The sequence below is a fragment of the Kribbella sancticallisti genome (assembly GCF_039530625.1).
Classification (GTDB): Bacteria; Actinomycetota; Actinomycetes; order Propionibacteriales; family Kribbellaceae; genus Kribbella; species Kribbella sancticallisti.
On the sequence record NZ_BAAAOS010000033.1, the window covers coordinates 1 to 109,020 of the forward strand.

Genomic DNA, 109,020 nt, shown 5'->3' on the forward strand with positions numbered 1-109,020 from the left:
CAGTGGTGGGCGGGGTATGGCGTGTTCGGGAGGTTTGGGAGCGGTGGGCGGGGTAGGGCGTGTTCGGGAGGGTTGGGTGCGGCGGGCGGGGTAGGGCGTGTTCGGGGTGGGCCTGTTTGGGGTCGCGTGTTCGGAGGGTTGGTGCGGTGGCGGGATAGGGCGTGTTTGGGGTGGGCGTGTTCAGGACGGGTTGGGTTCGGTGGGAAGGTCGGGGGATGGATGAGCGTGGGTTGGATGTTGGGGAGTTGTTTGGTCGGGCTGCTGGGTGGGCGGCGGGGTATCGGGGGGAGCTTGGGGAGAGGCGGGTGGGGGCTCGGAAGTCGTTTGGGGAGATGTGTGCTGACTTCGGAGGGGCTTTGCCGCGAGAGGGGCGGGCGGCTGGGGAGGTTGTCGGGGAGCTTGTTTCTCTTGCTGAGGGTGGGTTGGTTGCGTCTGCTGGGCCTCGGTACTTCGGGTTTGTGGTTGGTGGGGCGCTGCCGGCGGCTACGGCTGCTGAGATTCTGGTGGCGGGGTGGGATCAGAACGCTTGGAACAGCGTGTTGTCGCCGACTAGTGCGGCTGCTGAGCAAGTTGCTGGGGAGTGGCTGAAGGAGTTGCTTGGGTTGCCGGCGGGTGTGTCGGCGGGGTTTACGACTGGGGCTCAGGCGGCGAATACCGTCGGGCTGGCTGCGGCTCGGCACCAGGTGCTCGGCGAAGTGGGGTGGGATGTTGAGAGGGATGGGCTTAGTGGGGCGCCTCGGGTGCGGATTCTGGCCGGGGATGAGCGGCACGCGACGACTGATCGGTCTCTGCGGCTCTTGGGGTTTGGGTCCGCCTCACTCGAGTTGGTGAAAACGAGGGAGAACGGGGTGATTGACCTTGCCGATCTTCGGGACCGGCTCGTTGGTCACCAAGGGCCGTTGATTGTTTGCCTGCAGGCCGGGAATGTGAACACCGGGGGTTCGGACTCGCTGGGTGAGGCTTGCCGGGTGGTGCACGAGTACGGCGGGTGGGTGCATGTTGACGGGGCTTTTGGGCTTTGGGCGGCTGTCAGTCCGTTGTTGCGGGAGCAGGTGGACGGCTTGGAACTGGCGGATTCGTGGGGATGCGATGGGCACAAGTGGCTGAATCTGCCGTATGACAGTGGGTTTGTCTTCTGTGCTCATCCCGATGCGCATGCGGGGGCTCTGGCGTACAGCGCGTCGTACCTCGTGACGTCGGGTGAACGGGAGCCGGGTGAGTATGCGATGGAGTCGTCTCGACGTGCTCGCGGAATTGCGGTGTGGGCGAGGCTGCGGGAGCTTGGGCGCGATGGCGTGGTCGACGTGGTCGAACGGTGCTGCAGTTTGGCTAGAAGCTTCGCTCGCCAGCTCGAAGCTCTTGGCTGCGAGATAGGCAATGAAGTTGTGCTCAATCAGGTGCTGGTCTCGTTCGGGAGCGACGAGGAGACTGATCGGATGATCGCTGCGATCCAAGCCGAGGGGACCTGCTGGATGGGCGGTACCACCTGGCGAGGCAGGCGGTACATGCGGATTTCTGTTTCCAACTACTTGACGACCGAGGAAGACATCACTCGGTCGGTCGCTGCCATCCGGTCGCTTCGCCAAACCTGATTGGCGGCATACGACTGGGCGGCGCCCCTGCAGAGGTGGCGCCGCCCAGTCAGTGTGGTTCCGTCAGTTGCCTAAGGCATCAAGATGGTGCTCAGGCGGCCGGGGGCATCAGGACGGTGTCGATCAGGTAGACCGTGGCGTTGGCGGTCTTGACGCCGCCGCAGATGACCTTGGCGTTGTTGACCATCAGATTGTCGCCGGAGCCGCTGACGGTGACGGCCTGCTTCTCGACGGTGGCCTGCTGGCCGACGACCGCGTCAGGCGCCAACTGGCCGGGGACGACGTGGTACGTCAGGATCTTGGTGAGCAGCGCGTCGTCGGTCTTGAGGGTGTTGATGGTCGCGGCGGGGATCTTCGCGAACGCGGTGTCGACCGGGGCGAAGACGGTGAACTCGCCGCCGTTGAGGGTCGAGACCAGGTCGACCTTCGGGTTCAGCTTGCCCGACACCGCGGCGACCAGGGTCTTCAGCAGCGGGTTGCCGGAGGCGGCGGTGGCGAGCGGGGCGGCCGCCATGCCGTCGACCGAGCCGGCGCCGGACGGGTTGGCCTTGGCGTAGTCGGCGCAGCCCGGGCCGACGAGGCCGGAGGCGTTGTCCATGGAGGGGGTCTCGCTCGGGGTGGTGGCCGGGTTCGACGACGAGGTGCTGGTCGACGGGGTGCTGCTCGAACTGTCGTCGTCGCCGCCACAAGCGGCGGTGGCGAAGAACAGCGAGAGGGCGGAGGCGGCCAGAGCGACCCGCTTGATGGTGTTGGACATGACGATCCTTCTCCTTCGGATGGATTCCTGGACGAGATCTGCTCGTCGAGGTTCGAACGGCGTTACTGGGTTGGGATTCGGCGTGCGGAACGAGCGAGTTACTCGACCATCACCACCGTGTTGTGCAGGCCGCTTGACCCGTTGGGTCGTGGGGCCGCACGGTCGGCCGTCTGCACCTGTCCGTCGGCGTCGGTCGCCCGGACGGTGAGTTTGTGGTTGCCCGGCGTCGCGTTCCAGCGGAACGTCCACTGCCGCCAGGTGTCGATGGTGTCCTCGGCGGCGAGGGTGGCGGGTTGCCAGTCGCCGTTGTCGACCTGGACCTCGACCTTCGCGATGCCGCGGTGCTGCGCCCAGGCGACGCCCGCCGCCACGGCGGGTCCGGCCTTGATCCGGGCGAACCCCTTCGGTACGTCGATCCGCGAGGAGGTCTTGATCGGCGCTTCGACGGACCAGCCGCGGTCGGTCCAGTACGCGCTGAACTCGGAGAACCTGGTGACCTCGAAGTCGACGATCCACTTGGTCGCGGAGACGTAGCCGTACAGGCCGGGCACCACCATCCGGACCGGGAAGCCGTGCTCGAAGGGCAGCGGTTCGCCGTTCATGCCGAGGGCGAAGATCGCGTCGCGGCCGTCGGTGAGCGCCTGCAGCGGAGTACCGATGGTGAGGCCGTCGACGCTGGTCGACTTCACCGCGTCGGCGCCGCCCTGGACGCCGGCTTCGCGAAGGAGTTCGGCGATCGGTACGCCGATCCAGCGGGCGTTGCCGACGTACGGGCCGCCGACCTCGTTCGAGACGCAGGTGAGGGTGATGTCGCGTTCGATCAGGCGGCGGTTGAGCAGGTCCGCGAAGTTCAGGCGCAGTTCGCGATCCACCATTCCGTGGATGCGCAGTTCCCAGGTCCGCGGGTCCACCTTCGGCACGGTGAGCAGCGTGTCCACGCGATAGAACGACTGGTTCGGGGTGACGAACCTGCTCACGCCCGGTACGTCGACCGAAACCCCAGCCGGTACTGCGCGCGCCCGGCTCGCCGCCGCGGGGATCCTGATGCCGCGCCGCGTCGCTTCGTTCACACCCTCGGGCAGAACCAGTGACGCTCCCAGTCCGCCGGCCCCGGCAACACCCAGCGCCATGGTCGTCCCGAGGAACCGCCGCCGATCGAAACCAGCCGGTGCGTCAGCGGGCTCCGCTGGGCGCTCGGTGCTGCGCTCGGCTGCGTGCTCGGCGGTGCTGGATCCGGTCGCGAGGGTCTGGTGGGGCTTGGAACCTCCGGCGGCGAAGGCCTTCCGGTCACCTCCGCCCCCGAAGGGGTTCAGATGCAGAGCACGCAGGACCAGAAGAATGCCAATAGTTGCTATTAGCAACGTGATGATGCCGGGCAGGACCTGGACGAAGCCGTTGGTGGCAAGCGTTCTGCCGGTAGCCGCGGCGAGGATCGCGAGGAGGCCGAGAAGCACCGTCATCACGACGGCGATGCGGGGCTTCGAGGCGCCGATTGCCCCCGCGAGGAAAGCGAAAACCATGACCGCCAGGAGGACGGTGCCGATCAGGATCGGCTTGTCCGCGGTGCCGAGGTTCTTGACGGCCCAGTCTTTCGCGGGGCCGGGGGCCAGGTCGATCAGTTGGGTGCCGACTCCGACGACCGGCGACGTACCGCCGGCCAGGGCGGCGGTCAGCTCGCCCAGGCCCAGTCCTGCACCTGCGGCGAGTACACCTCCGAGCCCTGCCAGAGCCCGACGCTTCATCGTAGTCATGCCGGTGCTTCGGACCGGCTGATGCCGCGGATGGGTGGAATCTCAAAAACTTCTGCAGCCAGGCGACGGGCCGCTCAGAAGGCTCCTACAAGTCAGTCATTTGGTCTTGTGTAGTGGCCGGGCCAGTTTTTGTAGCGGATTCTGGTGATTTCCCGGACTTCGCCGAGAGTGGACCACTCGTCTTTGCCTAGGCGGGCCAGTGGGCGTAGGCGGGTGATCTCAGGATGGTTTCCGTCCAGGACGGACTCGGCGATGCTGAGGTGGCGGACTTGGCCGATCACCACCGTGGAGTCGCCCAGCTCAAGCGTCGTATGGAGCGTGCACTCGATCGCCACGGGGGACTCCGCCACCCGCGGGACGGCGACAGTCGCACTGGGTTCGGTGTGGAGGCCGACAGCGTTGACCTCGTCGATCTCGGGTGGAAAGTTCGTCGCGGTCGCGTTCACCTGCTCGAACAGCGGCTCGGTGGCGAAGTTGACCACGAACTCGCCGGTCGCCTCGACGTTGTTCAGGCTGTCCTTGCGGCCGACCGAGGTGAACTGCACCATCGGCGGGTCCACGCACGCGACGGTGAAGAACGAGTGCGGCGCCAGGTTGAGTACGCCGTCGGCCGACAGCGAGGAGACCCAGGCGATCGGCCGCGGCACGACCACCGCGTTCAGTGTCGCGTAGAAGTCCCTGCGGCCGAGCTTGTCCGGATCCAGATCCCTTCGCACGCCCGCCAGTATCCCGCCCGCCCCGCAATTCGGTGGACCCGGGCAACGATCCGGCGACAGAATCCGCCCGATGAGGACCGAATCACTGGCAGCGCTGGCCGACCGGTACGGCGTACGCCTGGAGGCGGTCCGCGAAGTGCCAGGTGGTGTCGCCAACCGCGCCTACCTCCTCGGTGACGAGTTGTTCCTGCGGATTCCACGCAGCCCCGCCTTCGAGCGCGATCTACGCAAGGAGGCTGCGGTCATCCCCGTCGCACGGGCAGCTGGCGTGCGCACTCCGGCGATCGTCGAGTTCGACGCCAGCCGGCGACTGCTAGCTGCGCCGTACATGGTGGTCGAGCGGGTGCGCGGCAGGGATCTGGTCGGAAGAGAAGCGCCGGAAAAGAGCTTCTGGGAGGAGGTGGGCCGGCAGGTTGCCTTGCTGCATGCGGTCCAACCGGCACCACTCGAAGGGGTGACCAGCGATGACGGCGGTGGCGATCCCCGACCTACCGTCGACCGGCTGGCGACCGAGGGCTACCTGGACTCCGGTACTGCGAACTGGTTGCTCGGCTGGTTCGATCGCCTGGCCGTCCACATCCCCCAAGACCAGCCGCACAAACTCCTCCACGGAGACCTGGCTCCGCAGAACCTCCTGGCCAGCGACAGCGACAACCACCTGGAAGCCCTGATCGACTGGGGAGACGCAGCGTGGGGTCCACCAGGGATGGAGTTCGCCAAGCTCCCCCTGGAGCAAGTAGCCGCCGCCCTACCGAGCTACCGCAGTACAGAGGGTTTGGAGGCGGCAGCGCTCTGGTTCCACCTGAGCTGGGGCGTCAGCGCGATCCCCAAACCCCCGCAACCCAACCAGCGCCACTGGACGGCACCACCCACCAGCCGCCTACTCGGAGTACTGCGCTTCTTCGCTGCCGGCCCACCCGCACCCTGGTCCGGGCTCGCCTGAGTCAGAAGGCCCATCGCTAGCACTCATCGACCCCACTTCTGCAAGAAAACAAGGGGTTACCCGACTTGTCACGACATGGTGCAGACTGCTGTTTCGTGACTGATTACGTAGCAGCCCAGGACCGGTACGACGACCAGATGACCTATCGGCGCAGTGGCCGCAGCGGGCTGCAGCTGCCGGCGATCTCGCTGGGGCTCTGGCACAACTTCGGCGGCGACAAGCCGCTCGACACGCAGCGGGACATCCTCCGCCGCGCGTTCGACCTCGGGGTCACCCACTTCGACCTCGCGAACAACTACGGCCCGCCCTACGGCTCGGCCGAGACCAACTTCGGCGGCCACTTCGCCCGCGACTTCAAGCCGTACCGCGACGAGCTGCTGATCTCCACCAAGGCCGGTTACGACATGTGGCCGGGTCCGTACGGCCAGGGCGGCGGGTCCCGCAAGTACCTGCTCGCCTCGCTCGACCAGTCGCTGGACCGGATGGGCCTCGACTACGTCGACATCTTCTACTCGCACCGGTTCGACCCGGACACCCCGCTGGAGGAGACGATGGGCGCGCTCGACAGCGCCGTCCGCTCCGGCAAGGCCCTGTACGCCGGCATCTCGTCGTACTCCGCCGAGAAGACCCGCGAGGCGGCCAAGATCCTCGACGAGCTCGGCACGCCCCTGCTGATCCACCAGCCGTCCTACTCGATGCTGAACCGGTGGATCGAGGAGGACCTGCTGGACGCCGTCGGTGAGCTCGGGGTCGGCGTGATCGCCTTCTCGCCGCTGGCGCAGGGTCTGCTCACCGACCGCTACCTGAACGGCGTACCGGAGGGCTCGCGGGCGTCGCAGGGCAAGTCGCTCAGCACCGACATGCTGACCGAGGAAACCCTCAAGCACGTCCGCGCCCTGAACGAGATCGCCAAGCAGCGCGGCCAGTCCGTGGCCCAGCTGGCGCTGGCGTGGACGCTGCGCGACGACCGCGTCACCAGCGCGCTGATCGGCGCCTCCAGCGTCGCCCAGCTGGAGGACAGCCTGACCGCGGTGAAGAACCTCGAGTTCAGCCAGGACGAGCTGGACGCGATCGACGCGGACGCGGTCGAGGCCGGGATCAACCTGTGGAAGAAAAGCTCCGACAACTGAGCGTGCCGGATAGCGGGCGAATCTGACGGTTCGGTGACGGGCTGTGCCGGTGCGGTTGCGCCGGCGCAGTCCGCGGAGGAGTGTGGGAGGTACCCCCAGGAGGTGGTTGCCATGACCGCTTCGACCCTCGAGATGGCATTGGCGTACGAACACAAGATGATCCGCGAGCTGGCCGCTCCGGCGCACGAGCCGGCCGCCGCCAAGCCGGATCGAAGGCATCAGACGGACTGGTTCTACGCGATCGCGGCCCAGCATCTGGCCGCGGCGGAGGACGTGCTGCTGCCGCAGGTCCGGCGACTACCCGACGGACGCAACCTGGTCACCGCGTATGTCGCCAACGCGCGTGAGCTGGAGAGATCGCTCCGCTTCCTCAAAGGCCGCCAGTACGGCGATGGCCGGGTGCAGCACCTGCACCCCAGCGACGTGTGGCAGGTGGTCGACCAACTGCTGGACGAGCACGAGCAGCTCGAGACGCAGTACGGCCGGATGCTCGGTGAGGAGCTGGACAGCGAGCGGGTCAGTGATCTGACCGAGAAGCTGCTCAGCGCCGAGGAGGTGGCGCCGACCAGGGCGCACCCGTACTCGCCGCACACCGGCGTGGCGGGCAGGGTGGCGCACCGGATGTGGCGGCTCGCCGACCTCACCTGGGACAGCGCCGAGGGACGCGTGGTGCCGACGAAGTACCACGTCCACCCCAAACGTGACTCGGCCCTGTCGCACTACCTGCGCGGCACTCCGATCGAGGAGGACACGCCCGACTGAAAGCGACCGGGCCCGCAGCCGCCGGATGCCTCCGGCGGCGCGGGCCCGGCCTGAAACCCTCCCCCACTGCGCCTGGTTGTGAGGGTGGGCCTGGTTCCCGCCTCCGCTGCGCCTGGTGTGCGGAGATGGGACCCTACGTCCTCCCCCGCTGCGCCTGGTGTGCGGGGGAGGACGGATCTGGGGGTGTCAGCCGAGCGAGTCGATCGCCTTCTTCGCTCCGGGGTGCAGCGGCACCGGTTCGGTCTTGGCCGCGTCCTCCAGCTTGATGCCCTTGGCGGCCGCGTTCACCTGGACCAGCGCGTCCTGGTTCTCGTAGATCACCTTGGTCAGCTTCTCGGCCAACTCGTCGGGCATGTTCTTTCGGACCAGCAGCACGTTCGGCACGATGATGGTGGCCACGTCGGCCGGCTGCTTGTAGGTCGCGGCCGGGATGGTGCCGGTGGCGTAGATCGTGCCGTAGGTCTTCTGCAGCGCGGGCAGCACGTCGGTGATCGGGATCAGCTTCACGTCCTTGCCCAGGCTCGTCATCAGGTCGGTGATGCCGCCGGTCGGCAGGCCGCCGGACCAGATCAGCGCGTCGATCGAGCCGGTCTTCATCCCGTCCACCGATTCCGGCAGGCCGAGCCGCTGGGCGGTGACGTCGCGGGCGGGGTTCAGGCCGGCCGCCTCCAGCAGCCGCCGGGCGATCACCTCGGTGCCGGAGTTCGGCGAACCGGTGGAGATCCGCTTGCCCTTGAGGTCGGCGATCTTGTTGATCCCGGCCGAGGCGCGGACGGCGACCTGAGTGGAGTTGGGGTACAGCCGGGTCAGCGCGACGACGTCCTGCTTGGTCTTGAAGCTGTGCTCGCCGTTGACCGCGTCGGCGGCGGTGTCACCGAGCGAGAAGGCGATGTCGTAGTTGCCGGCCACCAGACCCTGCACGTTCTGCACCGACGCACCGGTCTCGCTCGCGGTCGCCCGGTAGCCCTCGACCTTGGAGGAGATCACCGAGGCCAGCGCGCCACCCAGCTGGTAGTACACGCCGGTGGTGTTGCCGGTCGCGATCGTCAGCCGGCCGCCGTCCGTACCGGCGGCTCCGCCTTCGGGCTCTCGTTGCCCACCGCAAGCGACGAGTGAGACGGCGGCGGCGAGCGCCACCACGGCGGTGGGCAGGCGTCGGGTTCTCATGAGGTGACGGATCCTTCCGTTGGCCCTGGACCTGACCGGGGCGGTGGGGTGGGGTCAGACTGCACAGGGGTGGGGTCAGCATGCACACTGCGGCGTCGCCGGACCAGGTTGATGACAACTGCGACAAGTAGCAAACCGATTCCGACCGCGATGGTTACGGGCGCGAGGTAGAGCAGCAGCAAAGCGGCCGGAACGCACAGCAGCCGCTCCACCCAGCCGGTGGCGATCACGATCCACCCGCCGGTGACCACGGCCAGTGCGGCGACGGCGAGCATAGAGACGCCGAGGGTCCACACCATGCCGATCAGGCTGCCCTGTCCCAGCAGGTGGGCACCGTTGTCGGTCAGCACGAAGGCGAACGGCACCAGGAACGCGGGCAGCGTGTACTTCCACGCCTGCCACATCGTCGGCATCACCCTGCCGCCGGTGATCGCCGACGTCGCCACGGCGGCCAGCGCGGTCGGCGGCGACACCTCCGACAGCACGGCGTAGTAGAAGATGAACATGTAGGCCTCGGGCTGGGTCACGCCCAGTTGCACCAGGGCCGGCGCGATGATCACGGCCGCGATGATGAACGACGCCGTCACCGGCACCGCCAGCCCGAGCACCAGTACTGCGAACGCCGACAGCACCACGGTCAGGATCAGCACGACCGTCGGGTTGTCCGTCAGTGCCTTGGCCGCGTCCACGATGATCTCGGCCAGGTTCAGCCCCAGCCCGGTCTGGGTGGTCACCGCGACGATCACCCCGGCGGCCGCGCAGGTGGCGGCGACCGGCAGCACCGAACGGGTGCCCTGGGCAAGCGCTTTGAACAGCGGGCCGGCCGTCAGCCGGTGCTCGCGATCCAGGAACGACAGCCCGAACTGGAGGATCACCGCGTAGACCACGGCCTTGAACGGCGGCACGTTCACTGCCATGAAGGCGATGATGACGAACAGCGAGAGGAAGTGGTAGCCGAAGCGCAGCAGCAGTTTCCAGGCCGACTGTGTCGATGCCTCGGCCGCCTCGGTGCCGTGCTTGCGGGCGTCGATCTCGATCGCGAGCAGGATGCCCAGGTAGTACAGGATCGTCGGGATCACCGCGTAGCCGAGCACGGTCAGATAGCTGACCTGCAGGAACTCCGCGATGATGAACGCGGCCGCACCCAGGGTCGGCGGCGACAGGATCGCGCCGATACCGGCCGCCGCGAGCATGCCGCCGGCCGGCTCGGCCGGATAGCCCGCCCGGCGCAGGATCGGCCAGGAGACCGTGCCCAGCGAGACGGCGGTCGCGGTACCGGAACCGGAGACGGTGCCGAGCAGGAACCCGGCGAGCGTGACGGTCCGGCCCGGCGCGGTCCGGCTGCGCTTGAAGGCGGCGAACGACAGATCGATGAAGAACTTGCCGGCGCCGGAGTAGTCCAGCACCGCGCCGTAGATGGTGAACAACACGATGTAACTGGCCGCGACGGCCAGCGGGGTCCCGTAGAACCCGGCCGTGCCCATCGTGAGCTGCGCGATGATCGCGTCGAAGTTGAAGCCCTGGTGGGCCAGGGACCAGGTGTAGGGCAGGAAGCCGCCGTAGTACGCGTAGGCGATGAAGAGCAGGCTGACCAGCGGCAGCACCCAGCCCGTAGTACGGCGGCAGGCTTCGAGGATCAGCACGAGCAGTACTGCGCCGGCCAGCAGGTCGAGGCTGCTCGGCGCCTGCCGTCGCTCGAGGAAGCCGTCGAAGTCGCGCAGCGGGTAGAGGCAGACCACCAGGGCGAGGGCGGCAACGATCCAGTCGGTGATGCCCGGGTCGTCGGTCGCGCGCGCCTTGAAGGGATTCATCACGGCGGGCACCCGCCAGCCCCGATAGCACAGCAAAGTGATCGGGAGGACGGCTGCGAGAAAGATCACTAAATAGAACTGGGTGCCGGCGGACAACGGGAAGAAGACCTGGAGCAGTACGCCGACGCTGACCGCCGCGCACCAGAGCGAGATCACGCGGTCGAGGGCAGGCCGCAGCCTCCGAGCCGGCTTCTCCTGCTCGTACTCGGCCAGTTCGGACTCGGAGAGCGTGGCTGTGCCGCCCCCCGTACCAACACCCACAGTCATCGAGCGCTTCCCTCCTGTCGTCGAAGGCTAGTGTCGCCGACCACGCCATGGAGTCGCATGATTACGTCTTTACCAAGATCTGACACATATGAAGCCTTCCTGCCCTACGATCACGGCATGAGCGGCGCTGTCAGGATTTTGTTGGTCGAGGACGATCTCGATATCGCGAACGCTCTGATACCCGCGTTGCGGCGGTACGGGTTGATGGTGACGCACGTCAGGACGGCCGCGGACGCGCTCGCGGCCGACCCCGGAGACCTGGTTCTGCTGGATCTGGGACTGCCCGACGGCGACGGCATCAACGTGTGCCGGCAGATCCGCACGGTGTCAGACGTCCCGGTGATCGCGGTGACCGCCCGGGGTGAGGCGGCCGATCGGGTCCGGGGCCTGCGCAGCGGCGCCGACGACTATGTGGTGAAACCCTTCGCCATCTCCGAGCTCCTGGCCCGCATCGATGCTGTACTTCGGCGTACCGGTCTGTTGCAACCCCGCCCCCGGGTGACGGTCGGCGATCTGACCGTGGACATCGAGGCCCGGACGGTGCAGGTCGCGGACAAGCCCATCAGCCTGACCCGCAAGGAGTTCGACGTGCTAGCTGTGCTGGCCGCTCACCACGGCCGGGTGGTGCCGCGCGAACAAGTCGCGCTGTACGCCTGGCAATCCGTCTTCGAGGCCTCGTCGCGGACCATGGACGTGCACGTCGCGAGCCTGCGGGCCAAACTCGGCCGGCCCGAACTGGTCCAGACCATCCGCGGCGTCGGCTACCGCCTCGGTTCGGACTGACCGTTGCGCCGTCGCCTGCTGCAGTCCCTCGTCCCGATGGTTGTCGTGCTCGCCATCTTCGCTGCCGTGCCGCTGGCGAACTACATCGCCACCAGCACGTCCCGCACGCTGTTCCTGTCCCGCAGCAACGACGCCGACTGGTTCGCGACGATGGCGGAGTCGCCCCTGCAGTCCGGCGACATCGCGAGCCTGCGTGAGCTCGCGGTTCGCTACCACCAGCTCTACAGCACCCCGGTCTTCGTGGTGGACGTCGACCGCCGGGTGATCGCCACCTCGCGGTCCGGCGTCGATGTGAAAGAGCCCGACCTCGAGAAGGCGCTGAACAGCACGCTGGCCGGGCGACTGCCGACCGAGCCGCCGGCGCTGTGGCCCTGGCGCTCCGGCGAGATGGTCGTGGCCCGCCCCGTCGTGAACAACGGCCGGGTGCTCGGCGCCGCCGTACTGCGGGTGCCGACCGAGAGCGCCCGCGAGAAGGTCCAGAACGGGCTGCTGCTGTTGCTCGGCGGTCTGCTGATCAGCATCGGCGCGGTCGTCGTCGGTATCGTCCGGCCGGTCACCCGCTGGGTACTGCGCCCCCTGAACGACCTCGACAACGCCACCCACCAGGTCACCCGCGGCGCGCTCGACACCCGGGTGTCCACCGACGGCCGAGCGCCAGAACTGCGGAGACTCGGCGACAGCTTCAACTCGATGGCGCTCAGCCTGCACCAGGCCCGGCAGCGCGAGCGCGAGTTCGTCGCCGACGCGTCCCACCAACTCCGTACTCCGCTGACGTCGGCGCGGATCCACATCGAGGGCCTGTCCCGACTGTCTCCCACGGCCCGGTTCGCGCTGAGCGACATCGACCGGCTCGGCCGCATCGTCCAGCGGCTGTCCCGGCTGGCGGGCTCAGACCGCCCAGGAGATGCCGAGGGCAACGAGGAGCCACTGGACCTGGCTCAGGCCGTCAAGGAGCGCCTGGTCGGCTGGAAGGCCGTCTACGCCGCCGACGACCTGGAGCTCATCATCGGCGAGATGGTGCCGGGCGGTGTGGCCTCGGAGCTCGAGGTGGACGACATCCTCGACGTACTGCTCGACAACGCCAGCAAGTACGGCGCTCCGCCGGTCGAGGTGTCGGTCCTGCGGGACGGCACCGAGGTGGTCCTGTCCGTCCGCGACCACGGCCTCGGCCTGGGCTCGCGCGACCTGAAGAAGGTCGGCGAGCGGTTCTGGCGCAGCGCCCACCACCGCGAGATGCCCGGAACGGGCCTGGGCCTGGCCATCGTCCGCTCGGAGGCGGCCCGGGTCGGCGGCCGAGTGGTGGCCCGCCCGCCGATCGGCGGCGGCCTGGTGATCGAGGTCCGCGTTCCCCTGATCGACGACTACGACGTCTAGGGACCGCGGCCCCCGCAGTACCTAGATGTGGTTCGTCTTGTACCAGCGCTCGGCGGCCGGGTGGAGCGGGATCGGCATGGTGGCGATGGCCGAGCGGGCGTCCAGCGAACCTGCCTCGGGGTGCACCGCCATCAGGTCGTTCTGGCGGCGGAACATCGTGTTCAGCGTCCACCACGCCCAGGAGTCCGACAGGCCGCGGCGGGCCAGCAGATAGTTCGGTACTGCGAGGGTCGGGACCGAACTGGCCAGGGAGTACACCGACGGCGGGATCGACGACAGGACGTAGCCGCCGAAGCGCTTGAGGGCGATCTTCTCCGCGACCGCGCCGATGTCCACCAGGCGGAACCCGATGGTCGCCTGGAGCGCCTTGATCGGCTCGGTCGGAAGACCGCCGCTCCAGATCAGCGCGTCGATGCCCTCCTTGCTGGCCGCGCCGCGCTCGGCCTTGTCCTTCAGGGCGGCGACTGCCTGGTCCAGCGTGTACATCGCCTTCTTCACGGACAGGCCGGCGGACGCCAGGATGCGGTCGGCGACGACCTTGGTACCGGAGTACTTCGGGCCGACGCTGACGACCTTGCCCTCGAGGTCGGAGAACTCGTTGATCAGCGACGCGGTCGGGACCACGACGTGCACGTAGTTGTCGTACGTCCGGGCCAGCGCGGTGAAGCGCAGGGCACCGGACTTGAAGGTCTCGACGCCCTCGTAGGCGTCCAGGGCGGAGTCGGACAGGCTGAAGGCGATGTCGGCCTTCTGGCCGGCCAGCAGTTGCAGGTTCTCCACCGAGCCCTGGGTGATGACCGGCTGCATGGAGACGCCGGTCACCTCGGTGACCAGCTTGGCCAGGCCGGCGCCGTACGTGGCGTAGACGCCGTGGAGGTTGCCGGTCGCGAACTTCGCGGGCTCCCCCGGCGCCGGCTCGTCTGACTTGCCTCGGGAGCACCCTGGCACGATCAGGCTGCCCGCCGCGGCGGCTCCGAGTCCGAGCACACTCCGGCGATTCAGCAGGCGGGGACGGTCCATGGGAGACAACCTAGAGGTTGCACCGGCCAAATCGCCATCGTGGTGCTACGGACAGTGCCGGGGTGGGCCGCGTCTAGACGGGCCCGGGCATGTTGTGACAGCGTTGTCATCGCATCGGCCGCGAGGGCCGCGCAGGACCCGTCATCGGAGGATGATTTCGTGCACGACGACCGTCAACTCATCGAGGAGCGGCTCAAGCGCGCCCTGCGGGAGCGGATCCGCCCCGCGATCTACGGCGCGGCCGTCCCGCTGGACATCAAGGTGTGGCACGCGCCTGGTGAGCCGGTTTCCCCCGCCGAAGCGCTCGCGGCCGACTACGAGCCGGCCGAGATCGGCCTGCCCTGGGGTCCCGCCTGGGGCACCGCCTGGTTCCACTTCAGCGGCCAGGTGCCGGCCGAGTGGGCGGGCAGCGAGATCGAGGCCGTGATCGACCTGGGCTTCAGCGGCGGCCCGGGCTTCTCCGCGGAAGGCCTGGTGCACACCACCAAGGGCGTCCCGCTGAAGGGCCTGCACCCGCGTCAGACCTACGCGCCGCTGTCGATCCTCGGCCCCGACGGTTCTGCGGCCTCCCCCGGCGACAGCATCGAGTTCTACGTCGAGGCCGCCGCCAACCCCGAGGTGCTCGGCTGGAACGCCTTCGCCCCGGTCGACGACCTCGGCGACAAGCCGCAGCCCGGCGGCAAGCCGATCTACCAGCTGACCCGGGCCGACCTGGCCGTCTTCAACGCCGAGGTCTGGGACCTGATCCTCGACCTGGAGGCCCTCGACGGCCTGCAGAAGGAACTGCCCGCCTCGGAGCCGCGCCGCCGCGAGATCCTGCGCGCGCTGAGCCGCGCCCTCGACGTAATGGACTACGAGAACGTCGCCGCCACCGCGAGTGACGCCCGCGCCGAGCTGACCGACGTACTGAGCCGGCCGGCGCACGCCAGCGCCCACCAACTCTCCGCGGTCGGGCACGCGCACATCGACTCGGCCTGGCTCTGGCCGCTGCGCGAGACCCGCCGCAAGGTCGCCCGCACCGTCTCCAACGTCGCCACCCTGGCGACGGAGTACCCGGAGCTCGTCTTCGCCTTCTCCCAGGCTCAGCAGCACGCCTGGGTGAAGGAGAACTACCCGGAGGTTTGGGAGCGGCTGAAGAAGGCCGTTGCCGACGGCACCATCGTCCCGGTCGGCGGGATGTGGGTCGAGTCCGACACCAACCTGCCCGGCGGCGAGGCGCTGGCCCGGCAGTTCGTGCACGGCAAGCGGTTCTTCCTGGACGAGTACGGGATCGACACCCAGGAGGTCTGGCTGCCGGACTCGTTCGGCTACACCGCGGCGCTGCCGCAGCTGGTGAAGCTGTCCGGCTCGAAGTGGTTCCTGACCCAGAAGATCTCCTGGAACAAGGAGAACCGCTTCCCGCACCACACCTTCCAGTGGGAGGGCCTGGACGGGACCCGGGTGTTCACCCATTTCCCGCCGATCGACACCTACAACTCCGACCTGTCCGGCCGGGAGCTCGCGCACGCGCAGCGCAACTTCGCCGAGAACGGTGCCGCGACCCGCTCGCTGGTGCCGTTCGGGTACGGCGACGGCGGTGGCGGCCCCACCCGCGAGTTCGTCGCGACCGCCCGCCGGGTGGCGAACCTGGAGTCCTCGCCGCGGGTGACGATCGAGTCCCCGACCGAGTTCTTCAGCGCCGCCGAGGAGGAGTACCCGAACGCGCCGGTCTGGTCGGGTGAGCTCTACCTGGAGATCCACCGCGCGACGTACACCTCGCAGGCCAAGACCAAGCAGGGCAACCGGCGCAGCGAGCACCTGCTCCGCGAGGCCGAGCTCTGGGCCACGGCCGCGGTGGTGGCGGGCAAGCTCGACACCTACCCGTACGAGGACCTGGACCGGATCTGGAAAACGGTGCTGCTGAACCAGTTCCACGACATCCTGCCCGGCAGCTCGATCGCCTGGGTGCACCGCGAGGCCGAGGCGACGTACGCGAAGGTGGCCGAGGAGCTCGAGGCGATCATCGCCACGGCGCAGCAGGCACTGGCCGGCTCCGGTGACGCGCAGATCGTCTTCAACGCGGCGCCGCACAACCGGGGTGGCGTAGCCGGGCTCGGCGCGGGGATCGGGACCGGCGAGGGTCAGGCCGCCACGATCGACGGCGGCGTCCTGGACAACGGCGTACTGCGGGTCACGATCGACGAGCGCGGCCTGATCACGTCCCTGTACGACGTGGCCGCCGACCGCGAGGTGATCGCACCTGGCAGTACTGCGAACCTCCTGCAACTGCACGTGGACACCCCGAACCAGTGGGATGCCTGGGACGTCGACTCGTTCTACAAGAACAACGTGCGCGACGTCACCGAGGTCGACAGCGTGGACTTCAGCACGGTCGAGGGTGTCGCCACCGTCGTGGTGAAGCGGTCCTTCAACCGGTCCAGCGTCACCCAGACGCTGCGGTTGCGGCCGGGCGCCAAGCGGGTCGACATCGAGACCTCGATGGACTGGCACGAGTCGGAGAAGTTCCTCAAGGCGGCCTTCCCGGTCGACGTGCACGCGGACCGCTCCGCCTCGGAGACCCAGTTCGGGCACATCTTCCGCCCGACCCACCAGAACACCTCGTGGGACGCGGCCAAGTTCGAGATCGCGGCGCACCGCTGGGTGCACGTCGGCGAACCGGGGTACGGCGTCGCCGTGGTCAACGACTCGACGTACGGGCACGACATCAACCGGACCGCCCGCAAGGACGGCGGCACGACGACCACGATCCGCACCTCGCTGATCCGGGCGCCACGGTTCCCCGACCCGCAGACCGACCAGGGCGTGCACGTGGTCAACCACGCGCTGGTGGTCGGCGCCGGCATCCCGGACGCGATCGAGGAGGGCTACCGGATCAACCTGCCGGAGCGCGTCGTCACCGGCGCAGACGGCACCGACCCGATCGTTGCCGTCGACAACGGCAATGTGATCGTCGAGGCGGTCAAGCTGGCCGACGACCAGTCCGGCGACGTCGTCGTCCGGCTGTACGAGTCGTCCGGCGGCCGGTCCCGCGCCACCCTCACCCCCGGCTTCGCGGCCGCGTCGGTGACCGAGGTCGACCTGCTCGAGCGGCACCTGGCCGACCGCGAGCTGACCGACGGCGGCGTCTCGATCGTGCTCCGCCCGTTCCAGATCCTCACCCTGCGCCTCGAGCGCGCCTGACCGACGTACAGAAGGACCGCCCTGTCCCGGGCGGTCCTTCTGCCGTCTCCGGCCCGCTTCCGCGGTCCGCCGGGCGCGGGCCACGCGGTGTTCACGGAGCTGACGTAGCGTTGACGGTGCCGACGACTCCGGGAGGTGGCATGACTCCGCCGACACCTTTGCTGGGAGCAGGAACCCTCGACCGGAAGACCGCCCGTACTCTTCCGCCCGGCCCTCGGCTGCCGACCCTCGTCCAGACGGTGCTGTTCGCCAGCCACCGCAAGACCTTCTTCCCGAGGCTGCGCGAGCGGTACGGCGATGTCTTCACGATCCGGCTGGTTCCATCCCGCCGGGTGGTGGTCGTGCTCAGCCGGCCGGACCACATCCGCGAGGTGTTCGGGACGCCGCCCGCGATCGTGCACGCGGGCGAGGGCAACGCCGTGCTCGCCCCCATCCTCGGCCATCACTCGCTGCTGCTGATCGACGATGACGACCACGTCCGGATGCGCCGCCAGCTGATGCCCGCCTTCAACGGCCAGGCTCTGCGAGGGTACGCCGGGATGATCGCGCAACTGGCTCGCCAGGAGGTCGGCGCCTGGCCGGTCGGCCAACCCTTCCGGCTGCACGAGCGGATGCGCACGCTGACCTTGGAGGTGATCCTCCAGGTGGTGTTCGGAGTGACCGACTCCGACCGGCTGGCCCAGCTCCGCCCGCTGGTCGACCGGGTGGTCTCAGTGCGGCCGATCATCATGCTCGGCGGGTTCTACCCGCGACTGCTCCGGCTGCCGCCGTGGCGCACCTACCTGGAGATCAACCGCCGGCTCGACGCGATCCTGTACGACGAGATCGCCGCCCGGCGGAGCCAGCCGAACCTTGCCGAGCGCAACGACGTACTGTCGAAACTGCTTGCCGCGGGCACCTGGTCCGACGTGGAGCTGCGGGACCAGCTGATCACCTTGCTGCTGGCCGGGCACGAGACCACGGCGACCGCGCTGGCCTGGGCGTTCCACGAACTGGCTCGAAAGCCGGACCAGCTCCGGGCCGGGCAACAGGCTGCCGACGAAGGCGACGACGCCTACCTGGAAGCGATGGCGAAGGAGTCGATGCGGCTGCACCCGGTCGTCTACCAGGTCGGCCGGCGACTCACCGACACCGTGGAACTCGCCGGCTACCGGCTGCCGCGGGGTACGACATTAATGGCCGCGATCGGCCTGGTACACGGCGACGAGGAGCACTTCCCGGACGTCAACGAGTTCCGCCCGGAGCGGTTCCTCGGCGACAATCCGCCCGCGCCCGGGACCTGGATCCCGTTCGGCGGTGGAGCCAGGCGCTGCATCGGAGCGGGATTCTCGTTGCTCGAGGCGACGGAGATCCTGCGCGCCGCGCTCACGCAGTACGACGTCCGCGCGGTCCGGCCGGAGCCGGAGACGGCAAAGCCGCGGAACGTGACCTTGGTTCCGTCCCGCGGCTGCGAGTTGATCGCGACGAAGCGCTAGTCCTCGAGGTCGCCGACGTCGCCGAGATCCACGTCGCGGACGTCCTGCAGGTCCGTTTCGTCCTCGTCGTCCAGCTCGAACGGCTCGTCGTCGACGACCACGTGCACCGCGGCCTCCTCGGCACTGGCCGCGGCGCCGTCGAAGCCGACGTCCTCGGCGACCAGGTCCTTCTCGGAGTCGGAGTGGGCGCCCTCGTCCGGCGCGACCAGCCGGCCGGACCGCACCTGGCCGACCTCCGGACCGCCGACGTTCTCGCCCTCCTCGGCGTACGGGTCGATGTCCGGCTCCTCCTGGGCGATCCGCTGGTCCAGCGTCTCCCCCTCCAGGGCCTCCTCAGCAGTGGTGCCGAATCCCTCGCCCGCGGACCACTTCTCCGGCGGCGAGTAGCCCTCGTCGAGGAGGTCGTCCACGCCACGATCATTCAGGGTGTCGCCCGGCTGCAGTTGGTCCTCGTCGTCGACGCTGTAGCTGCCGTAGTCCTCGCGGTTGTTCTCGGTCATGCCCCCACCCTCTCCGTCCGGACCGTGTGAAGCAAGGCAGAGCGCGGTGGTGTCCATCATGATGGGGTGATGGACCCGGTGAGGCTGACGCTCGAGCAGTTACGGGAGCTGCGGGACGATGTCGCACCCCGGGCCGCGCGCCGCTCCAGAGCCTCGGTACGCCGCCGGATCGACCGCTGGCGCGACCGGGCCTTCTTCATCGCCCAGTGTTCGCTCGCCGCCGCCACGGCCTGGGCTCTCGCCCGCTATGCGGTCGGCCACGAGCAACCGTTCTTCGCCCCGGTCGCGGCGATGGTCTGCCTCGGGTTCAGCTTCGGTCAGCGCCTGCGCCGGGTCGTCGAGGTGATGGTCGGTGTCGCGGTGGGGGTCGGCATCGGCGACGTGTTCGTGATGCTGTTCAGCACCGGCGTGATCCAGATCGTCTTCGTGGTCGCGCTGGCGATGAGCGTGGCGGTGCTGCTCGGCGCGGGCACCCTGATGACCACCCAGGCCGGCGTCCAGGCGGCGATCGTCACCACCTTGCTGCCCAACACCGGCGCCGGCCTCAGCCGCTGGATCGACGCGGCCCTGGGCGGCCTGGTCGCACTGGCCGCGGCCACCATCGCCCCCGCCGCCGCGATTCGGCGCCCGCGACAACAAGCGTCCGAGGTGCTGAACGAGCTGGCCTCGATCCTGATCGAGACCGCCGACGGCCTCCGGGCCCACCACGCGGAGGCGGTCACGAACGCGCTGCGCCGGGCCCGGGCCAGCGAGTCGCTGCTGGACGACCTGCGCAGCGCCGCCGAGGAGGGCGTCGCGGTGGTCCAGCTGTCGCCGTTCCGCCGCCGGCATCGGGGCCGGGTGCAACAGATCGCCGACCTGGTGATCCCGCTGGACCGGGCTATCCGCAACATCCGGGTCTTGGTCCGCCGGGCCGCCGTCTCGGTCTGGCGGGACGAGCGGATTCCCGCCGAGTACCCGATGCTGCTGGAGCGACTGGCCGACGGCACCCGGCTGATCGCGGAATCCCTGTTCGAACCCGCCGCCGACGTGGCCGCGCACCGGGTCCTGGGCGAACTCGGCCGCCGCACCGCGGTGATGCCGACACCCCCGGGCCTGTCGGCGGTCGTCGTACTGGGTCAGATCCGTTCCACCGTCGTGGACCTGCTCGAACTGACCGGTACGACGTACGACGAGGCGCGCGAACTCGTCCCGCTCCGGCCCGACGGGCTGGATGAGAAGTAGCTCACACCAGAAAGTTTTCCGAAATCGGCGTCATACCCCGTGACGGCGTGCGTCTCACCGGCATGACGATCCACCGACTGATGACTGTCATCGCCAGCGAGCAGGTCCGCCTGCGCCGCGATGACGACCCGAGCGACACGACGGCCCCAGCGGCCGCCTCAGTGGTGCCCACGAGCGACCGGAGCGACGCCGCCGCCGAGCAGTAAGGCGCGAACCGGACGGACGGACAGGCGGCGCACCCGGACGGTCTTCCCCACCGAGGTAGACCGCACGGAGGTCGCATGACGCACGAGGCGCCCCGATGCGAGCGCGCCGCCTGTTCCGTCACCCGGTGCTCCGCCACAGCGGAGCACCGAAGAACCACCCGCCGGCTGTCCTGACGCCGATTGCGCGAGGCTCAGGGCAGCCGGCCGGGTGGTTCTTGTCATTTCTCGACGAGGACCTCGGTCGTCACCGAGTTCGCGATGAAGCACTGCTCGTGGGCGAGGTGGTGCATCCGCTCCAGCGCGGCCTCGTCCGGCGCCTCGCCGCCGAAGGTGATCACCGGGTGCAGCCGCACCTGGGTGATCGCGATCCGGCCGGCCTCGTTCTTCGCCATCACCCCGACCGCGTGATCGACGTACGAGTCCACCACCAGCCGCTTCTTCGCCGCGATCGCGAGGAAGGTCAGCATGTGGCAGGACGAGAGCGACGCCACGAACGCCTCCTCCGGGTCGACCGTCCCGGCCTCCGTGCCCAGGTACACCGGGTTGGCCGACCCGGGCACGGTCACTCCACCGTCGAAACGCCACTCGTGGTCGCGGTTGTACGTCTGGTACGTGAACTCGTGCTCACCACGGCTCCAGCTGACATCGACGACGTGCTCCGACATGCTGCGATCACCTCTCCGAGACGTTGCCCCGGCACCGGTTCGGCGCCACCACGGGATTGCATCGTACGGCGGCGTCGCCGGGCAGCTTCGCCACGAAGTCACTGTCGTACCGCGCTGCCATCCCCGCCACCGGGAAGTCCGTGGTGACCCACTGGGCACCGCTGGCCAGGGCGATCCCGACCCGGCTGGTCTCGTTCGTCAGCACCGTCGACATCGGCTCGTCCGACCGGGTCCGGACCAGGTAGCCCTTCTTGACCAGCCGCTGGATCTCGGCCTGGTTCGCGCCGCGCGGGTCGTTCACCATCGTCACCGCGGCGTCCGGCTCGCCCTCCGGGCCCCGGGTGAAGACGGCCCGGCCCTCGAGGTTCGGCCTGCCCTCGCGGTAGAGGTCGCGGACGGTGCCCGCGCCGCCGTTGTCGAAGAAGAACATCACCTTGCCGCGGGCCTGGTCGAGCGTCGGCCAGCCCTTCGTCAGGACGGACTGCTCCAGCGTCAGGCCCGCGCGCCGGACGTCGTCGGGCGACAGCAACTGCTTCTCGGAGAAGACCGACCGGATCTCGGTGTCGATGCTGGTCAGGTTGCGCAGGTCCCACGGCGGCGCCTTCACGCCGCCGGCCGCGACCACCTTCGGGTCGGACTGCTTCAGCTCGAGCTGGATCGTGATCGGCGCGTGCTTCGGGTGCGCGGCGGACCAGGTCTTCACCTGCTGCAGGCACAGCACGAAGCTGCGGCAGTTGGTGTTGTAGTCGAAGTCCGGGACGTGCATCACCTTGATGCCGGGCTGAACCAGCGCCGGGTCGGTCAGCGGACCCTGGCCGGTCGCCTTCCGGAGCAGCGGCCAGGTGTAGAGCCCGCCGGCCGGGTCCGGGAACAGGTCGAGTTCGAGGGAGCGCATGTTCTGGTCCTCGAGCTGGTTCGGGATCGAGGCGTGCGAGTAGAACAGGTTCGTCGCGCCCGGATCCTGGGCCTGCTGGACCTGCTTCTCTGCCGCGCTCAGCTCCCGGTGGTAGGAGTTGTGCGACCCGACCTGCTGCAACTGGTTCAGCCGGAGCCCACCGTCACCCCTCCCGTCGGTGCTCTGTACAGCCTTGGCCGCGTCTGCGGTCCCCGGCCCCGCGGTGGTCACGTCGGTCCGGTCCGGCGTCAACGTCGCGCCGGCCAGGCCGGCGGCCGCGACGCTCAAGGACGCGAGTCCCGCGACCCACTTGCTGCTGATCTGCATGCTTGGTTCCCCTCGACAGGCTTGGCGGCAGTCCTGGCGTCGATTCTCGTCGGCGCAAGGTCACCAGCAGCCTGCATCGAACTGTCACACAAGTGAACGGCTCGGGTTGGCAACGTTGTCCCTCTGGCGGGGCACAATGAGCCCATGGTCACCACTTCTGCCGGCGACGAGCCGGGAGCGGACGCCGGGACGGCCTACCCGCTGCGCCGGACGCCGACCCAGGACCGCGCCAACCGCCAGGTGGAGCGGATCCTGGACGCGGCCTGCGCCGAGGTGGTCGCGCGTGGCTACGACGCCGCCTCGACCAGCAGCATCGCCCGTCGCGCCGAGATCGCGGTCGGCAGCGTCTACCGCTACTTTCCGGACAAGCGGACCCTGATCCAGGCGATCGAGCGGCGCAACCAGCACCGCTACACCGAGGCGGTCCGCGAGCGGCTGGCCGTGGTGGCGGACTGGCGCCAGGCCGTCGATGTCACCCTCGACACCTTCCGCGAGATGCACCGCACCGATCCGGGCTTCCGGGCGGTGGTGCTGAGCGGGCTGGGCGATCCCGACCTGGAGGCGACCCCGGGCGAGTTCGACGACCAGCATGCCGGGGAGTTCGCGGAACTGCTGACGCTGCGGTTCGGGGCCCGCGACAGTCAGGAGTTCCGGCTGACGGTGACGCTGACGATCGCGATGGGCGAGGCGCTGGCCCACCTGGCGGATCGGCTGCCGCCCGCGGAAGCGGAGTATGTGCTGGCCCAAGGGCGGCCGGCGCTGCATCGACTGCTCGAGCCGCACCTGCCTTAATCGCCTGACTGCGCTGACGGCCGGCTGCGCTGACCGCCTGTTGCCCGGGCCGGCCGTGGGCCAGAGCAACGTCGTGAATGAGAAGACCCCCGCCACCAGGCGAGGGACGATCGATCACCGGCGCCCAGCACCGGCAGGCAACAGTGATTCTAGGGTTGCGGGACCGGCGACCTCGGGCCGATCTGCGGCCAGTGGCTCACCCGTCCCGCGATCCGCGCGCGACGCGGCGCCCGGATGTCGTAGCAGACGATCACCCGGTCGTTCTTGCTGTAACTGCTCGCCGAGGCCAGCGGGATCATCCGCTGGACCTGGAACGGGCCCTCGCCGTGCCGGGTGTAGTACTCGACGGTGACCTCGAGGCACTCGGCCGTGGCACCGCTTTCCAGTTGGCCACGGACCGGGCCGCGCACCCGGGTGACCCGTCCGGCTGTCTTCTCCACCCCATCGCTGCGGCGCCGGACGCCCGCAACGATGTCTGCCACGATGCATGCCGTGACCAGCAGCACCAGGCTCAAACCACCGAATACAACGATAGTCAACATGGCACTCACCCCCGACGCGCCGCCCGCTGCGGCGCGGTCGTCGTTTGTCGAAACTGCCTGCGCGGGCCTTCCCGCACAACGGTGAGACGCCACCGGGGGGCACTCGGTTCCCAAGTTCTGACAAACGTGTTTCAGCTGTCGCCGAACATCCCGAACTCGTACCGCGCCGGCACCGGCCGGTCGGTGCCGAGCCCGGCCTGCGCCCGCCGCCAGTACTCCGCCAACGGGTTCGCCCCCTCGCGGACTCCGGGCACCTCGACCCCCTCGTCCAGCAAGGCCTCGGCGCCGGCCGGATCCCCGATCTCCAGCAGGTGCCGGACCTTCGCCAGGCGGATCCGCGGGTGCTCCTGGACCTCATCCGGCATCCGCTCGAAGATCCCCGCCGCGACGTCCTCGGAGCAGGCGTCAAGCGCCTCCACCAGCAACGGCACAAACGCTGCTGAGTCGAAGACGTCCGACGCACCGAGAATTCCGGCTGCGCTGGAGGCGCTGAGCAGGGTGAGCGCTTGCTCGTGGTCGGCGGGGGTCTTCGTGCAGAGCGCGAGGTTGCGGAGGGCCCAGGGGTTTTCCTGTGCCTGGTTCGATCGACGCCAGGCCTCGATCGCGCCTTCCTCGTCACCCTCGGACCAGCGCGCGACGCCGCGGTGGTACCAAATCAGCCAGTTGTCATCCTCGACCGCTTCCAGCAACTCCCTCCAGCCCACCAGCGTCCCGTCCGGCGCCTCAGCGATCTCCGTTTCGGGCAGCCGCCCCTCGAGCACCGGCAACCAGGCGAGTTCGCGCTCGGTCATCGTCTCCTCGGCGAACGGCGTACCGGCGGAAACCTTCCACCCCGTCCGCCGCAACTCCAACGCGCCCCACCCCGAGCCAGTCGCCAACGACTCCACCGGTTCCGCGTCCGCGACGGTCAGCCACTCCTGCTCGCGCCCTTCCAAGGTCGTCAGCACCGGTTCCAGCACCGCACCCGCGCCGGTCCGGGCCGCCTTCCAATCCTCCGCATGCGCCACGGCCGGGTCGACCGCCAGCCGCCCGTAAGCCTCCAGCCAGTGCCAGCTAGTTGCTCCAGGCAACTTCAGATGTTCCATCTGCGTCCGCGCGAGCCCGGCCTGAATCTCGGCGTACCCGTGACCGTCCAGCCCCGGCGACAGCCACTCCTGCCAGCGGCGACCACCCGTGGCCTCGCCCCAGACGAACAGCTTCCGCCCGCGCAGCCGATCCGTCGACGCCTGCACCAACCCGTTGCCCTCGGCATCAAGCGACGCGATCCACGGCCGCTCCTCCGGCAGCAACTCGAAGAAGAAGTCGACGGCCCGCCGATGCCGCATCGAATACGTCAGATCGAACCCGTCGTACTCCGGTACGCCGACCAGATCCAGCCGGTTGCCATAGCCGAACCGCCAGGCCTGGTCCGCCGGAACCAGCACCCGGGTCCCCGGGGACTGCTCGACCGCGATGTTCGACCACCAGTACGCCGGAACCGTCTCGCTCGACGGATTCTGGATCCGCGCGCCGACGTACAGGAGGTCCGAGTCTTCGGGGAGCCAGAAGTCCAACTGGGTCACGAGGTTGCGGGTGCGTTCCCACTCCCAGAGCCGGAGCACCGCAGTACCGTCGGGGCCTTCGATCCGGGCGGCGTGCATCGGGGCACAGGTGCCGGTCCAGTGGCCCGTGCTGCCGAGATTCCACTCGACGCCGCCCGCGAACCACGCGTTGCGGAGGGCAAGGTTCGCCGGTTGGAAGACGGGGTTGCGGTAGAGGAGGTCCTGGCCGCTCGCCTTGTGCACGAGGGAGTAGAGCCGGCCGCCGAAACTCGGGAGCACGGTCGCTCGGAGGTGGTCGTTCTCCAGCACGAAGGACGGCAGCGCCCGCTCGACCAGGTTCCGGTCGTAGCCGTCCTGATCGAGGCAGGGCAGCACGCTCGACAGCCCGCCGTACCGGACGTTCTCGCGCAGGTCGGGTGGCAACTCGTCCAGGTTCTCGACGACGTGCATCTCCTGCTGGCTGCGCAGCGGCGGCAGCGGGTTTTCGGCCCCCAGGGAGGCGGCGGGGATCACCAGGTCTTGCGCGGAAAGGATCGTCACAGCATAGATTCTTGCAACATTGAGCACATCCGTCCAAGAGCAGGTGGTGTCCGCTATACATGGACCGACTGGTGCCGGTGAGGGGATGGGCTTGATGGACGCAGATGTGATCGTCGTCGGGGCGGGGCTGGCCGGATTGGCCGCCACCGCGGAGCTGGCCGACGCCGGCAAGAAGGTGCTGCTGCTCGACCAGGAGCCGGAGGCGTCGCTGGGCGGACAGGCGTACTGGTCGTTCGGCGGGCTGATGTTCGTGGACTCTCCCGAGCAGCGCCGGATGGGCATCAAGGACTCCCACGACCTCGCACTGCAGGACTGGCTCGGATCGGCCGGGTTCGACCGGCTGGACGACGAGGACGTCTGGGCCCGGCAATGGGCCGACGCGTACGTCGACTTCGCGGCCGGCGAGAAGCGCCCGTGGCTGCATGCCCAGGGCGTCCGGTTCTTCCCCGTGGTCGGCTGGGCCGAGCGCGGCGGCTACACCGCCGACGGTCACGGCAACTCCGTACCCCGGTTCCACATCACCTGGGGCACCGGGCCGGGTCTGGTCGCGCCGTTCGAGCGGCGGGTCCGTGAGGCCGTCGCCGACGGGCTGGTGGAGTTCCGCTTCCGGCACCGGGTGGACGAGCTGACCGTGACCGGTGGCGTCGTCGACGGAGTGAGCGGCAAGGTGCTGGAGCCGAGCGACGTCGCCCGCGGGGCCTCCAGCTCGCGCGTCGAGGTAGAGGACTTCGCACTGACCGCGCAGGCGGTGATCGTCACCTCCGGCGGCATCGGCGGCAACCACGACCTGGTCCGCTCGTCCTGGCCGCAGCGGCTGGGCAAGCCGCCGACGGAAATGATCTCCGGCGTCCCGGCACACGTGGACGGCCGGATGCTCGGCATCACCGAGGCGGCCGGCGGCCGGTACGTGAACCGCGACCGGATGTGGCACTACACCGAGGGCATCCGGAATTGGGACCCGATCTGGCCGATGCACGGGATCCGGATCCTGCCCGGGCCGTCGTCACTGTGGTTCGATGCCACCGGCAAGCGGCTGCCGGTGCCGCTGTTCCCCGGCTTCGACACCCTCGGCACGCTCGAGCACATCATGAAGACCGGCTACGACTACAGCTGGTTCGTGCTCACCCAGAAGATCATCGAGAAGGAGTTCGCCCTGTCCGGGCAGGAGCAGAACCCGGATCTGACCGGCAAGGACATCAGGGGCGTGCTCGGCCGGGCCCGGGGTGGCGCGACCGCGCCGGTGCAGGCGTTCATGGACAAGGGCGCCGACTTCGTCGTCCGGGACAACCTTGCCGACCTGGTCCGCGGGATGAACGAGGTGGCCGGCTCCGACCTGATCGAGTACGCCGAGTTGGAGCGGCAGATCCTGGCCCGCGACCGGGAGATGGACAACACCTTCACCAAGGACCTGCAGATCACCGCGCTGCGCGGCGCCCGGAACTACCGCGGCGACAAGCTGATCCGGGTGGCTCCGCCGCACAAGATCCTCGACCCGAAGGCGGGACCGCTGATCGCGGTGAAGCTCAACATCCTCACCCGCAAGTCCCTCGGCGGCCTGCAGACCGACCTCGACGCCCGCGTACTGCGCGCCGACGGCACCCCGTTGCCCGGCGTCTACGCGGCCGGCGAGGTCTCCGGCTTCGGCGGCGGCGGCATCCACGGCTACCGCTCCCTCGAAGGCACCTTCCTCGGCGGCTGCCTCTTCACCGGCCGTACTGCGGGCCGCGCGGCCGCGAAGGCGGTCGGCTAGTACGCCGGTCTAGCCGCGAGGCACGGGCTGCGCGGCCGGAAAGCGGTCGGACTCGGGTGGCCGCCAAGGCGATGTCGTGGCGGCCCATTCCTAGAAGAGTCGATGTGTGGCGGGAGGCCCTGTCTGGGGGTCATGGCGCGCCTTAGCGTTGCGCGCAGTCGATCCCGGGAGGGCATGCCATGCGCCGCCTCGCTCTGTCTACTACCGTGCTGTTGCTGGCCAGCGGATTCACCTTGCCAGCCGAAGCCCATGGGTGCCGCAGCCCTCGGGTGCCGGGAGCGGAGCACCAGATGGTGGCGTGCCTGGCGGAGTTGACGACGACAGGGACTGTCGCGTCGGGGCATACGAATCCTTCGGACTACGCAGGCCTGACGTCCGCGGCAATGCCTCAGCAGTCCGGGGTCCCGGGGGTGCAGATCGACGGGTATTTCCCGGACAGCTCAAGGACGAACACGAACCACGGGTGGAACCACGACTCGCAGTTCGTGATCCGGTTGCCGAAGAAGTGGAACGGCGGGCTGGTGGTGGCGGGGTCGCCGGGCGTGCGGGCGCAGTACGCGAATGACAAGGCGATCTCGGACTGGGTGCTCGCGCGCGGGTACGCGTTCGCGGCGACGGACAAGGGCAACACCGCGGTGAACTTCTTCACCGACGGGGTCCGGCCGGGTGACGCGATCGTCGAGTGGAACCACCGGACCACCCAGCTGACCAGGGCCGCCCGAGCTGTCGTCACGCAGTACTACGGCCGGCCGGCGCGCGAGGTTGTCGCCGCAGGTCTCTCGAACGGTGGTTACCTCGTTCGGTGGCAGCTCGAGAACCATCCGGAGCTCTACACCCGGGGCGTCGATCTCGAAGGCACGCTGTGGTCGGCGGACGGCCCGAACCTGTTCACCTTCTTGCCTCCGGCAATCAAGGGCTACGAGCAACAGTCGCCGCAGGCAATCGTCGCGGCGGGCTTCGACCCGCGGTCGGACTTCCTCTGGGACTTCCACTACACGGTCTACTGGAAGCTGACGCAGCGGATCTACGCGGCCGAGCTCGACCCGACGTACACCGGCAGTGAAGCCGACTACGACTATGCGCGGCGTCCGGCCGCGCAGCAAGCAGTCCGCCGGATCGCCTTGACCGGCAAGATCGGCCGGCCGCTCGTCACGATCCACGGCACCCTCGACAGCCTGCTGCCGATCACGCAGGACTCGGACGTCTACGCCGCGATGGTGGCGCGGGCCGGCCGGTCAAGGTTGCTCACGTACCAGCGGGTCGAGGCAGGCAACCACGTCGACGGACTCGTCGACGCCTACCCCGACCGGCTGGTACCACTGGTTCCCCTGCTGCAGCAGGCGATCCGCGATTAGAACACCATGGTCAGGAGGTCGGCGAAGAGTTCGTGCTCGTCGACCTCCAGGCCGCGGTTGGTGAACCACGTGCACATGTTGTGGCAGTCCCGCATCAGGAAGTCCATCCCCTTGGGGTTGCCGACGATGTCGACGACCTGCGGCAGATCGATCATCACGATCCGGTCGCCCTGCGCCAGCACGTTGTACGGCGACAGGTCGCCGTGGGCCAAACCCGCTCTGGCCAGTTCGCGCATGCCGTCGCGGAGCTGCTCGTAGTACGACGCGAGCAGGTCGCCCTTGGGCCGGACCTGCGCCAACCGTGGCGCAGCGCCGCCGTCGCCGTCGTCGATGAACTCCATCAGCAGTTCGGTGCCGTCGACCTGGACCGGGTACGGAACCGGGACGCCGGCCTTCCAGAGCCGGCAGAGCGCGTCCCACTCCGCGTAGGCCCATTGCCCGGCCGCGACGGACCTGCCGTGGCTGGTCTTCTTCGCCATCGCGCGGGTGTCGCGACTGTTGCGGGTACGCCGGCCCTCGACGTACGACGTACTGCGGTGGAACGAGCGGTGTTCCTCGCCGCGGTACCGCTTGGCGGCCAGCAGCGACCGCTTGCCGGGGTTGTCGCCGATCTGGTCCACTGCTCGCTCGAGCAGGAAGACGTCGGCTTCCTTGCCGGTTTTGAGGATGCCGAGCTCGGTGTCGATCGCGGCCTGCTCCGTCACGACCCAATCGGGTCGGGGCTGCGGCCCGCGAGAACCGCGCTCGACATCCAGCCAGGTGGACCAGCGTTGGTCCGGGCCCAGTTCTTCCTGGATCGTGTCGAACCGGAAGACGAAGGCGTCGGCGGCATCTGGTTGGGACTCGTCGCCGGCCATCGCGGCCCAGCGCTCGTCGGTGAGATCAGAGAAGTCGTGCTCGGTACGAAAGACGTCGGAAGACATCGGGTGTGCTCCTGAACGAAGAGATGAGGCTGACGCGGGCATGCCGCAACACAGTGATGGACATCCGTCAGCCCTCCCTAGGTCCAGGCAGCACTCGTAGCTGCGCAGTCGGCTCAAGAATGCGGCTCCCACCGAGCCACCGCAACCGAATTAATTCGAGCCAATCCGGCCGAGGTCTCCTCCGCCTGACACCACCTTCCCCCTGAGCACGCGAGCAAGCTTCTTCTGTTTCAGCGGAACTGGGAGCGGGCGGTGGGGCGGAGGTGGAGGTGTTGTGGGGGTGCGATCGTGCGGCAGGTGATCTCGGGGATGAGTCTGGTTTGCCAGGTGGGGGACGCGGCAAGTTGGCGGCGGTGCTCGGCGTACGCGGCGTCGGTGGGGAAGACGGCGAACCAGGCGAGCACGGTCTCGGCGCGGAGTGGGAGGGGCGGGAAGTTGTTCTCGGCCGGGAGGGTTTCGAAGGTGGCCGCGAGGGTGGCGCCGGTGCCGGCCAGGGCAGGGGCGATCTGGTCCGCGAAGAACTCGGGGAAGCCGTCGTCCGGTGAGCCGCGGTGGTAGACCTCGCCGGCGACCACGGACCGCGGGACCTCGGTGCTGCCGATCGGCGGTCGCGGCGCGTCGAGAGCGGGATAACCCGGGCCGAACTCGATCGGCTTGAGCAGCAAGGCGTTGTCGGAGTCCACCATCGTCACGTTGGCCTCGCCGCCGCGTTCCTTCCAGACCGGGCCGTAGTAGAAGCCGTTCAGCGCGGCCGCCCGGGCCGGCAGATCGGCGAAACCTCGCAACCAGACGAACCGGTCCGGGTCGTCCAGGTCGCGGAACTGGCCCGAGATGTGCATCCCGTGCTCTTCCTGGCCCTCGACGAAAGCCTCGTCGAAGACCCGGACCATCGTGTCCCGCTGACCGGGATGCAACGTGTACTGACGCAGGTCGACGACGGCACAACACTGGTGCGAATCACCCATCGGAGTTCCCATCGCTCCAGTCAACCGCTGAACACTGACAGCCCATGTCAGCATTCGGGCGCTTTGAGTCGACCCGAAGGCGTTGGGTACCGGCCGGAGATGATCGAGAAGGAGCGGCTCGGAAACTACCTGCAGGATCACTACGCTGTGTCGTCGGCCGAGATCGAGTTGTTCCGGCGAGCGGCCGACCAGCAGTCCGATCCGGTCGCCCGTACTGCGCTCACGAGCATGGTGGAGCAGGTGGAGGACGAACGGGCGGCGCTGGAGCGGTTCCTGCTCGCGATCGGAAGCAAGCCGGACCCGATGAAGAACGCCGGCGCCTGGCTCGCGGAGAAGCTCGGCCGGCTGAAGCCGAACGGCGAACTGATCCGGCGGTCGCCGCTGAGTGACGTGGTCGAACTGGAGGCACTGCGACTCACGGTGGAGGGCAAGGCCTGCGGCTGGCGCGTACTGCGAAGTCTCGCCGCGGACGAGGACCTCTTCGACGCCGCCGAACTCGACCGCCTGCTGGACCACGCGGGCCGGCAGATCGAGCATCTGGAAGAACTACGGATGAGCGCCGCCGACCGCGTCTTCAAGCACGCGCCCTGATGCGCAGGGTGCGCGCAGGCTGAGTGGTAGGGGGCGCGGGGCGTCGTACCCCCACAGACCGCAGACCCCGGCCGGAGCCGGGGTCTGCGGGACGGTTGTGGGCTACGTGAAGATGCTGACGCCGCCCGGGCCCACCAACAGGCCGACGACGATCAGTGCGGCGCCCATCAACAGCTGACCGCGAACAAGCGAGACGATTCCTGAAATGACGAGGATCGCCGCGATGATCCAGAGCACTAAGCCCATGGCCGTTCCTTTCTCGACTGGCCGGATCCGTCCAGGCATCCGGCGGCTGACCCCGTGGGTTGTGCGTGGCGCCGAGGACCCCTCCCGACGTCGTGATCCTCTGGTTCCCGACCCCCGATCAGCGCAAACGGTCCCTCCTCCGACCAAATTTCCGAATGCCCGGACCCGTTCTGGGAACCGGTGCGAGAACGGCAGACCACCGTCGGCAAAGGAGACGTCGTGAAGATCGGATACTTTCTGTCCTGCGAGGAGTACACGCCCGCCCAGCTGATCGAGCAGGCGCGGTTGGCAGCGGAGTCCGGCTTCGACGGGCTCTGGATCAGCGACCACTTCCATCCCTGGAACGACGAACAGGGACAGAGCGCGTTCGTCTGGTCCGCGATCGGCGCGATCTCGCAGGTCTGCGAGCTGCCGGTGACGACGGCGGTGACGTGCCCGACCGTGCGGATCCACCCGGCGGTGATCGCCCAGGCCGCGGCGACCAGCGCAGTACTGCTCAACGGGCGGTTCACGCTGGGGATCGGCACCGGTGAGGCGCTGAACGAGCACGTCCTCGGCGATGTCTGGCCGACCGTCGACGTCCGGCTGGAGATGCTCGAGGAGGCCGTCGAGATCATGCGCCGGCTGTGGACCGAGGACGGTTTCGTCAACCACCACGGCAAGCACTACACCGTCGACACCGCCCGGATCTACACCCGGCCGGACACTCCGCTGCCGATCTACATGTCCGGATTCGGGCCGGAGGCAACGGATGTGGCGGCACGGATCGCGGACGGCTTCATCACCACCTCGCCGGACAAGGAACTGCTGGAGCGGTTCCGCAAGAACGGCGGCGGCGACAAGCCGGCGCAGGCCGGGTTCAAGGTCAGCTACGCGCCGACCGAGGAAGAAGGCATCGAGCAGGCGCACCGGATCTGGGGCAACTCGGGTCTCCCGGGCGAACTCGCCCAGGTGCTGCCCTCGCCGCGGCACTTCGAGCAGGCCAGCGAACTGGTGACGAAGGAGCAGACTGCTCAGTCGGTCACCTGCGGCGCGAAGGCGGACGCGCATCTCGAGGCCTTCCAGCCGTACGTCGACGCCGGGTTCGACGAGATCTACGTGGCGAACATGGGACCGCACGTCGTCGACATGATGAAGCTGTACCGCGACGAGGTGCTTCCCGAACTGCGCCGCTCCGGCCGGTAGAAGTCGTTCAGGCCAGTAGGGCGGCGGCGGCTCGCAGGTCGTCGACCAGCAGCGCGAAGTCCCGCCGGTACTCGCGTGACCGGACCACTGAGGAGGGGTGCACCGTAGCGATCGCCGCGGTGCCATCCGGTAGTTCGACCGGTCGCCCGCGCTGCTCGGTCACCTTGAAAGAGGTGCCGAGCAGCGCCCGGGCCGCCACCGCACCGAGGACGACGACCAGGGCGGGCTTGACGACCGCCAGTTCGCGGGTGAGCCAGGGGTTGCAGGCAACGATGTGGCCGACCGCCGGGGTCTTGTGGATCCGGCGCTTCCCGCGGAATTCGAACCGGAAGTGCTTGACCGCGTTGGTGAGAAAGATCTCCTGACGATCGATCCCCGCCTCCGCCAGCGCTTTGTCGAGCAGCCGCCCGGCGGGTCCGACGAAGGGAAGTCCCTCCCGGTCCTCGACATCACCGGGCTGCTCGCCGACCATCAGGATCCGCGAGCGTGCGGGGCCGGCTCCCGGCACCGCCTGCTCGGCTTCCTGGTAGAGATCGCAGCCGCGGCAGGAGGGCAGAGCCTCTGCCAGCTTGGCGATTCCACCGGTGCGGGGGACCCACTCCTCGGCTCCGGGGAACTTCTCCATGCGGGTCAGGTTCCCGAGTTCAAACACCTGTAACACGCGGGGGCTTGAAACGAGCGGCTGAGTTTGATCTGGTGGAGGGCAAGTGGTTCAGCAATGACGCCACCTACCGCAGGCCGACCACGACGAGGTTTCTCACCGTGACCATCGCACCTGTCAGCAGCACTGAATCCAAGCAGCGCATCGTTGAAACCACTCAGGACCTTCTGGTCGAGGCCGATCAGGCCGACGAGCCACGCCGGCAGCAACTGCTCGACGACGTGGTGATTCTGAACGCCCCGATCGCCCGCTCCATCGCCTCCCGCTACCGCCGCAAGGGCGTCGACGCCGACGACCTCGAGCAAGTGGCCTACCTGGGCCTGGTCAAGGCGGCGAACGGTTACCGCCCGGACGAGGCCACCGCCTTCCTCGCGTACGCCGTACCGACTATCCGGGGCGAACTGAAACGCTATTTCCGGGACTGCGCGTGGACCGTGCGGCCGCCGCGCCGGGTGCAGGAGATGCAGGGCAGCATCGCCGCCGCCGAGCCGGAGTTGACGCAGCGACTGGGGCATCTGCCGACGGACGAGGAGACCGCGGAGGCGCTGGGAACCGACCCCGGCGAGATCGCCGAAGCGTCGTCCGTGCGCGGCTGTTTCAGCACGCTGTCGCTGGACGCCCCGGCCGCCGCCGACAACGGCTCACGGCTGCTGGACGCGGTCGCCAACGCGGAGGACGGCTATGAACTGGTCGAGAACGTCCACACGCTGACGCCGGCGGTCTCGGAACTCGGCGATCGCGACCGTCGGATTTTGGAACTGCGGTTCTGCGCCGGCTTCACCCAAGAAGAGATCGGCCACGAACTCGGCGTCAGCCAGATGCAGGTCTCCCGCCTGCTCCGCGGCATCCTCGAGCACCTCCGCACCGAACTGAGCCAGAGCAGCGCCGCCGGCCGCGCCGCTCACGCCTGATCCCCAGACGACCGCAGATCCGGCCCCGGGAGACCCGGGGCCGGATCCAGTCAGGCTTACGTGTGCCGACCCCACCGCCAGTCGCGAACCTCCGGCAGGTCCTCGCCGTAGGTGGTGACGTGCGCGCGGTGCCGAGTCCGCTGGTCAGCCAGGTGCTGCCGCACCGAGACCGCCCGGCTCTGGAGTGACGGCACCCGGTCGATCACGTCCATCGCCAGGTGGAACCGGTCCAGATTGTTCAGCACGACCATGTCGAACGGCGTCGTGGTGGTGCCTTCCTCGATGTAGCCGCGGACGTGGATGTTCGGGTGGCTGTTCCGCCGGTAGGTGAGTCGGTGGATGAGCCAGGGATAGCCGTGGTACGCGAAGATCACCGGCTTGTCGGGCGGGAACAGCGCGTCGAAGTCCGGATCGCTCAGGCCGTGCGGGTGCTCCTTCTCGTGCTGCAACCGCATCAGGTCGACCACGTTCACCACGCGGATCTTCAACGACGGCAGGTGCTCCCGCAGCAGATCGACCGCCGCCAGCGTCTCCAGGGTCGGGACGTCACCCGCGCACGCCATCACCACATCGGGCTCACCGTCGTCGTTGGTGGCGAAGTCCCAGACACCGATCCCGCGAGCACAGTGCAGCGCGGCTTCGTCCCAGTCGAGCCAGTTCGGCTGGGGTTGCTTGCCGGCGACAACGACATTGATGTAGTTCCTGGTCCGCAGGCAGTGGTCCATCGTCGACAGCAGCGTGTTCGTGTCCGGCGGCAGGTAGACCCGGACGACCTCGGCCTTCTTGTTCACCACGTGGTCGATGAAACCGGGATCCTGGTGTGAGAAGCCGTTGTGGTCCTGGCGCCAGACGTGCGACGTCAGCAGGTAGTTGAGCGACGGGATCGGCCGCCGCCACTCCAGCCGGTTCACCGTCTTCAGCCACTTGGCGTGCTGGTTCACCATCGAGTCGACGATGTGCACGAACGCCTCGTACGACGAGAACAACCCGTGCCGGCCGGTCAGCAGATACCCCTCGAGCCAGCCCTGGCAGGTGTGTTCGCTGAGGATCTCCAGGACCCGCCCGTCGACCGCCAGGTGCTCGTCGGTGTCGCGGCGATCCGCGTTCCAGGCCTTGGCGGTCACGTCGTAGACCGCTGACAACCGGTTCGACTCGGTCTCGTCCGGTCCGACCAGGCGGAAGTTCCGGTGCGTCTCGTTGGCCGTGACGACGTCTCGCAGGTAGGTGCCGAACACCTTCGTCGGCTCCCCGTCCTCAGCCCCCGGCGCCTTCACCGGTACTGCGTACTGGGCGACCGGCGGCAGTTCCAGATCCCGGGTGAGCAGTCCGCCGTTCGCGTGCGGGCTCGATCCCATCCGCAGCGAGGCCTTCGGAGCCAGTTCGAGCAACCGGGCGTCAGGGCGGCCGGCCGCGTCGAAGAGTTCCTCCGGCCGGTAGCTGCGCAGCCAGTCCTCCAACTGGCGAAGGTGTTCCTCGTTCGTCCGTACTCCGCTCAGCGGGACCTGGTGGGATCGCCAGGTGTCCTCCACCTGCTGGCCGTCGACCGTGTGCGGACCGGTCCAGCCCTTCGGAGTACGCAGTACGATCATTGGCCAGGCCTGGCGAGGCAGCGGGCCGGCAGCCGTGCGGGCCTCCAGTTGGATCTCGTCGATCCGCTCCAGGCAGCGGTCCATCGCGGCGGCCAGCGCCTGGTGGACGGCGGCCGGGTCCGACCCTTCGACCAGATACGGATCGTGGCCATAGCCCTGCAGCAGGGCGGTCAGTTCCTCGTCACCGATCCGCGCGAGGATCGTCGGGTTGGCGATCTTGTAGCCGTTCAGGTGCAGGATCGGCAGCACCGCGCCGTCGCGGCGCGGGTCGACGAACTTGTTCGAGTGCCAGGAAGTTGCCAGCGGCCCCGTTTCGGCCTCACCGTCGCCGACCACACAGGCGACCACCAGGCGGGGATTGTCGAACGCGGCGCCGTAGGCGTGGCTGAGCGAATAGCCCAGCTCGCCACCCTCGTTGATCGAGCCGGGAACCTCCGGGGCGACGTGGCTCGGAATGCCGCCGGGGAAGGAGAACTGCTTGAACAACCGCGCCATCCCGGCCTCGTCCTGCGTGGTGTTCGGGTAGGTCGACGTCCAACTGCCTTCGAGCCAGCTGTTCGCGACGATCGCGGGACCGCCGTGGCCGGGACCGATCACGTACAGGAACTCGCGCTCACGCTGCCGGATCAGCCGGTTCAGGTGGGTGTAGACCAGGTTCAGGCCGGGCGTCGTACCCCAGTGTCCGAGGAGTCGCGGCTTGATGTGCTCAGGCCGCAGCGGCTCGGACAGCAACGGGTTGGCGAGCAGGTAGATCTGTCCCACGGACAGATAGTTCGCTGCTCGCCAGTACGCGTCGAGGCCCTGCAACTCCTCGTCGCTCAACGGGGTGGCGTCGATCAGTTGCACGTCGCGCTCCTAGGGAGTGAGTAGAACCTTGACTGCGCCGTCCTGCTTCTTCTGGAACATCTCGTACGCCGCCGGCCCGTCCGCCAGCGGCAGCCGATGAGTGGCGAACTCGTCCACGCCCAGCGGATCGTCGTCCCCGAGCAGCGGCAGGATCTGGTCCACCCAGCGGCGGACGTTCGCCTGCCCCATCCGGAGCTGAATCTGCTTGTCGAAGATCGTCATCATCGGCATCGGGTCTGCCATCCCACCGTAGACCCCGATCAGCGAGACTGTCCCGCCCCGGCGGACGACGTCGAACGCGAGATACAGCGCAGCGAGGCGGTCCACCCCGGCCGTCTCCATCACCTTCTCCTGGAGCTTGCCCGGCAACAGCCCGGCCAACTGCTGGCCGAACTTGGCGACCGGCGAGCCGTGCGCCTCCATCCCGACGGCGTCGATGACGGAGTCCGCTCCGCGCCCATCGGTCAGGTTGCGGACCGCCTCGGCCACGTCGTCGGCGTACTCGAGGGTCTCGACGCCGCGCACCCGGGAGCGTTCGAGCCGCTCGGCGACCAGGTCGATGCCGATCACCCGGTGGCCGCGGTGCAGTGCGATCCGGGCGGCCATGTCACCGATCGGCCCGAGCCCGAGCACCACGAGCGTCCCGCCGGCCGGCACGTCGGCGTACTCGACCGCCTGCCAGGCCGTCGGCAGGACGTCGGAAAGGTAGACGAACCGGTCGTCCGGCGGCTCCACCGGCACCTTGATCGGCCCGTACTGCGCCTGCGGCACCCGCAGGTACTCCGCTTGGCCGCCCGGCACCTGCCCGTAGAGCTTGGTGTAGCCGAACAGCGCGGCACCCATCCCCTGGTCCCGGACCTGGGTGGTCTCGCACTGCGTCTGCAGCCCCTGGCCGCACATGAAGCAGTGCCCGCAGGCGATCTGGAAAGGCACCACCACGCGATCCCCGGGGACCAGGTTGGTCACCTCCGACCCGACCTCGGCCACGATCCCCATCGGCTCGTGACCCAGCACGTCGCCGGCATCCAGGTACGGTGCCATCACCTCGTACAAGTGCAGGTCGGACCCGCAGATGCCGCTGGAGGTGACTCTGATGATCGCGTCGGTCGGCTCCTGGATCGTTGGATCGGGGACGTCGGTGTACGCGATCTTCCGCTTGCCTTGCCAGGTCAGTGCCTTCACGTCACTCCTCTAGCGCTTGCCGACGGCCTTCTCCAGTTCGGCCTTGGACATCTTCGAGCGGCCCTTGACGTTCTTCTGCTTGGCCTCGTTGTAGAGCTGGTCCTTGGTGCGCCCCTGCGAACCGCTGTGCGAGCGGAGCCCGCCGCGGCGGCCGGAGGAGATGTCGTGCGTTGAGCTGCGGCTCTTCTGCTTCGCCTCACCGGACCGGGCGCGCTCCTTGTTGACGGTGCGGGCGGCGATCTCCTCGGCGACGTCCTCGCTGCGGCCGCTCTTCTTCAACCCGGCCTTGATGTGCTCGTACTGCCGTTCACGCTTCTTGCTCGACCCTGCGGGCATTTTCCGGCTCCTTTCAGGCTGCAGGACCGGTACCCCAAGGCCTATCGGGCAATCACCCCGGCGGCGCGGGCACCGGATTGGCCGTGAGCGCCTTGGCGACCGCGACCAGGTTGCTCGCCATCGCCCGGCCCGTCTTGGCCGACCAGTCGTGCCCCTCGCCGGTCTCGTTGTAGCTGGGACCGGGCCCCGGGCCCTTGTTCCAGTAGGTCCACGCCTGGCCGGGGATCGTGTAGCCGATGTCGCCGAGCCCGCCGGCGATCTCCGAGATCACGTGGTGCGCGCCGTCCTCGTTCCCGGTGACGAGCACGCCGGCGACCTTGTTGTAGGCGACCGGCCGGTCCTCGTCGTCGGTCTCGCTGATCATCGCGTCCATCCGCTCCAGCATCCGCTGCGCGATCGACGACGGACGGCCGACCCAGGTCGGGGTCGCGACCACCAGGATGTCGCTGCCCAGCAGTTGCTCGTGGATCCCCGGCCACTCGTCGCCGTCGCCCTCGTCGCTCGACACGCCCGGCTTGATGGCGACGTCGGCCAGCCGGACCCGGGTGACCTCGACGTCTTCCTTCTCCAGCGCGTCCACGACCACGTCGGCCAGCGAGTCGGTGTTCGACTTGGCCGGCGACGCCTTCAACGTGCAGTTCAGCACCAACGCCCGCATACCCCAGCTCCTTCACTCGTGGATCAGCCCGGTGCCCCGGCCGAGAAGCTCTATTCCTTCGCGTCGTCGACCAGCCGGGCGACCGAGGGCTCGAGCTTCTCCCGGACCTCCTGACGCTCCAGGTCGTCCGAACCGGTCTGGCTGACCGCCCGGGCGATCGTCCGGCCCTCTTCGTACTGCGTGATCACGCGCGGGTCGACGTACGAACTGCGGGCCACCGTCGGGGTGTTCCCGAGGTGCTCGGAGACCTCCGTGAGCATCTTGCGGACGGCCTTCTTGGCGGCGGTCTTCGTCTCCGGCGGATCGGCCTCGGCCAGTTCCACCGCGGCATGCACCGTGGCGGTCCAGGTCCGCAGGTCCTTCACCGTGTAGCCGTCGCCGACCAGTTCCTGAAACCGGGTGTTGATCAACCCGGCATCGATCTCGTGCCAGCCCGCCTTGTCGCGGAAGACCATCAGCCGCGGATTGTCGTGCCGGCTGCGCTTGAGCGCGACCACCGCCACCGCGAGCTTGTCGTCCTTCAGTTCCAGCGTGCGCTGGATGCCGCCCTTGGCGATGAAGTCGAAGACCAGCCTGCCCTTGCGGACCTGGACGTCCTTGCGCAGCAGCGTCGCGGCGCCGCGGCTGCCGGACTCCTCGGCGTACCGGGTGTTGCCGGTACGGAAAACGCCGTGGTCGAGCATCCGCAGGGCGACGGCGAGCACCCGATCCCGGCCCAGGCCCTTCGAGCACAGATCCCGGTCCACCGCCTCGCGGAAGTCGGGCAGCCGGCGGGCCAGGCTCTGCACCCGGTCGTACTTGTCCGCGTCCTGCGTGACCCGCCACTCGTCGTGGTACAGGTACTGGCGACGGCCGGCCTCGTCCGTGCCGACCGCCTGGATGTGCCCGTTCGGGTGCGGGCAGATCCAGACGTCCTTCCAGGCGGGCGGGATGACCAGCGCGCGGATCCGCTCGATCACCTCGGCCTCCGCGATCACGTTGCCGTCGGCATCGAGGTAGCTGAACCCCTTGCCACGGCGACGCCTGGTCAGGCCGGGCTTGTCGGGGTAGCTCCGTCTCAGTCGCACGGGCGGCCTGTACCCCGACGGGAAACTACTCGTCGAAACTGATCCGGAAGACGTCGCCGTTGCCGAGGGCCTGCCGGCCGGCCGGCTCCCCCGCGGTCAGCCCGGACACGTACGCCGTACCGTCCTGACTCGCCACGAACAGGTTCGCCTCGGCGAAGGCGTCCGCGCCGTCGTCCTCGGTGGTGCCGAACTGACGCGTCCAGGCGCGGGTCTGGTCCAGGTGGTACTTGAGCAGCACGGCGTCGAACTTGCCGAGGTTGGTCTGGAGCGGCCCGTCGGTGAAGCCGGCGACGGTGAAACCCGTCTCGTCGCGGGAGATGGCCGCGCCCTTGTCGTTGCCCGGCGTACCGACCTGGTCCTTCCAGACCACCGCACCCGAGGCGTCGACCCGGGCGACGACGAGGTCCTTGTCGCCCGCGAGGTCGCCGGCGAAATTCCCCGCGGTGTAGCCGGTGAGGAGAACCCCGCCCGAGCCGTCCCCGGTGAGCCCCCAGAACTCGTCCGACGCCGCAGTACCGACCTGCTTGAGCCAGGTGCTGGTCCCGGCCTGGTCGAAGCGGGCCACGAAACCGTCCAACTCCCCGACGGCCTCGCCAAGCGCTCCGGCTGTCATGCCTGCCAGGTAGATCCCGTCACCACTGGTGGCGACGGCCATGCCCTTCTCCTCCGAGGCTGTGCCGACCTGGCGCAACCACACCTGTTGACCGTCCTGGTCGAGCTTGGCGAGGAACACGTCCTTGTCGCCGTGATTGGTCCCGGACAGGTTGCCCTTGGTGTACCCGCCGACGTAGATCGACCCGTCGCTTCCGGTGGCGACGCCGTAGCCCCGATCAGCCGCGGTGGTGCCGAACTGGGTGAGCCACGCGCGGTTGCCCGCTGCGTCGTACTGCGCCACGAACACGTCGTCGGTCGTGTTACCCGGGTGGTTCCCGTCGAGATTGCCCGTCGTGTAGCCGGTGACGACCGGGCGGCCCTGCGGATCCAGCGCGACGCCGTACGCGCGTTCGGTGCCGCTGGTGCCGAACTGGCGGGTCCAGAGCCTGCTGCCGTCCGGCGCGTACTTCGTCAGCGCGACGTCCTTGCCGCCGGCGTACGGCCGGCCCTCGATCGCCCCTTCGGCGGCGATGGCCTCGTAGCTGTTGCCCGCCTGGTCGACCGCGATGCCGCCGGCCCGATCCTCGCCCGCGGTGCCGGACAGGGTGGCCTCCATCGGGGTGACCGGCGGCTTGCCGATGAACCGGAAGATGTACTTCGCGCCCTCGGCGAACGTCCGCCCCCAGACGTCCCAGTCGTGACCGCCGTTCACCACCCGGAACTCACTCGTCAGGTTCGGCACCCGGACGGCCTGGTTGAAGACGACATGCGCCTCGAGGTCCAGGTCGTGCCGGTAGTCCTCCGGCTTCGGGTTCTTGTACTCGTCGTCGCCGACCGCGATGAACAGGTGTGACGGCAATCCCTTGGCCGCGAAGGAGGTGAAGGCGGCCGGGTAGTTCAGCTTCCGGTAGACCGCCTCGCTGAAGAGGTCCTTGCCCTTCCCATAGGCGCCGAACTCCCGGGCGCTGGAGTCGATCGGCGGCTGCGGCGAGTACACGGCGGGGCTGAGCACCACCGCCGCTCCGAAGATCTCGGGATGGACCATCGAGTAGCGCAGTGCCCCGGAACCACCCATCGAGTACCCCGCGATCGCGCGCCCGGTCCGGTCCGCGACCGTCCGGTACGTCGTGTCGACGTGCGGGACCAGATCGCGGATCAACGCCGTCTCCACCGGTCGCCCGGCGTCCGGCCCACGGTACGCCGAGTCGACGTAGTAGCTCGCCCGGCTGCTCCACGGAGCGTCGGGCATCACCGCGATGGTGGGCGGGATGTCACCGTTGCCGATCAACTCGTCCAGCCGGCTCTTCACCTGGGTCCAGGCCGACATCGAGTCTCCGCGACCGTGCAGCAGATAGATCACCGGATAGCGATCGGCGGAGCCTTCGTAGCCGGCCGGGAGGTAGACGTTGTACGCCAGCTCCTCACCCAGCGTGGCCGACCGGACGCTCGCGGCGGTGATCGTGCCTGGCTCGGCGGGCGCCGGAGTATCGGCCGGGTCTGCTGACGGCAGCAGGAAGTTGACCAGGACAGCGGCCGCCAGGACCGGCAGGTGGATGCGCATAGCAGCTTTGTAATCGCTTACGTAAACGATTACAAGAGGTCGGCGCATAGACCGCGACCGGCTGGGCACCGGAGCCGGGTCAGATCCTGACACCACAGAGGAGGAACCGATGGGTATCGGGGACAAGATGAAGAACGCGGCCGACTCCGCCAAGGGCAAGATGAAGGAGAAGACCGGCGACGCGACCGACAACGAGGACCTGCAGGCCGAGGGCCAGGCGGACAAGTCCGTCGCCGACCTGAAGCAAGCGGGCGAAAAGGCGAAGGACGCCTTCAAGGACTGACAGTCGCAAGACCAGATCCGTCGAGTCCCCACCAGCCCCCGGGCCGGTGGGGACTCCGCTGCCCGGGAGGCACCAGCATGTTCGAAGGGTTCACGCTGGACCGGATCGACGTCGGCGAGGTCGGCCTGCGAGTCCGGTACGGCGGAAGCGGGCCGGCCGTAGTACTGCTGCACGGGCATCCGCGGACGCACACCACCTGGTACCAGGTCGCTCCGGCGCTGGCCGAGTCCGGCTTCACCGTGGTCTGTCCGGACCTGCGCGGCTACGGCCAGTCGGGGAAACCCGCCAGCGACGACGACCACACGCCGTACTCGAAACGGGCGATGGCCGCCGATGTGGCGAACCTGATGGTTGCCCTCGGCCACGAGCAGTACGCCGTCGCCGGCCACGACCGCGGCTCGTACGTCGCCTACCCGCACCGCCCTGGACCACCCCGAGGCCGTCACCAAGCTCGTGGTGATGGACAGCGTGCCGTTGGTCGAGGCGCTCGAACGCTGCGACGACCGGTTCGCCGCCCGGTGGTGGCACTGGTGGTTCTTCGCGCAGACCGCCAAGCCCGCCGAACGGGTGATCTGCGCCGATCCCGAGACCTGGTACGAGGCCTGGGCCGGGAACTCGCCGGACGCCCTCGGGCCGGAGAACCACGCCGACTTCCTGGCCGCGATCCGCGACCCCGCCACCGTGCACGCCATGGTCGAGGACTACCGCGCCGGCCTGGGCGTCGACCGCCGCAACGACGAGGCGGACCGGGCCGCCGGGCGGCAGATCATCTGCCCCACGATGGTTCTGTGGTCGACGAAGGACGACATGGAGGACATCTACGGCGATCCGGCGGCCGTCTGGACGCCCTGGTGCCGGGAGCAGCTGGTCGGGTCCGGGATCGACTCCCCGCACCACGTCGCCGAAAATGCCCCGGCTGAACTCGTTCAACGGCTCCGGGAGTTCCTGTAGCGTCGGGCGGGTGGACTTCGAGGAGGCGGCCGGCACGCTGTATGCGTCGTCGGCTGCCGACTTCATTGCTACCCGCAACGAGCTTGCCAAGCAGCTGAAGGCGGACGGTGACCAACTCGGTTCCACCCGGCTGAAGGCGCTGCGGAAACCGACGGTGGCCGCCTGGCTGGCGAATCTGGTCGCCCGCGAACTGCCCGACGAGCTGGACGACCTGCTGGCGCTCGGTGACGAGTTCCGCCAGGCGACGGCCGATCTCGACGGTGACCGCCTGCGGGAGCTGACGCCGAAGCGGCACAAGATCCTCGATCAGCTGGCCACGTCGGCGGCGAAACTGGCCGATCGCGAAGGCCAGAAGGTCAGCGCGGACGTCGCCCAGAAGCTTCGCGAGACCCTGGACGCGGCGCTCGTCGATCCGGCGGCGGGTGAGGCGGTCCGCGAGGGCCGTCTGGACAGCGCGCTTCGGCATGTCGGCTTCGGGGTGGTCGACGAGACCGGCGCACCGTCCAACGTGACACCGCTGACCGAGGAACGTCGCCGGCGCGCCGAGGAGCGCCGCCGCGCCCGGTCGGCCGACGTCAAGACCGCGAAGAAGGACGAGAAGCCCGAGGAGTCGGCCGCCGCCAAGGCCAAGCGGGAGAAGGCCGAACGCGAGCAGGAAGAACGCGAGGCCGCCGAGAAGGCCGAGGCCCGGCAGGAGTTGGACGACGCGGTCGCCGCCGCCGAGGAGGCCGAAGGGACCGTCGCCGAACTCGACACCCAACTCACCGAGGCCCGCGACGCCCTCGTCGCCGCCCAGGAGGCTGTGCACCGGATCGGCGAGGAGTTGGACGAGGCGCGGAAGGCGGCGCGAGCGGCCCAGAAGGAGAGCCGGGAAGCGCGCAAACGCTACAACCGCCTCTGATCTGGGTACCGGTGCCGCACAGCGGCTTTCGAAAGGACGGCGAACATGGCGCGCGCGATCTGGAGTGGCTACATCAGCTTCGGCCTGGTGTCGGTACCGGTCGGCCTGTACAGCGCGACCCAGGAGCACGAGCTCGACTTCCACCAGTTCCAGCGCGGTACGTCGGACCGGATCCGCTACAAGCGGGTGAACGAGCGGACCGGGCGTGAGGTGGACTACGACAAGATCGTGAAGGGCCATGACGTCGGCGGCGGCGAGTACGTCATCGTCGAGCAGGAGGAACTCGCGGATGTCGCGCCGGGCCGGTCCCGCACGCTGGAGATCTCCCGGTTCGTCGATCTGGACGAGATCGACCCGATCCACTTCCAGAAGAGCTACTACCTCGGGCCTCGGGACAAGGAGAACGCGTCGTCGTACGGGCTGCTGCGCGACGCGCTGGCCAAGACCAACCGGGCCGGGATCGCGTCGTTCGTGATGCGCGGCAAGGAGTACCTGGCCACGATCCGGGCCGACGGCAAGGTCCTGGTGCTGGAGACGATGTTCTTCGCCGACGAGATCCGCGACCCGGCCAAGGAGGTCGACGACCTGCCGTCCAAAGCGAGCGGCAAGCAGTTGTCGATGGCGGTGGACCTGGTCGAGGCGATGAGTGGGCCGTGGCGGGCGAGCGACTACAAGGACAGCTACACCGAGCGGGTGAAGAAGTTGGTCGCCGACAAGCGCAAGGGCAAGGGCAAGGAGATCGTCTTCAACGAGGAGGAGCCCGAGGCCACCTCGACCACCGACCTCGTCGCCGCGCTGCGGGCCAGCGTCGAGGAGGCCCGCGAGCGCCGCCAGAGCGGTGGCGGCGCCAAGAAGACCACTGCCAAGAAGGGCACCGCCAAGAAGACTGCTGCGAAGAAGACCACGGCTAAGAAGGCTGCGGCCAAGAAGAGCACAGCCAAGAAGACGACCGCGAAGAAGACGGCTAAGAAGGCGGCCTGAACGCCCGCAGCAGTTCGGCGCGCACCAGGGTCGCGGCACTCCGCGGCCCCGCGTCCGACCGCGTCACCACATAGCCCGTGTTCAACGGCGGCACCTCAGGCTCGGCCAGCAACTTCAACCGGCCGGCCTCGATCGCGTCACCACACAGATACGTCGGCAACACGCTCGCCCCAGCCCCAGCCAGTACTGCGGCCAGCACCCCGCGCAGATCCGGTACGACGAGCGCCACCGTCCGAGTCAGCCGTACTCCGAACACGCTGCGCCAGTACCGCCGCAGGATCGGCGCCTCCTCCGCGAAGGCGACCAGCGGGACGTCCCGTAACAACTCGGGCGAGGTCACCGGAGTACCGGGATACCAGCGGGGCGCGGCGACCAGCGCGAACAGTTCGTCGTACAGCGGGGTCACTCGCAGCCCGGGCCGCCGTGGCCGGACGGAGCTGATCACCACATCCAGACTTCGCGCGGCCAAGGCGTCCAGCAGTTCGTCCGGCAGGCCGAACCGGGCGCGCACCTGGAGCCCATCGGCCAGCCGACCGGCCAGCGCCGGCAGCGCCTGGTGGCTGAGGAAGTCGGCGGGTCCGCCGAGGTGAACCGTGGCCGCGATCGGCTCAGCCAACTCGTCGACGACCAGGCCGTGCAGAGCATCGATCGGTTCAGCGACCCGGCGGGCCAACTGGTCGCCGGCCGCCGTCGCCCGGACACCCCGGGCCTGCCGCTCGAACAGAGGCCGCCCGAGCGCGCCCTCCAGCGCCTTCAGGTGTGCGGTCACGGTCGGCTGGGACAGCCCGAGCGTGTCCGCAGCCCCGGTGATCGACCCGGCGCGGTGGATCGCGAGAAAGCTGCGCAACAGGTCCAAGGAGAGACTCACATCAGGAATCCTATGCCTCGCCGAACATTGGCTATTGGTCTCCGATGGTTATAGCTGGCCATGATGGTGCACATGACATGCGTACTGATTGCCCTGACCAGCCATTCCGAGCTCGGCGACACCGGCCGGAGTACCGGCTTCTATGCCTCCGAGGCCGCCGAGCCGTGGGACGTCTTCCGGACCGCGGGCTTCGAGGTCGAGCTCGTCTCGGTCGCCGGTGGCAAGCCGCCGGTGGACGGGGTCGACGAGGCCGATCCGGTGCAGCAGCGGTTCTTCGAGGCCGTCGACCTCGACCACACCCGGACCGCGGCCGAACTGAACGCCGCCGACTACGACGCGATCTTCTACGCGGGCGGGCACGGCGCGATGTGGGACTTCGCGGGCGCCAAGGACCTGGCCGCGCTCGCCGCCGCCATCTACGAACGCGGCGGCGTGGTCGCCGCGGTCTGCCACGGCCCTGCCGCCCTGGTCGAACTGCGGCTCTCGGACGGCCGCTACCTCGTCGACGGAAAGAACGTGGCCGCGTTCACCAACGCGGAGGAAGCGGCCGTCGGCCTGACCGAGGTGGTCCCGTTCCTGCTGGCCGACGAGCTCACCTCCCGCGGCGCCAACCACCGGCCCGCCGCCGACTTCACCGACCAGGTCGTCACCGACCAGCGCTTGGTGACCGGTCAGAACCCCGCCTCGGCTCGGTCCGCCGCCACCGCGGTGACCGCGCTACTCAAGGGCTAGTCGGCCTTCGGGGGCTCGTCCGCCTCGGGCAGCAGATAGTCGCTCGGATCCGGGGGCGCGCCGGCCTCGATCCACCGCTGGAAGCCGTCCGGGTTGCGGCGCTCGAACTCGTCCAGGCAGATCCGCCGTACTTCGGCCACCGCCTGCCGGTCCCGCGGCCCGGCGCCTTCCGCGAGCGTCATCGCCGTCTCGCCCCAGACCCCGCACAACTCCTCGATGCTGAGCGGGCACTGGAGCGAGGCGATCAGCTTCTCGTCCTCGAGTTGTTCCTCCCGGCTCAGCTCGATCAGCCCCCCGTACTGCGGCAGGTGGCGCGGGTGGCGGTCGCGGCGCCGGCGGCGCTCTCGGGGCTCGTCCGGCAAGGCCAGATCGATCAGCACGAAGACGCCGGCCGCGATCATCGCCAGGATGAGGCCGATCGCGCCGCCGGTGAGCAGCCGGGCCACGCCCGGCACGCAGAGCACCGCCCCGGCCGCGCAGGCGGCGACCAGCGCGGACGACTGGTACGGGGTGTCGTCGGCGACGTGCCGGATCACCGCGGCCAGCGGCCAGACGAGAACGAACACCACGACGAGCAGCACCGACGCCGCCAGCGGGCCGAGCAGGAGCACGCCGGCCAGGAGCCCGGCCGTGCCGACCCCCACGCCGGCCGCGGTCGCCGTGCGCTGAACCCTGGGGGAAAACTGCATCTCGCGGCACTCACTCGTGATCGGGGGGACAAACACCAGGCTCTCGCCCCAGTGTGCGCCTCGCCACCGAGAGCCGACATCCCCAACAACGATCGGCGTCCGCGAACGGTTCCTGACTCGTCAGCCACCCGTTTCGGAATGCGGTGCGTGCACGGGCTTGGACTGCGCGGAGTTGCGCTGCCGGAGGAAGATCGAGCCGCCGACGATGGCCGCGACCGCCAGGAACTCGCTCTGCCAGTTCTGGAACGACTCGAACCAGAACTGCGAGGTGGTCACGTACTGCCACGCGCTGACGACTTCCCCGCCATGTTGCTGCTGCTCCTCGTTGTACGCTCCGGCACCGGTCCAGGCGTGCAGCCAGAACGACAGCAGGAACACCGCCCCGAAGGCGATCGCCAGCGAGTTCTCGTAGAGCCTGAGCACCAACTCGGAGCCGTGCCGGACCGGCCAGGGAGCCTTCGGGTCGTCCCGATGGTCGCGCGGATCCTCGTCCTGCTCCGCCGGGGTGTCGATCGGCTTCGACTCCGCGGACCCCTTCTGCACCAGGAACGCCGTCAGCAGGACGTACATCCCCATCTGGAGGAACTCGCTCTCCCAGTTCTCGAAGACGGTCTCACCGAACGACGACGACCCGGCGTATTCGACCAGGCTCTGGGTCGGCTCCCCGTGCTCGGCGAGTTCGTCGTTCTCGTGCGCGTGCCCGGTCAGCAGCACGCCGATCATGAAGACGAAGAAGAGCACCAGGTTCACCGTCAGCAGCGCGCGAAGCCGTAGCCATCTCATTCGTTCATCATTATCAGGCTCGTGCCGGGAAACGGTGGAGGCGTGACTGCCGGGCCGGGATCGCCTCAGACGGCCGTGACGGCCGGCTCCTCCTGATCCAGCGGGTTGGCGATCTCGTCGCTGGTCATCCGGCCGAACCAGATCACCACCAGGCAGATAAACGCCGGGCCGACGCCCGCGACGACGAAGACCGCGCTGACGCCGAACAGGTTGCCGGCCGGGCCGGCCAGTGCCATCGAGACCGGCATCAGCAAGAGCGAGACGAAGAAGTCGAGGCTGGCGATCCGGCCGCGCAGATGGTCCGGCACCCGTCGCTGCAACAGCGTTCCCCAGATCACCATCGCGGCCGAACCGGTCGCACCGGCGATCGCGGCACCCGCGGCCATCAGCCACAACTCGGTGGCGAAGCCGAGGACCGCGAACGGTATCGAGCCCAGACCCCACATCAGCGTCATCACGCTCAGGTAGCGCCGCGGCAGCTTGCGCGACGAGATCAGCAGCGCCCCCAGCGCACCGCCGATCCCGAACGCCGCCAGGACGAGCCCGAAGTCCTGCGCTCCACCACCCAACTGGTCCTTCACCGCGAACGGCAGCAGCACCTCGAGCGGCCCCAGGATCAGCAGCACGAACACCGTGCCGAAGAGCAGCGAGGCGAGCAGCCACCGGGTCTTCCGGACGTAGCTCCACCCCTCCCGCAGGTCGGCGACCATCGCCGTGCGCCCGTCGGCACATCGGTCTCAGCACCTTCGGTGTCCTGGACCACGGCAGGCTCGGACCGAACGTTCATCGCCAGCACGCAGGCCGCGGAGAAGAAGTACGTCAACGCGGCCACCAGGATCGCGACACCGGGAGACAGCGCCGCGATCGCCAGCCCACCCAGAGCCGGACCGGTCGCCTGCTGGGCCAGCGGCCGCAGCGTCCCCTCCAGCCCGTTGGCGGCCAGCAGTTCGTCCGGCGGCAACAACCGAGGCACCAACGCCGTGTACGCCGGAATCAGGAACGCCTCCCCGGCTCCGATCAGCACGGCCCCCACCGCCAGTTGCCAGATCTCCAGCAGCCCGGACAACGCCAGCCCCGCGACCACCAGCAGCACGACCCCTCGTACGGTGTCGGCCGCGACGATCACCGATCGCTGCGGGAGCCGGTCGGCGGCGACACCACCGAAGAGCACGCAGACGACCAGGCCGACGCTGTACGCGGTCGTGACCACGGAGAGCTGGACCGGACCGCCGCCGAGTTCGATCACCTGCCAGGCGAGCGCGACGAGCCAGAGCCCACTCCCGAGCAGCGCGACGGCAAGACCCGTCCACAGCAACCGGTAGTCCCGATGCCGCAACGGCCGGACTGCCTTCCAGCGGACCTCGCTCACCGTCTCCCCACCCCATCGTCGACGCTTCCCGGTCACCATACACAGATCAACAGTTCACATGTCAACAGTTGCTCCATATACTCTTTGTTTATGGCGACGAGGACGATGAGCACCGATCAACTCGGCGCGTGGCGGGCCCTCTACCGGGCGGACACGTTGCTGTTCGCCCACCTGGACCAGGCACTGCGCCGGAGCGCGGGGATGGGCTACTTCGAGCACGAGGTACTGCGCGTGCTCGACCAGGCGGGCGGCCGGCTGCGGATGGCGCCGCTGGCCAAGGAGCTGATGATCTCCCGCAGCGGTGGCACCCGGCTGGTGGCCAAGCTGGAGGACAAGGACGGCTGGGTGGTCCGGAAGTCGTCGCCCGACGACCGCCGGGCGACCTGGGCGGAGCTGACCCCCGACGGCCGGAAGGCGCTCGAAACCGCCCAACCGGTGGTCGAGGCTGTGGTTTCCACCTTCTTCGCGGATCATGTCTCGGGTGAGGACCTTCGACGCGCGGCCCGGATCCTGGACCTGCTGGCCGACGCCAACCCGAACGACGACGGCTTCGACTGCGGATTCTGACTCGTGACCGCGGTCGACGAACTGTTCGCCGAACGCGTCCGCGCCCTCAAGCCGGTGCCGTGCGACCACCCGGCCGACGTCCTGCTCCCCCTGTACGACGCTCAGCTCGGCAGCAGGCACTCCGACCTGGCCGCCAGGTGGCTCCAGTCCCAGGGCCAGGGGTTCTACACGATCGGCTCCTCCGGCCACGAGGGGAACGCCGGGGTCGCGGCCGCTCTGCGCCCGACGGATCCGGCCCTCCTGCACTACCGCTCCGGCGCGTTCTACCTGGCCAGGGCGGCGCAGCACCAGGACAAGGACGGGATCCGGGACATCCTGCTCGGCGTGGCCGCGGCGACCAGCGAACCGATCGCGGGCGGCCGGCACAAGGTGTTCGGGCGGCACGACCTGGCGATCATCCCGCAGACCTCCACGATCGCGTCCCACCTGCCCCGCGCGATGGGCGTCGCCTTCACGATCGCCCGGGCGGCCAAGCTCGGCGTACCGTCGCCGTGGCCCGCCGACGCGGTCGTGGTGACCAGCTTCGGCGACGCCTCGGCGAACCACTCGACCGCGACCGGGGCGATCAACGCGGCCCTGCACACGTCGTACCAGGGCATCCCGATGCCGCTGCTGCTGGTCTGCGAGGACAACGGGATCGGCATCAGCGTGCGCACCCCGGACGGCTGGATCAAGCAGGCCTACGGACAGCGGCCGGGCCTGCGGTACTTCGATGCCGATGGCACCGATCTCGCCGCGACGCTGACGATGGCGACCGAGGCCGCGACCTTCGTCCGGCGCAACCGCCGGCCCGCGTTCCTGCGGCTGCGCACCGTCCGGCTGATGGGTCACGCGGGGTCGGACGTGGAGGCCGCGTACCGGAGTCCCGCCGAGCTGATGGCGGACGAGGAACTCGATCCGCTGCTCGGTACCGCGCGGCTGCTGCTGGGCTCGGGCTACCAGCCGGACGACGTGATCGAACTGTACGAGAGCAAGCGCGCCGAGGTGATGGCGATCGCGCGCGAGGTCGCGGGACTCCCGCAACTCGACTCCGCCGCCGCGGTCGCCGCGCCGCTGCGGATGCCGGACCCGGAGATCGTGGCGAAGTCGCTGCCCGGTCATCACGTCGCCCCGGGCCGGACCGAACCGCTCACGCTCGGCCAGTCGATCAACCGCGCGCTCGCGGACGTGCTGGCGTCGTACCCGGAGGCCATCGCGTTCGGCGAGGACATCGGCCGCAAAGGCGGTGTCTACGGCGTCACCCGCGGACTGCAGAGGACGTTCGGGGCCGCGCGGGTCTTCGACACACTGCTGGACGAGCAGTCGATCCTCGGACTCGCGCTCGGCGCCGGGGTGTCCGGGCTGCTGCCGCTGCCGGAGATCCAGTACCTCGCCTATCTGCACAACGCCGAGGACCAGTTGCGGGGCGAGGCGGCGTCGCTGAAGTTCTTCTCCCAGGGGCAGTACCGCAACCCGATGCTGCTGCGGATCGCGGGTTACGGCTACCAGAAGGGGTTCGGCGGTCACTTCCACAACGACGACGCGATCGGCGTACTACGGGACATCCCGGGGTTGGTGATCGCGTCACCTGCTCGGCCGGACGACGCCGCCGCCATGCTCCACACCTGCGCCGCGGCCGCCCGCGCCGAAGGAGCCGTCTGCGTGTTCCTGGAGCCGATCGCGCTGTACCACCAGCGTGATCTGTACGAGCCGGGCGACGAGCGGTGGCTGGCGCAGTACCCGGCCGAACCGGTGCAGATCGGCAAGGCCCGCACGTACGGCGACGGCGCGGAACTGACCATCATCACCTTCGGCAACGCACTGCCCATGAGTCTGCGGGTCGCCGCCGAGCTTCCCGGCATCCGGGTCGTCGACCTCCGCTGGCTCGCGCCGCTTCCCATCGAAGACCTGCTCCGCGAAGCCAACGCCACCGGGCGGGTCCTGGTGGCCGACGAAACCCGCCGCTCCGGCGGAGTCTCCGAAGGCGTTCTCGCCGCCCTCCTGGACGCCGGCTACACCGGCCGCCTGACCCGAGTAACCAGCGAAGACACCTTCGTCCCCCTGGGCAACGCTGCCCACCAGGTCCTCCTGAGCCAGCAAACCATCAAACAAGCAGCCCAAGCCCTCCTAGACAACTGACCCGGCTCCTAGCCAACTGCCCCGGCTCCTCGACACCTGCCCGGCTCCTAGCCAACTGCCCCGGCTCCTCGACAGCTCATCCGGCTCCTCGACAACCGGCCTTCACCCACACCTGCGAGCTTGCTCGCGTGCCCGGCCGAAGCCTGCGATCAGCCAGAGAACAACCGCTGCCACAGCGACCGCTTGCTCTTAGGCTGCTCCGGCACAGCATCCCGCCGAGCCTCCCGAGCCGCATGCTCCACCCGCCACTGCTCGACGAAGTACTCCTCGTCAACAGTCCCCACCGGCACCACCACCCCGGTCGCATCCCGGATCTGAACCAGAATCCGCTGGTTCAACTCCTGCAGATGCTCCCGAACCTCCCGCTCGGTCCGCAGCTTCGCCAGCCGCTCCGGCAGGTGCTGCTTCTCCTTGCGCAACTGCACCGACGGCGGCAGCAGCGCGTCCGTCTCGATCTTCTCCCGGCGGATGAAGTCCTTCACCCACCAGTCCGGATCGTGCGCCTGTGCCAGCTTCGGAATCGGCTTGCCCTCGCCCGGCAGATCGTCGAAATCCCCGCGTTCCTGGGCCTGCCGGATCTGCAGTTCGACCCAGTCCTGGATCTTCATCCCGGGCGGCTTCCGCTCGGTCATGTACGCCCTCCCAGTCATCCCGACGTGGTTGCTGTACGGCCGCCAGTTTACCGCCTTGTGAATGCAGTCACAAGCTCGGCCGCCGCTCCGGGTGGGGTTGGCAAGGGTGGGGTGGATGGCAGAGGGTGGCAGCAGCGTGGCCGTGCAACGAGAGGACCCACCTGTGTCGTCCGTGATCTTGTCCGTCGTCGCCGGAGAGCGGGTCGCGAACCCCGTCCGGACCACCCCGTCCACCAACCCGGCGAACACCGCCGACGTGGTCGGCACCATCGGCGTTGCCGGGCCGGACGTGTTCGTGCGGGCCGCTGAGGCAGCGCGACAGGCGCAAGCCGCGTGGGCGGCGCTGCCGGCCCCCCAGCGCGGGCAGGTGATCGCGAACGTCGGCCGGTTGATGACGGCGAACAAGGACCGCCTCGCCGCCCTCGTCACCCGCGAGATCGGCAAGCCACTGGCGGAGTCGCTCGGCGAGGTGCAGGAGATCATCGACACCTGCGACTTCTTCATCGGCGAGGGCCGTCGGCTCTACGGCCAGACCGTGCCGTCGGAGATGTCCGACAAGCAACTGTTCACCTTCCGCCGCCCGGTCGGCGCGGTGGCGGTGATCTCGGCCGGCAACTTCCCGGTCGCCGTCCCGTCCTGGTACATCGTGCCCGCGCTGCTCTGCGGCAACACCGTGGTCTGGAAACCGGCCGAGTACTCCGCTGTCGTGTCCGACGCGTTCTACGAGATCTTCGCGCACAGCGGCGTACCGGCCGGGGTCTTCAACCTCGTGTACGCCGACGGCCCCGACACGTTCGCGGGGCTCGAGCAGGCGCTCGCGGCCGGGTTGATCGACAAGGTCGGCTTCACCGGGTCGAGCGAGGTCGGCACCCGGATCGGCGAACTCTGCGGCCGCCACCTGCAGACCCCGTGCCTGGAACTGGGCGGCAAGAACCCGATGGTGATCACCGAGGACGCGGATCTCGACCTCGCGGTCGAGGGCGCGCTGTTCTCCGGCTTCGGTACTGCGGGTCAGCGGTGCACGTCGCTGGGCACGGTGATCGTGCACGAGTCGGTGCACGACGAGTTCGTCACCCGCTTCAGCGCGGCCGTCGCGGCGGCGGCGATGGGTGACCCGACCCAGGACGTGCTGTTCGGCCCGTTGCTGGACGAGAAGTTCGCGGCCGGGTTCGAGAAGTCGCTCGGCTGGATCGCCGCGCACCACACGGTGATCGGCGCCACCGGCCGGGTCTCGGCGCAGAGCCCGCGGGACGGATTCGTCGGCGACCCCGCGGCCGGCTTGTTCTACCACCCGGTCATCGTCGACGGCGTCCGCTCCGACGACGAACTGTTCCTGACCGAGACGTTCGGCCCGGTCGTCGGCATCACCACCTATGCCGGCCTCGACGAGGCGATTGCCTTAGGCAACAAGCCGGGGTACGGGTTGTCCAGCTCGATCTACACCACCGACCCGAACAAGGCGTTCCGGTTCGCGCAGGGCATCTCGGCGGGCATGGTGAGCGTGAACAACTCGACCTCCGGCGCCGAGGCGCACCTGCCGTTCGGCGGCAACGGCAAGTCCGGCAACGGCTCCCGGCAGAGCGGCATCTGGGTGCTCGACCAGTTCACCCGCTGGCAGTCGATGAACTGGGACTACTCCGGCAAGCTGCAGAAGGCGCAGATGGACACCGTCACCGTCGAGGCCGACGACACCTTCCGGCTGCCGTGATCCCGGCCCGCGCCGAGGTGGTGATCATCGGCGGCGGTGTGATGGGGACGAGTATCGCGTTCCATCTCGCCGAGACCGGGGTCACCGACATCCTGCTGCTGGAACGAGACGAACTCGGCGCCGGTTCGACCTCGAAGGCGGCCGGCGGGGTTCGGGCGAACTTCTCCGACGAACTGAACATCACCCTCGGCGCACGCAGCCTGGAGGCGTTCGCGCGGTTCGGCGAACGCCCCGGGCAGGAGATCGACCTGCATCGGGTCGGCTACCTGTTCCTGCTCTCGTCGCCGGAGCAGGTGGAACTGTTCGAGCAGAGCACCCGGCTGCAGAACGCGGCCGGCCAGCCGACCCGGATGATCGACGTCGCCGAGGCCGTCCGGCTCGCGCCCATCGTGTCTCCCGACGGACTCACCGCCGCCTGCTTCTCACCGAACGACGGGCACTGTACGCCGGAGTCCGTAGTACTGGGGTATGCGTCGGCCGCTCGGCGATTGGGGGCCAAGCTGGTCACCGGGTGCGAGGTGCTCGGTATCGATTCCGTTGGCAACGAGATTCGCTCGGTCCGGACCAGCCGGGGGGTGGTCGAGACCTCCACAGTGATCTGTACCGCGGGCGCCTGGTCGGGTCCGCTGGCCGCGATGGTCGGCGTGGACCTGCCGGTGACTCCGCTGCGCCGGCAGATCGTCGTCACCGACGCGATCCCCGGACTGCCGCGGGACCTGCCGATGACGATCGACTTCAGCAGCACGTTCTACTTCCATCGCGAAGGGCCCGGCCTGCTGGTCGGCATGTCCGATCCGGAGGAGGAACCTGGGTTCTTCCTGGGTCGCTCGGACGCCTGGCTTCCACGGCTGACCGCGACGATGGAGCAGCGGGCACCGAGCCTGCTGGAGGTCGGACTGGCCGGCGGCTGGGCCGGGCTCTACGAGAACACACCCGACCACAACGCGCTGATCGGCGAGGCGGACGGGATCAGCCGTTTCCTCTATGCCACTGGCTTCTCAGGCCACGGTTTCCTTCAGGGCCCCGCGGTCGGCGAAGTCATCCGCGACCTCTACCTCGGCCGCACGCCCTTCGTAGACGTCTCACCACTGGACGCCCGCCGCTTCCACACCTCAACCCTGAGAGCCGAACAGAACATCGTCTGACACTGTCCTGACTGCTACGGCCTGTGCGGGTCTTGCGACCAGTTGTCCGGATCGCACCACTCCTGCGGCCAGCCCCGGGCGGCGCAGTACTGCGCGAGCACTTCCTCGCGTGTCGGCGTGCGGCTCGGGCTGGTTCGCGGCGGCCGGGGCGTCCTGGTGGCCGTCGTCCGGGTCGGCGTCGGGTCGGGCCGTTCCTCGGTCTGTGTGGTGGTCTTCGTCCTGGTGGGCTTGGGCGTCGGCTGCACCGTCGTCTTCTCCACCGGCGGCGGCGCGGACGGTACTGCGGTCGTCCGCGGCGGCGTCCGGGTGGGCGTGACGGAGGGGGTCGCGCTGCTGTCGTCGACCACCGGCAGCGCCTGCTCCTTCGAGGGGTCGCCGTCGAACAGCCCGATCGAGGACAACGCCCAGAAGTTCACGGCCAGGAACAACACCACCCCGCCGGCGCCGGCGAACACCACCCGCCGGGAGGGACCGCCGTACCGGCCGACTGGTCCGCGGACCGGGTTGCCCTTGCCGTCGACCCAGAACTTCCAGTCGTCGGGCGCGGCCGGCCAGGACGGGTCGGGACTCCAGGTCTTCGGCGGCACCCAGCTACGGCGGGGCGGCGTGGGCCAGCTCGGCGGTACTACGAACCGCTTCACGCATCCTCCACGTCGCCGACGAAAAACCCGACCCAGGTTAGTGGATCGACCGCACCCATCAACAGGCCGGGCAGGTTAGCACCAGGTAAGACCTGCAGACCCGCACGACTCACCAACGAACCAGCCCGGCCAAAAGCTATGGGCCTGTCGGCGAGTCGTCTTCAGTGGCTGGGTTTCGCCGCGCGAACGGCGTCGGCGGACTCCGTCTCACCGCGCGCGTCGAGCGAGGCGATGACGCCCTCGATGTCGGCCTCCGGCCGGTTCTGGCTGAGCTTGGCCTTCGCCTCGATCCGGCTGATCACCAGTTCCACCCCGACGATCGCGCGCAACTGCCCCGCGACGAAGGCCTCCGGCGCGTCGTCCACCGACCACTGCTCGGCGAAGGCGGCCTCGTGCTTGCCGGTCAGCCGCCGGACGAGTGCGTCCAGCCAGGCCGGATCCGCGGTGTTGGTGACGAGGTTGGCGGCCCCATGGTTGACCAGCAGGTCCTGTACTACGGCGTCGTCGGCCGCGAAGTGCTTGGGGATGTACATCATTTCCCGATCAGTTTGCCGGCCTGGTCGAGCATGTCGGTGGCGAACCGCTCGCTGAAGCCCGCGGCGAACCCGGTCAGCCCGAACACCGCGACCGACGCCGGGCTCCCGACCGTCGAGCCGCCCGCGAGAATGCCCGCCAGCAAGGTGAAGTAGGCCAGCGACCCGAAGATCGCGCCGACTCCGGGCCGGAACGCGCCGAGCATCATCCGCTGCCACCGGGACGCGCTGTGGTCGATCACGAGCGTCCCCTTGGACATCCGCTGGACCACGCTGATCGTCGCGCCGAGCGCCGACATCGCGATCGCCGCGACCAGCGCGGACGGGACCAAGGCGCTGCGCCACCACGCGTCGGCGGCCAGACCGAACAGGATGACCAGCACGAACGTCGGCACGATCCCGGCCAGCACTCCCTGGAAGTACTCGAGCCGGGCCTGCCGCTGCAGCAGGATCTCGACCCGGGCCGTCACCACCTTCACCTCGTTCCTGGCGGCCGCGACGGCGGTGGCGACCTGCTCCTGAGTACCGCCGCCGCCGAGGAGATCGGCGGCGACCATGATCCGCGTCAACCCGGAGTACGCATGGTCGGTCGCCTCTTCGAGTTGCTGCACGACCCTCTTGCCGCGCAGGCCGTAGCTCGCTTCCTTCGCGACCACCTTGCAGGCGATCTCGGCGTCGATCAGTTCCGGCGGCGGGGAGTTGAGGATCGAGTAGACCGTGCGGTCCTTGGCCAGCAGGCAACCACCGACCACCGCACTGCAGTAGTACTCCTTCTCGATCCCGCCGTGGGACTCCGCGAATCGCTGTGACAGCGCGGGAATCAGCCAGTCGCCGGCATCTCGGGCCAGCTGCTCCGAGGACGCGGCCAGCTGATGCGCCTGGAGGAGATGCCGGAAGGTCGCCGGCCCGTTGGTCGCCGCCTGGTACAGATCGGGGTAGTACACCGCCGACTCGTCACCGGAGTGCCGCGGCCGGCCGGGCCACGGGGTCACCTCTGGCGCCGCTTCAGGAAACCCAGGAGTGAGAAGCGGCGACGCTTCGCCGGGGACCGGATAGTTCGGTGCCGCTTCCGCTTCCGGAGGAGGTTCGGCCATCGAGTTCATGGCGCAACCGTACGGCGCTACGCCGGGTCCAGGAACCCCGCGAGTCAACGCCGAGGTGGCCCGCTGGTGTCGCGGACGTGCAGCGCCATCGGCAGGTACAGCGGGTCGGCGTCATAGCCGTTCACCAGCAGTTGTTCGAGGATCTCCCCCGCCCGGCGGCCGAGCTCGTCGCGGGGCACGGAGACGGTGGTCAGGTTGGAGTGCGCGACCCGGTCCAGCGAGATGTCGTCGAAGCCCACCACCGAGTACTGCGCCGGCACCGACACCCCCAGCTCGTTCAACCGGGACAGCGCCCCGAGCGCGACGAGATCGTTGTACGTGAGGATCGCCGTCACCTCCGACTCCAGCAGCGCCCCGACCGCGTCGTACCCGGCCTGGCTGCCGGCTCCACACTCGATGACATTGACCTCGAGCCCGAAAGCACGAGCACCCTCGAAGGCACGGATGCGTTCCGCGTTCGCCCACGAAGCCGACGGACCACTCAGGTACGCCGCGCGCCGGTGGCCGAGCTGGGCCAGATGCCCGCAGACCTGGGTCATCCCACCGTGGAAGTCAACCGAGATCGACGGCACGGTCAGCCCGGGCACGACCCGGTTGAACAGCACCATCGGGTGTTCGCGCGAGAGCAGTTCGGCCAGTTCGGCGCGTGGCATCCGGGGCGAACAGAGCAGTACTCCGTCGCAGCAGCGCATCAGGTCCTCGACCAGATCGTGCTCGACCGCCGGATCCTCGTCGGACTCCATCACCATCATCCGTCGCCCGTGTGCCCGGGCGACCGAGGAGACCGCCTTCAGCACGTCGGGGAAATACGGGTTCGCCAGGTCCGGCACCAGCACGCCGATCGTGCCCCACTCCCCGCGGGCGAGGCCCTGCGCCGCGGCGTTCGGGCGGTAGCCGAGCTTGCGGACGGCGTCGTGGACCCGGTCGACCAGCGATGAGTCGACCTTCGCGGTGCCGTTCAGGACCCGCGAGACGGTGGCCGGGGAAACGCCGGCCGCCGTACTGACGTCGTTGATCGTGATCCGCGGCGAGCGGCCCGGGCGGTTCTGCACGCACCCCTCCCCTGTCCAGAAAGCGCTTGCACAGCGTGACTCAGAACGGTCCAGATGGCAAGGATCACTTCTGAAACCGCTTTCACACGAGCCCTTGCCGGTGACGCCGGCGCGGGCTACGCTCCCTTGGCAAGCGCTTACCAAGGAGTGATCTGATGCAACTGGACCGGCTTTCCTCCTTTCCCGTGACGGCGTTCGACGCCGACGGCGCGCTCGCGCTCGGGCCGTACCGCGAGCACCTGCGGCACCAGATCGACGCGGGTCCGGCGGCGATCTTCGCCTGCTGCGGCACCGGTGAGTTCTTCTCGCTCACCCTCGACGAGTACTCCGCCGCGGTCCGCGCCGCGGTGGAGGAAGCCGCCGGGGCGTTACCTGTCTTCGCCGGCACCGGCTACGGAACCGCAGTCGCGAAGCAGTACGCGGCAGCCGCACGGGAGGCGGGCGCGGACGGCCTGCTCGTGCTGCCGCCGTACCTGGTCAAGCCTTCGCAGCAAGGCCTGCTCGACCACTTCAGAGGGCTCGCGGCGACCGCGGGCCTGCCGTTGATCGCCTACCAGCGCGACAACGCGATCTTCACCGCGGACGGCGCCGCCGAACTGGCCCGGATCCCCGGAGTGGTCGGGTTCAAGGACGGCCTGGGCGATCTCGATCTGCTCCAGCGGATCATGGCGGTCGCCCCCGGGCTCACCTACTTCAACGGACTCCCGACGGCCGAGGTGACGGCGCGCTCGTACGCGGCCATCGGAGTACGGGCCTATTCCTCTGCCGTGCACTGCTTCGCGCCGGAGATCGCGCACGCGTACGAAGCCGGGCTGGACGAGTTGCTGCCGGAGTTCTACCTGCCGCTCGTCAAGCTTCGCGACCAGGGTGCGGGGTACGCGGTGTCGCTGGTGAAGGCGGCCGTACGGCGGCGCTGGACGGATGTCGGCTCGGTCCGCTCACCGCTCACCGACCCCCTGCCCGACCACCTGGAACACCTCGACCAGATCCTGGAACGAGGCCTGTCGCTCGTCCGGAAGGTAGCCGCCGTATGAAGATCACCGAGATCGTCATCACCCCGATCGCGATGAAGGACCCGCCGCTGCGCAACATCCAGGGCGTGCACCAGCCGTACGCGCTGCGCTCGATCCTGCAGGTGCGCACTGACGACGGCCTGACCGGTCTCGGCGAGACGTACGGCGATCGGGCGATCCTGACCGCGCTGCGCGCAGTGGCTCCACGACTGACCGGGCTGGACCCGTTCGACCTCAACGGGCTCGAGCGGATCATCGGGCACACCCTCGGATCCGCGGCCGGCCTGGCCACGCACGGACTGGTCGGTGAGGCGAGCGACGAGAAGACCCTGGCGACCGTGCTGTCCGCCTTCGAGATCGCCTGCTGGGACCTGCAGGGTCGCGCACTCAAACGGCCCGTTGTGGAGTTGCTCGGCGGCAAGGTCCGCGACGCCGTTCCGTACAGCGGTTATCTGTTCTTCAAGCCGGCCGCGCACACGCCGTCGCCGCCGTACGAGACGGACCGCTGGGGTGAGGCGATGGATGCCGAGGGCATCGTCGCGCAAGCCCGCCGAATGGTCGACGAGTACGGCTTCAAGTCACTCAAGCTGAAGGGCGGCGTGCTGCCCGCGCTGGACGAGGCCGACGTCATCCTCGCTTTGCGTGACGCGTTCCCGGACCATCCGCTACGGCTCGATCCCAACGCGGGCTGGACCGTTGCCACCAGCATCGCCGTGGGCCACAAGCTGGACGGGGTGCTGGAGTATCTCGAGGATCCGACCGCCGGGATCTCCGGGATGGCCGCGGTCGCCCGCGAGGTGTCGATGCCGCTGGCCACCAACATGTGTGTGACCGCGTTCAGCCACCTGCCGCCGGCCGTCCGCGAGAACGCCGTCCAGGTGGTGCTGTCGGATCACCACTTCTGGGGCGGTCTGCGGCGTTCCCGCGAGCTCGCCGCGATCTGCCGGACCTTCGGGATCGGCCTGTCGATGCACTCCAACTCGCACCTCGGGATCAGCCTGGCGGCGATGACGCACCTGGCCGGTGCCACGCCGGAACTCACCTACGACTGCGACACCCACTACCCGTACCTGGTGGAGGACGTCGTCCAGGAGGGCGTGCTGAGCTTCACCGACGGAGCCGTGCGGGTGCCGTCCACACCTGGACTCGGGGTCGACCTGGATCTGGACTCGCTCGCCCGGCTGGCCGAGCAGTACGAGAAGTGCGGCTTCGACACCCGCGACGACGTCACCCCGATGCTGGCGGTCGACCCGGCCTGGGATCCGGTGGTCCCGCGATGGTGAGGCACGGCGCCTTCGCCTACACCTGGGATCTCGTCGGCGATCCCGCCGCGGTCGAGCGTTTCGCCGCGCTCGGAGTCGACACGGTGACCCTCCAGGCGGCGTACCACTCGGTGCGGGCCACCACCGCCTGGCACCCGTCCCACCGGGTGGTGCACGCCGAGCACGCGGCGGCGTACTTCCCGATCCGTCCGGAGCGTTGGCGCGACCTCCGCCTCCGTCCGGCGGCGCCGACCTGGGCTGTCGAAACCGAAGACCGCTTCGGTACTGCGTCCGCCGCCCTCGCCGCTGCCGGCTTGCGGACGGAGGCTTGGCTGGTCCTCACGCACTCGTCGAAGGTCGGGAGTTCCGCACCGGATCTGACCGTGCGGAACGCGTACGGCGAGGTGTTCGGCTATGCACTGTGCCCGGCGCAGCCGGCGGTTCGTGAGTACGCGCTGATGCTCGTGCAGGAGATCTGCGAGCTCTACGACATCCCCGCGCTGGTGCTGGAGGCGTGCGGCTGGCTGGGATTCGAGCACGGAAGTCATCACGAGAAGACCTCGGGCGCGGACCTCTCGGCCTCCGCGCGGGACCTGCTGTCGATCTGTCTGTGCCCTGCGTGCGCCCGCGGACTGGACGTTGATGCTGTGCAACTGGCTGCCGACATCCGGACGACCGTCGATCGTGAACTTCAACTCGGCGTAGCGGCTGGGCAGAACCTCGTCGAAGCGCTCGGGGCGGACCGCGCGCAGGCGATCTACGACCACCGAACGCACGTCATCACCCAGCTGGCTCGGGACGCCGCCGCTCTGGCGGGGGATCGCGAGCTCTTGCTGATGGCAACCGATGATCCCCAGGTGACGGGACCGGACGTCGGCGCCGACCTGACGGCTTTCGGCAGCCGTCCCGATGCGTTCGTGCTGAAGTGCTGGGACGATGAGGAAGCCGCGATCGGCAGAGTGAAGACCGCGGTGGTAAGGACGGGCGTGCCGTTGGTTGCCAACGTCAACGCTTTGGGCGAACGTCCGGAGGAACTGTCGGCACTGGCGACGCGCCTCGTCGAAGCCGGCGCATCGCAACTGCGGTACTACCACGCCGGTCTGGCTTCACCGGCCCGCCAAGCGGCGATCAGAGCCGCGGTTCAGGAGGTGGCCTGATGCTCAACGGCCTCTACGTGATGGACCTGGCCCGCTTCCCCGACGTGTACGGCGACGAGGAGCGAGCCGCCATCGAGAAGAATCTCCGCGTCACGGCTCCTCCCCTGACACCTGCCGACCTGACGCCTGAACTCCTAGCGGAGGTCGACGTCCTCGTCACCGCCTGGGGTGGTCCGCAGCTGACACAGGTTCTGCTGGACTCCGCGCCACGGCTTGCCCTCGTGCTCTATGGAGCGGGCTCGGTCCGGTCGGTCGTGACACCGGAGTCCTGGGCGCGTGGCGTCCGGGTGACGACCGCGAACTCGGTGATCGCGGCATCCGTCGCGGAGTACGCGTTGGCTCAGGTGCTCTACGCGCTGAAACACGGCTGGCGGTATGTGCTGGCCACCCGGGCTCGTGGGGAGTCGCTGCCTCGGGCGACCAACGAGCCTGGCACGAACGGTTCGGTGGTCGGCCTGATGTCGCTCGGCGCCACCGGGCAGGCGACGGCTCGGCTGCTGGCCCGTCACGACCTCGTCCTCCAGGCCCACGACCCGTACGTCGACCCGTCGGTCGCGGCGTCGCTGGGAGTTCGGCTGGTCTCCTTGGAGGAGCTGTTCGCCACCTCTGACGTCGTGTCCCTGCACGCTCCGGTGCTCGACGAGACGCGCAAGATCGTCAGCACTGTCCTGCTCTCGTCGATGAAGCACGATGCGACGTTGATCAACACGGCCCGCGGCGCGTTGATCGACGAGGACGCGCTGGTGCGGGTGCTGCTGGATCGGCCTGACCTGTTCGCCGTCCTCGACGTCACCGATCCCGAGCCGCCGCTGCCGGGCTCGCCGCTGTTCTCGCTGCCGAACGTCGTGGTGACGCCACACCTCGCCGGCACGCTCAACACCGAACGGCGACGGCAAGGTCAGCTGATGGCGTCGGAGCTCGCCCGCTACGTCGCGGGCGAGCCGCTGCAGCACGAGATCTTTCAAGCAGGACAGGCGAAGTCAGCATGAGTCCGACCCTGGTACTGGTGCCACCCCAGCGCGACAGTACTGCGGATTGGCCGGCGCGGCTGATGTCCGAAGTCCCCGAGCTGACGGTGGTCCGCCCGGCGGCGGAGGACGCGGCGGAGGCGCTCGCCACCGCGGACGCGGCGTACGGAGTACTGCCGGTTGAGTTGCTCAAGACAACTACTCGGCTCAGGTGGTTGCAGGCTCAGCAGGCTGGTCCGCCGCCTGGGTTCTACTATCCCGAGCTGGTCGCGCATCCAGTGCAGGTCACGAACATGCGGGACACCTACACCGATCATGTGGCGACTCACACGCTCGCGCTGGTGCTGGCCCTGTGCCGCGGGCTGCCGCGCTACGTCCTCGACCAGCAGTCGGCCGTCTGGGAGCCGGACTGGGATCCGGCGGCGATCGTCTCGTTGTCCGAGGTGAAGGCGCTGGTGATCGGGACCGGCGCTCTGGGCACCGAGATCGGCCGGCTGCTGCACGCGTTCGGGACCGAGGTGACCGGGATCGACGTGCGGCCGCGGCAGACCCCTTGCTTTGCTGAGGTTCTTCCCGTGGAGGCGCTGGACGAGCAACTGCCGACGGCGGATCTGGTGATCCTGACCGTTCCGCACACACCGGACACCGAGGGCATGATCGAGGCGCGACGGCTCGGGCTCTTCAAACCGTCGGCGTTCCTCGTCAACGTCGGTCGGGGCCCGACTGTCCGGCTTGACGCGCTCGACGCCGCACTCGAGGCGGGTCAGCTGCGGGGGGTGGCGCTCGACGTGTTCGAGACCGAGCCGCTGCCGCCTGAGAATCCGCTGTGGCGGCGACCCGAGGTACTGATCACGCCGCACGTCGCGGGGGTCGGGCCGCACGAGGCGGAGCGGCGGTTCGCAGTACTGGTGGAGAACTGCCGGCGGTTCGTCGCCGGCTCCGAGCTGATCAATGTCGTTGACAAGAGCAAGTGGTTCTAACCGGAGGTCTTTGTCGCTGTCCGATTCAGAAGGAGTTCGACCATGCGTGGTACCCGCCCCCTTGCCCTTCTGTCCGCGCTCTTCGCGAGCGCGGCGCTGCTCACCACCAGCCCGGCAACGGCCGCACCGGCCGCCTGCTCTTATCCCGCCCAAGTCCTCGACCTGACCCGGTGGAAGGTCCAGTTGCCGATCGACGACCCCAACCAGTCCGGCACCCAAATTCTCCAGGTATTGCGACCGCGGCTGAACACCTACGTCCTGTCGCCGTGGTTCAAGCCGACCTCGGCCTGTGACGGCGTCCAGTTCCGGAACGCGGTCAACGGCGTGAAGACCCCGAACACCACCTACGCGCGGTCCGAGCTGCGCGAGATGCAGACCAACGGCACCACCGAGGCCAAGTGGTCCTCGAACTCCGGCACCCACACGATGGTGATCGACCAGGCCATCAACCACCTGCCGAACACCAAACCGCACCTGATCGCCGGGCAGATCCACGACGGCAACGACCGGTCCACCTTCCGGCTGGACGGCAAGGCGCTCTACATCACCCGCGACAACGACACGCACTACAAACTGGTCGACAGCAACTACGTGCTGGGCACCAGGTTCCAGGCCAAGTTCGTGGTGAGCAACGGCTCCATCAAGGCGTACTACAACGGCGTCCTGCAGACCACGATCCCGGTCAGCTTCACCACCGGCTACTTCAAGGCCGGCGTCTACACACTGGCCAACTGCGAGAACTCGTCGCCGTGTGACACCAGCAACTACGGCCAGACCACTATCTACAACCTGTCGGTCAGCCACCGCTGATCCCGCCGGCACCCGGCCCACGGTCTGACGGACCGTGGGCCGATGTGCTCGGGCGCCTGCCCGGGAACAGTTGCCGGGCATGATCGAAGTACGAAATCTCACCAAGTACTACGGGCAGCAACTCGCCGTCGACGGGCTCACGTTCGACATCCGGCCAGGACTGGTGACGGGATTCCTCGGCCCCAACGGCGCGGGCAAGTCCACCACCTTGCGGATGATGCTGGGGCTCGACCGGCCGGACGCGGGGTCGGTGTCGCTCGACGGGCGCCGCTACGAGGACTGCCCGGATCCACTGCGCCGGATCGGGGCACTGCTCGACGCGGGCGCGGTGCACGGCGGCCGGACGGCGTACCACCATCTGCTCTGGCTCGCGCAGACCAACGGGATCGACCGCGGCCGGGTGGACGAGGTGATCGAGGTCGTCGGTCTCGGGGCGGCGGCCTCGCGCCGGGCCGGCGGGTTCTCGCTGGGGATGAGCCAGCGGCTCGGCGTGGCCGCGGCGCTGCTCGGCGATCCGGAGATCCTGCTCTTCGACGAGCCGGTGAACGGGCTCGATCCGGAGGGCATCCTGTGGATCCGCAACCTGCTCAAGGGTTTCGCCGAGGAAGGGCGGACAGTGTTCGTCTCGAGTCACCTGATGAGCGAGATGGCGCTGACCGCGGACCACCTGATCGTGATCGGTCGCGGGCGGCTGCTCGCGGACGTGGGGATGGCGGAGTTCGTCGCCGAGCACGACTCGCTGGAGGACGCGTTCCTGCAGCTGACCAGCCGGTCCGTCGAGTACCGGTCGGGCGGGGTGGAGTCGTGACGCTGCGGAATCTGCTGCTCTCGGAGTGGACGAAGTTCCGGACGATCAGGTCAACCGTTTCATCGCTGTGGTTGACGTTTCTGGTGTCCGCCGGGCTGACGGTCGCGATCGGGTTGCGGCTGCGGAGCACCTTCGGCCAGACCAGTGCGTCGTACCAGGAGTCCTTCGATCCGACGGAGTTCTCGCTCGGCGCGGTGTCGCTCGGGCAGATCCTGGTGATCGCGTTCGGGGTGCTGCTGGTGGGCACGGAGTACGACAGCGGGACGATCCGGTCCGCGATCGCGGCCGTCCCGCATCGGCTCCCTCACCGATCCCGGCGCCTTCCGTCGTCGGAACCGGCCTCTACCTGACGCTGATCTGCCTGCTCTCCATCGGCGTGGCTCTGCTCCTGCGCAGTACCGCGCTGGCGCTGGGTGTCCTGATTCCGTTCTTCTTCGTCATCTCCACGCTGCTGACCACGATCCCCGGCTTGAAGACCCTCACCTACTATCTCCCCGACCAGGCCGGGCACCAGATCATGCTGCTCACGCCCCGAGACGACACCCCACTCGGACCGTGGACCGGTCTGTTGGTTCTGGCCACCTGGGCCGCAGCCGCACTCTTCAGTGGCTACCTCGTCCTGCAACGCCGGGACGCCTGAACTGTCTGTCGTTGGGAACCGCGTTCGCCTGACCCCGCTAGGTAGGCCAGGCGAACGCGGAGCATTTGCGCGCTGATCAGCGCTTGCGGTGCTTCGGGTCGGTGGTGTCCTCGACCTCGATCTGCTCCTTGCGGACCGTGTCCTTGACCTGCTGTTCCTCGTGCACGGTCTCGGTGTCGAGGCCGACGCGTTCGACGGCGACGGTCTCCTTCGCCACCACCGGGCGCTCCTCGTGCAGCACGACCTCGCGGTCCTCTTCCTGGATCCTGCCCTCGCCGCGCCGCCCGTCAGCCCGGCCACCATCGCGCTGTCCGCCGGCGATCGGCTCGCGGGTGACGTGGACTTCTTCGTGGCTGACCGGCACGCTGACCTGCTGCTCCTCGGTCACGACACGCTTGTGCAGCCGCACCTTGCCCGTCTCGACGGTCTCGGTCCCGGCCCGCAACTGCTCCTCGGACCTGACCATCGACTCCTGCCCGGCCATCGAGCCCGCATCGCCCATGCCGCGCTTGCGGTTCTGCTGCTGGTTCTGCATCTGGCCCGACTGCGCGGCCTGCAGGTTGTAGTGCCGATACAACTCCGCCGCCTCGGCCTCCGACAGATGACCCTGGTCGTCGATCCGCGGCGCGTCCTTGATCGCGTCCTTGCGGGCGCCGACATGCAGCCCATCCTGCTCGGTGTGCGCGCCGGTCAGCGGCACGAATGACTCCTTGGTGCCGAACAGGCCGGTCCGGACCGTCACCCACTCCGGCTCGCCGGACAGGTCGGAGGCATAGAGGTTCGCCGCAGTGCCGACCTTCTGGCCGTCCACGTCGTAGACGTCCCGGCCGATCGCCCTTTCCAGTTCCTGAGCGGTGCTCATCGTTCTCCCCGTTCTGGTTGTCGTCGGCAACTTTGCCTTCGACCGCCGGGTACCCGGCGTGACGATCAGCAAACCCTCCGTGCTCAACGCAGCCGGTCGATCAACCTGGTCAAATCTTCACCGAACGGACGGTCGGCTTCGATCGCCGGTACGACGTCCGCCGCCGCGCCCAGGAAGTCCCGCAACCCGGCGGGCACCCGGCGCTCCGACAACGCGAAGGCCTGGTGCACCGCGAGCAGTTCGCAGGCTGTCACCTCGCGGGTGAGCCGGATCGACTCGGCCAGCACCCCGGCCGCCTCCCAGGAGAAGCTCTGCACATCCTCTTGCCCGTTGGAGGTTTCAACCGCACCGATTGCCGAGGGCAATGCCAGTCGACGCAGATAGTGGCAGGTGGCAACCGCTCTCTTGTGCACCGTGACCAGCCCGGCCTGTGGGCCCGGCTGATGCGCCAGTTGTGCGGTCAGGCCAGTCACCGCAGGGTCGAGCAGGCGATGGATGCGCGCGGCGGACACCTCGGCGGCGTGGGCCAGCGCGGCCACGAGTTGATCGCAGTGAGCGGCCAGGTCGATGCCATGGAACCCGGCGGTTCCGACGAACTCACCCTTGAGGAACGCCGGCGAATCCGTCACTCCGGTCAGCGCCCGATCGACGGCTTCTTCCAGCCGACCGACGGCTCTCTCGACATGCGAGATGACATGACCTGCCACTCGGAACGAAACCGGTGCTTGCAGGGACCGGGGCTTGCCCTCCGGTCCGGCCAACAGGAGGATTCGCTCCAGTTGGGCTGCTAGCAGCTCATCTCCCCTTCCAGACAAGGGGTTGTAGGGATCTCGGTTGGCGCCGATCACCGCAATGGAGCCGGCGGCAACCAAACTCAGCTGTTCGGCCAGACGCCGGGCGAGGTCGGTTTGGAGCCAGGCACGACCAGTCGCACCGGGAATCCCAGCCAGCAGTGAGATGCCCTCCTTCGGACCGAGCTCGAACGCCGGCAACACCCCCTCGGCCGGTCTGAGCTTCCCGTCCGGCTCGAGGAGGTTGCCGATGCCGACGAGCGGCCCGAACGCGTGAGCCAGCGGGATGATCTCCCCTGCCGATCCGGCGCCGCCGACCGGGATCGCCGGGACGAGCCCGCTGTTGAGCAAGGCAACCAGTTGCAGGCACAGCTCCGGCGAGACTCCCGCGTCGCCGGTGAGGAAGGTCCTCAGTCGGCCGATCACGACCGCCCGCGCCTCGTCCGGCGGGAGCCACGGTGGCCCTCCCGCGGCTCGACCCAGCAGCAGATTGCGTTGATGGGCCCGCTGCTCGTCCTCGTCGAGACGACGCTTGCTCATGGCACCCATCCCGGTGTTCACGCCGTAGACGGGATCACCGCCACTGAGCGCGGCCAGTACGGCGTACCGGGTGGTTCGGAGGCGGTCGAGGAGGGACTGCGAGAGCTCGATCGGGTCCGTACCGGTCAGCTGCCGAGGACCCAGGTCTGCTGGTTCGCCGATCTGCATGTCAGTGGAATCTGAGCATCGTGCCGACGTCGGCGGCCTCGGCCCGACGCAGGATCAGGTGGGCGATGGCGACGTCGAGCAGGGAGAGCCCGCGATGCCAGAAGAGGTTGCGCTCGGCATCGTTCTCTCGACCGGGCCGCCGGCCCGCGACGATCTGGCCGAGCTCGGCGTACAGGGTCTCGGGCGAGAGCCGGCCGGTGTCGACGTGCCGGCGGAGTGAGCCGAACCGGCCGGACTGCGCCTCGCGCCAGTCGTCGACGACCACCTTGTCCATCACGTCCAGCAGATCGAGTTCGACCGCGCTGATCGTGCCGTACGGCACCACGAAGGCGCCGGGCCTGACGGCAGCGGTTCGCAGTAGCGGTTCAGGTTCGGTCAGACGGGTCGCCTCGACGAGCACGTCGGCGCCGTCGAACGCCTCCTCGGCGGTCGCGAAGACCCGGACCGGGGTGGACAGCTCAGCGGACAGGTCGGCGGCGAACTTCTCCCCCGACTCGGGCCGGCGAGACGTCACCCGGATCTCGTCCAGGTCGAACAGGTCGTCGAGCATGGTGACGTTCCACCAGGCGGTACCGCGGGAGCCGGCGTGGGCGAGGATCTTGCTGTCCGGGCGAGCCAGGTAGCGGGCGCCGACCGTCGTCATCGCGCCGGTCCGGGCCGCGGTGATCATCGTCGCGTCCAGGACGGCCAAGGGGACGCCGGTGGTCGGGTCGAAGAGCGTCGCCATCGCCAACTCGCTGGGCAGCCCGACCTGGTAGTTCGGCACGAAGTCGCCGACCACCTTCACGCCGCTGATTCCGTGCTCGCCGAGCCGGTTGAGGTGACCGCGCAGGACGTTGAAGTGCCCGATGCCGCCGTTGTCCGGCATCAGGTGCACCCGCGGCTCGAAACTCGTCTCGCCTTCACCGTGGTCGCGGACCGCGGCCTCGACCGCGTCGACGATCTCCAGCCGGGTCAGCCCCAGCGAGTCGATCTCCGGACCGGACAGGAACCGCAACCAGATTCCTTCGCTGTGCGCCATGTCCAGCATCGTCGCAGCCGGGGTCGACCCCGCCCTGCGACCGTCCAACCTCAGTCCGAAGAGGTTGGTTCGTGCTAAAATCAGGCCATGCGGTCTAAAAACGGTGCGGGCGGTCGAGTGTCGTTCATCCAGGCCGCGCGGCGGCGACAGATCATCGGGGCGGCGATCGAGACCGTGACAGCCGTCGGGTACGGGCAGTCGTCGCTGGCCCGGATCGCCGAGCAGGCCGAGATCAGCAAGAGCGTCATCTCGTACCACTTCGCCAACAAGGACGAACTGCTCGAGCAGGTGGTCGCCCAGGTGATGGACGACTGGGCCGCGTTCATGCGGCCGTTCCTGGAGGCGGAGTCGACCGCGACCGGGAGGCTGAGCGCGTACATCCGGTCCCGGCTCGCCTACATGCGCGACAACCAGACCAGGCTGGTCGCGGTGGCCGAGATCATCGTCAACCACCGCGGCCCCGACGGCAGGCCCGTCTTCGCCGAGCGTGATGCGGCCCCGGTCGCCGAACTCGTCGAACTACTCCGGTCGGGGCAACAGGCCGGCGAGTTCCGCGGGTTCGACCCGGTCGTGCTGGCGATGACGATCACCCAGGGCATCGACGGCGCCCTGACCTACTGGGCGGACCACCCGGGCACGGACCTGACGGCGTACGGGGAAGAGTTGGTCACCCTGTTCGGTCTCGCCACGCAGCAGCCGAGGAGCATCTCATGAGCGCCGACACCGCCGGCCAGACCACGATTGGTCACTCCGCCGCCGACAAATTGCTCCTGTACGGCGGGCTGCCGCTGCTCGGGCTGGCGCTCGGCTTCTTCCTGCCCCGGATCGCCGACTGGGCGGTCGAGCAGCCGTGGTTGCCGCTGCAGGGTCCACTCGAACTGATCTCGCGGTGGGACGGGTGGTGGGTCGTGGCGATCTTCACCGTGGTCGGCGCGCTGGCGGGCGTCTTGCTGGCGGCGATCGCGCTGGAGGACACCCTCAAGGTGACGATCACCAACACCGACGTCGAGTTCGTCAAGAACAAGGTGACGACGCGGGTGCCGCGGAACCAGGTGGCGGTCGCGTTCCTCGACGGCCGGGAGATCGTCCTCCAGGACGCCCGCTCGGCGGAACTCGCGCGGGAACGGCACGACCAACTGAAGTCCGAGGCCCTGCAGATCCCCGAGGCCTTCCGCACCCACAGCTACCCCTGGTCCGACGACGGCGACCCTCACGCGGATGCCTTCCGCCGCTGGGTCGAAGACGACCCCGACCTCCCTCCCGCCGCCAACGCCATCCTCCGAGCCCGCTCCAAGGCCTTCACCCAGAGCGACAAGTCCGACCTCCGAGAACTCCGCCAAGAGCTAGCCAAACTGGACGTAGCAGTAAAAGACAAAGAAAAACACCAATACTGGCGAGCAGTCCCCTGACCGCCCCGCCCCCTGAGCCCGCGAGCAAGCTCGCAGAACCCAAACTGCACCGCTGGCCCTCGCTGCTCCCGGGCTTAGCTGTCGCAGCATGTCGCCCCTGAGCCCGCGAGCAAGCTCGCAGAACTACCGCAGCAGGCCATTCAGCGCAGCCCGCCTCAGCCATCCCCCACCCGAGGCTCAGCTCAGGCCCGCAAGCGCTCGGCTCGCCTAACCCCAACCCACCCACCCAGCTCAGCTCGCTCGCCTCAGCCGACCTCAGCTCGCCCACCCCAACCGCCACCGACCTCAGCTTGCTCGCCCACCTCCGCCCCAGCTCACCTAACTTCATCTCTGTCTTTTCTTCTCTTCTTGTTCTCTTGGGTGTTCGGCTGTCCGGCGGGTGGACGGGGGATGTGAAGCGTTTGCCGGGGGTGGGCACGATGGGATGGTGATCACAGTTGAGCAGGCGCGGAGGTTGCGGAAGGCCGGGGCACTGTGGGTGCCGGCGGCCGGGGATCGGTTTGTGGTGCCTGACCGGGAGATGGATGACGATGTGTTCGTGGTCAGCGACATGACGGTCGAGGTGCACGACTATCCCGGCGGCAAGGTGATCGGGTTCAACGGCACGACCGAGTGGGCGCTGGACAGCATCGAGCAGCGCGAGGTGATCTGGTTGCCGCGTGAGGAGCAGTTGCGCAAGCTGCTCGGCGGGCATTTCCAGCGGCTGGAGGCTGTCGAGGAGGGCTACGCCGTCGTGCTCACCGACACCCGGCACGTGGCCGAGGACGCCGAGCAGGCCTACGCCGAAGCACTCCTCGACCTGCTGAACGGCTGATGCGCCGGCCGGAAACGGTTGATGCGCCGGAAAGGGTTGATGCGCCGGAAACGGTTCACGGCCGGCCAGGTATGAGCGGGGCCCCTCAGCGACGCTCTTACCTGGCCGGCCGCGGCCGGTGGCACATCCTCCTTTCCCGAAATCGTTCCGGCAAGTCGGACCTACCTGGGAGGGAAAGTCAGCGTGACAGCGCGGCCCGGAGCTCGGCGGCGCGGTGGGCGATCCGGTCGCGGGACTCGGTGGTGAAGCGCTGCAGCGGCAGGTCGAGGATCGCGGTGGCCTGCAGGTGCGAGACATCCAGCAGCTCGCGCACCCGGCGTACCGAGGTCTCACGGTCGGGTGACGCGGCGATCGCGTCCAGCACCTCGACGCGCCGGTCGAACGCGGTCAGCACGCCGTCGTAGATCTCCAGCTGGGTGAAGGCCGACCGGTCCTGCTCTGCCTGCACCGCCTGCTCGGCAGCTCCGGCTCCGGCTCCGGCGCGCACGACCTGCCGCCACAACGCCGGTACGACGTGCCGGCCGCGGGTCGCTCGCCGGGTGATCGGCTGGGCATATGTCATCGTCATGAGTTGCGCTCCCCTGGTGCTGTCATCGATGGGTCAGTCTGCTGTGGCGCCCGAGTGGGCCTCGCGCGGCGGGCACTTCTTGCCGGGCGTGGTGAGCGCCTCGAAGTGCCAGGGCTCGTTGTCGTAGCGGCGGCAGATTCCGTAGCGCCAGCCGTTCTTGTTCAGCCACGTCATCGCGGCCTGCGGACCGATGTCGACGGCCTTGCCCAGCACGTGCGCGGACTGCTCGGGCGGCAGCACCCACCGGGTCGCCGCCTCGTACGAGCCGTACCGCTCGATCGCTTCCTGGAGCAGCCGCCGTTGCTTGGCCTCACTGCGGCGAGCCGACGTGATGCTGATCCGTACGCCGTCCGCCCGGGCGGCACTGATCGCCTTCTTCAGCCGGGTCCGGAGCTTCGAGGACAAACCGTTGATGTCCTCCTCCGAGTACCCGCCGGTCTCGGACGCCCGGGAGTTGGTGGACTTCTTCGTCGGCGTCGGGCTCGGCGTCTTCTTCGGCTTCGGTCTCGGCGTCGGCGGCGGGGTCGTCAGCTGAGACTTGACCGGCTGCGGTGCCTCCCCGTTGGGCGCACCCGCGACCACCGGCTGCTTGTCGCCCGAGGAGTCGAGGTCGAGCAGCTCGATCACCTGGGTGTGCCAGATCATCAGCGAGCCGACCAGGACCAGACCGGTCACGGACAGCAACCACGTTCGCACCCGAAACGGGCGGCGCGGCGGAAGGTGGTTGCTCATGGGGTACAGCCTCTCGGGTCGGCGGGGGTCGCCACATCGGTCCCAGGGACCGTCTGGGGCAGCCGTTGGTCGGACCTGGGTACGAGGTCGGACGCCCGGTCTCCTCCTAAAGTTGGAGAGGCCGTCCGTTCGCGTGCAGGAGCCGTAGATTGCCATCCGCGACTACGCTCAGCAAAGTGAGCTTCTGGCGTAGGTTGCCGTCGCTGCAGCAGGACCTGCTGCTGGCGGCGCTGATCGGCGTCGGGTGGTTTTCCGGGCTGGCGCTGATCAACAACAGTGGATACCGGCCGGCCAACCCTAGTGTGTCGGTCGTCACCGGCATCTTCCTGGTGCTGACCGTGGCGCTGGTCCGCCAGATCCCGCGGACGACGCTGGTCCTGGTCTCTCTGCTGTACCCGCTCGTGTACGCCTCCGCGGGCACCGGCCTGGCCGAGCAGTTGGGCCTCAGGATCTTCCGGGCCCCGGCCATCAGCGACGCGGCGCTGCAGTCCGAGCTGCACCTGGTCCCCCTGCTGGTCGTCGGCTACCTGGCCGCGTCCGCCGGCGTCCGCCGACTCACCTGTCTGTTCTTCACGATGGGCAGCCTCGCCGGCCTGATGATCGGGCTGCCCACGGTCGTCGCGATCGTGCTGAGCTACAGCCCGCCCGAGATCACCCGCTACGGCGCGCGGTACCAGAACCTGCCCAGAGACCTGCCCAGCCTGTACGGCTACATCGACGTCTCCCTGTTCGTCTTCGCGGAGGCGCTGATCTGCGGCATGGTCCTGCTCGGCGCGAACTCGCTGCGCCGCCGCAAGAGCCTGTTGGTGCTCGAGCAGCGCAACGCCGCCCTGGTCCGGCTCCGGACGATCGAGGCCGAGCGCGCCGCCGCCGCCGAGCGGACCAGGATCGCGCGCGACCTGCACGACGTGGTCTCGCACCACATGAGCGCGGTGGTGATCCGCGCGCAGGCGGCCGACCGGGTGGCGGACCAGAAACCAGAGGAACTGCGCGAAGCCGTCCGCTGGATCGCGGCCAGCGGCAAGGAAGCACTCACCGCGATGCGCGAGACCGTCCGGGTGCTCAACAACGCGGCTCCCGGCGCCGACGGCGAGCGGGCGCCGGTGCCCGAACTCGCGGACGTCGCGCGGATGGGCGATCGGCTGAAGGCTGTGGGGATCGACGTGACGATGAACCTGCCGACCCGGACCCGGCAGCTCACCTCGGCCACCGACCTGACCGCGGTACGGATCATCCAGGAGGCGCTGACGAACGTGATGGTGCACGCGCGGGCCACCGCGGCTCAGGTGGCCTGGCAAAGTGGACCGCGGGGCGAGTTGCTCACCATCGACGACAACGGTGGCAGTGGGCCACCGCCGGCGAACGTGCTGGAGAGCGCCCGGCGCAGCGAGAGCGGTCGCGGCAACGGACTGATCGGAATGCGCGAACGGGCGCAGGCGAGTGGCGGCACGCTGGCCGTCACCGCCGGACCACTGGGTGGATGGAGAGTGCAGGCATGGTTGCCGCCGCAGAGGTGACAGACCAGATCAAGGTCCTGGTGGCCGACGACCAGGGCGTGATCCGGATGGGGCTCGCGATGATCCTCGACCACGAGCCCGACCTGACCACCGTGGCGCAGGCCGGCGACGGCGAGGAGGCGCTGCGGCTGGTCGAGCAGTACGACCCGGACGTGGTGCTGATGGACATCCGGATGCCGGTGATGGACGGGCTGGTCGCCACCGAGCGGATCACGGCCGCCGCCAAGCAGAGTGGGCGGAACCGGCCCGCGGTCCTGGTGCTCACGACGTTCGACGACGAGGCGTACGTGCTGAGCGCAGTACGGGCGGGGGCGTCGGGGTTCCTGCTGAAGGACACCGATCCGGACCTGCTGGTCTCGGCCGTGCGGGCGGTGCACCGGGGTGATTCGCTGGTCGATCCGGCCTCGACCCGGGTGCTGCTCGAGCGGTGCGTCGAGCTGGAGCGGCAGGTCGGCAACGGTCCGGCCGAGCCCGCCCTGCCGGCGGCGGCACGCTGGACCGGGCCGCTCGCGCTGCTGAGCGATCGGGAGCGGGAGATCCTGGTGTGGATGGCTCGCGGGCTGTCCAACCGCGACCTCGCCGCCAAGCTGTTCGTGAGCGAGACGACAGTGAAGACCCATGTCAGCAGCGTGCTGTCCAAGCTCGGCCTGTCCAGCCGGGTCCAGGCTGTCGTCGTCGCCTACGAGGCCGGCGTCGTACGGCCCGGCGAGGCCGAGGTCCGCTGGGAAGGCTGATCCCTAGGACAGCAGGTAGATGCCGCCAGCAACGGCAGCGACCAGGACGACGACGGCGAGCAGTTGGGTACGGACCGACGCCTGGCGGCGGTTGGGTAGGAAGTCTCCGGTCATACCGTCAAGGGTGCTGCGCGGCCGGCCGCCGGACATCGGCCCCAGGGAGGGTCCGGATGTGACCTGAGTCGCCCCTCGGCGGCGCGTCCGTCATACCTGAGGATGATCCGGGCCCGGAATGTTGCCCTAGGCCCCTGTCCGGCCGCGCTGCGTCATCGCTGGGTCATCGCCGGGTCATCGCTCCCGGCGCAGCCGGTTGACCACGACCCCGAGATCGAAGACCCCGACCAGGGCGAGCGCGATCGGCACCACGACCAGCGCCGCCGGGACGTCCATCGTGGACACCAGGACGGCGAGGAGCAGGAAGAGCACGACGCCGATCAGCGCCAGCACCATGCGGAGCCGAAGCGCACTCTGCGGCCTACCCGGACCATCGATCACCTCTTCCCGGTTCCCCGACGAGGCCTCCCGTACTCGGGCCGTACTCGGGCCTCCGTACTCGGGCCTCGGTACTCAGGCTTCCGGTACTCAGTCCGGCCGGTCGAAGTACGCCGCGGCTACCTTCTTGGGGACGCACATCCGCCAGGCCTCCAGCACCAGTTCCCGGAGTTCGTCGGTGTCGATGGCGTCCAGGTGCACGCGGATCCACCGGAAGCGCTCGTCGGACGGCCGCGGCCGGAAGAACTTGTCCGGCTGGGCCGCGATGATCGCGTCGCGCTCCTCCTTCGGGAACCCGATGCCCATCGACTTCTCGTCCGGCGCCACCGCCAGATAGACGATCTGGCCGACCCGGAACTTGATCTGGTCCCGGACCAGCACCTCGTAGCTCCGCGGCAAGCCCTCGGTCGCGGCGCGGATGTCGGCAAGGTCCACCATCTCATCGAGATTACCCGTCATTCCTGACAGGGTCTGTCAGTCTTCCTGGCGCCTTCCCTGCAGGCTCTGTGGAGGGCGCGGGTACGGTGGTCTGATGTCCGAGAAGGCGGTGGTGAGCGCGGTTGAGGGTGCCGAGGTGGTTTTTCGCCTCGCGGACCCGCAGCACGCGCTGCCCGGTGTGCGGTTGTGGGAGGAGCTCGGGCTGGCGGCCGAGTTGCTGGAGTTCAAGCCGGTCGACTACGGCTGGGAGCTGCGGCTGCCCCGGCCGTCCGTGCACCGGATGGAGTACCTGTTCGACATCCCCGACGCGGGGATGCGGACCGACCCGACCAACCCGCGGGTGGTCGGCGGCGCCTTCGGTGAGCACTCCTGGTTGCCGCTGCCTGGCTATGTCGAGCCCGCCTGGATCACGGTCGAGCCGATCGCGGCCGACCTGACCGCGCTCGCGGTCGACCCGACACCCGTCGGACCGGTCGACGTCCAGGTCTGGGCGCCGGAGGGGATCGCGCCGGGCTTCGAGTTGCCGTTGCTGCTGGCGCACGACGGGCCGGAGTTCGCGTCGTACGCGGGCCTGACGCACTACGTCGGCGCCATGGTCGCCGACGGCACGCTGCCGCCGTTCCGGTTGGCGCTGCTCCGGCCGGGCTCGCGGAACCTCTGGTACGCCGCCAACCCGCAGTACGCGGAGGCTCTGACGGAGCACGTGCTGCCGGCGGTTCAGGCGCAGTACAAGAGCAAGTTGCCGGTGATGATGGGCGCGAGCCTCGGTGCCCTCGCCGCCCTGTACGCCGAATGGAACCACCCCGGCACGTTCGCCGGGCTCTTCCTGCAGTCCGGGTCGTTCTTCGCCCTCGACACCGACCCCCAGGAGTCCGGCTTCGAGTACTACGCGGAGGTCACCGGCTTTGTCCAGCAGGTGCTCCAGGCAACGGCCGCCCCCTCGCAACCTGCCGTGGCGATGACAGCCGGCACCCCGGAGGAGAACGTCCACAACAACCGGGTGATGGCCGCCCACCTGACCGGCCTCGCCTTGGACGTCGCCTTCGATGAGACCCCCGACATGCACAACTTCACCGCCTGGCGCGATGTCTTCGACCCCAGTCTGACTGACCTCCTGAACCGCGTCTGGACCTAGGCTAGGGCGGGTGCTCAGGACACTCGGTGGCTTCGGCGCGTTCGGTCTCTTCTGGGGTGCGTGGGGCGCGATCCTGCCTGCGGTGAAGGCGGAAGCGGGCGTCAGCGACGGGCAACTGGGCCTTGCTCTGCTGATGGTCGGCCTCGGCGCCCTCGTCTCGATGCGGTTCACCGGCTACCTGATCGACCGGTACGGCGGCCAGGTGCTGCCGGCGGTCATGGTCCTGTTCGGACTCTGCGGCGTGCTCCCGGCGTTCGCCGACTCAGCGGCCACCCTCAGCGCGGCCCTGTTCCTGCTGGGCGCTACCTCGGGCGCGACCGACGTAGCGATCAACGCCACCGGCTCAACCGCGGAGGCAACCACCGGCAAGCCGCTGATGAACCTGGCCCACGGCCTCTTCTCCATAGCCGTAGTAGCAGCCAGCCTCAGTACTGCGGGCCTGCGCGCCGCGGGGGCCGACGCCCTCCCGGTGCTAGGTGGCGTCTTCGCTGTGGTCCTCATCATCGCCGTCGCCCTCCTCGCGCCGGGCTCGAGAGCCGCCACCGAGCGGGTAGTCAAGGAGAAGGCGGAGCGGAGGCTAGAACCCGCCCTCCTGGTCTTCGGCGGCCTCTGTGCCCTCGCCTACGTGGTGGAGAACGCCTGGCAGAGCTGGGGCGCCGTCCACCTCGACACCTCCCTCCACGCGGCCCCTGCCCTCGCCTCCAGCGCTCCAGCTGTCTTCGCAGCGGCCGCAGCGACTGGGCGGATCGGTGGCAACGCCCTACTCAGCCGTGTCCGCCCGGTCCAGCTACTGATCGTCGGAGGCTCAGTAGCCGCCGTAGGAACGGTCATAGCCGCCGCAGCCGGGAATGCTTGGCTAGCGCTCATCGGGATCGCGGTAGCCGGCCTCGGTACGTCGGTATGCGCACCGACCATCATCGGCATGGCCGGGGCCTGGGCCGGACCCGAGCGACGGGCCGGGGCGATCTCCACCGTTACCACCATCGCCTACCTGGGCTTCCTGCTCGGCCCCGCCGCGGTAGGCGCCGCCTCCAGCGCGTGGTCGTTGCCCGCGGCATTGGGTGGCGTCGCAGTACTGGCGGTGCTCGTCGCCGTGCTCGGTCCGGTCGCGGGACGCGCACAGACGAGGCAAACGACGTAGAGACATGTAAAGGTGGGCCGCGGGACACTAGTGCCTGACTCAGGACAGGGGTGACGCCGGATGGAGCGTGAACAGGTCGAACTGGAGGCCCCTGGGCTGGACCGGCCCGGCACGCTGATCCGCTACGGCCACTACGGCCGCCCGGTCCTGGTGTTCCCGAGCGAACAGGGCCGCGCCTGGGACTACGAGAGCAACGGCATGGTCGACGCCGTGGCCGACCTGATCGACGCCGGCCGGGTCAAGCTGTACTGCGTCGACTCCTACGACCACCTGAGTTGGTCCGACCGCAGCATCTCGCTGGAGGACCGCGCCCGCCACCACGGGCGGTACGAGGCGTGGATCCTCAACCAGGTGGTCCCGGCGATCGGCAGCGACACCCCGGGCGCCGCCGACATCATCACCACCGGCTGCAGCCTCGGGGCGTTCCATGCGCTCAACTTCACGCTGAAGCGGGCGGACCTGTTCCCGATCGCGATCTGCCAGTCCGGCAACTACGACGCCGCCAGTTGGCACGCTTGGGGCGAGCGCGGCGACGCGACGTACTTCAACAACCCGGCGGACTACCTGCCCAACCTGGACGGCGAACACCTGGACTGGATACGCAGCCGGGTCTTCCTGGTGCTCACGGTCGGCCAGGGCGACTGGGAGACCCACCCGACCGGTTCGCTGCCGTCGGCCCGCGCCACGGCCGCAGTACTGGCGTCCAAGGGGATCCCGCACGAACTGGACCTCTGGGGCCACGACGTCGCCCACGACTGGCCCTGGTGGCGCAAGCAGATCGCCCACCACCTGCCCCGATTCTCCTGACCACCCTCCTCTCCTTCCCTTGGAGCTCTTATGGCTGACCGCTCTCAGCATCTGATCGGCTTGTTGCTCGGCGCCGAGGAGGACTGGCCGCAGGCGTTCGAGGCCCTGCTGCGGCGGGTCGGGCCGGTCACGGACGCGGCCGGGACGACCCACGAGTTCGGCACCGACCGGCTGACCATCGAGCCGTTCGACCTGAACGACCCGGTCCGGGTGGGCCTGGTGATCGACCGGCTCGCCTACTGGTACTACCACCCGCGCGAGTGGCTGAAGAAGGCCGCGCTGATGAACGGCACGTACCTGCTGAACTCGCCGTTCACGTTCCAGTCGATGGAGAAGCACAGCGCGTACTGCGCGATGCTGCGGCTCGGCCTGAAGATCCCCCGGACCGTGCTGGTGCCGTACAAGAACCCGGTGGACAACGTGCGCTGGGCGTACACGGCGGCGAAGTACAACAAGCCGTTCGACCTGGACGCGATCGCCGACGACCTCGGCTATCCGATGTACATGAAGCCGTTCGACGGCGGCGGCTGGCGTGGCGTGTCCCGGATCAAGAACCGCGACGACCTGCATCAGGCCTACGACGAGTCCGGCGAGATGCTGATGCACCTGCAGGCCACGGTCGACTACGAGAAGTTCGCCCGGGCGCTGTCGATCGGCGCCGAGACGATGGTGATGGACTTCCGGCCGGACGAACCGATGCACAACCGGTACGCCGTCTCGCACGACTTCCTCAGCCCGTCGGCCGGCCACCAGGCGGTCGCGATCAGCCGGATCGTGAACGCCTTCTTCGGCTGGGAGTTCAACTCCTGCGAGATGCTCGTGCACGGCGACTCGGTCCACCCGATCGACTACGCGAACGCCTGCCCCGACGTCGCGATCACCTCGCTGCACTACTACTTCCCGTGGGCGATCGGCGCGCTGGTGAAGTGGTCGGTGTTCTCGCTGGCCACCGGCCGGCGGACCAAGGTCGACCTGCACACCGAGCGGTACTTCGCGATCGCCGACGACGAGTCCCTCGACTACGACGCCAAGATCGAGGGATACCTGGCGCTGGCCGACGAATACTTCGAGACCGCGAAGTACCACGAGTGGTGCGCCACCCACCTGCCGCACTTCGACGAGCAACTCGTCGAGTGGGCCGGGAGCGAGGACTTCGACCGGATCCTGCGCGAGACCGTCGCCGCCACCTATCCCGCCCACGAGCAGGACAAGTTCCTCGCCCACTTCCGCGGCCTCACCGGGTTGTGGGTGCTCGACCAGTCGAAGTGAGCCTCGCGATCGCGCCTGCGTGGAATTCGCCGGGCTCAGACCAGCACGGCGACCAGGACGGCGGCGATCACCAACTGGACTGCGACTGACGTGGTTCGCAGCCTGGGACGGCCGGAGCCGATCCAGCGCAGAGCGGGCCACGCCCAGCCGGCCAAGGCGGTGGCGACGGCCAGCAGGACGAGGCCGATCAGCCAGATCCACGGCGGCACGGCCTGCCAGTCGGTCGTGGCGCGGGCGAACAGGAGGAAGAGCACGCCCGCGGCGAGGACGATCAGGAGATCGAGACGGTCCCGGAGCTTGCGAGCCTGGATCTGCCAGATCGCCAGCAGCGGGTAGCCGAGGGCCAGCGCCAGGACGAAGACGTTCCTCATGATTCCGCCAGCAGCTTGGTCGCGAACGCGTCCACGTCCGCGGCGACGTCGGACAGCACCACGACGGCTCGTTTCCGTTCCAGGTCGAGCCCGACGAAGGAGCGGTAACCGCCGGTACCACCGTTGTGCCAGACCATGTCGTGGTCGGTCCCGTTCAGCGGGCTGGTGATCCAGAACAAGCCGATCCGGTCGCCGTCCTCGAAGTCCCGCTTCGGTGCGAGCGCCTCGACCCCGGCTCCTCGCAGCCGGGACTGCAGCAGCAACGCCAGATCACCTGACGTCGACACGACACCGCCGGCCGGGCCGTAGCCGTCCTGGATCCACGGCGCCTCCTTGCGGCCGCCGGAACTGTAGCCCTCGGGCGCCGCCCCGACCTCGGTGTTCGGCACGCGGGTCTCGCTCATCAGCAGAGGCTGCAGGAGTCGCTCGTCGAGCAGTTCGGGGTAGCTCTTGCCGGCCTTCCGCGCCAAGGCCTGGCCGACCAGTGCTCCACCGAGATTCGAGTACTCCGGTTTGCCGCGTCCGCTCGTTCCAGCGGCCCGGGCCTGCGCGAGCAGATCGTCGACGTCGTACGGGTAGGGGTTGCCTGCGCTGAGACTGGCGAGCAGGGAGCGGGCGGCGACGAACAGCTTGCTCGAAGTCGAGGGCAGTCCCGAGTAGTGGGTCGCCAGGTCCTCCAACGTCACGCCGGCGACCTCGGTGTCGCCGAGTGGCAGGAGCGACCCGACCTCCTGGTCCAGCGTCACCTCGCCACGGCGTACCGCGTCGGCCAGCAGCAGGCCCGTCATCGCCTTGCTGATCGAGCCGATCTCAAAAGGGCTGTGTTCGTTGGCACCTCGCCCCGCGAACGTCATCGAGTCCGCCCTGATCACCGCGACGGCCAGGCGATGCCCGGGGCCGTCGTAGCGCTCGTCGATGAACCTCTGGAGCTGGAGGTCACCGGTTCGGGCTTGGTCGAGCTCAAGGCTGCGGGGGCGGACCAGCCACCCTGCGGCGGCCACGGCAATCGCTACCAGTACGGCGATCAGTTTCATGGGGCCTTATCTCTCCAGTGCGACCAGAATCTCCAGCAGCGCGACCACCCGCGTCGGGGGTAGGGCAAAGATGCCGCGACTCGGGCTGTGGAGCCAGCCCTCAGCCGTCAACTGCCGCAGATGGTGATAGATCTGCCCGCTCGTGCCGAGTCCTTCGACGGCGCTGAGCGCGCTGACGGTGTTGTTGCCGCGAACAATCTCCCGGAGCAACGTCAACCGGACGGGATTCCCGAGAGCGGCCAGTGAGGTGGCCCAGCGAGACCAGTCCTCACGCCCAGCCAAAGCCTCCAACGCATCGTCGTCCGGCGGGGACGGTTGTTGGGGGGCGTGGGTTGTGGATTCGAGGGCTGCTATGCGCCTCTCCAGCTCTGCGAGCCGGTTATCCACAGGGTTCTCCACATTGTGGATAGTACGTAGTTACGTAGGTATTGCAAGCACTGAGATTCTCTAGAGTGGCGAGGTGCGTGATGACGAGGTGCCGGCGTGGTGGCAGCGGCTGGGGTTGAGTGGGCTGGTGGACGTGCACGTGCACTTCCTGCCCGACGCGGTGATGAACGCGGTCTGGGGGTACTTCGACCAGGCAGAGGCTCACTACGGCGTGGCCTGGCCGGTGAACTACCGGACCTCGGTGGATGAGCGGATCAACACGCTCAGCGAGCTAGGCGTGCGCCAGTTCCCCGCGCTGGTTTATCCACACAAACCAGACATGGCCGCGTGGCTGAACGGCTGGGCGAGGGAGTTCGCCGCGGCGACCCCCGGCTGCGTGCCCAGCGGCACGTTCTACCCGGAGGCCGGCGCAGCGCAGTACGTGAAGGAGGCTCTGGAGCTCGGCACCCGCATCTTCAAGGTGCACGTCCAGGTCGGCGACTACGACCCGCGCGACGAAGAACTCGACGGGGTGTGGGGTCAGCTGGCCGAGGCTGAAGTGCCGGTAGTCGTGCACTGCGGCTCTGGCCCGATCCCTGGCCGCCACACCGGCCCGGGCCCGATGGCCGAGGTACTACGCAAGCACCCGCGCCTGACCGCCGTGATTGCACACCTGGGGATGCCGGAGTACGCCGAGCACCTGGAGCTCGCCGAGACCTACCCCAACGTCCACCTGGACACCACGATGGCCTGCACCCCGTTCACCCAGGCGATGGCGCCGTTCCCCCGGGACCTCCTCCCGCGGTACGCCGCTCTTCAGGACCGGGTAGTGCTCGGCTCGGACTTCCCGAACATCCCGTACGAGTACGCAGTACAGCTGGAGTCTCTGGAGCGGCTGGACCTGGGTGAAGACTGGCTGCGGGCAGTCTGCTGGCACAACGGAGTACGGCTACTCGGTGGGTAGCTGTGCGGCGAACCAGGCGAGCGTGAGGCCGGTGAGGATGGCGTCGCGGTCCAGGTCGAGGTTGACGAGTTGGGCGTTCCAGGCGAGCAATGCGGTGCTCAGCACCAGCGCCGAGACCTGCTGACGCTCGTTGAACGCGGTGAGGTTCTCGTTGAACCACCGCACCTCGGCCAACTCCGCCGCGTCCAGACCACGCTGCTCGGCCTGCATCTCACTGACCTCCGTGTACGCCGGAGTCGCGGCCAGGCCGTTCTGGTCATCGCCCACCCGGTACTCGCTGTACCCGAGCCGGCCCATCAACTCATCCCACCCCGCGGCGGTCCGCCGACTCGGGGAGCCCTCCTCCGGTGGGCCGGTCAACGCGGTCCAGGCGATCGAGGGGATGACCAGGTGATAGCCACCCTGCGCCTCGTACGGAATGGCGGCGTCCAGCACGTCCATCACGCCGCTCGGCCAGGCATGGGTCAGCAGGACGGGCTGGGCGTTGGGATCGGACGAGCGCAGGTGCAGGAAGTGCACGAACTGCCCGGCGATCTCGGTGGCGTAGTGGTTGTAGATGTTGAGCCTGCTCTCGTGCACCCGCCAGTCGTAACCGTCGACCCAGTAGTCGAGCAGTTCGTCGGCGTAGGCGCTCGGCACGATCCGGTCGAGCCCGGCCGCGATGTAGTCGCCGCCGTCCCGGAACGCGCGAAGACGCTGGTAGAGAGAGTCGAGGCCGGCCTGCGGCACCCGCAACCGCAACTCGCGAACCTCGGCCGTGCGCTCAGTCGTCACCCATCACCCTCGACCATCTCCCCGCCTCGAACACCGTGGTCATCCAGCATGACGCCTCCGACGGACAGATTGTTGGCCGAACTCAACCTTTCAACCACAGTTGCAGCTACTTGCAGCCTCCGGCCGGCTGAGACAGGCCATTGCTCACGCTCATTCCAACGTTGTACTGTCTCTGCGACCGCATCCCTCCACCTCACGGGAGCACTCGATGCCCTCCACCCTGCCCCGCCCCGAGCACCCCCGGCCGCAGTTCGTCCGCCCCGACTGGCTCAACCTCAACGGTGAGTGGCAGTTCGAGATCGACCGGTCCGACTCCGGCCTGGAGCGCGGCGTCAAGGACCGCGACCTGCAGCAGCGGATCGTCGTCCCGTTCGCCCCGGAGTCGGAGTTGTCCGGGATCGAGAACGTCGACTTTCTCGAGGCGGTTTGGTATCGGACCACCACGACGATCCCCGGCGACTGGGCCGGCAAGAACGCGGTCCTGCACTTCCAGGCCGTCGACCACGACGCCACCGTCTGGGTGAACGACGTCGAGGTGGTCCGGCACCGCGGCGGCTTCACCCCGTTCAGCGCCGACCTGTCCGCCGTCGCCGCGCCCGGTGAGGAGATCACGATCGTGGTCCGCGCCCGCGACAGCCGGTACGGCGTACAGGCTCGTGGCAAGCAGACCACCAACTACTTCAACAGCGGCTGCCACTACACCCGGACCACCGGGATCTGGCAGACCGTCTGGCTCGAGGCTGTCCCGGCGGTCCACCTGCGCCGCCCCCGGATCACCCCGGACGTCGCCGGCTCCGCCTTCCACGTCTCCGTGCCGCTCTCGGCGAACAGGCCGGGCTGGAAGGTCCGCGCGATCCTCTCGGACACGGCCGGCGAGGTCACCACCGCCGAGGTACGGGCGGACCTCGATCTGGCGCCGCGGCTGGTGCTCCAGGTGCCGGCAGACCGCGTCCGACTCTGGGACACGACCGACCCGCACCTGTACGGCGTACGGCTGGAACTGGTGGATGCCGACGGCAACATCGTCGACTCGGCGGACAGCTATGCCGGCCTGCGGTCCGTGTCGATCAACGGGCAGGCGGTGCTGATCAACGGCAAGCACGTCTTCCAGCGGCTCGTGCTGGACCAGGGCTACTGGCCCGAGAGCCTGATGACCGCGCCTTCCGAGGAGGCGCTGGTCGCAGACATCGAACTGAGCCTCGCGGCCGGGTTCAACGGCGCCCGGTTGCACCAGAAGGTGTTCGAGGAGCGATTCCTGTACCACGCGGACCGGCTCGGCTACCTGCTCTGGGGCGAGTTCGGCGACTGGGGCGCGGGCGTTGCCGAGGGCACCCAGAAGGACAACCAGCAGCCGACCGCGTCGTTCGTGACACAGTGGCTGGAGGCGGTCGAGCGGGACTACAACCACCCGTCCATCGTCGGCTGGTGCCCGCTGAACGAGACGCACCAGTTGCTGCACGACCGGATCACCCAACTCGACGACGTGACCCGGGCGATGTTCCTGGCCACCAAGGCGGCCGACACGACTCGGCCGGTGCTGGACTCGTCGGGCTACTCGCACCGGGTGCCGGAGACGGACATCTGGGACTCGCACAACTACGAGCAGGACCCGGCGGAGTTCGGCCGGCAGATGGCCGGCCTCGCCGACGGTACGCCGTACGGGAACCGGGGTGGGCACGAGCAGGCGCCGATCTCGCAGGACTACAACGGGCAGCCGTACTTCTGCAGTGAGTTCGGCGGCATCTGGTGGAACCCGGAGGCGGCCGCGGCAGCCGCCGGCAACAACACCACCGAGTCGTGGGGCTACGGCCAGCGGGTGAAGGACGAGGCCGAGTTCTACGACCGCTTCGCCGGACTCGTCGACGTGCTGCTCGACGACCCGTTGATGTTCGGCTACTGCTACACGCAGTTGACGGACGTGTTCCAGGAGGAGAACGGGATCTACCGGTTCGACCGCAGTACGAAGCTCGACGTGCCGCGGATCCAGAAGATCCAGACCCGCGCCGCCGCGTTCGAGAAGGACTGACCTCACAGTTCGAGGGCTGTCCCGTCCGGTGGGACTTTCACTCCTGCCGCCCTGATCCCGGCGTACTGCACGGTCGCCGGGTTCAGGGCGGGGTTGGTGTTGTTGAGATGGGTGTAGGACCAGGCCGTGCCGGGCTGGGCCGCGCTGAGCTTGCGGATGTGGTCGAGGCTGGCCTCGATCGGGAGATGGCCCATCACCGTCTGGGCCTTCGAGGTGGCGTCCGCTTTGGCTGCCAGCTCGCCGCCGTCGTAGAAGGTGCCGTCCAGCAGCACGTACGCCGCGCCGTCGACGAACTCGTCGAAGCCCTCCGGCCATGAAGCCAGGCAGGGCGCGTAAACCAGCACTCCCCCGGTGGCGGGGTCCTCGAACCGGTAGGCGACCACCCAGGGACCGGCCGCGGCGCCGGTAACGTACTTCGGCTGCTTGTTGCTGACAGCAAGTACTTTCACGCGCAGGCCCCCGACGTACTGGTCGGAGTTCACCGTCGACCAGGTCCACGCGCCGTACCTGCCGACCATCGGCCGAACGGCGAAGTCGTCCCGCAAGGCAGCCAGTACTGCGGGCGGCGCGTGCACATCGAGTCCGGCGCCTTCGCGCAGCATCATCAGGCCGAGCGTGTGATCCAGCTCGGCATCGGTCAGGAACACGCCCCGGATCGGCGTCTCCCGCAGTCCCGGGCCGGCTCGCAGTACCGGGGTGGCGAGGATCTGCGTCCTGATGTCCGGTGAGGCGTTCACCAGATACCAGTTGCTGCCGTCCGCGCTGATCGCCAGGCCGTCCTGGGTCCGCGGCGGCAGTGTCGGATCGGCGCAGGTCGCGCAGGCACAGTTCCATTGCGGGAAGCCACCACCAGCGGCCGTCCCGAGCAAGATCACCTTCATCGCCGGGGACCGCGCATCAGGAACTCAGCCTGCTTCTTCGGGGTGCCGAGGATCAGGTCGACCAGAGCACGATCCGGCGACTTCTTGCAGACCGGATCGGTGGCCGCGCCGTCGCCGGTGAGCAGGAAGGCCTGGCAGCGGCACCCACCGAAGTCGAGTCCGCGGCGATCGCAACTGCGGCAGGTGTCGCTCATCCAGTCCTCACCCCGATACGCGTTGAACGACTCGGATCCGTACCAGATCTGGTGGAGCGGTGTGAGGGCCGCGTTGTCGAGGTTCAGCGTCTCGATCGCACCGGCCGCCGGGCACGGCAGTACGGTGCCGTCCGGCGCGATGGTCAACTGCCGCGCACCCCACCCGTACATGCACGGCTTCGGATACTCCTCGTAGTAGTCGGCGATGACGTAGATGACCTGCATCTGCCCCTTCAGCCGATCGATGGCAGCCCGTACGACGGGTTCGGCGGCCGCGAGTTGTTCCCTGGTCGGCATCAACTGGTCCCGGTTGCGGAGCGCCCAGCCGTAGTACTGGGTGTTCGCGAGCTCCAGGCGGTCGGCGCCCATCTGCTCGGCGAGCGCGATGATGCCGGCCAGTTGGTCGTGGTTGGCCCGGTGCAGGACCACATTGACGCTCAACGGCAGACCGGTCTGCTTGATCAGCTCGGCGGCGGCAAGCTTGTGGTGGTGGGCTCTGGTGCCGGCGATCTTGTTCGCGCGTTCGGCGTCGGCCGCCTGCACCGAGAGCTGGACGTGGGACAGCCCGCGGTCGACCAAGTCGGTCAGGCGCTCCTCGGTCAGGCCGAGTCCGCTGGTGACGAGGTTGACGTAGGCACCGAGGTTGGCGGTGTGCTCGATCAGCTCCGGGAGGTCCGGCCGGCCGAGCGGTTCGCCGCCGGAGAAGTGCACCTGGAGCACGCCGAGCTCGCGAGCCTGGGTCAGGATGTCCTTCCACTGCTCGGTGTTCAACTCGGCGTCGCGAGTCAGGAGCTCGAGCGGGTTGGAGCAGTACGGGCAGTGGAGCGGGCAGCGATGAGTCAGTTCGGCGGTCAGCCCCAAGGGCGCGTCGGCGGTCATGTCCACTCCACCACCTGACGGTCGGCCAGCCGGGTCAGTACTTCGAGGACCTGGCCGGCCTGGACCCCGTCGTACTGGTTGCTGAGAGCAACCGTGATGTCGTCGACCGTGCTGGATCCGTCGCAGAGTCGGAGGATTGCGGTCGCAGTGGGGTTGGGGACCAGAACGCCTTCGGGGTAGAGCAGGACCTGAATGTCGCGGGTGTGGTCGTAGGTGAGTCGCACGCCGCGTCTCAGCCGGGGCTTCACTGCTTGGCCGCCGCTCGCTCGATCGCATCGAGCATTGACCAGAGCACGTCGCACTTGAAGGAGAGCGCGGCGATCGCGGCGTCCTGCTGCTCGCGGGTAACGCAGTGCTCCACCACCAGGTCGAGCGTCGCCTGACCCTCGCCCGAGACCGCGTCGATCCGGTTGGTGAAGTAGGCGAGATCCTCGGTCCGGATCCAGTCGTACGCCGCGAGCATGTCGACGACGCGCTGCTTCATCAGATGGCCGGCGAACATCTCCGTCAGACCGGACGCGACTGCCTCGACCCACGGTCTGGTCCGGGCGAAGTTCACGTACGCGTCCACCGCGAACCGTACTGCGGGCGCGAGATGGCGCTGGTCGAGCACTTCCTCGCGGCTCAGACCGACCGCCTCGCACAAGCGGAGCCAGCGCTCGAGGCCGCCGTCGGTCTCGGTCCTGCCGTCGTGGTAGACGATCCGGTCCAGCCACTGGCGCCGGACCTGCGGCAGCGGGCAGTTGCTGATGATCGCCGCGTCCTTCTGCGGAATCATGCTCTGGTAGTACCAGCGGTTGGCGGCCCAGATCCGCAGTTCCCGCTCGTCCAGGTCCCCTTCGTGCAGGCGCCGGTGAAAGGGATGCGTTCCCCAGTAGCGATGCGACAGCCCGCGCAATGCGGTGCTGAATTCATCGGCATTCAGTCTGGACACACGCGCCTCCGCTTTTGAACGTCAGCAATTTGAACGTCGCAAATGGAACCTGCCGGAAATGCGGCCCATCGGACGGAACTATTCCCGGCGTATTTCGCGACTCGGGCGGGGCTGCGCGGCCCCGCCCGAGCCGCGGGGTCAGTCGACCCGGGCGGCGTAGGAGGTGACCTCGGTCGGCGTCTCGAACTCGACGAAATCAGGGGCGATCCAGGCTTCGCGCTGGGCAGTTTCCACCATGGTGTACTCCTTGCGATCGTGACGGGGGGCGCCGTCATCCGATACCCGGCCCGGCAGAACCGGGAATCTGCAAGATAGGACTTACGAAGAGACTTTTACTAGTGCCGTCTCGCCCAATGAATGATGTTTTGTCAGGTAAACGTTGGAATTCACGACCTGACAACTCTGCTCAGAGCGTTCCGGTCGCCCATTGCAGCGCGAGGCTGCTGAGCGCCACCGAGATCCACAGGATCGCGCCGAGCAGAAGCGGGCGGACGCCCGCGCTGCGGAGTTCGGCGGGGCGCAGCGAGAGGCCGATGCCGACCAGGGCGCTGGTGATCAGGAACGTACCGAGCAGCGAGAGATTGGGCTGCCAGCCGGAGGGGATCAGACCGGCGCTGCGCAGACCGGCTGCGGCGATGAAGCCGAGCAGGAAGAGCGGGACCATCCGGCGCCACGGCAGACCCTTCGTGGCGCCGACCGACACGTTCGCCCGGGCCTCGCGACGGGACTTGAGGATCACCAGGCCCAGCACGATCGGAACCAGCATCAGCGACCTGGTCAACTTCACCACCAGCGCCTGATCGCCGGCTTCCGGCCCGTAGGCGTAGCCGGCGGCAACCACCGACGAGGTGTCGTTGATCGCAGTACCGGCCCAGAGCCCGAACGATTCGGCACTCAACCCGAGCAGGTGCCCGAGCGGCGGAAAGGCGAGCACGGCCACCACGTTGAAGGTGAAGATCGTCGCCATCGCGTAGGCCACCGAGGACCGCTTCGCCCCGATCGCGGCCGTCGCCGCGGCGATCGCCGAGCCACCGCAGATCGCAGTACCGACGCCGATCAGCGTCTGAGTGTCACCCCGTACGCCGAGCAGCCGCCCGAACAGCCAGGCGCCACCGAGAGCGACCGCCAACGTCCCGAGCATCACCGGCAAGGACCCGCCACCGACACGAACCACCTGCTGCAAGGAGAGCCCGGTCCCCATCACCACGATCGACACCTGCAACAGATGCCTCGACGCGAAGTCGTACCCCGGCCGGCATCCCTCGCTCCGCACGACCGGCACCAGCAGGCCGACCAGGACGCCCAGCACGATCCCGAAGACAGGCCCGCCCACCACCGGCACCAGCCGGCCGAGGGGCACCGCGACGGCCGCCAGCAACAGCACTACGACCAGACCGGGCAGCCGATCCGTCCACCGGAACTTCATGGGAGTGGCGTCTGCCGCTGGAGGAGTCTCGGCCGCGGCCGGTGACCTAACCTCTGTGTGCGGCATGAGCCGGAGCCTCCTTGGCTTAAATGTGCGTACATTTAAGTTAAGAGATGACCGGACATTTGGCAAGAATCGAGACCTGGGAGTCGACCACCGATGAGCGAGCGCAAGCTGGATCGCAGCGGCGGGCAGCCGTTGTGGAAGCAGCTGCAGCACGAACTGGTCCGCCGGTTGCGGGCCGGGGAGTTCGACGACCTCTTCCCCGGGGAGCTCGCGCTGGTCGAGGAGTACCAGGTCAGCCGGCACACCGTCCGGCAGGCCCTCGGCAAGCTCCGCGCCGACGGCCTGATCGTCGCCGAGCGCGGCCGGCAGCCCCGGGTGGCCACCTCACCCGAGATCCGCCAGCCGATGGGCGCTCTGTACAGCCTGTTCTCGTCCGTGGAGGCGTCCGGCCTGGCGCAGCACAGCGTCGTACGGGCGTTGGACCTGCGGGCGGACGGCGTGATCGCCGGCAGGCTGGACCTGGAGGCGTCGATCCCGTTGGTCTATCTGGAGCGGGTGCGGTTCGCGGGCGACGAGCCGCTCGCGCTGGACCGGGTGTGGCTGCCCGCCTCCCTGGCGAAGGGGCTACTGGACGCCGACTTCGGCCACACCAGCCTCTACAACGAACTGGCGGAGCGGACCGGGCTACGGCTCGACCACGGCCGCGAAGACATCCGCGCGGTCAACCCGACTCCAGCGGAACGCGCTCTGCTGCATTGCCCGGCCGACGCCGCCGCCTTCTCCATCAACCGGCTCGGCCACGCTCAAGGCCGCAAGATCGAGTGGCGCCACACGGTCGTCCGCGGCGACCGCTTCGCTCTGGCCGCCGAGTTCTCCGCCCACCAGGGCTACCGCCTGACGCCCGCCACGACCACCGGCACTGTCTAGAGAACGATCGATTCCAGGTGATCGACCTTCACGAAGGATGAACCGGCGGCAGCAACCGAGGCGCGCAGCTTGTCCAGACCACCCCAGTCCACCGCCGGCTTGTCCAACGGGTAGTCGAAGTTGTCCCAGTGGGTGGCGATCACCGTCTTGACCGGCTTGATCGTCTGCAGCAGCCGATCGGTCACGCCCGGCTCGCCACCCGGCGCCGCCAGCACCACGTCGACCTGCAGGTCGCGAAGAGCGTGCGGGTCGAAGCCCGCAGTACTGAGGCTGAGGATGCGCAGACCGCCGATGGTGATCACATAGGCAAGCGTGCCGCCTTCGACCAGGTCGGCGATCGTCCGCGGCCGCTGCGGTACCGCACCGGGCCGCGTGCCGGGGAACGCGAACTGGTGCCGCTCGCCGCCACACGAGTGCAACGACCGGAACACCTCGACGGTGAATCCCTTGAACGGCAGGTACTCCCCGCCCGTCACCTGTGACAACTGATCCGCGGGCGCCCGCAAAGCCCTGAGCAGGTTGAGGTGAGTCTCGTTGCCGAGCACGGTCGCCTTGGTCTTGCGCGCGACGTACGGCACGTCGGGCAGGTGGTCGTAGTGCCCGTGGTGCACGAGGATCGCGTCGGCCGTGCTCACGTACCGGTCGATGACCTCAGGCTTGCTCACCAGCCGCGTCGTAGGGTCGGCACCCTCCGGCTCATACGTCCCGGTCTTGAACCGAGTCAGCCACGGATCAGTCAGTACTACGTACTTCCCACACCTGATCTCCCAGGAGTGGTTCCCCCACCAGGTGAACTTCACCGGCTCCCGCGGGCTTTCGACTGCCTGCTGGTTGTCTGCTGCGGCCGCGTTCCGTAGGCCGGCCACTCCCACCGCGCCCGCCACCGTGGCCGTCGCTCCCGCCAGTACACCTCTTCGACTCAGTGTCACACCGTCTCCTCGTCTCGTCTGTGGAACCACAGTCAAGGTGAGCGGCTGAACCGATGTCGAATATGCTCTTACATATGTGCCGATCCTCTGGTGATATCGCCGCAGGTCAGCTGGGTCATGCTGACTGAGCGCTACCTGCAGATCTTTGTCGCCCTCGCCGACGAGCAGCACTTCGGAGACGCGGCCAGGGTCATCGGAATCACCCAGCCCCCGCTCTCCCAGGGACTGCGCCGGCTGGAAGCCTTGGTCGGCGCCAAACTCTTCGAGCGGGGCCCGGGCGCGGTTGAGCTCACCCCGGCCGGCGTCGCCCTCCTCCCCCACGCCCGCCGCGCCCTGAACGCCATCGACGAGTTCCACCACGCAGCGAGCACCCAGGATCCCGAAGGACCCGAGATCCGAATCGGGCTGGCTCCAGAGGTGCCCGCCTCCGTCGGCGCCGCAGTAGCAGCCGCCTGTGGCGCGGCAGTTCGCGGCAGCCGAGTCACCGCGGTCTCCGCGCCGACCAGCTCGCTTGTCGCTCAGGTATCAGCCGGGCGGCTCGGACTGGCCGTAGTACTGCATCCGGCTGTGTTGGACGGATTGGAAGCCGGGCCCGTCACCCTGCTGCCGACCTGGGCACTCGTCCCCACCTCGCTCTACCCCGACAACGACGAACCCCTGTCGCTCCGCAAGCTCGAAGGCCTGCCGGTAGCCGTGCGGCCGCGTGCAGAGGCTCCTGCGGCTCGGGACTTGTTCCTAGACACGTTGGCCCTCCATCGCCCCGGTGGCGGCACAGTGGTTGTCACTGACGAGCGAGCCGGCCTTGCGATGGCCGCAGCCGGGCAGGCGATCGTCGTCACGCCAGACCCGTCGCTAGCCGCCGCAGGCGTCGGACGGCATCGCCTGATCGACGACCCGCTCCCCATCCGCCTCCGCCTCGTCTGGCCGCAGTCCCGTACTCCGAACGCGCTCCCGGCCGAGGTCATGTCCCAGCTCAGCCAGGCCCTGGTGGCCCCGTGAACGCCAGGATCCGGGCGGTGTTCGACGACGCCGGTGCGCGCGGCTGGTTGCATGCCGTCGCCCTGGACCGCCCGGACGACACGGTCGACCTCGATCCGGACGTCGTCGTACCGATGGGTTCTGTCTACAAGCTGCCGCTACTGGCTGCGTTCTGCCGGCTGGTGGACGACCAGCAGCTCGACCCACGTGAGCAGGTCACGCTGCAGCCAGCGGATCGCATAGCCGGCCCCACTGGACTATCGATCCTCATGGACCCGGTGACGATGTCCCTGCGCGACTTGGCCGTCTGCATGATGACGCTGTCTGACAACGCGTCCGCCGATGCGCTACTGCACAAGGTGGGCGTCAACAGGCTGGCGGAGCTGCTGCTGACCTTCGGGCTCGAGCACACACGCGTACGGCGTGGTGCTGCGGGGAACTTGGGCGAGCTGCTGCGGAGGGCTGGTACGGACGACCTGGACGCGGCGTTCGCAGTACTGGCTGACAACGATCGGACCGATCCGGCCGGGGTGTATGACGCGGCAACCATGTCGGCCGCCTCGGCTCGGGACATGACGAAGTTGCTGGCGGAGTTGTGGAGCGGGCGGCTGTTGTCGGCGGAGCAGACCGCGTTCGCGCAGAAGGTGATGGAGCAGCAGGTGTTCGCGCATCGGATCGCGGCGGGATTCCCGCACGACGGCGTACGGATCGCGGGGAAGACCGGGACCTTCGGAGCGCTGCGGCACGAGGTCGGGGTGGTGACGCTGCCGGCCGGCGATGCGTACGCGATCGCCGTTTTCACGCACGCGGCGCGAGGTGATCGACGACTGCCGCGAGTGGACGCCGCCATCGGCGAGGCCGCCCGGCTCGCCGTCGATCACCTTCGCTAGCTCAGTCCGCGACGACCGCGTAGGCCTCGATCTCCAGCAGGGCGTCCGGGCTGAAGAGCGCGACCACCTGGACCGCAGTACTGGCGGGTGGGTTGGCGGTGTCGATGTGCGCGTCGCGGGCGGTCCGGACGTGCGGCAGGATCGCGATGTCGGTGACGTAGAAGTTGAGTTTCACGACGTCGGCGAACGTCGCACCGGCCGCCCGCAGGCACTTCTCGAGATTCGCGAACACCTGTTGCGCCTGCGCTGCCGGATCGCCGACGCCGACGAACGTCCCCTCGGCGTCGAGCGCGACCTGTCCGGCGATCGCGACCCAGCGGCCGGGCCCGGACACCACATGGCTGTAACCGTTGCCCGGGGCGACACCGTCGGGATTCAGGTGGGAGAGCAAGTGGAACCTCCAACGGGCTTGTTTTGTTGACCTTATCGTTCGGTCCGCGCCGAACCGTCGGGGAGGCAGGATGGGGGTATGAACACGTCGACGGAAGGGCAGGAGCTCGCCGCCTGGGCCAAGATGCTGGCCGACTCGACGCGGGCGACCGTGTGCCTCGCGCTGCTCGACGGACGCGCCTGGACCGCGACCGAACTCGCCAGGCTGGCAAGGGTTTCGCGGCCGACGATCAGCGAGCACCTCAACCTGCTGGTGGACGGCGGGCTGCTCAGCGAAGTACGGCAGGGGCGGCACCGCTATGTGAAACTCGCCGGCCCGGAGACGGCCGAGTTGCTGGAAGGACTCTCCGGACTGGCTCCGCAGCGTCCGGAGGTCGCGACCAGTCTGGCGGCGGCGAGCAAGCGAGACGCTTTCGCGCGGGCGAGAACCTGCTACGACCACTTCGCCGGCAAGCTGGGCGTGGCGTTGACGGACGCGATGACGGAACGTGGCTTGCTGGACTGGGCCGATGGCGTCGCGCTCACGCCGGCCGGGTCTCAGTGGCTGGACGAACTCGGAGTCGTGGTGGAACCTCGGCGCGGGCGGCCCGCAGTACGGGCTTGTCTGGATGTGACCGAGCGGCGGCCGCATCTGGCCGGTGCGGTCGGGGCCGCTCTGTGCGCTCACGCCTTGCAGCAGGGATGGGTGACGCGGATCACTGGCGGGCGAGCGCTGAAAGTGACTGACGCGGTCGGAACTCTCGGGCTTCCGGTCGGCGTAGTGCGAGAACTTCTCGCCAGAGCGTGAGATTCGGTCCACGAACACGCCGCCGATGGGCAATTGTCGGCGAGAGCGCCTAGCCTTCGCCCATGACTGGTTTTGAGCCCGACACCGAGGTGGTGTCCCGTCTCGCGTTGCCCGGCCACGTGATCGTCCATGCGGATGGTCAGTGGCGGCGCGGCTGGCTGATCGGCCGCGAGCACGAGGAGACGGGATGGATCGGCCTGGTGCAGTACGAGGGCGACGACGGTATCGAGCGGACGGAACGTCTGCCGGCGAACCGGATCGCGCTGCCCGAGCCGGACCGACCGACTGAGTAAGCGTCGTAGGAGGAACGACCACTGAGAAGGCCCCCGGAGCGATCCGGGGGCCTTTCTGGGTAACGACGGAGTCGGGCGCCTCGGGCGACAGACGAGAAGCCCGCCCCAGGCCCTTCGGGCGGTTGACCTGGAGCGGGATCCTCAGTGGCGTTACACACGGTGTATCGTTCGTCACCCCAGCAGCGTTACAGATTCACGAAAGATTCCTGGTCGCGATCAGCTTCTGGGCCACATCGCGGAGCTTGGTGTTGGTGTCCTGGGAGTAGCGGCGCAGTACTGCGAACGCCTGCTCGTCGGTCAGGTCGAACCGCTCCATCAGGATTCCCTGCGCCTAGCCGATCAGCTTGCGCGCGTCGATCGCCAGCCACAGGGTGGACTCGTTCCGGGCGTTCGCGACCGCCACCGCGGCGTGGTCGGCGACGACATGGGCGACGGCAAGGTCCTTGGCCGTGAACCGATCCACCTGCCGGCCGTACAGGTTCAGCGTGCCGACCGTCGTCGTCGGCGTCCGCAACCGGACGCTCAGCGCGCTGCGCACCCCGATCTCGGCGACCTGGGCCGACCAGGCCGGCCAACGAGCGCGGGTATCCCCGAGGACGACGCCGCTGGTCCCGTCCTGGACAGCGGTGTGGCTGGGTCCGTCGCCGGTCTCGACCTGCAGCCGGTCGGCCTCTTCGGCGAGGGCATCCGTCGCAGCGGCCGGCTCCAGCCGCCCACCACGATGAACCAGTACTACGCTCGCGTGGCTCGCGGCGAGCGTCTCCTTGACGTACTCCAGCAGCCGCTCGGCGGTCTGCTCGACATCAGGTTGTTCATGCAGGACCAGCGCCAGCCGGGCCAGGTCCTGGGCCAACTCGTCCTTCACTCGGTGGCTGCCGAGCGGGGAAGAAAACTTCTCACCGGGGTGCGTCCTCGGGGTCGGTAGGTCATCGCGGGTGGCATGCTGCGCCACCGGCTGACTTCCCAACCGAGTCGGAATCCTATCGCCTCGCCCGGAGTGGATGCGGCCCCGGTGCACGTCTCTGAACACCGGGACCTGGACTGACCGGCCTCTCGAGCGACCGGCCCTCCTTGCTGGTCAGGTGCCCGAAAGATCTGGGGCCAATCAGCTTTTCGGCGCCGGCCGACCACGGATCGTTGCTGACCGCCCGATTCGCCGGAAGCGCGCTAACCCACCCCGCACGGGCCTGAACTGCTCCGAACGCCGGATCGCCGGACCGCCGGATCGTCGCGGGCCGCGGCGGCAGCGGCGGCCGCGGCGGCCGCACCGCCGTCGGTTAGAAGCGCACGGCGAGCAGGATCCGGCCCGACTCAGCGCCGCGGATGTCCAGCCCTTTGATCTGGTTGCGGTGCAACTTCGTGGTGGTGGCCGGCTTCACCGTGGTACCGGGTGCGGCCGTCCAGCTCGCGAGCAGCGTCGCCTTGCCGGCCTCGTCGGTCACGTACAGCTCGTATCCGCGAGCCCGCTCACTCGGCGTCGCCAGTTCGTCGTACCGGCAGCTGATCTCGATCGTCGTACCCCACGGCTCGTCCACCAGCCGAGCGTCGGCCGTCAACTTGCTGGCGACCGTCTGAGTGAGCACCACCGTGTCACCCTGCGGCGTGTCGTCGGTCAAGCTGCCCGTGACCACCCCGCCGGCCACAGCCGCGGTGGCCGCGACTCCCGCCACCACAGCGGCCAGCCGGAATCTCCACTGGCGGCGCTCCCGTTGCACCTTGCGCACCAGGCCCGGCAGCAGATTCGGCGGGGTGGCCGCGATCGTGGCCATCGCCCGGTCGTCCGGCAACACCTTGAGCGTGCCCGGTACGCCGGCCAGCGACGCCACCTCCGCCGAACACTCCGGACAGGTCTTCAGGTGCTCCTCGTAGTCCCGCCGCTCCTTCGGCGACAAGGCTCCGAGCAAGTACGCCGCGTCCCACTCCCGGTAGGGATCGCTCATTCCTTCGTCACCCCCCTCTCCTGCAGCGCGAGCTTCAACGCCCGCAGCCCGTAGTGCAACCGCGACTTCACCGTCCCCGGCGGAATGTCGAGCTCCGCCGCGATGTCGGTGACGGTACGGCGGCCGTAGTACGCGCGGACGATCACCTGCCGGTGGTCATCCGACAACTGAGCCAGCGAATCCGAGACCAGCCACGCGTCCAGTACCGCGTTCGCGTGGTCCGCGCTCGGCCGCTCCGGCAGATCGTCGCTGGCCACCTCGCGGGTCACCCGGGCGCTGCGCCGATCGTCGATGACGAGATTGCGCGCCACCGTGAACAGCCAGGCCCGGGCCCCCGCCTCATCCTCAGTCAAAATCTGCGGCCGCCGCCACGCCCGCAGCAGAGTCTCCTGAACGACGTCCTCAGCCAGCCGGTCGTCCCCCGTCAACCGAACCACAAACCGCCACAACGAAGGCGCATGCACATCGTGCAACTCCCGCAACAACGCCGCACGATCGTCGGCCATCGCACTCCTTCGCTCGGTGGTCCATCATCCTGCGGCGGTCTCAGGGTCACAACCGATCAGCTCGGGTTCACCGACCAGCTCGCGTTCACTGATCGCTCCCGTTCACCGACCAGCTCGCGTTCACTGATCGCTCCCGTTCCCGATCAGTCAGCGGCAGCCGCGAACTCCCTCCCCCGCTCCGCCTCCCGCCGAACACCGCCATCCGCTCCACCGCCCACGCCCCAGACCCCAGAAACCCAATCAACAAAAAGGCAAACGAGAACAACGCCGCCTTCTCCCCACCGTTCTCCACCGGCAACAACGCCCCCGCCTGATGCACGCTGAAGTACGCATAAGCCATAGACCCCGAACACACCAACGCCGCGTATCGAGTCCCCACCCCCAGCATCACGCACCCCCCACCCACAACCTGAATCCCCGCCGCCCACCACCCAGGCCAAACGAACACTTCCACCCGCTCATCCCCCCACACCCCGAACAACGCAGCGACCCCATGCGTAGCAAACAAAAACCCCACCACAATCCGAAAAACCCCAACCACCTGCTCCTGCCAACGCTCCAACACCCTCACAAGCACTCCTCACAGTGAACGGACGGGTCCACGCACCCCCGGCAGCCACTTCCCCAGCCAACTCCCGACGATGCCCTCACCCCCCACAACGGCCCACCCACCCATCCGGTTCAACCCAAAGTCACCCGCTAATCACCCTCCGAATCCATTGCCTTCCCCGCCCCACCCTGCTACGGCCCACCCCTCCCTCTCCCCCCGTCGCCACGGGCGCAGCCCGTAGGCGCCGGCGTAACCATTTGGCACTCCCACCCCCCGACCTGACACACTGTCCCCACCACCCAGGGCCTCTAGCTCAATTGGCAGAGCAGCGGACTTTTAATCCGCGGGTTGTCGGTTCGAGTCCGACGGGGCCTACGGTGAACAAGTGGCCTCTGATCTGTGCGAACAGGTCAGAGGCCACTCTGTTGAGCGGCGCAAAACCCCGGACGAACGCCACGGTCAACCAGCCGCTCGATCGCTACCTCGCTGAAGCAGACCTCAAGTTCAACACCCTGGACGTCTACCGCGGCTACGCCGAGAAACACATCCGTCCGTTCCTCGGCCAGGAGGCCGTCGCCCTCCGAGCCCAGATCCTCGAAGACACCGTCCGCCGCAACCTCCCCATGCCACCCATCAAACGAATCGCCACCGACCACAACACCTCGGTAGGCACAGCTCAACGGGCCGTCAACTGCAGCCGACTGGGGCCTCGTAGAGCTCAACTCCGGCCGCCGCGCCCGACCGGTTAATCAACTGGGGACGGATCAGTTCGTCGAGCCACCAGGTGCGACTGTGACGTACTTCGGAAGGTGAGCGCTGCCTGCTACGGGCGGGCGATCGGGAGGCGGGCCTCGGCCCACTCGGGGAAGCCGTCTTCGAGGCGGGCTGCGGTTACGCCCTGTTTGCCGAGGGCGCGGACCGCCTGGTCGGCGAAAGCGGAGTACGGGCCGCGGCAGTAGGCGACGACGTCGGTGCCGTCCGGGATGGTCCCTAGTCGTGATTCCAGTTCATTGATTGGAACGGAGATTGCACCGCGGATGTGGCCGGCGGCGTACTCGGCCTCGGGGCGTACGTCGAGCACAACGACGTCGCCGTCTCGTAGGCGGGCCAGGAGGTCGTCGCGGGTGATGGTGGGGAGCGTGCTGCGATCGCCGAGGTAGTCGGCCGCGAGCTGCTCCAGCCCCTCGACGTGCTCCTGCGCTGCCCGTCGCAGGACTCGCCAGAGGTCAGCGACTATCGCGCTGGACAGTGAGTAGTAGATCCGCGTCCCCTCGCGACGTGACTCGACCATGCCGGCGCGCAGCAGGCGCTGTAGATGCTGGGACGTGTTGGCTGTTGTCTGCTGGATCTCATCGGCGAGCTCCTCCACTGATCGCTCGCCCTGAGCAAGAACGTCGACCAGCTCCATGCGGCGCCCGTTGGCGAGCGCCTTGGCCGATTCCGCCAGGGCGTCGTACAGGGCGGCCTTTGCGCGATGATCCGACATCAGCTCGTCACCTCTAGCCACATCCCATTCAAGACCTTCCTTGACAAGCCCCTGACTACCGGCGTTCTATTCAAGTAAATCATTGAATAGAACTGGACGGGGGAGACATCATGTCCGACAAGCAGAACATCGACACCCCGCACGAGAAGCGCCCCTTCAAGGGCCACGGGCATATGAACGTGGTGACCCTGGGCGGTTTCACCCTCGGTCGCGGCGTCTTCGAGCCGGGCTGGCGCTGGTCCAACGACGTCAAGCCGATCGCCGGTACCGACTCCTGCCAGACCCACCACACCGGCATCTGTCTTTCCGGACAGATGGCTATCCGGTTCGACGACGGAACTGAGCTCACCATCGGCTCGGGCGACGTAGTAAACCTCGACCCCGGACACGACGCCTGGACTATCGGCGACGAGCCCTGCGTGGTGCTGGACACCGGCATCGCGGCGTACGCCAAGCCCGCGTAACCCAGCACCTGGCCATCGAGTGATCAAGTGCCCCGCCGGCTGTGGGGCTTATCGACCGGCAGGGGTCTCAGCTCGCGAGCTCGCCGACAGCATCGCAGGATCCGATACCCAATCCCCTGCGGCCGGTTGTCGGGGCAGAATTGCCGGGTGAAGAAGCACGAGGTCGACCCCGTGATCGCGCGGAACCGCAAGGCTGCCCACGACTATCAGTTGGGTGAGTCCTGGGAGGCGGGGATCGTGTTGCAGGGTGCGGAGGTGAAGGCGCTGCGTGCCGGGCGGGCGTCTCTGGTCGGCGGCTTCGCCGTTGTCGAGGACCGGGAGATCTGGCTGCACGGCGTGCACATCCCGCAGTACTCCCAGGCCCGCTGGTTCAACGACGGCTCGCGGCGCAAGCGGAAGCTGCTGCTGCATCGTGCCCAGATCGACAAGATCGAGCGCAAGGTCAACGAGAGTGGGCTGACGATCGTCCCGGTGACCCTCTACTTCAAGGACGGTCGCGCGAAGGTGGAGATCGCCCTGGCCCGCGGCAAGAAGACCTGGGACAAGCGGTACGCGCTCGCCGAGCGCGAGGCGAGCCGGGAGGCCGAGCGTGCGGTCAGCCGCCGGCTGAAGGGTCGCCCGGACTGATCCGCGGTGCGTACGATCGCGCCCATGAGGCCGTGCAGTTCCAGTACGCGCCTTTCGAACAGATCCGCCAGCCCGGCCTCGCGATCCGGCCCGGTGAACACGTAGTCGGTATCGACAACCCAGGACTGCGCAGACCAGCCTCTGCCCCTCACAACGCTGACCGGACGCGCACGTCGGCTGTAACTGGACTGAGCTCCAAACCAAACTGGAATGAGCTTCGTCAGCACGAGCATGATGGGAACAGCGCCGCGCTATCTCTATCTGGCCAGGCACGGTCATGCGTCAGTCGATGAGACTGAACTGTCCGCCGCCGGCCGCCGCCAGTCCGTTCTGCTTGGCGAACGGCTTCGGGAGGCCCCACTGTCGGTCATCCATCACGGCCCGCTTCCGCGGGCTGCACAAACCGCCAAACTGGTCAGCGAGCAACTTGACGGCATCCCTGTGCGGTCATCCGCACTGGCAGGCGACTACGTCCCGTACCTTCCCACGAAACAAGAGCTCCCGCCAGAAATTGCCAGCCCAACACTCGAGCACCTGGCACAGTTTCCACTGGCGGGCAGCCAGGGACTTGCCGAGGCAGCCGTCGCCCAATTCACCGGACCGGTGGACGGCAACGACGCGCGCCACGAACTCGTCATCACCCACAGTTTCCTCATCAGCTGGCTTGTCCGCGATGCACTTGACGCACCGCGATGGCGCTGGATAGCTCTGAACCACGGCAACGCCGCACTGACTGTCATCCGCTACACGCCGAACAAGCCAGCATCGGTACTGATCTACAACGACACGGCGCATCTCCCGAAGGACCTTCGCTGGACCGGGATGTCGCCTGAGCTCCACATCTGAAGGCGATCAAGCGACGGCACCGGACAATGCTGTGTCATGTCGCACGACGTGTGTAGGGCTGGGATGGACCGTTCGTTGCGGCCAGATGGTGGGCAGTCGCACACCGAGCGGCGGTTGCGCACTCAGTGCGAGAAGCTCCTTGGGCGGCCCGAGGACCGGCCGATCGAGGTTGGGTACTCAGCGCCTAGTCTCGTACCTGGTCAGGACCACGCCGTCAGGGAACGTCCGGGTCTCCACCAGGGTCAGGTTCACCCAGTTGTCCAGGGCCGTAAAGAACGGCGTGCCGCCACCTACCAGGACCGGATGGGTGACGATCGCGTACTCGTCGATCAGCCCGGCCCGCATGGCCGCTGCGGCGAGTGTGGCGCCGGCGATGTCCATCGGGCCGCCGTCCTCGGCCTTGAGCCGGGTGATCTCGGTGACCGCGTCGTCGGTGACCAGGCGGGTGTTCCAGTCGACGGTGCTGGTGGTCGAGGAGAACACCACCTTCGGCATGTCCCGCCAGCGGCGGGCGAACTCGATCTCCGCCGGTGTGGCGCCAGGCTGCTGGTCAGCGGTCGGCCAGTGGGAACTCATCGTCTCCCACAGTTTGCGCCCGTACAGCGCCATGCCTGTCGCCCCCACCCGGTCGGACCACCACTGGAACAGCTCGTCGCTCGGTACGCTCCAGCCGAGGTCGTCGCCGGGCGCCGCGATGTAGCCGTCCACGCTCAGGTTCATGCCGAAGCTCAGTTTTCGCATGGTGTCAGCCTCCCCTGAGTCGGTCCTTGGCGTACAGACCGGCACGGCGCGGAAAAGTCATCGGTCAGGCCACACCGAGGCCGGTTCTCCACCACGCCAGGCGGATGTGCGTACGGAAGGGAACATCCACGCCCGGACCCTACTGAGTCCCCGTGCTCATGCGCTATGGCGTGAGCTTGGGTTGTAATGGGTTGATGACAATCGACTTGTTCGCAGGGTTGCCGGTACGCGAGTACGTCGCGGCGGCGGCGTGGTACGAGCGGTTCTTCGGGGCGCCGCCGGCCTTTGTGCCGCACGACACCGAGGCAGTCTGGGAGGTGGCCGAGCACCGCTACGTCTACATCCTGGAGTCGCCGGAGCGGGCCGGACATGGGCTGCACACGTTCTTCGTCAGCGATCTGGACGCGGTGGTCGACGGCCTCAGCGCCCGCGGCATCGAGCCGACCAAGCGCGAAACGTACGACAACGGCGTCCGCAAAATCACCTACCACGACCCCGACGGCAACGAACTCGGCTACGGCGGCGGACCGCTCGAGGCCGACGCCTGAACCGTCGGCTCAGTCCACCAGGTGCTGTGTCAGCGTTTCGTTGAGAAGCGAGGCATGCTCGTCGGGAAGCTGTGAGATGAACGAATCGGCCATCCGATGCCAGTCGTCACCCACGCTCTCGGCGTACTCGGCGGCCTTCGTCAGATGCCAGGCGAGTTTCTCCAGCGCCTGCTCGTCGACCACCGCGGAGCCGTCTGCTGTCACGCCCGGTGTCCCGGAAGCGCCGGCGAGGAAACCCAGCAACGCGCCTGCCGCGGGTAGCGGCGCAAGAAAGTAGAACAAATGCGGGACGGCGTCGTGCGCGCTTGCCAGGTACGCCACGATGCGATCGTCGGCCAGCAGGTGCGCGTCGTCTCGCTCGAGCCCGGGAAAGGCCAAGAAGATCGACCCTTGCAGTTGCCGGGCTTGCGGGCCGGACAACTGCTCACCCCCCAGCAACCTGACGAGTACGGAGACGTCGCGCGCCACGACCATGTCGGTGGGTACGTCGAACTGCCGCAACATCAGAACATCTTTCGCAATTCTTGCAGGGTGATCGATCGCTCCTGATCGCCTTCGAGGACCTTGAAGCGCAGTTCGGCCATCCGCTCCCGGTTGGTCAGGACGCGGTCGACGATCGCGACGATTCCCTTCACCACGGCAGGACCGCCCAGAGCCAGGATCAGGCCGATGAGCAACGGCTCGCGGAACTCACCGGCCGCGGTGGAGGTGACCGGCTCGAGCCGCGCTTCGGCACCGAGGTCGGCCTCGATCTGCTTGCGGAGTTCTTCCAGCAACTCCGGGTCGCCCTCAAGGATCAAGTCGCTCATCAATCCGGCCTTTCCGTCAGTGGGACAAGATGCTTTCCAGCTTGGTCGAGGGTGTGCCCGGTGTTGCCGCGGAGGTACTCCGGGAACAGACAGTCCTCCTGCCGCTTCGGCAGCGGTATCCACCCGTCACACAAACGGGTGGGGTGATAGGGACAGGTGGCGTGCGGGCATGCGGCGAACGGAGGCCTCACCGCGAGCCGGGTATCGGAAAGCAGCTTGCTACGGAAGACCTCCATCAGCAGGGTCCGCACCGACACCCCGAGTTCCTCGGACTCCAGGTCTTTGAGGCTCGGAGACACCTTCACGGTCTGGGCGGCGAGGTTCCGGTCGGGATGGTCGACGAGGACCAGGAGCAGCGGCGGCTGGAATCGTGACAACTCGTCGTCCAGCCTGTCGCCGCCACGACCTGTGTATTTCCACGGAGTCGCCAGGTACTTGTCCAGGAATCCGCCCGTAGCCGGGTCGGCGTTCCACCCGGCGTACCAGCGGACGGGCAGGTGCGGGGTGTTCTCCACCAGCGCTCGGTGGCGTTCGGGGGAAACAACGGCCAGTCGCTCGGGCTCGTCCTTGCGGATGTCAGCCCACTCCTGGTCGACGTCGCCATACACACCTTGCAAGTGGTCGACGAGGAGGGTGCGACTGAAGGCGTCGTCCAGATCGCTGAACAGGTCCGGGCCCTCGTGCAGGATCGTCCCCAGCAAACTGGCGAAGGCGTTGAGCGGCCGAGTGGTGTGGAAGGCAGCCCGCACCATTCTCGGGAGCAGGCGGAGCGCCTGACCATCGGACATGTGCTGGCTGAGGATCGAGAACGCGCGACTGTAACGCTGGCCCTCCGAAAGCCACCGACGGTACGAGCGGCCGCTGCCGGCGCCACCGATCTCCACCCGGTACTGCAGAACCTGGGCATCCTCTTCGACGAGATCGTTCTCGGTGAGAACGCCACGACGCAGGGTGCCTTCGGGAACAGGGGTCAGCCCGACGCCGCGGTCGTTGATCTCGAGGCGCGCCGCGACAGTTCCGAGCATTGACATCATCACGTAGTCGTCGCGGAGCTGCAGGTTCAACGGCAGCTGCCATTCCTGTGGCCGGCCGCGCAACGTGTTCCAGTACGCCCCTATGGGACGAGCCTGCACAGCGGCACGCCGGTAGAGGTTCGGGTAGGCGGCTACTTGGAGGGTATGGGCCCATTCGTGGAAGAACAGTGACGAGTGCAGGTGCAAAGCCACCTGCTCGCGGCGTTCGGCCAGTTCGACAATCTGCTCGCGGGTCAGGGCACCGGCGGGAAGAAGGTCGTTGCTGAGAGCGATTTCGGCTGGTATGCGCAACACCACCATGCCGAGCACCGGATCGGCATACGAGTAGGAACTCATGTGCTGCATAGCTTCCCCCACGAAAACTGTTGCTCTCAGTAAAGCCGACCTTCGGCCAACGTCAAGAGGTCAGCCAGGTTCGAGGCGGCCGAGAACGCGATCGGCGATGTTGCTTAGGGCATCTATGCGGTGGGGTCAGTCGGTCGATGAAGTGTTGGCGTACGGAGGCTACGTGGGGTGGATGAGGCCGGAGATCCAGTTCGGGTGGGGGATCTCGGCGGTTGCGGGGGCGGGAGCGGCCCGGTTGGGGTGGCGTTGCGGGCTGAGGAGTTGCTTGCACTCGGTCAGGTCCTCCACGAGCCGGGCGCCTTGATGAGTTCACGAAGCTTGGCTTCACCGCCTTGAGTCTCACTGGATCGACCGAACTTGTCGACGTCCTCGGTGCCGAGATCCTCCCCAGAGTCCGAGCACCTGCCGGCACGAGGACGTCCTGACTACTTCGCGATCTCCCAGACGTGGCCGGCCGGGTCGGCGAAAGCGGCGGTGCGGATACCCCACGGGCGGTCCATCGGGCCGTTGAGGAACGTCGCGCCGCGCGCGGTCAGTTCGGCGTACAGCTTGTCGACGTCGTCGACCGGCACCGTGAGCTGGAACCGCCGGCCCACCTCGGAGCCGCCGACCGGGGCCGGGGCAATCAGTTCAGGGGCCTCACCGACCGCGAGCAGGTTGATCATCAGGTCGCCGAACTTGAACACCGCGGACGCGTCGTCCTCATACGCGGTCGGCAGCCCGAACACCGCGCTGTAGAACCGCTTGCACTCGGCCAGGTCCTCCACGAACAGCGTGATCGCACTGACCGCTTGCGGCCATCCGGCCCGCACTGACTCACTCATCACCGATCTCCTCCTTGGTTGGATCCTGCGTCCGCCACGTCGGAGCGGTCCCTGCCGGCTCGACATTTCGACCGGGCATGATGGAGGGGTGAGCACAGACCTGACGCCGGAACTGGCCGCGACCATCGAGGCGGCGTTCACCCGGCGGGACCGCGAGAACATGCAGCCGACCATCGATTTCTTCGAGAACCTGCTGGCCGAGCACCCCGGCAACCCGTACGTCCTGTACGAGGTGGGCGGCTCCTACGACACGGCCGGCCAAGAGGAGAAAGCACTCCCGTACTACGAACAGGCGCTGCCCGGGCTGACCGGAGACACCAAGCGGCGCTGCCTGCTGCAGTACGGGAGCACGTTGCGCAATCTCGAGCGGTACGACGAGTCGCTCGAGGTCTTCGGACAAGCCTGCAAGGAGTTCCCCGAGTCGGACTCACTGCGCGTATTCAAGGCGCTGACGCTGCATGCGGCCGGTCGCAAGGACAAGGCGCTCGCCACCCTGCTGCTGGTGATCGCCGACCGCGTCGACAGCGCCGAGATCAAGCGCTACGAGGCCGCCATCCGGGGCAACGCCGAGTACCTCGCCTCCCATCAAGCCTCAGCCGAGTAGTGCAGGCCGACCGCTCCGTGCGCGAGCGTGGTCGTCTCCATCAGCCGCCATTTCGAATCGGGCAGATCGTCGCTGAACAGGCGGAGCCCGCCGCCCAGGATCGTCGGGACCACGGCGAATCGCAGGTCGTCGACCAGTCCTGCTCGCAGGAGCGCCTGGATGATGCTCGCGCTGTTCAGCACGAGGATGTCGCGGCCGGGCGCGGCCTTGAGTTCGCGGACCGTCGGCTCCAGGTCTGCCGCGATCCGGGAGTTCTCCCACTTCGCGTCCGTCAGGGTGCGGGAGAACACCACCTTCTCCACTGAATCGAGCCACTGGCCGAGCGCGCGGGTTCGGTCGTCCGTGGCGGGATCGCGGGTGATGCCGGGCCAGACGCTGGCGAACCCCTCGTAGTTCGTGCGGCCGAGCAGTGCGGTGTCGGCTCCGCGCCAGATCGATTCGAAGTACGCGCCGGTTTGTTCGTGCCCGGCGTGCTCGTACAGCCAGGTGTCGTACTGCGTTCCGCGCGGGCCGCTCGTGCAGCCATCCAGCGAGAGGCTCGTCCACGCGACGACACGGCGTCCGGTTGGCTGGTCGGTCATCTTCGCTCCCTTCCGTCGATGCCGGGTACGTCGGAGCCGACGCCGCGTTCTCGACCGGGGGTCAGCAGGCGCAGGCGATGCCGGTCGGGGCGGTGAGCGGGTCGGACGGGCGGCGCTCGATGCCTGCGGCGGTCTCGACCGGCAGGCCTTCGCGGGACCAGTACTCGAAGCCGCCGATCATCTCCTTCACTGGATACCCGAGCTTGGCGAACTCAAGCGCCGCTCTGGTCGCGCCGTTGCAGCCCGGGCCCCAGCAGTACGTCACGACGGAAACCCCAGCCGGTACTACGGACGCCGCGCGCGCCGCGATCTCGCGGGTCGGCAGGTGGAGCGCGCCTGGTACGTGGCCCTGGTCCCAGCTCTCCTGGCTGCGGCTGTCCACGAGCACCCAGCCGGTCACCCCGGCACCGATGTCGGCGGCGACGTCGGACACGTCGGTCTCGAACGCCAGGCGGGCGGTGAAGTGCGCGATCGCCTCGTCCTGCTTGGCGGGTGAACTCTGCAACACGCTCGACATCCTGGTTCTCCTTCGCGATCACGTACTTGGAGATCCC

At 68.4% G+C, this 109,020-nt stretch carries 120 protein-coding genes and 1 tRNA gene; 57 read left to right on the forward strand and 64 right to left on the reverse strand.

Annotation, left to right across the window (positions count from 1 at the left end):
* Window positions 1-332: 332 nt before the first annotated feature.
* Window positions 333-1,592 carry a pyridoxal phosphate-dependent decarboxylase family protein gene (locus ABD255_RS23455; RefSeq protein WP_344217883.1) on the forward strand — a complete coding sequence of 420 codons (1,260 nt, stop codon included), beginning with the start codon at window positions 333-335 and terminating at the stop codon, window positions 1,590-1,592.
* Between the two features lie 91 nt (window positions 1,593-1,683).
* Here the strand turns inward: ABD255_RS23455 and ABD255_RS23460 are convergent, their stop codons facing one another.
* The 3 genes from ABD255_RS23460 to ABD255_RS23470 form a co-directional block, all read right to left on the reverse strand.
* Window positions 1,684-2,349: a fasciclin domain-containing protein gene (locus ABD255_RS23460; RefSeq protein WP_344217426.1), complete on the reverse strand. Its 666-nt coding sequence runs from the start codon at window positions 2,347-2,349 to the stop codon at window positions 1,684-1,686.
* Window positions 2,350-2,447: 98 nt separating this feature from the next.
* Window positions 2,448-4,091 (reverse strand): molybdopterin-dependent oxidoreductase, encoded by a 1,644-nt coding sequence (locus tag ABD255_RS23465; RefSeq protein ID WP_344217428.1) that lies wholly within the window; start codon window positions 4,089-4,091, stop codon window positions 2,448-2,450.
* Window positions 4,092-4,192: 101 nt separating this feature from the next.
* Window positions 4,193-4,816 (reverse strand): flavin reductase family protein, encoded by a 624-nt coding sequence (locus ABD255_RS23470; protein WP_344217430.1) that lies wholly within the window; start codon window positions 4,814-4,816, stop codon window positions 4,193-4,195.
* Window positions 4,817-4,886: 70 nt separating this feature from the next.
* Here ABD255_RS23470 and ABD255_RS23475 point away from each other — a divergent pair, with 70 nt between their 5' ends.
* From ABD255_RS23475 to ABD255_RS23485, 3 genes are all read left to right on the forward strand, one after another.
* Window positions 4,887-5,759, forward strand: coding sequence for a phosphotransferase family protein (locus tag ABD255_RS23475; protein WP_344217432.1), 873 nt, complete (start codon window positions 4,887-4,889; stop codon window positions 5,757-5,759).
* Between the two features lie 95 nt (window positions 5,760-5,854).
* Window positions 5,855-6,889 (forward strand): L-glyceraldehyde 3-phosphate reductase, encoded by a 1,035-nt coding sequence (gene mgrA / locus ABD255_RS23480; RefSeq protein WP_344217434.1) that lies wholly within the window; start codon window positions 5,855-5,857, stop codon window positions 6,887-6,889.
* Window positions 6,890-7,000: 111 nt separating this feature from the next.
* The gene (locus ABD255_RS23485; RefSeq protein WP_344217436.1) at window positions 7,001-7,651 is read left to right on the forward strand and encodes a hypothetical protein; all 651 of its coding nucleotides are present in this window, start codon (window positions 7,001-7,003) and stop codon (window positions 7,649-7,651) included.
* Window positions 7,652-7,837: 186 nt separating this feature from the next.
* Here the strand turns inward: ABD255_RS23485 and ABD255_RS23490 are convergent, their stop codons facing one another.
* Together ABD255_RS23490 and ABD255_RS23495 are read right to left on the reverse strand one after the other, a co-directional pair.
* On the reverse strand, window positions 7,838-8,818 hold the full coding sequence (locus ABD255_RS23490; protein ID WP_344217439.1) for a TAXI family TRAP transporter solute-binding subunit: 981 nt from the start codon (window positions 8,816-8,818) through the stop codon (window positions 7,838-7,840).
* Entirely contained in the window at window positions 8,815-10,896 is a 2,082-nt protein-coding gene (locus tag ABD255_RS23495; RefSeq protein ID WP_344217441.1) for a TRAP transporter permease, read from the reverse strand. Before ABD255_RS23495 ends, ABD255_RS23490 begins: the two co-directional genes overlap by 4 nt.
* A 117-nt stretch (window positions 10,897-11,013) precedes the next feature.
* Here ABD255_RS23495 and ABD255_RS23500 point away from each other — a divergent pair, with 117 nt between their 5' ends.
* Together ABD255_RS23500 and ABD255_RS23505 are read left to right on the forward strand one after the other, a co-directional pair.
* A complete protein-coding gene (locus tag ABD255_RS23500; protein ID WP_012918592.1) occupies window positions 11,014-11,679 on the forward strand; it encodes a response regulator transcription factor in 666 nt (221 codons plus the stop codon).
* A gap of 3 nt (window positions 11,680-11,682) precedes the next feature.
* Window positions 11,683-13,053 carry a sensor histidine kinase gene (locus ABD255_RS23505; protein ID WP_344217443.1) on the forward strand — a complete coding sequence of 457 codons (1,371 nt, stop codon included), beginning with the start codon at window positions 11,683-11,685 and terminating at the stop codon, window positions 13,051-13,053.
* A gap of 21 nt (window positions 13,054-13,074) precedes the next feature.
* Here ABD255_RS23505 and ABD255_RS23510 read toward each other — a convergent pair whose 3' ends face one another.
* A complete protein-coding gene (locus ABD255_RS23510) occupies window positions 13,075-14,073 on the reverse strand; it encodes a TAXI family TRAP transporter solute-binding subunit (RefSeq protein WP_344217445.1) in 999 nt (332 codons plus the stop codon).
* 159 nt (window positions 14,074-14,232) lie between these two features.
* Here ABD255_RS23510 and ABD255_RS23515 point away from each other — a divergent pair, with 159 nt between their 5' ends.
* Window positions 14,233-17,253: an alpha-mannosidase gene (locus tag ABD255_RS23515; protein WP_344217447.1), complete on the forward strand. Its 3,021-nt coding sequence runs from the start codon at window positions 14,233-14,235 to the stop codon at window positions 17,251-17,253.
* Between the two features lie 140 nt (window positions 17,254-17,393).
* On the forward strand, window positions 17,394-18,728 hold the full coding sequence (locus tag ABD255_RS23520; protein ID WP_344217449.1) for a cytochrome P450: 1,335 nt from the start codon (window positions 17,394-17,396) through the stop codon (window positions 18,726-18,728).
* Here ABD255_RS23520 and ABD255_RS23525 read toward each other — a convergent pair.
* Complete coding sequence (locus ABD255_RS23525; RefSeq protein ID WP_344217451.1) at window positions 18,725-19,228, reverse strand: DUF5709 domain-containing protein; 504 nt, start codon at window positions 19,226-19,228, stop codon at window positions 18,725-18,727. The genes ABD255_RS23520 and ABD255_RS23525 overlap by 4 nt on opposite strands.
* Before the next feature lie 69 nt (window positions 19,229-19,297).
* Here ABD255_RS23525 and ABD255_RS23530 point away from each other — a divergent pair, with 69 nt between their 5' ends.
* Together ABD255_RS23530 and ABD255_RS23535 are read left to right on the forward strand one after the other, a co-directional pair.
* Entirely contained in the window at window positions 19,298-20,452 is a 1,155-nt protein-coding gene (locus tag ABD255_RS23530) for an FUSC family protein (RefSeq protein WP_344217453.1), read from the forward strand.
* Between the two features lie 80 nt (window positions 20,453-20,532).
* Window positions 20,533-20,658, forward strand: a complete 126-nt coding sequence (locus tag ABD255_RS23535) for a hypothetical protein (protein WP_344217454.1) — start codon at window positions 20,533-20,535, stop codon at window positions 20,656-20,658.
* A gap of 218 nt (window positions 20,659-20,876) precedes the next feature.
* Here the strand turns inward: ABD255_RS23535 and ABD255_RS23540 are convergent, their stop codons facing one another.
* Complete coding sequence (locus tag ABD255_RS23540) at window positions 20,877-21,323, reverse strand: OsmC family protein (RefSeq protein ID WP_344217455.1); 447 nt, start codon at window positions 21,321-21,323, stop codon at window positions 20,877-20,879.
* Window positions 21,324-21,330: 7 nt separating this feature from the next.
* Window positions 21,331-22,545: a phosphatidylinositol-specific phospholipase C1-like protein gene (locus ABD255_RS23545; RefSeq protein WP_344217457.1), complete on the reverse strand. Its 1,215-nt coding sequence runs from the start codon at window positions 22,543-22,545 to the stop codon at window positions 21,331-21,333.
* Window positions 22,546-22,689: 144 nt separating this feature from the next.
* On the opposite strand from ABD255_RS23545, the gene ABD255_RS23550 reads away from it, so the two are divergent.
* A complete protein-coding gene (locus ABD255_RS23550; RefSeq protein ID WP_344217459.1) occupies window positions 22,690-23,337 on the forward strand; it encodes a TetR/AcrR family transcriptional regulator in 648 nt (215 codons plus the stop codon).
* 149 nt (window positions 23,338-23,486) lie between these two features.
* On the opposite strand, the gene ABD255_RS23555 is transcribed toward ABD255_RS23550, so the two are convergent.
* Both ABD255_RS23555 and ABD255_RS23560 read right to left on the reverse strand, forming a co-directional pair.
* Window positions 23,487-23,879 (reverse strand): DUF3592 domain-containing protein, encoded by a 393-nt coding sequence (locus ABD255_RS23555; RefSeq protein ID WP_344217461.1) that lies wholly within the window; start codon window positions 23,877-23,879, stop codon window positions 23,487-23,489.
* A gap of 131 nt (window positions 23,880-24,010) precedes the next feature.
* The gene (locus ABD255_RS23560) at window positions 24,011-25,960 is read right to left on the reverse strand and encodes a DUF5107 domain-containing protein (protein WP_344217463.1); all 1,950 of its coding nucleotides are present in this window, start codon (window positions 25,958-25,960) and stop codon (window positions 24,011-24,013) included.
* Window positions 25,961-26,054: 94 nt separating this feature from the next.
* On the opposite strand from ABD255_RS23560, the gene ABD255_RS23565 reads away from it, so the two are divergent.
* Window positions 26,055-27,710, forward strand: a complete 1,656-nt coding sequence (locus ABD255_RS23565; protein WP_344217465.1) for an FAD-binding dehydrogenase — start codon at window positions 26,055-26,057, stop codon at window positions 27,708-27,710.
* A gap of 383 nt (window positions 27,711-28,093) precedes the next feature.
* Window positions 28,094-29,065: a 3-hydroxybutyrate oligomer hydrolase family protein gene (locus ABD255_RS23570; protein WP_344217467.1), complete on the forward strand. Its 972-nt coding sequence runs from the start codon at window positions 28,094-28,096 to the stop codon at window positions 29,063-29,065.
* Here ABD255_RS23570 and ABD255_RS23575 read toward each other — a convergent pair.
* Together ABD255_RS23575 and ABD255_RS23580 are read right to left on the reverse strand one after the other, a co-directional pair.
* On the reverse strand, window positions 29,062-29,988 hold the full coding sequence (locus tag ABD255_RS23575; protein WP_344217469.1) for a serine protein kinase RIO: 927 nt from the start codon (window positions 29,986-29,988) through the stop codon (window positions 29,062-29,064). The two genes, ABD255_RS23570 and ABD255_RS23575, sit on opposite strands and share 4 nt — an antisense overlap.
* Window positions 29,989-30,218: 230 nt before the next feature.
* A complete protein-coding gene (locus tag ABD255_RS23580) occupies window positions 30,219-30,965 on the reverse strand; it encodes an NIPSNAP family protein (RefSeq protein WP_344217471.1) in 747 nt (248 codons plus the stop codon).
* A gap of 87 nt (window positions 30,966-31,052) precedes the next feature.
* On the opposite strand from ABD255_RS23580, the gene ABD255_RS23585 reads away from it, so the two are divergent.
* Complete coding sequence (locus ABD255_RS23585) at window positions 31,053-31,544, forward strand: hypothetical protein (protein WP_344217473.1); 492 nt, start codon at window positions 31,053-31,055, stop codon at window positions 31,542-31,544.
* Window positions 31,545-31,646: 102 nt separating this feature from the next.
* Here ABD255_RS23585 and ABD255_RS23590 read toward each other — a convergent pair whose 3' ends face one another.
* On the reverse strand, window positions 31,647-31,790 hold the full coding sequence (locus tag ABD255_RS23590) for a GPGG-motif small membrane protein (protein WP_012918574.1): 144 nt from the start codon (window positions 31,788-31,790) through the stop codon (window positions 31,647-31,649).
* A gap of 219 nt (window positions 31,791-32,009) precedes the next feature.
* Here ABD255_RS23590 and ABD255_RS23595 point away from each other — a divergent pair, with 219 nt between their 5' ends.
* Window positions 32,010-32,975 carry a TIGR03557 family F420-dependent LLM class oxidoreductase gene (locus ABD255_RS23595; protein WP_344217475.1) on the forward strand — a complete coding sequence of 322 codons (966 nt, stop codon included), beginning with the start codon at window positions 32,010-32,012 and terminating at the stop codon, window positions 32,973-32,975.
* A gap of 7 nt (window positions 32,976-32,982) precedes the next feature.
* Here the strand turns inward: ABD255_RS23595 and ABD255_RS23600 are convergent, their stop codons facing one another.
* Window positions 32,983-33,600 carry a UdgX family uracil-DNA binding protein gene (locus ABD255_RS23600; protein ID WP_344217477.1) on the reverse strand — a complete coding sequence of 206 codons (618 nt, stop codon included), beginning with the start codon at window positions 33,598-33,600 and terminating at the stop codon, window positions 32,983-32,985.
* Window positions 33,601-33,737: 137 nt separating this feature from the next.
* Between ABD255_RS23600 and ABD255_RS23605 the strand changes: the two genes are divergently transcribed.
* Window positions 33,738-34,547, forward strand: a complete 810-nt coding sequence (locus ABD255_RS23605; protein ID WP_344217479.1) for a sigma-70 family RNA polymerase sigma factor — start codon at window positions 33,738-33,740, stop codon at window positions 34,545-34,547.
* A 56-nt stretch (window positions 34,548-34,603) separates the two neighbouring features.
* Here the strand turns inward: ABD255_RS23605 and ABD255_RS23610 are convergent, their stop codons facing one another.
* Genes ABD255_RS23610 through ABD255_RS23635 form a run of 6 tightly spaced genes read right to left on the reverse strand, consistent with a single transcriptional unit; the run spans window position 34,604 to window position 42,380 of the window.
* On the reverse strand, window positions 34,604-36,982 hold the full coding sequence (locus ABD255_RS23610; RefSeq protein ID WP_344217481.1) for a phosphoketolase family protein: 2,379 nt from the start codon (window positions 36,980-36,982) through the stop codon (window positions 34,604-34,606).
* 9 nt (window positions 36,983-36,991) lie between these two features.
* Window positions 36,992-38,164 (reverse strand): zinc-dependent alcohol dehydrogenase, encoded by a 1,173-nt coding sequence (locus tag ABD255_RS23615; protein WP_344217483.1) that lies wholly within the window; start codon window positions 38,162-38,164, stop codon window positions 36,992-36,994.
* A gap of 9 nt (window positions 38,165-38,173) precedes the next feature.
* The gene (locus ABD255_RS23620) at window positions 38,174-38,500 is read right to left on the reverse strand and encodes a plasmid stabilization protein (RefSeq protein WP_344217485.1); all 327 of its coding nucleotides are present in this window, start codon (window positions 38,498-38,500) and stop codon (window positions 38,174-38,176) included.
* A gap of 52 nt (window positions 38,501-38,552) precedes the next feature.
* Window positions 38,553-39,158 (reverse strand): flavodoxin family protein, encoded by a 606-nt coding sequence (locus ABD255_RS23625; protein ID WP_344217487.1) that lies wholly within the window; start codon window positions 39,156-39,158, stop codon window positions 38,553-38,555.
* A 50-nt stretch (window positions 39,159-39,208) separates the two neighbouring features.
* Window positions 39,209-40,225 carry a DNA topoisomerase IB gene (locus tag ABD255_RS23630; RefSeq protein ID WP_344217489.1) on the reverse strand — a complete coding sequence of 339 codons (1,017 nt, stop codon included), beginning with the start codon at window positions 40,223-40,225 and terminating at the stop codon, window positions 39,209-39,211.
* Window positions 40,226-40,250: 25 nt separating this feature from the next.
* Window positions 40,251-42,380 (reverse strand): alpha/beta hydrolase-fold protein, encoded by a 2,130-nt coding sequence (locus tag ABD255_RS23635; RefSeq protein WP_344217491.1) that lies wholly within the window; start codon window positions 42,378-42,380, stop codon window positions 40,251-40,253.
* Window positions 42,381-42,489: 109 nt separating this feature from the next.
* Here ABD255_RS23635 and ABD255_RS23640 point away from each other — a divergent pair, with 109 nt between their 5' ends.
* The 4 genes from ABD255_RS23640 to ku all read left to right on the forward strand — a co-directional run bounded on the left by ABD255_RS23640 (window position 42,490) and on the right by ku (window position 45,496).
* Window positions 42,490-42,663 carry a CsbD family protein gene (locus ABD255_RS23640; protein ID WP_344217493.1) on the forward strand — a complete coding sequence of 58 codons (174 nt, stop codon included), beginning with the start codon at window positions 42,490-42,492 and terminating at the stop codon, window positions 42,661-42,663.
* A 77-nt stretch (window positions 42,664-42,740) separates the two neighbouring features.
* Window positions 42,741-43,583, forward strand: a complete 843-nt coding sequence (locus tag ABD255_RS43850; RefSeq protein ID WP_425554516.1) for an alpha/beta fold hydrolase — start codon at window positions 42,741-42,743, stop codon at window positions 43,581-43,583.
* Window positions 43,584-43,624: 41 nt separating this feature from the next.
* Complete coding sequence (locus tag ABD255_RS23655; protein WP_344217495.1) at window positions 43,625-44,515, forward strand: hypothetical protein; 891 nt, start codon at window positions 43,625-43,627, stop codon at window positions 44,513-44,515.
* A gap of 45 nt (window positions 44,516-44,560) precedes the next feature.
* Window positions 44,561-45,496 carry a non-homologous end joining protein Ku gene (ku, locus tag ABD255_RS23660; protein WP_344217497.1) on the forward strand — a complete coding sequence of 312 codons (936 nt, stop codon included), beginning with the start codon at window positions 44,561-44,563 and terminating at the stop codon, window positions 45,494-45,496.
* On the opposite strand, the gene ABD255_RS23665 is transcribed toward ku, so the two are convergent.
* On the reverse strand, window positions 45,480-46,364 hold the full coding sequence (locus tag ABD255_RS23665) for a LysR family transcriptional regulator (RefSeq protein ID WP_344217499.1): 885 nt from the start codon (window positions 46,362-46,364) through the stop codon (window positions 45,480-45,482). The genes ku and ABD255_RS23665 overlap by 17 nt on opposite strands.
* A gap of 72 nt (window positions 46,365-46,436) precedes the next feature.
* Here ABD255_RS23665 and ABD255_RS23670 point away from each other — a divergent pair, with 72 nt between their 5' ends.
* On the forward strand, window positions 46,437-47,096 hold the full coding sequence (locus ABD255_RS23670; protein ID WP_344217501.1) for a type 1 glutamine amidotransferase domain-containing protein: 660 nt from the start codon (window positions 46,437-46,439) through the stop codon (window positions 47,094-47,096).
* Here the strand turns inward: ABD255_RS23670 and ABD255_RS23675 are convergent.
* The 4 genes from ABD255_RS23675 to ABD255_RS23690 all read right to left on the reverse strand — a co-directional run bounded on the left by ABD255_RS23675 (window position 47,093) and on the right by ABD255_RS23690 (window position 49,937).
* Window positions 47,093-47,785, reverse strand: a complete 693-nt coding sequence (locus tag ABD255_RS23675; RefSeq protein WP_344217503.1) for a hypothetical protein — start codon at window positions 47,783-47,785, stop codon at window positions 47,093-47,095. The genes ABD255_RS23670 and ABD255_RS23675 overlap by 4 nt on opposite strands.
* A gap of 120 nt (window positions 47,786-47,905) precedes the next feature.
* Window positions 47,906-48,568, reverse strand: a complete 663-nt coding sequence (locus ABD255_RS23680) for a DUF6766 family protein (protein WP_344217504.1) — start codon at window positions 48,566-48,568, stop codon at window positions 47,906-47,908.
* A gap of 65 nt (window positions 48,569-48,633) precedes the next feature.
* Window positions 48,634-49,278, reverse strand: coding sequence for an MFS transporter (locus ABD255_RS23685; RefSeq protein ID WP_344217506.1), 645 nt, complete (start codon window positions 49,276-49,278; stop codon window positions 48,634-48,636).
* Complete coding sequence (locus ABD255_RS23690; RefSeq protein ID WP_344217508.1) at window positions 49,185-49,937, reverse strand: MFS transporter; 753 nt, start codon at window positions 49,935-49,937, stop codon at window positions 49,185-49,187. Before ABD255_RS23690 ends, ABD255_RS23685 begins: the two co-directional genes overlap by 94 nt.
* Before the next feature lie 90 nt (window positions 49,938-50,027).
* On the opposite strand from ABD255_RS23690, the gene ABD255_RS23695 reads away from it, so the two are divergent.
* The gene (locus ABD255_RS23695) at window positions 50,028-50,504 is read left to right on the forward strand and encodes a MarR family winged helix-turn-helix transcriptional regulator (protein ID WP_344217510.1); all 477 of its coding nucleotides are present in this window, start codon (window positions 50,028-50,030) and stop codon (window positions 50,502-50,504) included.
* Between the two features lie 3 nt (window positions 50,505-50,507).
* Complete coding sequence (locus ABD255_RS23700; protein ID WP_344217512.1) at window positions 50,508-52,622, forward strand: thiamine pyrophosphate-dependent enzyme; 2,115 nt, start codon at window positions 50,508-50,510, stop codon at window positions 52,620-52,622.
* 149 nt (window positions 52,623-52,771) lie between these two features.
* Here the strand turns inward: ABD255_RS23700 and ABD255_RS23705 are convergent, their stop codons facing one another.
* The gene (locus tag ABD255_RS23705) at window positions 52,772-53,254 is read right to left on the reverse strand and encodes a DnaJ family domain-containing protein (RefSeq protein ID WP_344217514.1); all 483 of its coding nucleotides are present in this window, start codon (window positions 53,252-53,254) and stop codon (window positions 52,772-52,774) included.
* A 163-nt stretch (window positions 53,255-53,417) separates the two neighbouring features.
* Here ABD255_RS23705 and ABD255_RS23710 point away from each other — a divergent pair, with 163 nt between their 5' ends.
* Both ABD255_RS23710 and ABD255_RS23715 read left to right on the forward strand, forming a co-directional pair.
* Window positions 53,418-54,962, forward strand: coding sequence for an aldehyde dehydrogenase family protein (locus ABD255_RS23710; protein WP_344217516.1), 1,545 nt, complete (start codon window positions 53,418-53,420; stop codon window positions 54,960-54,962).
* Window positions 54,959-56,107 (forward strand): NAD(P)/FAD-dependent oxidoreductase, encoded by a 1,149-nt coding sequence (locus ABD255_RS23715; protein WP_344217518.1) that lies wholly within the window; start codon window positions 54,959-54,961, stop codon window positions 56,105-56,107. Before ABD255_RS23710 ends, ABD255_RS23715 begins: the two co-directional genes overlap by 4 nt.
* A 14-nt stretch (window positions 56,108-56,121) precedes the next feature.
* Here the strand turns inward: ABD255_RS23715 and ABD255_RS23720 are convergent, their stop codons facing one another.
* From ABD255_RS23720 to ABD255_RS23735, 4 genes are all read right to left on the reverse strand, one after another.
* Window positions 56,122-56,748 (reverse strand): hypothetical protein, encoded by a 627-nt coding sequence (locus ABD255_RS23720; RefSeq protein WP_344217520.1) that lies wholly within the window; start codon window positions 56,746-56,748, stop codon window positions 56,122-56,124.
* A 161-nt stretch (window positions 56,749-56,909) separates the two neighbouring features.
* Window positions 56,910-57,284, reverse strand: coding sequence for an FMN-binding negative transcriptional regulator (locus tag ABD255_RS23725; protein ID WP_344217522.1), 375 nt, complete (start codon window positions 57,282-57,284; stop codon window positions 56,910-56,912).
* A complete protein-coding gene (locus ABD255_RS23730) occupies window positions 57,281-58,384 on the reverse strand; it encodes a cation:proton antiporter (protein WP_344217524.1) in 1,104 nt (367 codons plus the stop codon). Before ABD255_RS23730 ends, ABD255_RS23725 begins: the two co-directional genes overlap by 4 nt.
* A 44-nt stretch (window positions 58,385-58,428) precedes the next feature.
* A complete protein-coding gene (locus ABD255_RS23735; RefSeq protein WP_344217526.1) occupies window positions 58,429-59,436 on the reverse strand; it encodes a LacI family DNA-binding transcriptional regulator in 1,008 nt (335 codons plus the stop codon).
* A 155-nt stretch (window positions 59,437-59,591) separates the two neighbouring features.
* Between ABD255_RS23735 and ABD255_RS23740 the strand changes: the two genes are divergently transcribed.
* The 9 genes from ABD255_RS23740 (at window position 59,592) to ABD255_RS23780 (ending at window position 67,074) form a co-directional block, all read left to right on the forward strand.
* Window positions 59,592-60,470, forward strand: coding sequence for a 5-dehydro-4-deoxyglucarate dehydratase (locus tag ABD255_RS23740; protein ID WP_344217528.1), 879 nt, complete (start codon window positions 59,592-59,594; stop codon window positions 60,468-60,470).
* Window positions 60,467-61,732, forward strand: coding sequence for a glucarate dehydratase family protein (locus ABD255_RS23745; protein WP_344217530.1), 1,266 nt, complete (start codon window positions 60,467-60,469; stop codon window positions 61,730-61,732). The genes ABD255_RS23740 and ABD255_RS23745 overlap by 4 nt, the downstream gene beginning before the upstream one ends.
* Window positions 61,726-62,868 (forward strand): hypothetical protein, encoded by a 1,143-nt coding sequence (locus ABD255_RS23750; protein ID WP_344217532.1) that lies wholly within the window; start codon window positions 61,726-61,728, stop codon window positions 62,866-62,868. Before ABD255_RS23745 ends, ABD255_RS23750 begins: the two co-directional genes overlap by 7 nt.
* Entirely contained in the window at window positions 62,868-63,857 is a 990-nt protein-coding gene (locus tag ABD255_RS23755; RefSeq protein ID WP_344217534.1) for a hydroxyacid dehydrogenase, read from the forward strand. The genes ABD255_RS23750 and ABD255_RS23755 overlap by 1 nt, the downstream gene beginning before the upstream one ends.
* The gene (locus tag ABD255_RS23760; protein ID WP_344217536.1) at window positions 63,854-64,816 is read left to right on the forward strand and encodes a D-2-hydroxyacid dehydrogenase; all 963 of its coding nucleotides are present in this window, start codon (window positions 63,854-63,856) and stop codon (window positions 64,814-64,816) included. The genes ABD255_RS23755 and ABD255_RS23760 overlap by 4 nt, the downstream gene beginning before the upstream one ends.
* Window positions 64,817-64,858: 42 nt before the next feature.
* Window positions 64,859-65,626 (forward strand): polysaccharide lyase family 7 protein, encoded by a 768-nt coding sequence (locus tag ABD255_RS23765; protein WP_344217538.1) that lies wholly within the window; start codon window positions 64,859-64,861, stop codon window positions 65,624-65,626.
* A gap of 79 nt (window positions 65,627-65,705) precedes the next feature.
* Window positions 65,706-66,434: an ABC transporter ATP-binding protein gene (locus tag ABD255_RS23770; protein WP_344217541.1), complete on the forward strand. Its 729-nt coding sequence runs from the start codon at window positions 65,706-65,708 to the stop codon at window positions 66,432-66,434.
* Window positions 66,431-66,784 carry a hypothetical protein gene (locus ABD255_RS23775; RefSeq protein ID WP_344217543.1) on the forward strand — a complete coding sequence of 118 codons (354 nt, stop codon included), beginning with the start codon at window positions 66,431-66,433 and terminating at the stop codon, window positions 66,782-66,784. Before ABD255_RS23770 ends, ABD255_RS23775 begins: the two co-directional genes overlap by 4 nt.
* A gap of 26 nt (window positions 66,785-66,810) precedes the next feature.
* Window positions 66,811-67,074, forward strand: a complete 264-nt coding sequence (locus tag ABD255_RS23780) for a hypothetical protein (protein WP_344217545.1) — start codon at window positions 66,811-66,813, stop codon at window positions 67,072-67,074.
* Between the two features lie 76 nt (window positions 67,075-67,150).
* Here the strand turns inward: ABD255_RS23780 and ABD255_RS23785 are convergent, their stop codons facing one another.
* From ABD255_RS23785 to ABD255_RS23795, 3 genes are all read right to left on the reverse strand, one after another.
* Window positions 67,151-67,936, reverse strand: a complete 786-nt coding sequence (locus ABD255_RS23785; protein ID WP_344217547.1) for a DUF2382 domain-containing protein — start codon at window positions 67,934-67,936, stop codon at window positions 67,151-67,153.
* Window positions 67,937-68,019: 83 nt separating this feature from the next.
* Entirely contained in the window at window positions 68,020-69,435 is a 1,416-nt protein-coding gene (locus tag ABD255_RS23790; protein WP_344217550.1) for an aromatic amino acid lyase, read from the reverse strand.
* A 1-nt stretch (window position 69,436) separates the two neighbouring features.
* Window positions 69,437-70,456 (reverse strand): ornithine cyclodeaminase family protein, encoded by a 1,020-nt coding sequence (locus ABD255_RS23795; RefSeq protein WP_344217553.1) that lies wholly within the window; start codon window positions 70,454-70,456, stop codon window positions 69,437-69,439.
* 87 nt (window positions 70,457-70,543) lie between these two features.
* On the opposite strand from ABD255_RS23795, the gene ABD255_RS23800 reads away from it, so the two are divergent.
* From ABD255_RS23800 to ABD255_RS23810, 3 genes are all read left to right on the forward strand, one after another.
* Entirely contained in the window at window positions 70,544-71,170 is a 627-nt protein-coding gene (locus ABD255_RS23800; RefSeq protein ID WP_344217555.1) for a TetR/AcrR family transcriptional regulator, read from the forward strand.
* Window positions 71,167-71,865, forward strand: coding sequence for a YqeB family protein (locus tag ABD255_RS23805; protein WP_344217558.1), 699 nt, complete (start codon window positions 71,167-71,169; stop codon window positions 71,863-71,865). The genes ABD255_RS23800 and ABD255_RS23805 overlap by 4 nt, the downstream gene beginning before the upstream one ends.
* Before the next feature lie 424 nt (window positions 71,866-72,289).
* Entirely contained in the window at window positions 72,290-72,679 is a 390-nt protein-coding gene (locus tag ABD255_RS23810) for a pilus assembly protein CpaE (RefSeq protein WP_344217560.1), read from the forward strand.
* 178 nt (window positions 72,680-72,857) lie between these two features.
* Here the strand turns inward: ABD255_RS23810 and ABD255_RS23815 are convergent, their stop codons facing one another.
* On the reverse strand, window positions 72,858-73,247 hold the full coding sequence (locus tag ABD255_RS23815) for a hypothetical protein (protein ID WP_344217562.1): 390 nt from the start codon (window positions 73,245-73,247) through the stop codon (window positions 72,858-72,860).
* 33 nt (window positions 73,248-73,280) lie between these two features.
* A complete protein-coding gene (locus tag ABD255_RS23820) occupies window positions 73,281-73,979 on the reverse strand; it encodes a M15 family metallopeptidase (RefSeq protein WP_344217565.1) in 699 nt (232 codons plus the stop codon).
* A gap of 176 nt (window positions 73,980-74,155) precedes the next feature.
* On the opposite strand from ABD255_RS23820, the gene ABD255_RS23825 reads away from it, so the two are divergent.
* Window positions 74,156-75,496, forward strand: a complete 1,341-nt coding sequence (locus tag ABD255_RS23825; protein ID WP_344217567.1) for a sensor histidine kinase — start codon at window positions 74,156-74,158, stop codon at window positions 75,494-75,496.
* Window positions 75,493-76,230 (forward strand): response regulator, encoded by a 738-nt coding sequence (locus ABD255_RS23830; protein ID WP_344217885.1) that lies wholly within the window; start codon window positions 75,493-75,495, stop codon window positions 76,228-76,230. Before ABD255_RS23825 ends, ABD255_RS23830 begins: the two co-directional genes overlap by 4 nt.
* A gap of 288 nt (window positions 76,231-76,518) precedes the next feature.
* Here ABD255_RS23830 and ABD255_RS23835 read toward each other — a convergent pair whose 3' ends face one another.
* On the reverse strand, window positions 76,519-76,725 hold the full coding sequence (locus ABD255_RS23835) for a DUF6343 family protein (RefSeq protein WP_344217569.1): 207 nt from the start codon (window positions 76,723-76,725) through the stop codon (window positions 76,519-76,521).
* A gap of 87 nt (window positions 76,726-76,812) precedes the next feature.
* Entirely contained in the window at window positions 76,813-77,160 is a 348-nt protein-coding gene (locus tag ABD255_RS23840; protein WP_344217571.1) for an MmcQ/YjbR family DNA-binding protein, read from the reverse strand.
* 94 nt (window positions 77,161-77,254) lie between these two features.
* On the opposite strand from ABD255_RS23840, the gene ABD255_RS23845 reads away from it, so the two are divergent.
* Genes ABD255_RS23845 through ABD255_RS23860 form a run of 4 tightly spaced genes read left to right on the forward strand, consistent with a single transcriptional unit; the run spans window position 77,255 to window position 81,512 of the window.
* The gene (locus tag ABD255_RS23845; RefSeq protein WP_344217573.1) at window positions 77,255-78,295 is read left to right on the forward strand and encodes an alpha/beta hydrolase; all 1,041 of its coding nucleotides are present in this window, start codon (window positions 77,255-77,257) and stop codon (window positions 78,293-78,295) included.
* A gap of 10 nt (window positions 78,296-78,305) precedes the next feature.
* A complete protein-coding gene (locus tag ABD255_RS23850) occupies window positions 78,306-79,436 on the forward strand; it encodes an MFS transporter (RefSeq protein ID WP_344217575.1) in 1,131 nt (376 codons plus the stop codon).
* 60 nt (window positions 79,437-79,496) lie between these two features.
* Window positions 79,497-80,243, forward strand: a complete 747-nt coding sequence (locus ABD255_RS23855) for an esterase family protein (protein WP_344217577.1) — start codon at window positions 79,497-79,499, stop codon at window positions 80,241-80,243.
* 30 nt (window positions 80,244-80,273) lie between these two features.
* Entirely contained in the window at window positions 80,274-81,512 is a 1,239-nt protein-coding gene (locus ABD255_RS23860) for an ATP-grasp domain-containing protein (protein ID WP_344217579.1), read from the forward strand.
* A 35-nt stretch (window positions 81,513-81,547) separates the two neighbouring features.
* Here the strand turns inward: ABD255_RS23860 and ABD255_RS23865 are convergent, their stop codons facing one another.
* Genes ABD255_RS23865 through ABD255_RS23875 form a run of 3 tightly spaced genes read right to left on the reverse strand, consistent with a single transcriptional unit; the run spans window position 81,548 to window position 83,316 of the window.
* On the reverse strand, window positions 81,548-81,883 hold the full coding sequence (locus ABD255_RS23865) for a hypothetical protein (protein WP_344217581.1): 336 nt from the start codon (window positions 81,881-81,883) through the stop codon (window positions 81,548-81,550).
* Window positions 81,880-82,917 (reverse strand): serine hydrolase domain-containing protein, encoded by a 1,038-nt coding sequence (locus ABD255_RS23870; RefSeq protein WP_344217583.1) that lies wholly within the window; start codon window positions 82,915-82,917, stop codon window positions 81,880-81,882. The genes ABD255_RS23865 and ABD255_RS23870 overlap by 4 nt, the downstream gene beginning before the upstream one ends.
* Before the next feature lie 6 nt (window positions 82,918-82,923).
* A complete protein-coding gene (locus ABD255_RS23875; RefSeq protein ID WP_344217585.1) occupies window positions 82,924-83,316 on the reverse strand; it encodes an ArsR/SmtB family transcription factor in 393 nt (130 codons plus the stop codon).
* A 61-nt stretch (window positions 83,317-83,377) separates the two neighbouring features.
* On the opposite strand from ABD255_RS23875, the gene ABD255_RS23880 reads away from it, so the two are divergent.
* On the forward strand, window positions 83,378-84,247 hold the full coding sequence (locus tag ABD255_RS23880; protein ID WP_344217587.1) for an amidohydrolase family protein: 870 nt from the start codon (window positions 83,378-83,380) through the stop codon (window positions 84,245-84,247).
* Here ABD255_RS23880 and ABD255_RS23885 read toward each other — a convergent pair.
* Window positions 84,233-85,021, reverse strand: a complete 789-nt coding sequence (locus ABD255_RS23885) for an epoxide hydrolase N-terminal domain-containing protein (protein ID WP_344217589.1) — start codon at window positions 85,019-85,021, stop codon at window positions 84,233-84,235. The genes ABD255_RS23880 and ABD255_RS23885 overlap by 15 nt on opposite strands.
* A gap of 208 nt (window positions 85,022-85,229) precedes the next feature.
* On the opposite strand from ABD255_RS23885, the gene ABD255_RS23890 reads away from it, so the two are divergent.
* Entirely contained in the window at window positions 85,230-87,047 is a 1,818-nt protein-coding gene (locus ABD255_RS23890; RefSeq protein ID WP_344217592.1) for a glycoside hydrolase family 2 protein, read from the forward strand.
* A gap of 2 nt (window positions 87,048-87,049) precedes the next feature.
* Here ABD255_RS23890 and pqqB read toward each other — a convergent pair whose 3' ends face one another.
* The 6 genes from pqqB to ABD255_RS23920 all read right to left on the reverse strand — a co-directional run bounded on the left by pqqB (window position 87,050) and on the right by ABD255_RS23920 (window position 91,361).
* Window positions 87,050-87,928 carry a pyrroloquinoline quinone biosynthesis protein PqqB gene (pqqB, locus tag ABD255_RS23895; protein WP_344217594.1) on the reverse strand — a complete coding sequence of 293 codons (879 nt, stop codon included), beginning with the start codon at window positions 87,926-87,928 and terminating at the stop codon, window positions 87,050-87,052.
* Complete coding sequence (pqqE, locus tag ABD255_RS23900; RefSeq protein WP_344217596.1) at window positions 87,925-89,001, reverse strand: pyrroloquinoline quinone biosynthesis protein PqqE; 1,077 nt, start codon at window positions 88,999-89,001, stop codon at window positions 87,925-87,927. Before pqqE ends, pqqB begins: the two co-directional genes overlap by 4 nt.
* Window positions 88,998-89,303 (reverse strand): pyrroloquinoline quinone biosynthesis peptide chaperone PqqD, encoded by a 306-nt coding sequence (pqqD, locus tag ABD255_RS23905; RefSeq protein ID WP_344217598.1) that lies wholly within the window; start codon window positions 89,301-89,303, stop codon window positions 88,998-89,000. Before pqqD ends, pqqE begins: the two co-directional genes overlap by 4 nt.
* A complete protein-coding gene (gene pqqC, locus ABD255_RS23910) occupies window positions 89,246-89,935 on the reverse strand; it encodes a pyrroloquinoline-quinone synthase PqqC (RefSeq protein WP_344217600.1) in 690 nt (229 codons plus the stop codon). Before pqqC ends, pqqD begins: the two co-directional genes overlap by 58 nt.
* A gap of 138 nt (window positions 89,936-90,073) precedes the next feature.
* Complete coding sequence (gene pqqA / locus ABD255_RS23915) at window positions 90,074-90,172, reverse strand: pyrroloquinoline quinone precursor peptide PqqA (protein WP_344217602.1); 99 nt, start codon at window positions 90,170-90,172, stop codon at window positions 90,074-90,076.
* 169 nt (window positions 90,173-90,341) lie between these two features.
* Window positions 90,342-91,361 (reverse strand): YeiH family protein, encoded by a 1,020-nt coding sequence (locus ABD255_RS23920; RefSeq protein WP_344217604.1) that lies wholly within the window; start codon window positions 91,359-91,361, stop codon window positions 90,342-90,344.
* A 159-nt stretch (window positions 91,362-91,520) separates the two neighbouring features.
* On the opposite strand from ABD255_RS23920, the gene ABD255_RS23925 reads away from it, so the two are divergent.
* Window positions 91,521-92,294, forward strand: coding sequence for a GntR family transcriptional regulator (locus ABD255_RS23925; protein ID WP_344217606.1), 774 nt, complete (start codon window positions 91,521-91,523; stop codon window positions 92,292-92,294).
* Here ABD255_RS23925 and ABD255_RS23930 read toward each other — a convergent pair.
* Window positions 92,291-93,223, reverse strand: coding sequence for an MBL fold metallo-hydrolase (locus ABD255_RS23930; RefSeq protein ID WP_344217608.1), 933 nt, complete (start codon window positions 93,221-93,223; stop codon window positions 92,291-92,293). The two genes, ABD255_RS23925 and ABD255_RS23930, sit on opposite strands and share 4 nt — an antisense overlap.
* A gap of 117 nt (window positions 93,224-93,340) precedes the next feature.
* Here ABD255_RS23930 and ABD255_RS23935 point away from each other — a divergent pair, with 117 nt between their 5' ends.
* Both ABD255_RS23935 and ABD255_RS23940 read left to right on the forward strand, forming a co-directional pair.
* Complete coding sequence (locus ABD255_RS23935; RefSeq protein WP_344217610.1) at window positions 93,341-94,222, forward strand: LysR family transcriptional regulator; 882 nt, start codon at window positions 93,341-93,343, stop codon at window positions 94,220-94,222.
* Entirely contained in the window at window positions 94,219-95,091 is an 873-nt protein-coding gene (locus ABD255_RS23940) for a serine hydrolase (RefSeq protein WP_344217611.1), read from the forward strand. The genes ABD255_RS23935 and ABD255_RS23940 overlap by 4 nt, the downstream gene beginning before the upstream one ends.
* 1 nt (window position 95,092) lies before the next feature.
* Here the strand turns inward: ABD255_RS23940 and ABD255_RS23945 are convergent, their stop codons facing one another.
* Window positions 95,093-95,482 (reverse strand): RidA family protein, encoded by a 390-nt coding sequence (locus ABD255_RS23945; RefSeq protein WP_344217613.1) that lies wholly within the window; start codon window positions 95,480-95,482, stop codon window positions 95,093-95,095.
* 78 nt (window positions 95,483-95,560) lie between these two features.
* On the opposite strand from ABD255_RS23945, the gene ABD255_RS23950 reads away from it, so the two are divergent.
* Entirely contained in the window at window positions 95,561-96,268 is a 708-nt protein-coding gene (locus ABD255_RS23950) for an ArsR/SmtB family transcription factor (protein ID WP_344217615.1), read from the forward strand.
* Window positions 96,269-96,330: 62 nt separating this feature from the next.
* A complete protein-coding gene (locus ABD255_RS23955; RefSeq protein WP_344217617.1) occupies window positions 96,331-96,561 on the forward strand; it encodes a hypothetical protein in 231 nt (76 codons plus the stop codon).
* A gap of 193 nt (window positions 96,562-96,754) precedes the next feature.
* On the opposite strand, the gene ABD255_RS23960 is transcribed toward ABD255_RS23955, so the two are convergent.
* From ABD255_RS23960 to ABD255_RS23980, 5 genes are all read right to left on the reverse strand, one after another.
* Window positions 96,755-96,883, reverse strand: coding sequence for an ANTAR domain-containing protein (locus ABD255_RS23960; protein WP_344217887.1), 129 nt, complete (start codon window positions 96,881-96,883; stop codon window positions 96,755-96,757).
* Between the two features lie 9 nt (window positions 96,884-96,892).
* The gene (locus ABD255_RS23965; RefSeq protein WP_344217618.1) at window positions 96,893-97,426 is read right to left on the reverse strand and encodes a GAF domain-containing protein; all 534 of its coding nucleotides are present in this window, start codon (window positions 97,424-97,426) and stop codon (window positions 96,893-96,895) included.
* 412 nt (window positions 97,427-97,838) lie between these two features.
* Entirely contained in the window at window positions 97,839-98,501 is a 663-nt protein-coding gene (locus ABD255_RS23970) for an anti-sigma factor family protein (protein ID WP_344217619.1), read from the reverse strand.
* A complete protein-coding gene (locus ABD255_RS23975) occupies window positions 98,498-99,007 on the reverse strand; it encodes a sigma-70 family RNA polymerase sigma factor (protein ID WP_344217620.1) in 510 nt (169 codons plus the stop codon). Before ABD255_RS23975 ends, ABD255_RS23970 begins: the two co-directional genes overlap by 4 nt.
* 85 nt (window positions 99,008-99,092) lie before the next feature.
* Window positions 99,093-99,584, reverse strand: coding sequence for a DoxX family protein (locus ABD255_RS23980; RefSeq protein WP_344217622.1), 492 nt, complete (start codon window positions 99,582-99,584; stop codon window positions 99,093-99,095).
* 275 nt (window positions 99,585-99,859) lie between these two features.
* Between ABD255_RS23980 and ABD255_RS23985 the strand changes: the two genes are divergently transcribed.
* Together ABD255_RS23985 and ABD255_RS23990 are read left to right on the forward strand one after the other, a co-directional pair.
* Window positions 99,860-99,932, forward strand: a tRNA-Lys gene (locus ABD255_RS23985).
* A gap of 50 nt (window positions 99,933-99,982) precedes the next feature.
* Entirely contained in the window at window positions 99,983-100,306 is a 324-nt protein-coding gene (locus tag ABD255_RS23990) for a hypothetical protein (RefSeq protein WP_344217624.1), read from the forward strand.
* Window positions 100,307-100,380: 74 nt separating this feature from the next.
* On the opposite strand, the gene ABD255_RS23995 is transcribed toward ABD255_RS23990, so the two are convergent.
* Window positions 100,381-101,043, reverse strand: a complete 663-nt coding sequence (locus tag ABD255_RS23995) for an ArsR/SmtB family transcription factor (RefSeq protein ID WP_344217626.1) — start codon at window positions 101,041-101,043, stop codon at window positions 100,381-100,383.
* 110 nt (window positions 101,044-101,153) lie between these two features.
* Between ABD255_RS23995 and ABD255_RS24000 the strand changes: the two genes are divergently transcribed.
* From ABD255_RS24000 to ABD255_RS24010, 3 genes are all read left to right on the forward strand, one after another.
* Window positions 101,154-101,507 (forward strand): cupin domain-containing protein, encoded by a 354-nt coding sequence (locus ABD255_RS24000; protein ID WP_344217628.1) that lies wholly within the window; start codon window positions 101,154-101,156, stop codon window positions 101,505-101,507.
* A gap of 147 nt (window positions 101,508-101,654) precedes the next feature.
* Window positions 101,655-102,134 (forward strand): SsrA-binding protein SmpB, encoded by a 480-nt coding sequence (smpB, locus tag ABD255_RS24005; RefSeq protein WP_344217630.1) that lies wholly within the window; start codon window positions 101,655-101,657, stop codon window positions 102,132-102,134.
* Window positions 102,135-102,344: 210 nt separating this feature from the next.
* Complete coding sequence (locus ABD255_RS24010; protein ID WP_344217632.1) at window positions 102,345-102,980, forward strand: histidine phosphatase family protein; 636 nt, start codon at window positions 102,345-102,347, stop codon at window positions 102,978-102,980.
* Between the two features lie 177 nt (window positions 102,981-103,157).
* Here the strand turns inward: ABD255_RS24010 and ABD255_RS24015 are convergent, their stop codons facing one another.
* Window positions 103,158-103,721 carry a dihydrofolate reductase family protein gene (locus ABD255_RS24015; protein WP_344217634.1) on the reverse strand — a complete coding sequence of 188 codons (564 nt, stop codon included), beginning with the start codon at window positions 103,719-103,721 and terminating at the stop codon, window positions 103,158-103,160.
* Between the two features lie 194 nt (window positions 103,722-103,915).
* Here ABD255_RS24015 and ABD255_RS24020 point away from each other — a divergent pair, with 194 nt between their 5' ends.
* A complete protein-coding gene (locus ABD255_RS24020; protein ID WP_344217636.1) occupies window positions 103,916-104,269 on the forward strand; it encodes a VOC family protein in 354 nt (117 codons plus the stop codon).
* Between the two features lie 9 nt (window positions 104,270-104,278).
* Here ABD255_RS24020 and ABD255_RS24025 read toward each other — a convergent pair whose 3' ends face one another.
* The 5 genes from ABD255_RS24025 to ABD255_RS24045 form a co-directional block, all read right to left on the reverse strand.
* A complete protein-coding gene (locus ABD255_RS24025) occupies window positions 104,279-104,773 on the reverse strand; it encodes a hypothetical protein (protein WP_344217638.1) in 495 nt (164 codons plus the stop codon).
* Window positions 104,773-105,078, reverse strand: coding sequence for a hypothetical protein (locus tag ABD255_RS24030; protein WP_344217640.1), 306 nt, complete (start codon window positions 105,076-105,078; stop codon window positions 104,773-104,775). The genes ABD255_RS24025 and ABD255_RS24030 overlap by 1 nt, the downstream gene beginning before the upstream one ends.
* Window positions 105,078-106,448: a hypothetical protein gene (locus ABD255_RS24035; protein ID WP_344217642.1), complete on the reverse strand. Its 1,371-nt coding sequence runs from the start codon at window positions 106,446-106,448 to the stop codon at window positions 105,078-105,080. The genes ABD255_RS24030 and ABD255_RS24035 overlap by 1 nt, the downstream gene beginning before the upstream one ends.
* A 168-nt stretch (window positions 106,449-106,616) precedes the next feature.
* Window positions 106,617-106,745 carry a hypothetical protein gene (locus ABD255_RS24040; protein WP_344217643.1) on the reverse strand — a complete coding sequence of 43 codons (129 nt, stop codon included), beginning with the start codon at window positions 106,743-106,745 and terminating at the stop codon, window positions 106,617-106,619.
* A gap of 137 nt (window positions 106,746-106,882) precedes the next feature.
* Window positions 106,883-107,281, reverse strand: a complete 399-nt coding sequence (locus tag ABD255_RS24045) for a VOC family protein (protein WP_344217645.1) — start codon at window positions 107,279-107,281, stop codon at window positions 106,883-106,885.
* Between the two features lie 88 nt (window positions 107,282-107,369).
* On the opposite strand from ABD255_RS24045, the gene ABD255_RS24050 reads away from it, so the two are divergent.
* Window positions 107,370-107,885, forward strand: coding sequence for a tetratricopeptide repeat protein (locus ABD255_RS24050; protein WP_344217647.1), 516 nt, complete (start codon window positions 107,370-107,372; stop codon window positions 107,883-107,885).
* On the opposite strand, the gene ABD255_RS24055 is transcribed toward ABD255_RS24050, so the two are convergent.
* Together ABD255_RS24055 and ABD255_RS24060 are read right to left on the reverse strand one after the other, a co-directional pair.
* Complete coding sequence (locus ABD255_RS24055) at window positions 107,867-108,466, reverse strand: dihydrofolate reductase family protein (RefSeq protein ID WP_344217649.1); 600 nt, start codon at window positions 108,464-108,466, stop codon at window positions 107,867-107,869. The genes ABD255_RS24050 and ABD255_RS24055 overlap by 19 nt on opposite strands.
* A gap of 61 nt (window positions 108,467-108,527) precedes the next feature.
* Window positions 108,528-108,983 carry a rhodanese-like domain-containing protein gene (locus tag ABD255_RS24060; RefSeq protein WP_344217651.1) on the reverse strand — a complete coding sequence of 152 codons (456 nt, stop codon included), beginning with the start codon at window positions 108,981-108,983 and terminating at the stop codon, window positions 108,528-108,530.
* Window positions 108,984-109,020: the final 37 nt, after the last annotated feature.

What these genes read in the sequence shown, in the direction of transcription:
- ABD255_RS23455 (WP_344217883.1), top strand. Translation starts at nt 333, where the DNA reads ATGTGTGCTGACTTCGGAGGGGCTTTGCCGCGAGAGGGGCGGGCGGCT.
- ABD255_RS23460 (WP_344217426.1), bottom strand. Translation starts at nt 2,349, where the DNA reads ATGTCCAACACCATCAAGCGGGTCGCTCTGGCCGCCTCCGCCCTCTCG.
- ABD255_RS23465 (WP_344217428.1), bottom strand. Translation starts at nt 4,091, where the DNA reads ATGAAGCGTCGGGCTCTGGCAGGGCTCGGAGGTGTACTCGCCGCAGGT.
- ABD255_RS23475 (WP_344217432.1), top strand. Translation starts at nt 4,887, where the DNA reads ATGAGGACCGAATCACTGGCAGCGCTGGCCGACCGGTACGGCGTACGC.
- ABD255_RS23485 (WP_344217436.1), top strand. Translation starts at nt 7,001, where the DNA reads ATGACCGCTTCGACCCTCGAGATGGCATTGGCGTACGAACACAAGATG.
- ABD255_RS23490 (WP_344217439.1), bottom strand. Translation starts at nt 8,818, where the DNA reads ATGAGAACCCGACGCCTGCCCACCGCCGTGGTGGCGCTCGCCGCCGCC.
- ABD255_RS23495 (WP_344217441.1), bottom strand. Translation starts at nt 10,896, where the DNA reads ATGACTGTGGGTGTTGGTACGGGGGGCGGCACAGCCACGCTCTCCGAG.
- ABD255_RS23500 (WP_012918592.1), top strand. Translation starts at nt 11,014, where the DNA reads ATGAGCGGCGCTGTCAGGATTTTGTTGGTCGAGGACGATCTCGATATC.
- ABD255_RS23510 (WP_344217445.1), bottom strand. Translation starts at nt 14,073, where the DNA reads ATGGACCGTCCCCGCCTGCTGAATCGCCGGAGTGTGCTCGGACTCGGA.
- ABD255_RS23520 (WP_344217449.1), top strand. Translation starts at nt 17,394, where the DNA reads ATGACTCCGCCGACACCTTTGCTGGGAGCAGGAACCCTCGACCGGAAG.
- ABD255_RS23525 (WP_344217451.1), bottom strand. Translation starts at nt 19,228, where the DNA reads ATGACCGAGAACAACCGCGAGGACTACGGCAGCTACAGCGTCGACGAC.
- ABD255_RS23530 (WP_344217453.1), top strand. Translation starts at nt 19,298, where the DNA reads ATGGACCCGGTGAGGCTGACGCTCGAGCAGTTACGGGAGCTGCGGGAC.
- ABD255_RS23535 (WP_344217454.1), top strand. Translation starts at nt 20,533, where the DNA reads ATGACTGTCATCGCCAGCGAGCAGGTCCGCCTGCGCCGCGATGACGAC.
- ABD255_RS23540 (WP_344217455.1), bottom strand. Translation starts at nt 21,323, where the DNA reads ATGTCGGAGCACGTCGTCGATGTCAGCTGGAGCCGTGGTGAGCACGAG.
- ABD255_RS23545 (WP_344217457.1), bottom strand. Translation starts at nt 22,545, where the DNA reads ATGCAGATCAGCAGCAAGTGGGTCGCGGGACTCGCGTCCTTGAGCGTC.
- ABD255_RS23550 (WP_344217459.1), top strand. Translation starts at nt 22,690, where the DNA reads ATGGTCACCACTTCTGCCGGCGACGAGCCGGGAGCGGACGCCGGGACG.
- ABD255_RS23555 (WP_344217461.1), bottom strand. Translation starts at nt 23,879, where the DNA reads ATGTTGACTATCGTTGTATTCGGTGGTTTGAGCCTGGTGCTGCTGGTC.
- ABD255_RS23565 (WP_344217465.1), top strand. Translation starts at nt 26,055, where the DNA reads ATGGACGCAGATGTGATCGTCGTCGGGGCGGGGCTGGCCGGATTGGCC.
- ABD255_RS23570 (WP_344217467.1), top strand. Translation starts at nt 28,094, where the DNA reads ATGCCTCAGCAGTCCGGGGTCCCGGGGGTGCAGATCGACGGGTATTTC.
- ABD255_RS23575 (WP_344217469.1), bottom strand. Translation starts at nt 29,988, where the DNA reads ATGTCTTCCGACGTCTTTCGTACCGAGCACGACTTCTCTGATCTCACC.
- ABD255_RS23580 (WP_344217471.1), bottom strand. Translation starts at nt 30,965, where the DNA reads ATGGGAACTCCGATGGGTGATTCGCACCAGTGTTGTGCCGTCGTCGAC.
- ABD255_RS23585 (WP_344217473.1), top strand. Translation starts at nt 31,053, where the DNA reads ATGATCGAGAAGGAGCGGCTCGGAAACTACCTGCAGGATCACTACGCT.
- ABD255_RS23590 (WP_012918574.1), bottom strand. Translation starts at nt 31,790, where the DNA reads ATGGGCTTAGTGCTCTGGATCATCGCGGCGATCCTCGTCATTTCAGGA.
- ABD255_RS23600 (WP_344217477.1), bottom strand. Translation starts at nt 33,600, where the DNA reads ATGGAGAAGTTCCCCGGAGCCGAGGAGTGGGTCCCCCGCACCGGTGGA.
- ABD255_RS23620 (WP_344217485.1), bottom strand. Translation starts at nt 38,500, where the DNA reads ATGCCCGCAGGGTCGAGCAAGAAGCGTGAACGGCAGTACGAGCACATC.
- ABD255_RS23625 (WP_344217487.1), bottom strand. Translation starts at nt 39,158, where the DNA reads ATGCGGGCGTTGGTGCTGAACTGCACGTTGAAGGCGTCGCCGGCCAAG.
- ABD255_RS23635 (WP_344217491.1), bottom strand. Translation starts at nt 42,380, where the DNA reads ATGCGCATCCACCTGCCGGTCCTGGCGGCCGCTGTCCTGGTCAACTTC.
- ABD255_RS23640 (WP_344217493.1), top strand. Translation starts at nt 42,490, where the DNA reads ATGGGTATCGGGGACAAGATGAAGAACGCGGCCGACTCCGCCAAGGGC.
- ABD255_RS43850 (WP_425554516.1), top strand. Translation starts at nt 42,741, where the DNA reads ATGTTCGAAGGGTTCACGCTGGACCGGATCGACGTCGGCGAGGTCGGC.
- ku (WP_344217497.1), top strand. Translation starts at nt 44,561, where the DNA reads ATGGCGCGCGCGATCTGGAGTGGCTACATCAGCTTCGGCCTGGTGTCG.
- ABD255_RS23670 (WP_344217501.1), top strand. Translation starts at nt 46,437, where the DNA reads ATGACATGCGTACTGATTGCCCTGACCAGCCATTCCGAGCTCGGCGAC.
- ABD255_RS23675 (WP_344217503.1), bottom strand. Translation starts at nt 47,785, where the DNA reads ATGCAGTTTTCCCCCAGGGTTCAGCGCACGGCGACCGCGGCCGGCGTG.
- ABD255_RS23680 (WP_344217504.1), bottom strand. Translation starts at nt 48,568, where the DNA reads ATGAGATGGCTACGGCTTCGCGCGCTGCTGACGGTGAACCTGGTGCTC.
- ABD255_RS23685 (WP_344217506.1), bottom strand. Translation starts at nt 49,278, where the DNA reads ATGGTCGCCGACCTGCGGGAGGGGTGGAGCTACGTCCGGAAGACCCGG.
- ABD255_RS23695 (WP_344217510.1), top strand. Translation starts at nt 50,028, where the DNA reads ATGGCGACGAGGACGATGAGCACCGATCAACTCGGCGCGTGGCGGGCC.
- ABD255_RS23705 (WP_344217514.1), bottom strand. Translation starts at nt 53,254, where the DNA reads ATGACCGAGCGGAAGCCGCCCGGGATGAAGATCCAGGACTGGGTCGAA.
- ABD255_RS23725 (WP_344217522.1), bottom strand. Translation starts at nt 57,284, where the DNA reads ATGATGTACATCCCCAAGCACTTCGCGGCCGACGACGCCGTAGTACAG.
- ABD255_RS23730 (WP_344217524.1), bottom strand. Translation starts at nt 58,384, where the DNA reads ATGAACTCGATGGCCGAACCTCCTCCGGAAGCGGAAGCGGCACCGAAC.
- ABD255_RS23740 (WP_344217528.1), top strand. Translation starts at nt 59,592, where the DNA reads ATGCAACTGGACCGGCTTTCCTCCTTTCCCGTGACGGCGTTCGACGCC.
- ABD255_RS23745 (WP_344217530.1), top strand. Translation starts at nt 60,467, where the DNA reads ATGAAGATCACCGAGATCGTCATCACCCCGATCGCGATGAAGGACCCG.
- ABD255_RS23750 (WP_344217532.1), top strand. Translation starts at nt 61,726, where the DNA reads ATGGTGAGGCACGGCGCCTTCGCCTACACCTGGGATCTCGTCGGCGAT.
- ABD255_RS23755 (WP_344217534.1), top strand. Translation starts at nt 62,868, where the DNA reads ATGCTCAACGGCCTCTACGTGATGGACCTGGCCCGCTTCCCCGACGTG.
- ABD255_RS23760 (WP_344217536.1), top strand. Translation starts at nt 63,854, where the DNA reads ATGAGTCCGACCCTGGTACTGGTGCCACCCCAGCGCGACAGTACTGCG.
- ABD255_RS23765 (WP_344217538.1), top strand. Translation starts at nt 64,859, where the DNA reads ATGCGTGGTACCCGCCCCCTTGCCCTTCTGTCCGCGCTCTTCGCGAGC.
- ABD255_RS23770 (WP_344217541.1), top strand. Translation starts at nt 65,706, where the DNA reads ATGATCGAAGTACGAAATCTCACCAAGTACTACGGGCAGCAACTCGCC.
- ABD255_RS23785 (WP_344217547.1), bottom strand. Translation starts at nt 67,936, where the DNA reads ATGAGCACCGCTCAGGAACTGGAAAGGGCGATCGGCCGGGACGTCTAC.
- ABD255_RS23790 (WP_344217550.1), bottom strand. Translation starts at nt 69,435, where the DNA reads ATGCAGATCGGCGAACCAGCAGACCTGGGTCCTCGGCAGCTGACCGGT.
- ABD255_RS23795 (WP_344217553.1), bottom strand. Translation starts at nt 70,456, where the DNA reads ATGGCGCACAGCGAAGGAATCTGGTTGCGGTTCCTGTCCGGTCCGGAG.
- ABD255_RS23800 (WP_344217555.1), top strand. Translation starts at nt 70,544, where the DNA reads ATGCGGTCTAAAAACGGTGCGGGCGGTCGAGTGTCGTTCATCCAGGCC.
- ABD255_RS23805 (WP_344217558.1), top strand. Translation starts at nt 71,167, where the DNA reads ATGAGCGCCGACACCGCCGGCCAGACCACGATTGGTCACTCCGCCGCC.
- ABD255_RS23810 (WP_344217560.1), top strand. Translation starts at nt 72,290, where the DNA reads ATGGTGATCACAGTTGAGCAGGCGCGGAGGTTGCGGAAGGCCGGGGCA.
- ABD255_RS23815 (WP_344217562.1), bottom strand. Translation starts at nt 73,247, where the DNA reads ATGACGATGACATATGCCCAGCCGATCACCCGGCGAGCGACCCGCGGC.
- ABD255_RS23820 (WP_344217565.1), bottom strand. Translation starts at nt 73,979, where the DNA reads ATGAGCAACCACCTTCCGCCGCGCCGCCCGTTTCGGGTGCGAACGTGG.
- ABD255_RS23840 (WP_344217571.1), bottom strand. Translation starts at nt 77,160, where the DNA reads ATGGTGGACCTTGCCGACATCCGCGCCGCGACCGAGGGCTTGCCGCGG.
- ABD255_RS23845 (WP_344217573.1), top strand. Translation starts at nt 77,255, where the DNA reads ATGTCCGAGAAGGCGGTGGTGAGCGCGGTTGAGGGTGCCGAGGTGGTT.
- ABD255_RS23855 (WP_344217577.1), top strand. Translation starts at nt 79,497, where the DNA reads ATGGAGCGTGAACAGGTCGAACTGGAGGCCCCTGGGCTGGACCGGCCC.
- ABD255_RS23860 (WP_344217579.1), top strand. Translation starts at nt 80,274, where the DNA reads ATGGCTGACCGCTCTCAGCATCTGATCGGCTTGTTGCTCGGCGCCGAG.
- ABD255_RS23865 (WP_344217581.1), bottom strand. Translation starts at nt 81,883, where the DNA reads ATGAGGAACGTCTTCGTCCTGGCGCTGGCCCTCGGCTACCCGCTGCTG.
- ABD255_RS23870 (WP_344217583.1), bottom strand. Translation starts at nt 82,917, where the DNA reads ATGAAACTGATCGCCGTACTGGTAGCGATTGCCGTGGCCGCCGCAGGG.
- ABD255_RS23890 (WP_344217592.1), top strand. Translation starts at nt 85,230, where the DNA reads ATGCCCTCCACCCTGCCCCGCCCCGAGCACCCCCGGCCGCAGTTCGTC.
- pqqB (WP_344217594.1), bottom strand. Translation starts at nt 87,928, where the DNA reads ATGAAGGTGATCTTGCTCGGGACGGCCGCTGGTGGTGGCTTCCCGCAA.
- pqqE (WP_344217596.1), bottom strand. Translation starts at nt 89,001, where the DNA reads ATGACCGCCGACGCGCCCTTGGGGCTGACCGCCGAACTGACTCATCGC.
- pqqA (WP_344217602.1), bottom strand. Translation starts at nt 90,172, where the DNA reads ATGGTGGAAACTGCCCAGCGCGAAGCCTGGATCGCCCCTGATTTCGTC.
- ABD255_RS23920 (WP_344217604.1), bottom strand. Translation starts at nt 91,361, where the DNA reads ATGAAGTTCCGGTGGACGGATCGGCTGCCCGGTCTGGTCGTAGTGCTG.
- ABD255_RS23925 (WP_344217606.1), top strand. Translation starts at nt 91,521, where the DNA reads ATGAGCGAGCGCAAGCTGGATCGCAGCGGCGGGCAGCCGTTGTGGAAG.
- ABD255_RS23935 (WP_344217610.1), top strand. Translation starts at nt 93,341, where the DNA reads ATGCTGACTGAGCGCTACCTGCAGATCTTTGTCGCCCTCGCCGACGAG.
- ABD255_RS23950 (WP_344217615.1), top strand. Translation starts at nt 95,561, where the DNA reads ATGAACACGTCGACGGAAGGGCAGGAGCTCGCCGCCTGGGCCAAGATG.
- ABD255_RS23955 (WP_344217617.1), top strand. Translation starts at nt 96,331, where the DNA reads ATGACTGGTTTTGAGCCCGACACCGAGGTGGTGTCCCGTCTCGCGTTG.
- ABD255_RS23970 (WP_344217619.1), bottom strand. Translation starts at nt 98,501, where the DNA reads ATGAGCGATCCCTACCGGGAGTGGGACGCGGCGTACTTGCTCGGAGCC.
- ABD255_RS23975 (WP_344217620.1), bottom strand. Translation starts at nt 99,007, where the DNA reads ATGGCCGACGATCGTGCGGCGTTGTTGCGGGAGTTGCACGATGTGCAT.
- ABD255_RS23995 (WP_344217626.1), bottom strand. Translation starts at nt 101,043, where the DNA reads ATGTCGGATCATCGCGCAAAGGCCGCCCTGTACGACGCCCTGGCGGAA.
- ABD255_RS24000 (WP_344217628.1), top strand. Translation starts at nt 101,154, where the DNA reads ATGTCCGACAAGCAGAACATCGACACCCCGCACGAGAAGCGCCCCTTC.
- ABD255_RS24010 (WP_344217632.1), top strand. Translation starts at nt 102,345, where the DNA reads ATGAGCTTCGTCAGCACGAGCATGATGGGAACAGCGCCGCGCTATCTC.
- ABD255_RS24015 (WP_344217634.1), bottom strand. Translation starts at nt 103,721, where the DNA reads ATGCGAAAACTGAGCTTCGGCATGAACCTGAGCGTGGACGGCTACATC.
- ABD255_RS24020 (WP_344217636.1), top strand. Translation starts at nt 103,916, where the DNA reads ATGACAATCGACTTGTTCGCAGGGTTGCCGGTACGCGAGTACGTCGCG.
- ABD255_RS24025 (WP_344217638.1), bottom strand. Translation starts at nt 104,773, where the DNA reads ATGTTGCGGCAGTTCGACGTACCCACCGACATGGTCGTGGCGCGCGAC.
- ABD255_RS24030 (WP_344217640.1), bottom strand. Translation starts at nt 105,078, where the DNA reads ATGAGCGACTTGATCCTTGAGGGCGACCCGGAGTTGCTGGAAGAACTC.
- ABD255_RS24035 (WP_344217642.1), bottom strand. Translation starts at nt 106,448, where the DNA reads ATGAGTTCCTACTCGTATGCCGATCCGGTGCTCGGCATGGTGGTGTTG.
- ABD255_RS24045 (WP_344217645.1), bottom strand. Translation starts at nt 107,281, where the DNA reads ATGAGTGAGTCAGTGCGGGCCGGATGGCCGCAAGCGGTCAGTGCGATC.
- ABD255_RS24055 (WP_344217649.1), bottom strand. Translation starts at nt 108,466, where the DNA reads ATGACCGACCAGCCAACCGGACGCCGTGTCGTCGCGTGGACGAGCCTC.
- ABD255_RS24060 (WP_344217651.1), bottom strand. Translation starts at nt 108,983, where the DNA reads ATGTCGAGCGTGTTGCAGAGTTCACCCGCCAAGCAGGACGAGGCGATC.